At 64.4% G+C, this 115343-nt stretch carries 81 protein-coding genes, 2 tRNA genes and 1 pseudogene (1 of these 84 running past the window's edge); 31 read left to right on the forward strand and 53 right to left on the reverse strand.

What is annotated here, in order from left to right; all coding sequences use genetic code 11:
* The first annotated feature begins 62 nt into the window (after positions 1–62).
* Positions 63–1688, forward strand: a complete 1626-nt coding sequence (locus tag BSIN_RS02080) for an NAD(P)H-hydrate dehydratase (protein ID WP_089339416.1) — start codon at positions 63–65, stop codon at positions 1686–1688.
* Positions 1689–1821: 133 nt separating this feature from the next.
* The gene (pgi, locus tag BSIN_RS02085; RefSeq protein ID WP_069234251.1) at positions 1822–3444 is read left to right on the forward strand and encodes a glucose-6-phosphate isomerase; all 1623 of its coding nucleotides are present in this window, start codon (positions 1822–1824) and stop codon (positions 3442–3444) included.
* A gap of 195 nt (positions 3445–3639) precedes the next feature.
* Here the strand turns inward: pgi and BSIN_RS02090 are convergent, their stop codons facing one another.
* Positions 3640–4359: an ABC transporter ATP-binding protein gene (locus BSIN_RS02090; RefSeq protein ID WP_059513369.1), complete on the reverse strand. Its 720-nt coding sequence runs from the start codon at positions 4357–4359 to the stop codon at positions 3640–3642.
* Between BSIN_RS02090 and BSIN_RS02095 the strand changes: the two genes are divergently transcribed.
* Positions 4358–5032: an arylesterase gene (locus BSIN_RS02095; RefSeq protein ID WP_089339366.1), complete on the forward strand. Its 675-nt coding sequence runs from the start codon at positions 4358–4360 to the stop codon at positions 5030–5032. The genes BSIN_RS02090 and BSIN_RS02095 overlap by 2 nt on opposite strands.
* A 106-nt stretch (positions 5033–5138) precedes the next feature.
* Here BSIN_RS02095 and BSIN_RS02100 read toward each other — a convergent pair whose 3' ends face one another.
* Positions 5139–7076, reverse strand: coding sequence for a SurA N-terminal domain-containing protein (locus tag BSIN_RS02100; protein WP_089339367.1), 1938 nt, complete (start codon positions 7074–7076; stop codon positions 5139–5141).
* Between the two features lie 567 nt (positions 7077–7643).
* Here BSIN_RS02100 and BSIN_RS26155 point away from each other — a divergent pair.
* The gene (locus BSIN_RS26155) at positions 7644–8066 is read left to right on the forward strand and encodes a hypothetical protein (protein ID WP_143757281.1); all 423 of its coding nucleotides are present in this window, start codon (positions 7644–7646) and stop codon (positions 8064–8066) included.
* A 216-nt stretch (positions 8067–8282) separates the two neighbouring features.
* Here the strand turns inward: BSIN_RS26155 and BSIN_RS02105 are convergent, their stop codons facing one another.
* From BSIN_RS02105 to BSIN_RS02170, 14 genes are all read right to left on the reverse strand, one after another.
* Positions 8283–9236, reverse strand: a complete 954-nt coding sequence (locus tag BSIN_RS02105; RefSeq protein WP_089339417.1) for a sulfonate ABC transporter substrate-binding protein — start codon at positions 9234–9236, stop codon at positions 8283–8285.
* A gap of 285 nt (positions 9237–9521) precedes the next feature.
* On the reverse strand, positions 9522–10496 hold the full coding sequence (locus BSIN_RS02110) for a sulfonate ABC transporter substrate-binding protein (RefSeq protein WP_089339418.1): 975 nt from the start codon (positions 10494–10496) through the stop codon (positions 9522–9524).
* A gap of 205 nt (positions 10497–10701) precedes the next feature.
* Entirely contained in the window at positions 10702–12417 is a 1716-nt protein-coding gene (locus tag BSIN_RS02115) for a dihydroxyacetone kinase family protein (protein WP_089339419.1), read from the reverse strand.
* Between the two features lie 318 nt (positions 12418–12735).
* Positions 12736–14646 carry an acyl-CoA dehydrogenase family protein gene (locus tag BSIN_RS02120; RefSeq protein WP_159935873.1) on the reverse strand — a complete coding sequence of 637 codons (1911 nt, stop codon included), beginning with the start codon at positions 14644–14646 and terminating at the stop codon, positions 12736–12738.
* A 372-nt stretch (positions 14647–15018) separates the two neighbouring features.
* On the reverse strand, positions 15019–17142 hold the full coding sequence (locus BSIN_RS02125) for a class I SAM-dependent methyltransferase (protein ID WP_089339369.1): 2124 nt from the start codon (positions 17140–17142) through the stop codon (positions 15019–15021).
* A 739-nt stretch (positions 17143–17881) separates the two neighbouring features.
* On the reverse strand, positions 17882–21088 hold the full coding sequence (locus BSIN_RS02130) for a non-ribosomal peptide synthetase (protein WP_089339370.1): 3207 nt from the start codon (positions 21086–21088) through the stop codon (positions 17882–17884).
* A gap of 73 nt (positions 21089–21161) precedes the next feature.
* A complete protein-coding gene (locus BSIN_RS02135; protein WP_059573319.1) occupies positions 21162–21368 on the reverse strand; it encodes an MbtH family protein in 207 nt (68 codons plus the stop codon).
* A gap of 37 nt (positions 21369–21405) precedes the next feature.
* Entirely contained in the window at positions 21406–22689 is a 1284-nt protein-coding gene (locus BSIN_RS02140) for an MFS transporter (protein ID WP_089339421.1), read from the reverse strand.
* Positions 22690–22694: 5 nt separating this feature from the next.
* Positions 22695–35186 (reverse strand): hybrid non-ribosomal peptide synthetase/type I polyketide synthase, encoded by a 12492-nt coding sequence (locus BSIN_RS02145; RefSeq protein ID WP_089339420.1) that lies wholly within the window; start codon positions 35184–35186, stop codon positions 22695–22697.
* 49 nt (positions 35187–35235) lie between these two features.
* Positions 35236–36039 carry a 2OG-Fe dioxygenase family protein gene (locus BSIN_RS02150; protein WP_089339371.1) on the reverse strand — a complete coding sequence of 268 codons (804 nt, stop codon included), beginning with the start codon at positions 36037–36039 and terminating at the stop codon, positions 35236–35238.
* A 255-nt stretch (positions 36040–36294) separates the two neighbouring features.
* Positions 36295–36585, reverse strand: coding sequence for an acyl carrier protein (locus BSIN_RS02155; protein ID WP_089339372.1), 291 nt, complete (start codon positions 36583–36585; stop codon positions 36295–36297).
* Positions 36586–36592: 7 nt separating this feature from the next.
* Positions 36593–38386, reverse strand: a complete 1794-nt coding sequence (locus BSIN_RS02160) for an acyl-CoA dehydrogenase family protein (RefSeq protein ID WP_256583532.1) — start codon at positions 38384–38386, stop codon at positions 36593–36595.
* Entirely contained in the window at positions 38383–40140 is a 1758-nt protein-coding gene (locus BSIN_RS02165; RefSeq protein ID WP_089339373.1) for an acyl-CoA dehydrogenase family protein, read from the reverse strand. Before BSIN_RS02165 ends, BSIN_RS02160 begins: the two co-directional genes overlap by 4 nt.
* Positions 40137–41891, reverse strand: coding sequence for a fatty acyl-AMP ligase (locus BSIN_RS02170; RefSeq protein ID WP_173678609.1), 1755 nt, complete (start codon positions 41889–41891; stop codon positions 40137–40139). The genes BSIN_RS02165 and BSIN_RS02170 overlap by 4 nt, the downstream gene beginning before the upstream one ends.
* 685 nt (positions 41892–42576) lie before the next feature.
* On the opposite strand from BSIN_RS02170, the gene BSIN_RS02175 reads away from it, so the two are divergent.
* Positions 42577–43083: a sigma-70 family RNA polymerase sigma factor gene (locus BSIN_RS02175; protein ID WP_059573351.1), complete on the forward strand. Its 507-nt coding sequence runs from the start codon at positions 42577–42579 to the stop codon at positions 43081–43083.
* Between the two features lie 915 nt (positions 43084–43998).
* On the opposite strand, the gene BSIN_RS02185 is transcribed toward BSIN_RS02175, so the two are convergent.
* From BSIN_RS02185 to tig, 5 genes are all read right to left on the reverse strand, one after another.
* Positions 43999–44074: transfer RNA gene (locus BSIN_RS02185), tRNA-Val, on the reverse strand.
* A 165-nt stretch (positions 44075–44239) separates the two neighbouring features.
* A complete protein-coding gene (gene lon / locus BSIN_RS02190) occupies positions 44240–46663 on the reverse strand; it encodes an endopeptidase La (RefSeq protein WP_059513407.1) in 2424 nt (807 codons plus the stop codon).
* Between the two features lie 201 nt (positions 46664–46864).
* Complete coding sequence (clpX, locus tag BSIN_RS02195; protein WP_059513409.1) at positions 46865–48136, reverse strand: ATP-dependent Clp protease ATP-binding subunit ClpX; 1272 nt, start codon at positions 48134–48136, stop codon at positions 46865–46867.
* Between the two features lie 159 nt (positions 48137–48295).
* Positions 48296–48949 (reverse strand): ATP-dependent Clp endopeptidase proteolytic subunit ClpP, encoded by a 654-nt coding sequence (clpP, locus tag BSIN_RS02200; protein WP_059573326.1) that lies wholly within the window; start codon positions 48947–48949, stop codon positions 48296–48298.
* A 133-nt stretch (positions 48950–49082) separates the two neighbouring features.
* Positions 49083–50429 (reverse strand): trigger factor, encoded by a 1347-nt coding sequence (tig, locus tag BSIN_RS02205; RefSeq protein ID WP_059513421.1) that lies wholly within the window; start codon positions 50427–50429, stop codon positions 49083–49085.
* 398 nt (positions 50430–50827) lie between these two features.
* On the opposite strand from tig, the gene BSIN_RS02210 reads away from it, so the two are divergent.
* Positions 50828–51997 (forward strand): glycerate kinase, encoded by a 1170-nt coding sequence (locus BSIN_RS02210; RefSeq protein ID WP_089339376.1) that lies wholly within the window; start codon positions 50828–50830, stop codon positions 51995–51997.
* A gap of 106 nt (positions 51998–52103) precedes the next feature.
* A complete protein-coding gene (locus BSIN_RS02215) occupies positions 52104–52553 on the forward strand; it encodes a MarR family winged helix-turn-helix transcriptional regulator (RefSeq protein ID WP_069234238.1) in 450 nt (149 codons plus the stop codon).
* A 180-nt stretch (positions 52554–52733) separates the two neighbouring features.
* Here BSIN_RS02215 and BSIN_RS02220 read toward each other — a convergent pair whose 3' ends face one another.
* The gene (locus BSIN_RS02220; RefSeq protein ID WP_069235201.1) at positions 52734–53843 is read right to left on the reverse strand and encodes a helix-turn-helix transcriptional regulator; all 1110 of its coding nucleotides are present in this window, start codon (positions 53841–53843) and stop codon (positions 52734–52736) included.
* Positions 53844–54255: 412 nt separating this feature from the next.
* Between BSIN_RS02220 and BSIN_RS02225 the strand changes: the two genes are divergently transcribed.
* The 3 genes from BSIN_RS02225 (at position 54256) to BSIN_RS02235 (ending at position 57840) form a co-directional block, all read left to right on the forward strand.
* Complete coding sequence (locus BSIN_RS02225; RefSeq protein WP_089339423.1) at positions 54256–55443, forward strand: MFS transporter; 1188 nt, start codon at positions 54256–54258, stop codon at positions 55441–55443.
* Positions 55444–55486: 43 nt separating this feature from the next.
* Positions 55487–56596, forward strand: a complete 1110-nt coding sequence (locus BSIN_RS02230) for a class II histone deacetylase (protein ID WP_089339424.1) — start codon at positions 55487–55489, stop codon at positions 56594–56596.
* A 602-nt stretch (positions 56597–57198) separates the two neighbouring features.
* Complete coding sequence (locus tag BSIN_RS02235; RefSeq protein WP_059513428.1) at positions 57199–57840, forward strand: phospholipase D family nuclease; 642 nt, start codon at positions 57199–57201, stop codon at positions 57838–57840.
* Between the two features lie 316 nt (positions 57841–58156).
* Here BSIN_RS02235 and BSIN_RS02240 read toward each other — a convergent pair whose 3' ends face one another.
* Both BSIN_RS02240 and BSIN_RS02245 read right to left on the reverse strand, forming a co-directional pair.
* Positions 58157–59044 (reverse strand): hypothetical protein, encoded by an 888-nt coding sequence (locus tag BSIN_RS02240; protein ID WP_143757283.1) that lies wholly within the window; start codon positions 59042–59044, stop codon positions 58157–58159.
* Between the two features lie 742 nt (positions 59045–59786).
* Positions 59787–59873, reverse strand: a tRNA-Leu gene (locus BSIN_RS02245).
* Between the two features lie 256 nt (positions 59874–60129).
* Here BSIN_RS02245 and BSIN_RS02250 point away from each other — a divergent pair.
* The gene (locus BSIN_RS02250) at positions 60130–60960 is read left to right on the forward strand and encodes a squalene/phytoene synthase family protein (protein ID WP_089339378.1); all 831 of its coding nucleotides are present in this window, start codon (positions 60130–60132) and stop codon (positions 60958–60960) included.
* 100 nt (positions 60961–61060) lie between these two features.
* Here BSIN_RS02250 and BSIN_RS02255 read toward each other — a convergent pair whose 3' ends face one another.
* From BSIN_RS02255 to BSIN_RS26335, 4 genes and pseudogenes are all read right to left on the reverse strand, one after another.
* Complete coding sequence (locus BSIN_RS02255) at positions 61061–62302, reverse strand: DUF1501 domain-containing protein (RefSeq protein WP_089339379.1); 1242 nt, start codon at positions 62300–62302, stop codon at positions 61061–61063.
* 107 nt (positions 62303–62409) lie between these two features.
* The gene (locus tag BSIN_RS02260; RefSeq protein ID WP_256583536.1) at positions 62410–63834 is read right to left on the reverse strand and encodes a DUF1800 domain-containing protein; all 1425 of its coding nucleotides are present in this window, start codon (positions 63832–63834) and stop codon (positions 62410–62412) included.
* A 279-nt stretch (positions 63835–64113) separates the two neighbouring features.
* On the reverse strand, positions 64114–64404 hold the full coding sequence (locus tag BSIN_RS02265; protein WP_173678611.1) for a hypothetical protein: 291 nt from the start codon (positions 64402–64404) through the stop codon (positions 64114–64116).
* Positions 64404–64587: pseudogene (locus BSIN_RS26335) on the reverse strand (hypothetical protein). The gene BSIN_RS02265 and the pseudogene BSIN_RS26335 overlap by 1 nt, the downstream one beginning before the upstream one ends.
* A gap of 78 nt (positions 64588–64665) precedes the next feature.
* On the opposite strand from BSIN_RS26335, the gene ompR reads away from it, so the two are divergent.
* From ompR to BSIN_RS02295, 5 genes are all read left to right on the forward strand, one after another.
* Positions 64666–65400 (forward strand): osmolarity response regulator transcription factor OmpR, encoded by a 735-nt coding sequence (gene ompR, locus BSIN_RS02275; RefSeq protein ID WP_004192636.1) that lies wholly within the window; start codon positions 64666–64668, stop codon positions 65398–65400.
* 62 nt (positions 65401–65462) lie between these two features.
* Positions 65463–66821 carry an ATP-binding protein gene (locus tag BSIN_RS02280; RefSeq protein ID WP_089339382.1) on the forward strand — a complete coding sequence of 453 codons (1359 nt, stop codon included), beginning with the start codon at positions 65463–65465 and terminating at the stop codon, positions 66819–66821.
* Between the two features lie 196 nt (positions 66822–67017).
* The gene (locus BSIN_RS02285; protein ID WP_059513440.1) at positions 67018–67566 is read left to right on the forward strand and encodes a peroxiredoxin; all 549 of its coding nucleotides are present in this window, start codon (positions 67018–67020) and stop codon (positions 67564–67566) included.
* Between the two features lie 76 nt (positions 67567–67642).
* Complete coding sequence (locus BSIN_RS02290; protein WP_089339383.1) at positions 67643–68170, forward strand: carboxymuconolactone decarboxylase family protein; 528 nt, start codon at positions 67643–67645, stop codon at positions 68168–68170.
* A 625-nt stretch (positions 68171–68795) separates the two neighbouring features.
* A complete protein-coding gene (locus BSIN_RS02295) occupies positions 68796–70370 on the forward strand; it encodes a hypothetical protein (protein WP_143757285.1) in 1575 nt (524 codons plus the stop codon).
* A gap of 185 nt (positions 70371–70555) precedes the next feature.
* Here BSIN_RS02295 and ispF read toward each other — a convergent pair whose 3' ends face one another.
* Together ispF and ispD are read right to left on the reverse strand one after the other, a co-directional pair.
* Positions 70556–71062, reverse strand: a complete 507-nt coding sequence (gene ispF, locus BSIN_RS02300; protein WP_089339385.1) for a 2-C-methyl-D-erythritol 2,4-cyclodiphosphate synthase — start codon at positions 71060–71062, stop codon at positions 70556–70558.
* A gap of 40 nt (positions 71063–71102) precedes the next feature.
* Positions 71103–71813: a 2-C-methyl-D-erythritol 4-phosphate cytidylyltransferase gene (ispD, locus tag BSIN_RS02305; protein ID WP_089339386.1), complete on the reverse strand. Its 711-nt coding sequence runs from the start codon at positions 71811–71813 to the stop codon at positions 71103–71105.
* Positions 71814–71833: 20 nt separating this feature from the next.
* On the opposite strand from ispD, the gene mfd reads away from it, so the two are divergent.
* The 4 genes from mfd to BSIN_RS02330 all read left to right on the forward strand — a co-directional run bounded on the left by mfd (position 71834) and on the right by BSIN_RS02330 (position 78947).
* A complete protein-coding gene (gene mfd, locus BSIN_RS02310; RefSeq protein ID WP_089339387.1) occupies positions 71834–75400 on the forward strand; it encodes a transcription-repair coupling factor in 3567 nt (1188 codons plus the stop codon).
* Positions 75401–75660: 260 nt separating this feature from the next.
* Positions 75661–76878, forward strand: a complete 1218-nt coding sequence (argE, locus tag BSIN_RS02320; protein ID WP_059513452.1) for an acetylornithine deacetylase — start codon at positions 75661–75663, stop codon at positions 76876–76878.
* A gap of 114 nt (positions 76879–76992) precedes the next feature.
* Positions 76993–78015 (forward strand): threonine/serine dehydratase family protein, encoded by a 1023-nt coding sequence (locus BSIN_RS02325; RefSeq protein ID WP_089339389.1) that lies wholly within the window; start codon positions 76993–76995, stop codon positions 78013–78015.
* Positions 78016–78491: 476 nt separating this feature from the next.
* Entirely contained in the window at positions 78492–78947 is a 456-nt protein-coding gene (locus BSIN_RS02330; protein ID WP_089339390.1) for a DUF3574 domain-containing protein, read from the forward strand.
* Between the two features lie 93 nt (positions 78948–79040).
* Here BSIN_RS02330 and BSIN_RS02335 read toward each other — a convergent pair whose 3' ends face one another.
* Complete coding sequence (locus BSIN_RS02335; RefSeq protein WP_089339391.1) at positions 79041–81566, reverse strand: penicillin-binding protein 1A; 2526 nt, start codon at positions 81564–81566, stop codon at positions 79041–79043.
* Between the two features lie 600 nt (positions 81567–82166).
* Between BSIN_RS02335 and BSIN_RS02340 the strand changes: the two genes are divergently transcribed.
* The 4 genes from BSIN_RS02340 to BSIN_RS02355 all read left to right on the forward strand — a co-directional run bounded on the left by BSIN_RS02340 (position 82167) and on the right by BSIN_RS02355 (position 85554).
* Positions 82167–82850, forward strand: a complete 684-nt coding sequence (locus BSIN_RS02340) for a PspA/IM30 family protein (RefSeq protein WP_059513462.1) — start codon at positions 82167–82169, stop codon at positions 82848–82850.
* Positions 82851–82963: 113 nt separating this feature from the next.
* On the forward strand, positions 82964–84145 hold the full coding sequence (locus BSIN_RS02345; RefSeq protein ID WP_089339392.1) for a tetratricopeptide repeat protein: 1182 nt from the start codon (positions 82964–82966) through the stop codon (positions 84143–84145).
* 173 nt (positions 84146–84318) lie between these two features.
* On the forward strand, positions 84319–84750 hold the full coding sequence (mscL, locus tag BSIN_RS02350; protein ID WP_069234225.1) for a large conductance mechanosensitive channel protein MscL: 432 nt from the start codon (positions 84319–84321) through the stop codon (positions 84748–84750).
* Positions 84751–85110: 360 nt separating this feature from the next.
* The gene (locus BSIN_RS02355) at positions 85111–85554 is read left to right on the forward strand and encodes a hypothetical protein (RefSeq protein ID WP_173678608.1); all 444 of its coding nucleotides are present in this window, start codon (positions 85111–85113) and stop codon (positions 85552–85554) included.
* A gap of 102 nt (positions 85555–85656) precedes the next feature.
* On the opposite strand, the gene BSIN_RS02360 is transcribed toward BSIN_RS02355, so the two are convergent.
* A complete protein-coding gene (locus BSIN_RS02360) occupies positions 85657–86583 on the reverse strand; it encodes an NAD(P)-dependent oxidoreductase (protein WP_369828097.1) in 927 nt (308 codons plus the stop codon).
* 161 nt (positions 86584–86744) lie between these two features.
* On the opposite strand from BSIN_RS02360, the gene BSIN_RS02365 reads away from it, so the two are divergent.
* Together BSIN_RS02365 and BSIN_RS02370 are read left to right on the forward strand one after the other, a co-directional pair.
* Positions 86745–86954, forward strand: coding sequence for a dodecin (locus tag BSIN_RS02365; protein WP_059513575.1), 210 nt, complete (start codon positions 86745–86747; stop codon positions 86952–86954).
* A 108-nt stretch (positions 86955–87062) separates the two neighbouring features.
* Positions 87063–87992, forward strand: a complete 930-nt coding sequence (locus tag BSIN_RS02370; protein WP_059513472.1) for a LysR substrate-binding domain-containing protein — start codon at positions 87063–87065, stop codon at positions 87990–87992.
* 345 nt (positions 87993–88337) lie between these two features.
* Here the strand turns inward: BSIN_RS02370 and BSIN_RS02380 are convergent, their stop codons facing one another.
* A complete protein-coding gene (locus tag BSIN_RS02380) occupies positions 88338–89750 on the reverse strand; it encodes an 8-oxoguanine deaminase (RefSeq protein ID WP_089339395.1) in 1413 nt (470 codons plus the stop codon).
* A 657-nt stretch (positions 89751–90407) separates the two neighbouring features.
* Between BSIN_RS02380 and uraH the strand changes: the two genes are divergently transcribed.
* Both uraH and BSIN_RS02395 read left to right on the forward strand, forming a co-directional pair.
* Positions 90408–90764, forward strand: coding sequence for a hydroxyisourate hydrolase (gene uraH / locus BSIN_RS02390; protein WP_059513478.1), 357 nt, complete (start codon positions 90408–90410; stop codon positions 90762–90764).
* An 83-nt stretch (positions 90765–90847) separates the two neighbouring features.
* Positions 90848–92041: a urate hydroxylase PuuD gene (locus BSIN_RS02395; protein ID WP_089339397.1), complete on the forward strand. Its 1194-nt coding sequence runs from the start codon at positions 90848–90850 to the stop codon at positions 92039–92041.
* A 296-nt stretch (positions 92042–92337) separates the two neighbouring features.
* Here the strand turns inward: BSIN_RS02395 and BSIN_RS02400 are convergent, their stop codons facing one another.
* From BSIN_RS02400 to BSIN_RS02455, 12 genes are all read right to left on the reverse strand, one after another.
* The gene (locus BSIN_RS02400; RefSeq protein ID WP_089339398.1) at positions 92338–92850 is read right to left on the reverse strand and encodes an ureidoglycolate lyase; all 513 of its coding nucleotides are present in this window, start codon (positions 92848–92850) and stop codon (positions 92338–92340) included.
* Positions 92847–93860: an allantoicase gene (alc, locus tag BSIN_RS02405; protein WP_089339399.1), complete on the reverse strand. Its 1014-nt coding sequence runs from the start codon at positions 93858–93860 to the stop codon at positions 92847–92849. Before alc ends, BSIN_RS02400 begins: the two co-directional genes overlap by 4 nt.
* Positions 93861–94006: 146 nt before the next feature.
* Positions 94007–94528 carry a 2-oxo-4-hydroxy-4-carboxy-5-ureidoimidazoline decarboxylase gene (gene uraD / locus BSIN_RS02410; protein ID WP_069234219.1) on the reverse strand — a complete coding sequence of 174 codons (522 nt, stop codon included), beginning with the start codon at positions 94526–94528 and terminating at the stop codon, positions 94007–94009.
* Positions 94525–95478 carry an allantoinase PuuE gene (puuE, locus tag BSIN_RS02415; RefSeq protein WP_089339400.1) on the reverse strand — a complete coding sequence of 318 codons (954 nt, stop codon included), beginning with the start codon at positions 95476–95478 and terminating at the stop codon, positions 94525–94527. Before puuE ends, uraD begins: the two co-directional genes overlap by 4 nt.
* 396 nt (positions 95479–95874) lie before the next feature.
* The gene (locus BSIN_RS02420; RefSeq protein ID WP_256583534.1) at positions 95875–96687 is read right to left on the reverse strand and encodes an aspartate/glutamate racemase family protein; all 813 of its coding nucleotides are present in this window, start codon (positions 96685–96687) and stop codon (positions 95875–95877) included.
* Between the two features lie 10 nt (positions 96688–96697).
* Positions 96698–98200 (reverse strand): NCS1 family nucleobase:cation symporter-1, encoded by a 1503-nt coding sequence (locus tag BSIN_RS02425; RefSeq protein WP_089339401.1) that lies wholly within the window; start codon positions 98198–98200, stop codon positions 96698–96700.
* Positions 98201–98354: 154 nt separating this feature from the next.
* Positions 98355–99050 (reverse strand): GntR family transcriptional regulator, encoded by a 696-nt coding sequence (locus BSIN_RS02430; protein ID WP_089339425.1) that lies wholly within the window; start codon positions 99048–99050, stop codon positions 98355–98357.
* A gap of 319 nt (positions 99051–99369) precedes the next feature.
* On the reverse strand, positions 99370–100311 hold the full coding sequence (gene ldcA / locus BSIN_RS02435; protein WP_089339402.1) for a muramoyltetrapeptide carboxypeptidase: 942 nt from the start codon (positions 100309–100311) through the stop codon (positions 99370–99372).
* 55 nt (positions 100312–100366) lie between these two features.
* Positions 100367–100915, reverse strand: coding sequence for a tRNA adenosine(34) deaminase TadA (gene tadA / locus BSIN_RS02440; protein WP_089339403.1), 549 nt, complete (start codon positions 100913–100915; stop codon positions 100367–100369).
* Between the two features lie 68 nt (positions 100916–100983).
* On the reverse strand, positions 100984–101385 hold the full coding sequence (locus BSIN_RS02445) for a DnaJ family domain-containing protein (protein ID WP_089339404.1): 402 nt from the start codon (positions 101383–101385) through the stop codon (positions 100984–100986).
* A gap of 196 nt (positions 101386–101581) precedes the next feature.
* A complete protein-coding gene (locus tag BSIN_RS02450) occupies positions 101582–102754 on the reverse strand; it encodes an MFS transporter (protein ID WP_089339405.1) in 1173 nt (390 codons plus the stop codon).
* Positions 102751–103944, reverse strand: coding sequence for a serine hydrolase domain-containing protein (locus BSIN_RS02455; protein ID WP_059513501.1), 1194 nt, complete (start codon positions 103942–103944; stop codon positions 102751–102753). Before BSIN_RS02455 ends, BSIN_RS02450 begins: the two co-directional genes overlap by 4 nt.
* 116 nt (positions 103945–104060) lie before the next feature.
* Here BSIN_RS02455 and BSIN_RS02460 point away from each other — a divergent pair, with 116 nt between their 5' ends.
* Positions 104061–104987 carry a LysR family transcriptional regulator gene (locus tag BSIN_RS02460; protein ID WP_089339406.1) on the forward strand — a complete coding sequence of 309 codons (927 nt, stop codon included), beginning with the start codon at positions 104061–104063 and terminating at the stop codon, positions 104985–104987.
* 335 nt (positions 104988–105322) lie between these two features.
* On the opposite strand, the gene guaA is transcribed toward BSIN_RS02460, so the two are convergent.
* From guaA to guaB, 3 genes are all read right to left on the reverse strand, one after another.
* Entirely contained in the window at positions 105323–106942 is a 1620-nt protein-coding gene (gene guaA, locus BSIN_RS02465; protein WP_089339407.1) for a glutamine-hydrolyzing GMP synthase, read from the reverse strand.
* A 121-nt stretch (positions 106943–107063) separates the two neighbouring features.
* On the reverse strand, positions 107064–107708 hold the full coding sequence (locus tag BSIN_RS02470) for a hypothetical protein (RefSeq protein ID WP_089339408.1): 645 nt from the start codon (positions 107706–107708) through the stop codon (positions 107064–107066).
* 6 nt (positions 107709–107714) lie between these two features.
* Positions 107715–109175 (reverse strand): IMP dehydrogenase, encoded by a 1461-nt coding sequence (gene guaB, locus BSIN_RS02475; protein WP_059513509.1) that lies wholly within the window; start codon positions 109173–109175, stop codon positions 107715–107717.
* Positions 109176–109446: 271 nt separating this feature from the next.
* Here guaB and BSIN_RS02485 point away from each other — a divergent pair, with 271 nt between their 5' ends.
* The gene (locus BSIN_RS02485; RefSeq protein WP_089339410.1) at positions 109447–110433 is read left to right on the forward strand and encodes a DMT family transporter; all 987 of its coding nucleotides are present in this window, start codon (positions 109447–109449) and stop codon (positions 110431–110433) included.
* Positions 110434–110622: 189 nt separating this feature from the next.
* Here the strand turns inward: BSIN_RS02485 and BSIN_RS02490 are convergent, their stop codons facing one another.
* Both BSIN_RS02490 and BSIN_RS02495 read right to left on the reverse strand, forming a co-directional pair.
* Positions 110623–110946 (reverse strand): RnfH family protein, encoded by a 324-nt coding sequence (locus BSIN_RS02490; protein ID WP_089339411.1) that lies wholly within the window; start codon positions 110944–110946, stop codon positions 110623–110625.
* A 5-nt stretch (positions 110947–110951) separates the two neighbouring features.
* Positions 110952–111389: a type II toxin-antitoxin system RatA family toxin gene (locus tag BSIN_RS02495; RefSeq protein WP_059513513.1), complete on the reverse strand. Its 438-nt coding sequence runs from the start codon at positions 111387–111389 to the stop codon at positions 110952–110954.
* Between the two features lie 95 nt (positions 111390–111484).
* On the opposite strand from BSIN_RS02495, the gene smpB reads away from it, so the two are divergent.
* Positions 111485–111931: an SsrA-binding protein SmpB gene (gene smpB, locus BSIN_RS02500; protein ID WP_059513515.1), complete on the forward strand. Its 447-nt coding sequence runs from the start codon at positions 111485–111487 to the stop codon at positions 111929–111931.
* Positions 111932–112222: 291 nt separating this feature from the next.
* Here smpB and BSIN_RS02505 read toward each other — a convergent pair whose 3' ends face one another.
* From BSIN_RS02505 to ppsA, 3 genes are all read right to left on the reverse strand, one after another.
* Positions 112223–113194 (reverse strand): SPFH domain-containing protein, encoded by a 972-nt coding sequence (locus BSIN_RS02505; protein WP_089339412.1) that lies wholly within the window; start codon positions 113192–113194, stop codon positions 112223–112225.
* Positions 113195–113277: 83 nt separating this feature from the next.
* The gene (locus BSIN_RS02510) at positions 113278–113712 is read right to left on the reverse strand and encodes an NfeD family protein (protein WP_059513518.1); all 435 of its coding nucleotides are present in this window, start codon (positions 113710–113712) and stop codon (positions 113278–113280) included.
* Between the two features lie 150 nt (positions 113713–113862).
* Positions 113863–115343 carry the 3' portion of a phosphoenolpyruvate synthase gene (ppsA, locus tag BSIN_RS02515; protein WP_089339413.1) on the reverse strand. Its footprint extends 919 nt past the window's final position, so the window shows 1481 of its 2400 coding nt (coding positions 920–2400); its start codon lies beyond the right edge, outside the window; the stop codon is at positions 113863–113865.

Raw genomic sequence — 115343 nt, forward strand, 5'->3', positions numbered from 1 at the left:
CTGCATGCGCAGCGCTTTGCCACCTGAGGCCGCCGCCGGCGGCGCTTGACCGCGAGCCGTCCATGCCCTTGCCCGCCGATTCCGCCGCGCCCCATCCGCGTTCTGCCCAGCCTCATACCCCCGCGTCGCCCGATCCGTTCGCCGAATGGCCCGCGCATACGGACGAGCCGCTGCTGACCGTCGCCGAGCTGCGCGACATCGAACACCACGCCGCCGCCGCGCTGCCGCCACACACGCTGATGGGCCGTGCGGGCGCGGCCGCCGCGCAATGGCTCGCCGCGCGGCTCGTCAGCGATCCGCGTCCGGTCTGGTTCGCCGCCGGCCCCGGCAACAACGGCGGCGACGCGCTCGTCGCGGCAACCGAGCTGCATCGGCTCGGCTTCGCGGCCGACGTGTGGATGCCCGTCGGCGTGAAGCCCGACGACGCCCGCTGGGCGCTCGATCGCGCGCGCGCGGCCGGTGTGCCGATCGACACCGAGCCGCCCGCCTCGTTCGACGGCTACGGCTGGCTCGTCGACGGCCTGTTCGGCATCGGCCTCGCGCGGCCGCTCGACGGCGCGTTCGCGGCGCTCGCGGTGCGGCTGTCGGCGCGCGCGCGGCACACCGGCCGCGTGCTCGCGCTCGACGTGCCGAGCGGGCTGGACAGCGACACCGGCCTGCGCGTCGGCGCGGGCCCGGCGGTCGCGGCCACCCACACGCTGTCGTTCATCGCGGCCAAGCCCGGCCTCTACACCGGCGAAGGGCGCGACCTCGCGGGCGAGATTCACGTCGCCGCGCTCGGCCTCGACGAATGCGCCACGCCCGAGATCCGGCTCAACGCGCCCGATCTGTTCGGCGCGCACCTGCCCGAGCGCGCGTTCGCGTCGCACAAGGGCACCTACGGCAGCGTCGCGATCGTCGGCGGCGACACCGGCATGTGCGGCGCGCCGATTCTCGCCGCGCGCGCGGCGCTCTTCGCGGGCGCGGGCAAGGTGCATGTCGGCTTCGTCGGCGCGGGCGCGCCGCCCTACGATGCACCGCACCCGGAGCTGATGCTGCGCCCGGCCGGCACGCTGCCCACGGCCGGCCTCACCGCGCTCGTGATCGGCTGCGGGCTCGGCGCGAGCGAGGCCGCCGCGCACGCGCTCGCGGCGGCGCTGCCGCTCGATGTGCCGAAACTGATCGACGCCGACGCGCTAAACCTGATCGCCGCGACCCCCGCGCTCGCCGAGACGCTCGCCGCGCGCGGCCGCGCCGGCGACCCCGCGATCCTCACGCCGCATCCGCTGGAAGCCGCGCGCCTGCTCGGCACCGACGCGGCCGGCATCCAGCGCGGGCGCGTCGCGGCCGCGCGCGCACTGAGCGCGCGCTTTTGCGCCGTCGTCGCGCTGAAAGGCTCAGGCACCGTGATTGCGTCGCCCGACGGCCGCGTCGCGATCAATCCGACCGGCAATGCCGCGCTCGCCACGGGCGGCACGGGCGACGTGCTGGGCGGTCTGGTCGGCGCGCTGCTCGCGCAACGCATGCCGCGCTTCGAGGCCGCGCTCGCGGGCGTCTATCTGCACGGGCTCGCCGCCGAGCGCCTGTGCGCGGCAGGCGCGGGACCGGCCGGCCTCACCGCGGGCGAACTCGCACCGGCCGTGCGTATGCTGCTCAACCGACTCTTTTACGTGCGCGCCGGCACGCCAGGCCAAGCGCCGCTATACTGAGCGTCCCGCCGCGCGGCGCGCTCGCTTCGAGCCGTCATGCCACGCGCCGCCGGCGGGCTCCTCGTCCGCCCGCGTGCCTCGTGCCGGCAGCGGGCGCGGCCTTCCCGATTCACGCTGCCTCGCCTTAATCGCCATGACGCTGAATTCGCTCCCCGTTTGGCCCGCGCTGCAAGCGCACTATGAAGACATCCGCGACGCGCATCTGCGCGACTGGTTCGCGCCCGCCGCCGATCCCGCGCCGACGCGCGCCGAACGCTTCACGTTCGAAGGCGGCGGCCTCGCCGCCGATTTCTCGAAAAACCGCATCACCGATGCAACACTCGCGCTGCTCGTCCAGTTGGCTCGCGAAGCCGGCGTCGAAGCTCGCCGCGACGCGATGTTCGCGGGCGGGATCGTCAACCCCACCGAAGGCCGCGCGGCGCTGCATACCGCGCTGCGCGCGAGTTCGCCCGACGCGCCGTTCCATGCGCAAATCGCCGCCGAGCGCGCGAAGATGGCGCGCTTTGCCGATGCGGTGCGCAGCGGCGCATGGACCGGCTACACCGGCAAACGCATCCGCCACGTCGTAAACATCGGCATCGGCGGCTCGGATCTCGGGCCGAAGATGGTCGTCCATGCGCTCCATCACGTCGCGACGCCCGACATCGCGACGCACTTCGTGTCGAACGTCGACGGCGCCGATCTCGCGCGCGTGCTCGAGCAGATCGATCCGCAGGAAACGCTCGCGATCATCGTGTCGAAAACCTTTACGACGCTCGAGACGATGACGAACGCGCGCTCGCTGCGCGACTGGTTCGTCGCGAAGGGCTGCCCGGAAAGCGCGCTTGCGAAGCACTTCGTCGGCGTGTCGGCGAATCCGGCCGAAGTCGTCAAATTCGGCATCGCCGAAGCGAACGTGTTCGAGATGTGGGACTGGGTCGGCGGCCGCTATTCGCTGTGGTCGGCGGTCGGGCTGTCGATCATGATCGCGGTCGGCCCCGAGCGCTTCGACGAACTGCTCGCCGGCGCGCACGACATGGACGAGCATTTCCGCCACGCGCCGCTCGAGCGCAACCTGCCGGCGCTGCTTGGCCTGATCGGCATCTGGTATCGGAACTTCTTCGGCGCGCAGAGCTATCTGGTCGCGCCGTATTCGGAGGCGCTGCACTATCTGCCGTCGTATCTGCAACAGCTCGAGATGGAGAGCAACGGCAAGTCCGCTCGCATCGACGGCGCGTTCGTCGATTACCCGACGTCCGCCGTCACGTGGGGCGAGCCCGGCACGAACGGCCAGCATGCGTTCTTCCAGATGCTGCATCAGGGCCCGACGCTCGTGCCGATCGATTTCATCGCGGTGCTCACGCCCGAGCATGCGCTCGCGAGCCATCATCCGAAGCTGCTCGCGAACTGCTTCGCGCAAAGCGAGGCGCTGATGCTCGGCCGCACGCTCGAGGAAGCGCGCAAGATCGCCGGGCCGGACCATCCCGAACTCGCGCCGCACCTGAGCTTCCCCGGCAACCGCCCGACCACGACGATTCTCGTCGACGCGCTGACGCCGCGCTCGCTCGGCGCGCTGATCGCACTGTACGAGCACAAGGTGCTCGTACAAGCCGCGGTGTGGAACATCAATCCGTTCGATCAGTGGGGCGTCGAGCTGGGCAAGATCCTCGGCAAGGTCGTCGAGGCCGATCTGTCGGCCGCGCAAGCCGATCCGGCCAAGCACGACTCGTCGACGTCGGCGCTGATCGCCCGGGCGCGCCAGGCGCTATCGCGTTGAGTTAAGTTGAGTCGATCGGCCGCGCGCAGGGCCATCGGGTCGCCCGGCTGTGCGCGGGCGGCAGGCGGCGGCCCGGCGCGCCGCGACGAAAAGCGTCGGCCGGGCGCCCGCGCACCGAACGCGCGCGACCGCTGCTCGCACGGCCGGCCCCGCACACACCGCGAGCGCCGCCCGATCGACGCAGCCGCGCCCGAATCAGCCCGCCATGTGCCGCTCGCGGCTCGCATCGCCATGCAGGCGGCCCGCTTCGAGCACGACCGTCGTTTTGCAACGGCGCGCGAGTTCGGGATCGTGCGTGACGAGCACGAGCGTCGCGCCGTGCGCGCGGTTCAGTTCGAACATCAAATCGATCACCGCATGCCCGGTCGCCGCATCGAGACTGCCCGTCGGCTCGTCGGCAAAAAGCAGCGCCGGACGCGTGACGAACGCTCGGGCAAGCGCGACGCGCTGCTGCTCGCCGCCCGACAACAGCTTCGGATAGTGCCCGGTGCGCGCGCCGAGCCCCACCTGTTCGAGCAGCGCGCGCGAACGCTGCACCGCGTCGCGCGTGCCGACGCCGCCTTGCAGTTCAAGCGGCAGCATCACGTTTTCGAGCGCCGTCAGATGCGGCATGAGCTGGAACGATTGAAAAACGAAGCCGACCGCACCATTTCGGAGCGCCGCGCGCGCATCCTCGTCCAACTGACTCAGATCCTGGCCGAACAGGCGAACCGTGCCGTTCGTCGCACTGTCCAATCCGGCGAGCAAGCCGAGCAACGTCGATTTTCCCGACCCGGACGCGCCGACGATCGCGACGCTCTCGCCCGCGCGCACCACCAGGTCGATGCGCTCGAGAATCGTCAGCTCGCCCGTGGCATCCGCGACACGCTTGCATACATCCCGCACTTCGATAATCGGATCGGTAATCTTGAGCATGAAACGCACTTTCTCCTGGAGAACCGGCGCCGCGCTCGTGGCCGCCGCCACGCTCGCCGGCGCCGCCGATGCGGCCACGCCGGCCGCGGCGCCCGCCGGCATACAGCCCGACAAGCCGACAATCGTCGTGCTCGGCGACAGTCTGTCGGCCGAGTACGGTCTGCCGCGCGACACCGGCTGGGTGGCGCTGATGCGCGCGCGTCTTGCCGCGGAGCGCATCGATTATAGCGTCGCGAATGCCAGCATCAGCGGCGACACGACGAGCGGCGGCCGCGCGCGGTTGCCGGCGCTGCTGACGCGGCTCAAGCCGTCGGTCGTGGTCGTCGAGCTGGGCGCGAACGACGCGCTGCGCGGCGTGCCGCTCGACGCGACCGAGCGCAATCTGCGCGAGATCGTCGCGCAGGCGAAACAGGCGCACGCGCGGGTGTTGCTCGTCGGAATGTACGTGCCCGCCAATTACGGCCCCGACTATACGCAGCGGTTCCACGGCGTCTATACGGCGCTCGCGAAAGAACTGCGTGTGCCGCTCGTGCCGTTCCTGCTTGCGGGCCTGGAAAACAAGCCCGAGATGTTCCAGTCCGACCAAATCCATCCGACTCAGGCCGCGCAGCGTCAGTTGCTCGACAACGTGTGGCCGACGCTCAAGCCGCTGCTGCGCACGGCATCGCACTGACCCGCGCAAGCCGAAAAAAAACAGCCCCGCGCAATGGCGGGGCTGCTGCCTGCTGTCGATGTTGCCGCTGCCGCGTATCAGCCAATCAAAAGCACGGCCGTTCCGATCATTCGGACTTATCCTGAGAAGCCGCATCGGCGATCGAGCCATAGAGTTTCACGCTCGAACGCGCGCGCAGCGCGGCAAGGTACGCCTGCGTCTCGCCTTGCGCATAAACTTGCGCGAGCTGCTGCTGGGCGGCCGCAAGACGCTGATTGTCGGCCGGCGGCGCGTCGGCGACCGCATTCACGCGGAAGATGGCATAGCCGTCGTTGCCAAGATCGACGCCGACATACGCGGGCAGCGCCTTCGGATCGGCCTTGTAGATCGCGCTCACCGCCGCGGGCGGCAATCCGTTCGACTGAGTACGCGAGATCTTGACGGCGGCCGCGAAACCCGCCGTCGCTTTCGATTTGCGCAACTCCGCAAGCTTGGCCTCGCCATCCTGCTTCGCGAGCTTCGCGGCCTCCTCGGCCACCACTTTCGCTCGCACCTGGTCCTTGATCGCGGCGAGCGCCGGCACGGTCGACGGCTGGTGGCTCGTCACGCGCGCGGCAATCAGCGTGTTGCCGCCGACGTCGATCGCCTGCGTGTTATTGCCGTTTTTCACCGAATCGGCCGCGAACACGGCCGCGAGGAACTTCGGATTGTTGAGCGGGCTGTCGGGCGGCAGCGCCGGATTCGGCTGCGGCGACACCGTCGCGGTCTGAATCGACAGCTTGTACTTGTCGGCGGCCGGCTGCAGGCTCTTCGCCTTTTCATAGACCGTCGACGAGAAACCTTCCGCATTGTCGGCGAACGCCTTTGCCGCGAACTGCTGCTTCAGATCCGCGACGATCGAATCCTTCACGTCCGCGAGCGGCTTCACGACAGCCGGCTTCACGTCCGTCGCTTTCAGGATGTGAAAGCCGTAATCGCCTTGCACGACGCCGCTGATCTCGTCTTTCTTCAGCGCGAACGCGGCGTCGTCGAACGAGGTGCCACCCGCGGTGGAGCCGCGCGTGATGAAGCCGAGGTCGCCGCCCTTCGCCGCCGACGGCGCGTCCTGCGAGCTCTTCTCGGCAATCTGCGCGAACTGCTCGGGATGCGCCTTCACTTCGGCGAGCAGTTGCTCCGCCTTCGCTTTCGCCGCGGCCTTGTCGGCCGCGCTCGCATCCTTCGCCGCGGCGACGAAGATGTGGCTCACGCGCACCTGCGCATCGGTGCGATAGCGCGCGATGTTGTCGTCGTAATACTTCTTGATGTCGGCGTCGCTCGGCTGCGCCACCGCAGCGGCAGCCGACGGCGAATAGACGAGATATTGGATCGCCGCCGCCTCGCGCGTGGCGAAGGCTTGCTTATGTGCGTCGTAATAGGCGGTAATCTGCGCGTCGGTCGGTTGAACCTTCGATGCATAGTCCGCCGCCTTCAACATCAGCGGCTGCACTTCCCGCTGCTGTTCGGCAAGACTGGTCAGCCGCTGCGCGACGCTCTTCGGCGTAAACGCGCTCGAAATCAGGCTTTGCGGAATTTGCTGCATCGCGAGGTTGTACCGCACGCGCTCCTGGTATTGATCGGGCGTCATGCCCTGCATCGCGAGCAACTGCGTGTAGCGCTCGGCGTCGATCGAGCCGTCCGGCTTCTTCAGCGAGCCGATCACCGGGTCGCTCAACAACGCGTTGCGCACCGCACCATCCGACGCCGTCAGATGCAGGCGCTGCGTCTCGTCGGCCAGCGCGCGCTGCTGGATCAGCCCGTCGAGCAGTTGCTGGCGGCGCTCGGGCGTATCGAACATCTTCGCATCGAACCGCGCGCCGAGCACCTGACGCGCCTGATCGATCTGCTGGCGCAACATGCCGTCGAACTCGGCGCGCGCGATCTTGTGTCCGTTGACGGACGCGACGTTCGAACTATCGTCGAAGAACCCACGGAAACCCTGAATGCCGACGATTCCCAGCCCCGGCAACACGATCAGGAGCAGCAGGAACATCATCAAGCGCTGGTGATTGCGGAAAAAATCGAGCATGCGTGACGGCGTGATTTGGACAAAACGCCCGATATTACAACAATGGGCTGAAAAAAAGGCGATCCGGGGCTCGTCCGGCGAAACGCCCGCATGCCCGTGTCCGGCCCGTGGCGACGGCAAGCGCGCGGCCGGCATGCGTCACATCGGCGGCACGACTCGCGTTCCGGCCACGTGCTCGCCGCCGATCCTTTCGTCGAATGCGCGATATGCACGCCTATGTGTGCGCACCATGGCATTGTTTGCGTCATCGATGGAGGCGGGCATAATTCGCGCCACATCAAAACAAGGCCTGAGTTTCAGTTTCCAATCGGTCCGTTCTCTTGCTCCCGCTCGATCGGGGAACATGCGATTCGGCATTCGGTTACACGGGTTGAATTATGACCAATTCGGCCAAAACAAATAATGCGGAAAACACACAACCCCAACCTTTCAATTCAACCCCTCAACGAACCAATTATCAATCATAAAAATTATTCAAAAAAATATCCCATTTATATTCACACAAGAAATTTACCAACACCAAAAATTAAAAGACAATAAAATCCCCTTCAAACTTAATTTATCGCCATGCCAATTTTTTCAATTCTGACAACGTATAATCAAAAACTTTATTGCCTTGACCTCAGCAGTAAAACAGGAGGTGCTCTCGCAGCCCCAGTGGCCGACGTCAACAATCTTGCGGATATTTTCAAATGGGAAGTTTATCCCAGTCCGCAAGTAGGCATAAGGGCCACGCTTTTCAATACTGGATACCGGCTCTACTTGGCTTACGGCCCTAGCAATGAATTGAGTGTTGCCGGTACGTCATCAGCCGCAACATTATTCTTACTCGCTGGAACAAACACCCCCACCAATTACCAGATCGCCACTGCAAGCGAAAGCCCACCCAGAAAATTAATCATCAACACTTCCGTTTCAACTTCCGGATCTTTAAATATAATCTTGTCATCCGAAAACGATACGACCAATTGGAATTTCCACGGATATTGAACCCGGCATTGCATCGAAACTCACCGCCCAACCCGTTTCCCCCAATCAATCACGATCGCTTGCGAAGATGCGCTTACCGAACAGCGGAATCCTCATAGTCGCGGATTCCGCTATCCATTGGCGCGATGCCGCGTGCCCGGCGAGCAGAAGCGTGCGCGCTGATCGCTGGCGACGAATGCCCACCGCTATCCCTATCCCGCGCTCCCCGGCCTCAGATCACAGCACGGCCTCTTTCGTGACAATCTTGCGCGGAATCACCTTGAGCTCATAGAACGTATCGGCGATGCGCTGCTGCTCGTCGAGCACGGCGGCGTCGATCGGCCGGTATTGATGCGCGTAATGCGCGAGGCCCGCGCGGATGGTCGCGGCATCGAGCCCCTGCAGCGGCGCCAGCCGTTCGGCGGCAGCGGCGAGATTCTGCGTCACCCACTGCCCTTCGTTGCCGAGTTCGTCCAGCGTCAGCGCGATGACATCCTTGCGCTTCTGCGCGAATTCGCGTTGGCTGACGAAGAATTGGTGGTGGCTGGCCACGCCCTGCGCATCCGCAACGAGGCGCGCGCCGCTTTGCGTCTGGACTGCTGACAGAAACGGGTCCCAGATCGCCCATGCATCGATCGCGCCGCGTTCGAGTGCCGCGCGGGCGTCGGCGGGCGCGAGAAAAACCGGCTGGATATCGCCGTAATCGAGGCCGTTCTTGCGCAGCAGCGCGATGACGAACCAATGCACGTCCGAGCCGCGATTGAAACCGATCTTCGCCCCTTTGAGTTCGGCGACGCGCCGGATCGGCGATTGCCGTGCGACGACGATACCTTCGGCATGCGGCGTCGGCACTTCATACGCCGTATAGACGAAATCCGCCCCCGCGGCCTGCGCGAACACCGGCGGCGCCTCGCCGACATAGCCGAAATCGATCGCCCCGACGTTGAGTCCCTCGAGCAATTGCGGGCCGGCCGGAAATTCGGCCCACGTCACCTTGACGCCAAGCGGCGCCAGCCGCTTTTCGAGGGTGCCCTTCGCCTTCAACAGCACCAGTGTGCTCGCGGCTTTTTGATAACCGATGCGAAATTGGCCGCTGTCGAATTTCGCCCAAGCCGGCGTTGCAATACCGGCCAGCGCCGCAGTCGTTGTAACGAGGAAAGCTCTGCGGTCTCGCGAGGTCGAGCGATTCATGATCGGATGTCCGTGATGTGTGTCGATGATCCGCGGCGGCCCCGGCGACCACGGCCAAACGCACGCTCGCACGTAACCGGCCGCGATCGGCCAACGCCCGCGCCGTTTCGAAAAAACACGTCGAAAAAACCCGCGCAAACAGCGGCCCGATCGCAACGCGTGCACGCCCTCCGGCGCGCGCACACGCGGCAGCCCGCATCGGCCGTCCGTCATGCCGGCGCGCGCGCCGCCGGCAAACCACGCGCAGCGTAGCCACGCGCCTATCGCGCACAGTGGATGCCGGCGTCATGCGAGCCCGCGCGGCACTGCATCGGCGATCTCGACTCGCTTCGGCAGCAGTTTCAACTCGAGAAATGTATCGGCTATACGCTGCTGATCGGCAAGCGCGTCGCGGGAGATCGGCGCGATGCCGTAACGCAAGCGCCCGAGCGCCACGTCGACAACTTCGCGCGGCAAGTTCCAGAGCCGCGCATACTCGCGAGCCGCCTGCGCGCGATTCGATTCGGTCCATTTATCGAGCGCGCTGAGTTCCGCCAATACCGCGCGCAGCACGTCGCCGTTCCGTTCCGCGTAGGCACGCGACGTGAAATAGAACGCACGGTTGCTCACCACGCCCGTTCCGTCGGCGACGATGCGCGCGTTCACCGTCTTCTGGGCGACGGCGAGAAACGGATCCCAGATCGCCCACGCATCGACCGACCGACGCTCGAATGCCGCACGCGCATCCGAGGGCGGCAGCCAGACCGGCGTGACGTCGCGATAGTCGATGCCGGCGGCCGCGAGCAATTTGACGATCAGAAAATGCGCGCTGGACCCTTTCACGAGCGCGATGCGCTTGCCCTTCAAGCTCGCCACCGACCGAATCGGCGAATCGTTCGGCACGACGAGCGCCTCGCTCGCCGGGCGCTTCGCGGTTTGCCCGTAATAGACGAACGGCGCGCCCGCTGCTTGCGCGAAGATCGGCGGCGCCTCGCCGACGTCGCCAAAATCGATTGCTCCGACGTTGAGCGCCTCGAGCTGCGGCGGCCCGGACGGAAACTCCGTCCATTCGACACGGATGCCGGATGCGCCGAGCCGCTTTTCCAGCGTGCCGCGCGCCTTCAACAGACTCAACGGACCCTTCTGATAACCGATGCGCAGCGTGTGCGCGCGCGCAATACGCGCGCCTTGCGCACGAACGCCGGGCGCAGCCGCCGACCATGCCAGCGCCATGCTTGCGCCGATGAAGCCGCGGCGGCTCGTCCGTGGGGAACGCGTCATGAATTCTCTCTCGTCGATGAACGGGCGCGCGATGCGCATCTAAAACCCGACGCCGATACTAAGGGAGATCGCGCGGCGACCCAACCAATTCATTTCGAATTGCTTATCTATCGGTTGGCGCGCGTTGCACTCGATCGGGCTCAACCAACAGCAGAGCGATCCAATGCGCGCATCGAATCCGTGGATCGCGCGATGGGCACGGAATTCAGCCGGCCCGCTGCACAACATGCGGCAGCAATGCGCGCAGCCAGCACGCGACGGCAACCGCCCCGCCATCGGGCGAGCCGACGGCGCGCTCGCCCAGATAGCTGGCCCGTCCGGCTCGCGGCGTCATGCTTGCGGTTTCCTGCGCCCCCTGCTGCGCGGCGTCGACTGCCGCCGCCCAAGCGTCGGCGGCGCTCTTGCCTGCCGACAGTTCGCGATCGAACGCGTCGACGGCGGGCACGAGCGCATCGAGCATGGTGCGGTCCCCCGGCTTCGCGCCGCCCAAATCGCCGATTGCTTCGACACCCCGCCTGAACGCGCTTGCCCAATCGCGCGCGCTCGGCTCGGACACGCCGGCAAGCTGCCGGGCGGCCCGCAACAGCGCCGTCGCATAAAACGGCCCGGAACTGCCCGCGATCGCGCGGCGCAACGCCGCGCCCAGCGCGGCAAGCACGGTGGCCGGCGCGCCATAAGCCTCGAGCGGCAATTCGAGTATCGCGTTTGCCGCCCGCCGCATGCTGGCGCCCAGGTCGCCGTCGCCGGCCAGGGAATCGAGTTCGGTCAATCTTGGCTCGTTGTCGATCAGCGTTCCGGCAACCGCATGCAACGCAGGGCAAAGCCGGTCGGCCCATGCGCGACCATCGGCCGTCAACGGCGGCAGCGCGCCGCCAGCGCCCGTCGTGGCGGGGGCGATCCGGATATTCCGGTTCACCGCGCCGCCGCCCGGCCATGCGCGCGCTTGCGTCGAAGCATCCAGCCCTTCGAGCATGCCGTCATGCAGCTTGAGCACGGAGACCGAGCAGCCGGGCATGTCGAGCGCCGACAAGAAGGTGCCGGCCCACGCACGCTCGACGGTCACGCCGCGCCGGCTCAGGCTGTCGTAAGCGGCGCGCAGCACGATGCTCAACTCCATGTCCGGCGTCGCGCCGAGGCCGTTTACCAACAACGCCACCCGGTCGCCGCCGCCAATCGACTGATCTTCCGCGATGTTCGCAACGAGCGTGTCGGCCAATGCGTCCGCCGGCATCGGCGACACACGCTTCACCCCTTTCTCGCCGTGAATACCCAATCCAAGTTCAATTTCATGATCGGCCAGGCTGAAGCCGGATTGCTCGACGCCGGGCATCGTGCAGCCGTCGAGCGCCACGCCCATCGTGCCGAGATTGGATGCCGCTTCGTTTGCGATGGCAGCCACGTCGGCGAGCGCCAGCCCGCGCTCGGCCGCCGCGCCGGCCAGCTTGTGCACGAGCACGGTTCCGGCGATACCGCGGCGCCGTTCGCGCGGCGTGATGCCGCGCAGCGATACATCGTCCGAGACAATCACGACCTCGACCGGAATGCCTTCGGCACGCGCCAGTTCAGCCGCCAGGCCGAAATTGAGGCGATCTCCGGTGTAGTTCTTCACAACCAGCACCGCGCCGTTCGGCCCCGACGTCGCTCGAATCGCGGCCAGAACCGCGTCGGTGGACGGCGACGTGAAGACCTCGCCGCAAACGGCCGCGCTCAACATGCCCGCGCCCACATAACCGCCGTGCGCCGGCTCGTGACCGCTGCCGCCTCCGGAGATGATCGCGACCGGACGCTGTGCCGGCTGCGGCAAATCCCGTCGAATCAGGACATTCTCGTCGCCGAGAATGGCGACATGCGGCGTCTGCCGCGCGATTCCCTCCAGCATTTCGCGCACGACGTCGGCTGGACGATTGATGAGCTTTTTCATCGCAACGATTCCCGGACAATGAGTGAAGGCGGCGCTTCGCGTGGGCATGGCGCGCGCAACCCATCGGTGCTGCGCGCGCCGCATCCCCGCTTCGGCCGCAGGATCGATTCGTTGCCCGGATTGTGCCATCACGGGCAAGGCGCCGGTAGTGCGCCGCCCCGCCGCCCGCTTACCGGCGGCGACAGGCTGCCGCCGGCCGAGCGCGATGTCTGCGCCGCCCTCGGCGCGACATCGCATTTTCAGGCGCCATCGTCGCGCGGATTCGTGACATCCCCTTATTCGGCAAGCGCCCATCGCCCCGGCTTCGTTCGGAGCGGCTCAATTGACCGCACGCAGCAGCGACGTCACATAGTCCGCATCAGGATCCGAAACCGGCGATTGAATGACCGCATGCGGGTACCCGAACGCGGCGACGAGCGTATCGGCATAACGAACGAGCCGTTCGCACAAACGATCTATCGACACGCCGATCGACCGGTATTCCTGGTCGCTCAGCAACGCTTCGCTCATTAGCCAAGCCGCATGACGATCGGTTTGGTCGAGGATGAACAATGCACTCAGATCCCGAAGGATCGTGCGCCCTTCTACATCGTCGACGGTTTCGGCCATCGAGATCGCCGTTTGCATCGCCATGCACAAGCCATGAGCTTGTGCGGCATCCCGTGCAATAGGCAAAAGCGGATTCCAGATGTCCAGCAGATCGAAACCCTCGGCTGTTCGAGCCGCCACGTCTTCGGTTAACTGGCGAGTCAACCGGTATTCGCGCGTTCGCAGCCGGTTGAACGCACTCGCCGCATTTTCCGGCAGCGGCACATCGACGGGGACAGGCGGCGCGTCGGGAAGCGGGGTCGATACCAACGTGCGCGCCATATCGAGGAGAATCAGGAAATTGTTTCCGCCCGCATCGTTAAAGGCGTGCGCCAAGCCCTCATATTCAATATACCGGTTGACCGTGAGCTGGCCCGCCACGCCACAGTGCAACCGGCATTCGGCGATCACTTCCTCCGTGGCCCAGGTGGTCAACGCCTTGACCAGCGACAATCTCTTATTGGTCGCGCTCCATGGCGCCCACACGATGTGTTGCGTTTCCTCGTCTTTCGGCGCGGCGCGGCGATGCAGCGTGTCGCCCCATTGCCGAGCCGCATCCTTCGCAAAGCAGGTGGTGACATACGACGTCGCCAACGCGCGGAATACGGCCCGGCGCTGACTGTAGTAGCTCAGCAGCGGAACTTCCGCCGCGATACGCGCCGCGCTCGAACGGCGCATCGAATACGACAACGTCTGCGCGGCGCTCGCGCGGGCAACGGCGCACAACGCTGAGCCGCTCATCGCCCATATATTATCCGGCGCGATGAGCGAGCGGACCATTCGTGCATTGGCGCTATCCAGCGGATCGTGGAACCGGCCGGCGGCGTCGATCGTCGCGCCGTCGGACAACCACGCTTCGAACGGCACCCTGACGTTGTCGAAGCCCGCGAAACCATAATCCAGCGGCAGATAGGCGATTTCGGCCGGAGAAGATAAACGGACGCCCGGACGCGGCCCATGGCGGTCGCTGATATCCAGAACGAACGCAAAGACGCCGCAGTCCTTTTCATCGACGAAAAGACGCGCGCATACGATTCCGATCTTATCCAGATTGTTGATGCCGACGTTGGTGAACTTCAGCGCTCCGTCATCGGGAGTATGGAGCACGAACTCCCGAGCCTGCGCATCGTAGCGCGCTTCGACACGCACCGCGATCTGGCTGTTGCTATTGCCGATTTCGGTGATCATGTATGCGCCGGCTTTCGTCCCTTGCGCCAGCTCAAGCGCATACTTCCGAGCGTAAACATTATCCTTGCCCAACTCCACCAACGTTCCAATGCAAAGTGCATATTGAATTAGAAACAGAAAGCAAACGGAAGGATCATTCACCGCCGCCCACTCCGCGACGCCCAATAACAGGGACGGGTCCGAGAGATCGCCGGCGCCCCGTGGCAGCTTGCCAGCCAGGCCGAGCATCCGCTCGTATGTCGAATAATGCTGCGCGCGTGCGCTCCATCCAACCCGGTGTCGGCATCGTTGATCCATCATGAGGCCGGCCAGCATATCGTGCATCGCCGGCTGAATCGGGCTGGAGAGAATCCGGCGAATCCTGGCCGCCGGCGCCGCTGCGTCATGGTTGTCCAGCTTCATACCTTCATCTTCGAATTTCACGTTGCGATGCGCGTTTTCCGAAAAATGCATGATTTTCCTCGAATGAATAGAAATTCGCGTACTCGGAATAATCGATTTGATGCAGCGCCTCATTACCCTAATGCATTTCGAAATCGATGATGCTCTCCATGGGATGTCTCGAAGGTGGAGCGATTGCTTCGATGCAGGCCCGTGGCGATACGTCTTTCCGATCGCGCTTGCACAGCCCTCCGGCACGGCTCGCGCCATGGGAAAGAAAAACGTAAATTCATCGTAATTTCGAATTGTTTATCGATTCAATCATTTTTCTACTTTTTATTGGAATGCCGGCCGGCTTGAAACGCGGTTCCGACCGATTGAATGAAAGGCGCTGCAAGCGTCAATGCAAAAATTTTCCCGGCTGCGTCGCTCGACGCGTTTCGCTCAGGCAGCGGCGACGTATTCGGCAATGCTCAGGTAGCGATAGTCGTCCAGTTGATCAGGAGCCGGGAAATTTTGCGGATAGACCCGACCGTATACCGCATCGCGCGGCTGGAGCCCTGCCAGGCAGGCTGTCAGCATGAATTCGTGAAATGGCATCAAGTACTGGCGCGACACGAAGTGCATTCCCCACGTAAAAATGGAAGGCAACTGGGCGATGCGCGTCGAATGCGCTTGCGCGGCCCGCCAGTCGGCCGGCTCACTCGCCGCCCAAGGGCAATGCGCTTCGGCAATCAGAAAACCGTGCCCTACATACGGCTTCCAGCGCGCAAAGAAATCAAGCAGATCGGCAGCCGCGACATAACCTGGAACAAACCCATCGGCATCGCTGTATCCAACGCGAAATGCCGCCTTTAAATCGGCATGCGCAATGGGTTCCGGCGCCTGCATGGAAACCGTCAACCGGCCTGGAAAATATCGGTCGACGACGCAGCGCAGTTGTGCGCGGTCGACACTGCGCAGGTGACGCACGAGAATCTCGTCCGCCGTATCGCGGCATCGCGTGCACAACCGCCGGTTGTGCACCAGGAACATGAACGTATGGAGCAGATCGCCCAGTTGCGCCGGACGAAAACCACCATCGGCGTTTTTCACGGTCAGGCCGCTTGCCGCGATCGTATCGTTATAGCGCTCGGGCTGCGACACATCCGCTGCGACGACCAGCACCTGCACGCCGGGCACGCCAGCGAGCGCCGCCAGCGTGTCGGCGGCGCGACGGCGGGCCGATTCGTTATAGTCCGCGCCGACGACGAGCAGTGGATAATCGGCAAGCATTCGACCGCGTCGCGTCGAGTGCACGACATACTCGGCAAGCTGCCTGAGTGCGTTGCCATCGCCACATCCGATGTCGGCAATGCCTGACGGCTGCTGTTCCAGCGGGGTTTCGTCGAAGAGCCGGTGAACGATCTTCGTCGCGGCCTCCTGCAACGCAGCCCCTGAGCTGATCCCTTTCATTGCGTACACATTCATCACGCGATCGATATGGCCATCGCGCTCGATATCGAGCGGATCGGGATCGCCGAACAACAAATCGTTCAGCATCGCATATGAACGCAGATACGATGCGGCCAACCCCGCATACGAAGCAGCAATGGGACGGTGCATCCTGCCGAGCGCATTCAACCGCACGTATTCGCGGTCAGTATCGATATCGACCATTCCGGCGTAGTGCAACAATCGCCACGCGGCGTCCAGCACGGTGCGATTCGCGTGCGGCCAACCGTCACGCATCGAAACCCAGTCGGACGAAGCGTCGAATGCTTCGAAAATGCCGTCCATCACTTTGCTCGATTGTCCGTCATGTGTTTCGAACACCGGCATGTCGAGCGCGACCCAAGTCGGCCCCAGCAGAAAGCCGTCGAGCGCGCCACGAAGCCGCTCGTCGACACGCTGCCCGAGCGCATCCGCTATAGGCGGCAACGGCCAACCGGCGATGCACTGGTCAACCAACGCGACATAAGCAGCACTGTCGTCGCGATTGACACGCGTGCCGTGACAAAGCGCGTGCAGATGCTGCAGCATCGCCGTTGCGTCCGCGGCGCGCCGGAACAGGACGTCGGCCGCGGCCACGCATGCGGCCGCGGACGATCCTTCCGGCGTCAGCGCATAATGGGCATCCGTGTCCGCGCCGTCGATGACGACCCAGCCGGCCAGCGCGAGCAAATGGAACGCTCCCCACAATAAGCCGAGGTTGCGGCTCGGATCTGTTTTGCGCGTCTGCGCAAACGCACGTATCGAGCGCCGCGCCCCCACGTCGAGTCCGGCAAACGCCCCCGCTGCCGCCAGCCGCGCCAGCGTCGGTATGAGCGTAATGCCGTTCGCCCATCCAGCACTTCGTGCGTAGGCCATCACACGTTGCGCATCGTCGCCGCTGATGCGCAGCGTTGCATGCCGCTCACCCGTGTATGTGATTGCGACCGATTCGCCGGCTCCGCGCAATTCAACGCTCAATTGCGCATCTTTAGGTACGCCGATCAATCGGCGAGCCTCGTCGGTATATAAAAAATTTTTTTCGACCTGTTCTGCCAATTCATCCGCGGAATGAAAAATTGCAAAAATAGATCTCATATAACCCCCTTATTTAATTAATCATGACTCGGGATCGCGGAAGCAGGTCAATTGATGCTAGCTAAAAAATTGAAATCTACAAAATAAAATAGCCGACACAGTTTTCACACAAAAGGGATCAAAGTAGTGTTTTTTGATTTTATTTTTAAAATTAATTTCATTAAACAAACCAATACCTTCAAATAAAAACACTGGTCAATTCTATTTAAAAAAGAGTTTTTTGAAATAACGGCATTCATATGCAACGGTCCGCGGCCTCGGCTCGACATGGCCGTGCGGATTGCCCGGCCCGCGACAATCGATTCTCTACCGGCGCATCACCCGGCCGGCACGCCGATTGAAGTGGCCCCAAGAGGCGGCGCTAAGCGCCGCTGGACGCATACCGGCACCCGGGCAGCCCCGGTTCCAGCCGGATATCGCGGGCTTGGCCCGAGTGGCACGGTGCGTGCGGCCGGCTTGCGGGCCAACCATTCGAGCGAACCGAAAAAGAATATGGCGCGACAGTCCGGTTCACGTCGCACGCGCGATGTTGCCGCCGTCTACGGCATGCGCATGAACGGGACTGAAAGGCATGATTGAAATGACCGACGCGGCATCGCGGCCTATCGGTCATTTTGCCGTGTCGGCCATTTCGCTCGCGGCGCGGCGGCCCGGCGAAGCGAACGGACGAATCGGCACTGTCGGCGCCGGGCGCATCATCCGCGGCCGAATTGGCGCGCGCAAGCCGCACCCGTGCGCTTTATCGCGCGGCCAGCTTCGCCTCGTCCGCGGCGTGCGCGTCCGCCAATTGCGCATCGAGCCGCCGGCTCAAAGCCGCAACCGTCGGCGCGGCAAACAGGTCGCGAATCGTCAGCTCGACGCCAAAAAGCTGGCGCAGCTTGTTGATCGCACGCATCGCGAGCAATGAATCGCCACCGAGTTCGAAGAAGCTTTCGTCGACGCCGAGTGCTTGCGCGTCGAGCAACTCGGCGAACAGCGCGCACACCTGCTGCTCGAGCGGGCCGCCGGGCTGGCGTCGGCTCGCTCCCACGACGACGGGTGCAGGCAGCGCGGCACGGTCCAGCTTACCGTTCGGCGTCAAGGGCATCGCATCGAGCGCGACAATCGCGGCAGGCACCATGTGCTCCGGCATCTCGGCGGCCACGAAACCGCGCAGCGCCGCCGGATCGACCGTCTCGCCGCCGCGTGGCACCACATATGCGATCAGGCGGCCGTCGCCTGCCTCGTCATGCCGCACGAGCACTTCCGCCTGCGCGACCGACGCATGCCGCATCAGCCGCGCAACGATCTCGCCCGGCTCGATCCGAAATCCGCGCACCTTCACTTGATTGTCGGCGCGGCCGATGAAATCCAGCGCGCCGTCGGGCCGCCACCTCGCCACGTCGCCGGTACGATACATGCGCGAGCCTGGCTCCCCGAACGGATCGGCGACGAAACGCTGCGCGCTCAGCGACGCACGCGACAAATAACTGCGCGCCAAGCCCGCCCCGGCAACGTACAGCTCGCCCGGCACGCCCGCCGGCACGGGGCGCAACGCCGCGTCGAGCACATACACGCGCAAGTCCGGTATCGGCCGCCCGATCAGGCTGCTGGCCGGCATGGCCGCCACCGCGCGGTTCAACGCCAGATAGCTGACGTGCACGGTCGTCTCGGTAATGCCGTACATATTGACCAGGCGCGGCGCGGTTTCCGAATGGCGCGCATACCAGCCCGCGAGGCAGCGCGCATCGAGCGCCTCGCCGCCGAGCACGACATACCGCAACGCGAGCCGCGCGCTCAGATCCGGACGTGCTTCGTCAGCCTGCATCAACTGCTGGAACGCGGACGGCGTTTGATTGAGCACGGTCACACGCTCGTCGGCCAGCAGCGCCAGAAACTCCACGGGCGAGCGGCTGACCTCATAAGGCACGACGACGAGCCGGCAGCCGTTGAGCAGCGCGCCCCAGCACTCCCAGACGGAAAAATCGAAAGCGAACGAATGAAACAACGTCCACGCATCCGCCGCGCCGACGTCGAACCACGCGCGCGTGTTGTCCAACAAGCGTATGACATTGCGATGCGTAATCACCACGCCCTTGGGCTGACCGGTCGAGCCAGACGTGTAGATCACGTAAGCGGCATTTTCCTGATGCAGCGGCGGACTCGGCACGGGATCGCAAGCGGGCGCGGCCTGCAATGCCGATTGCAGTGCAGGATCGTCGAGCAGCATCGCCGGCGTTCGCGCCGGCAATTGCGCCGCGTGGGCGTGCGTGGTCAGCGTCAGCGTCGGGCGGGCATCGGCGAGCATGAATGCCAGCCGCGAGGCCGGATAAGCGGGATCGAGCGGGACGTATGCGCCACCCGCCTTCAGTATCGCGAGCATGCAGACGATCAGTTCGGCCGAGCGCGCCATGTGCAACCCGACCAACGCTTCCGGCCCGACGCCCGAGCCGATCAGCAGATGCGCCAGCCGATTCGCGCGCGCGTTCAACTCGGCATAGCTGATCCGCCGGCCGCCGTCCACCAGCGCGATCGCGGCCGGGCTCGCGGCGGCTTGCGCCGCGAAGCGCTCGACGATGGTATCGGCGGATGAAATCGGGCCCGGCGCATCCCGCGCGCCGGTCAGCATGTGGCGCTCCGCCGGCGTCAGCAGCGGCGCCTCGGCGACGGGGCGCTGCGCAGCCGTCACGAGCGCGCTGCCCAGCCGCAGGAAGCGCCCGCGATGCGCGGCCAGATCGCCGCTTGTGTACAACGATTCGTTCGCATCGAATGCGATGCGAATGGGCCGGCCCGCGCCGCCGTCATACACGGTGATCGAAAAATCGTCGACAGGCCCGTTCGACAAATTGTGCGTCTGCGCAAGCTGCTCGCCGAACCGAAGCGCGGGCTCGAACGCCATCAGGTTCACGTTCTGCGCATGCAGGCGCTCGCCCGGCGCAAACTGCTGCGCATCGCGCAGCATCGCCTCGCCGCGATAGCGCTGGTGCCGCAGCGATGCGCGCATCTCGGCGGCGCATTGCGCGTAAAGCGCGGCGAAGCTCGTCGCCGCGTCGCACGTGAAGCGCAACGGCAACACGTTCGCCACCATGCCCGGCGTGTTGCGCAACAGGCGGCTCTGGCGCGCGGTGACGGGCAAGCCGAGCACGACGTCGCGCTGGCCCGTCATTCGATGCAGATAAGCGGCCATCAGCGCGACCAGCAACGGCGGCATGCCCTGCGCGCTGTCGCGCGCCATCGCGCGCATCCGGTCGCTCGTCGCGGCGTCGAACTCGTCCCATTGCCGGTGGAACCCGCCTGCCGGCGCGAACTGCCCCGGCAATGCCACCGGCGACAGGCTCTGCGGCTGCGGCCGCTCGATCAATCGCGCGCGCCAATAAGCCTGATCAGCGGCGAACGCGTCCGAGTCCCGATAAGCGCGGTCATCGTCGATCAAGTCGTCCAGCGTGCCGAACCACGCCACGGCGGCGGCCCCGCGCTGCACGCACGCGCTGTAGATCTGCGCCGTGCGCCGCACGAGCAATGTCATGCCATAGGCGTCCGTGACGATATGGTGCGCACACAGATACCAGAAGAAGCGCTGCGCGCCGATCCGCAACAGCGCGCTATTGCACAAGGGGCCCGTTGCATGGTCCGGCGGCGTGCGCATGTCGCGCATCATCCACGCGAGCGCCGCGTCGGGTGGAGACGCGTCGCCGCTCACGTCGACGAACGGCATGTCGAATTGCCGTGGGCGGCCCGGCATTTGCCACGTATCGTCGCCATCGGCCGAAAACGTCACGCGCAGGCTGTCCGCTTCATTCATGGCCTGACTGAACGCTTGCTGCAACAGGCCGTGATCGACCGGGCCGCCGATGTCGGCATAGCCCGCCGTGTTGTAGACGCATGTGTCCGGGCGAAGCTGCTCGGCCAGCCAGATTTCCCGCTGCGCGGGCAGCAACGCGCGAAACGATGGGTGTCGCATGTTCATGGCGAAATCGATGTCCTGTGTCGAGGGAAAGCGGGCGCGCCGCGCATGCCCGCAAGCCGGTGAAGCGCCGCGCTCATGCGCCATTCACGGCGATACCGCGCGGCCGCAGATCGGTCCATCGCGCCTCGATGTAATCGAGGCAGGCTTGGCGCGTATCGTCGCCGAACGCCTTGTGCCAACCCTGGGGTATCGGCAGTTCAGCCGGCCAAAGCGAATGCTGCCCAGCGCCGTTGATCAGCACCTGAAACACACCGTCGGGATCGTCGAGTAAAGAGGTCATGCGCAAATCCTCCAAGCATCAGTCAACAAGAAGTGAATCATTCGCGCACTGCCCGCGCATGGCCGCGCATCGCGCGCCAGACCACCCGCATGGCGAGCGCGTAAAGCAACGCGGCAAAAATGAACGGCACGCCAGGAAAGAACAGCACCGCGCCGGGGCGAGTGAAGTAATCGAACAGCTTGCCGCCCAGCAGCGGTGCAATCGACGACGCCAGCCCAGTCAGGCATACCAGCGCGCCCTGGTACTCCCCCTGACGCTGCGCGCCGGCATGCACCGAAATCAGGCTGCGCACGCTCGGATCGCTGATCAGCGACAGCGAATGCAAAACCAGCGCCACGACGATCAGCGCGACGGAATCGGCCTGGCTGTAGACGCCGTAAGCCAGCACGAACAAGCCGAAGCCGAGCAATGCGGTGCGGTGCTCGCCCAATCGAACCACCAGGCGCGGCAGCAGCAGCGTCTGCGTCAACGTGATGCCGAGCCCGAGGCCCGCCAGCGCGAAGCCGTTCTCACGCGGCCCCCAGCCCAGGCGCGTTGCGTTGGCGAGCACGAAGCACGACAGATAGATTCCATACGCGATCATCCCGAAGCACACCGCGGCGAGCAGGCCGCGGAACACGCGATCGCGCCGCACGAGACGCAGGCTGCCGACCAGGCTCGCACGCGCCCACGAGAACGGCACGCGCCGTTGTGCCGGCAGGCTTTCGCGTAGAAAGAACGCCGCGCTGACGAAATTCAGCAACGCGACCGCCCCGGCTGCGATGAACGGCACGCGCGGCCCCAGCGCGCCCAGCAGCCCGCCGAAGGCCGGCCCGGCGATCAGGCCGAGCCCGAGCACGCTGCTCGCGAGCGCGAAACGGCGTGAGCGCAGCGCGGGCGGCGTCACGTCGGCCAGGTACGCGGTGGCCACGGCGGCGCTCGACGCCGTGACGCCGGCAAGCACGTGGCCCGCGAGCAGCCAGCCGTAGCCGCGCGCGGTCGCGCCGATCGCATAGCTCGCCGCGCAGCCGCCGAGCGCGACCAGCAGAACCGGACGGCGGCCCCACGAATCGCTGACCGAGCCGACCAGCGGCCCGAATACGAATTGCATGAAGTAGAAGCACGCGATCAGGCTTCCGAGCATCACCGGCACCTGCGCCGGCCGCGCGCCGACGGCCGCGAGCAGATCCGGCAACACCGGAATCGCGACGCCGAGCCCGACGGCGTCGACGGCCAGCGTGGCGAGAATGATCCACACGTCCCGCGAAATGCCGGGGCGGGCGGGCGCCGTTGCGGCCGCGTCCACGCAGGCGGCGCCGATCGTCTGTTCGCGGCTATCCATGACCGTCATGCCTCCACGGTGCGCCGCGCCGCAGACAACGCGTGCCGCAGCGCATCGGCGATCTGCCCGACATGCTCGCTCATCAGGCAGCTATAGTGATTGCCGCGAACCTCGCACGTCCGCACGGGCAGCCGCGTGAAATTCTCCCAGCCCCACGCCGGCGTCTCGCGGATTTCGGGCAGATTGATGCCGTCGGGCAAAGGCTGAGTCGCCTTGAACAACATCACCGGAATCGGCAACGGTTCGTGCGGCGGATCGTAAAGCGCGGAGAAATCCGCCGCGGCCCGATACACGTTGAACAGCCCGCGAATCGCGCTCGTGTCGCTTTGCGACTGCACCACGCCGAACCGCGCGAGCCGTTCGCTCATGAACGCCAGCAGCCGTTCGCGCGACGCGGCGCGCAGCGCGGCCTCGTCGATGCCCGTCATCATCTCCATCTTGCCCGAGTAATACGCAAAGACGCCGAGAATCATGCTGGCGATCTCAAAGTCGTCCTGATGCGGCACGAACGAATACGGCGGCGCGGCCGAATCAAACATCGCGACGAGTCCGATCGCATCGCCCGCCGCATGCAACTGACGCGCGATCTCGTATGCGATCTTGCCGCCGAGCGAATGCCCGCCGAGGTAGTAAGGCCCTTCGGGCTGCACGCTGCGCATGCAGCTCACATAGTGCGACGCGATCTGCTCGACCGACGTATGCGGCTCGTGCACGCCGTCGAGGCCGAGATATTGCAGGCCGATCACCGGCCGGTCCGCATCGAGCGCGTTCGCGAGCGGCAGCAACTGCGTGATGTTGCCGCCCATGCCCGGAATGCAGAAGAACGGCGCCTGCGCGCCGGCCTTGTGCATCGGCACCAGGCAATAGCGCACCGTTTCGTCGGCGCGCGCCGTTTGGCCGGCATCGTCGCCGAGCGAGCGCAGGATGCGCGCGATCGTCGGTTCCTCGAGAAACTCGCCGAGCGTCGGGCAACGCGCGTATTGGTCGCGCACGCGGGAAATCAGTTGCGTCGCGAGTAGCGAGTGACCGCCCAGATCGAAGAAATCATCGTCGACTTCGACGTGATCGACGCCCAGCAACTCCTGCCACAACGCAACGAGCGCCTGCCGGAGCGAGCCGGGCTCGGGTGCGGCTGCCTGCCCGGCGCTTCGCGGCTTGCGCGCCGCCGGCCCTTCCGCGAAGCCGGCCTTGCTGACGATGAGTTGCGGCATGTCGTGCGCAAGCGCCAGCTCGAAAATCGCACAGCCCTCATGATTGCTCAGCCCCCGCAGCGCCGGCCCGTGCCCGCTTGGACGGCGGCTGCGCTCGGCGTGCGCGACGGCCATCCCGGTCTGTGCCCAGGTGTCCCAATTGACCGCGATGGCCGGCATGCCGCGCTGCCGCCAATATCGCGCGAGCGCGTCCATATAGCCGTTCGCCGCGGCGTAGTCCGCCTGACCCAGGCCGCCGACCACCGCGGCAAGCGACGAGCACAACAGCACGAAGTCGGGCTGCTCGTGCGCGAACTGGTCGAACAGGTGCCGCGCGCCATCCACTTTCGCGGCCAGCACGCGCCGCCACGCATCGGGCGTGCCGGTCTCGATCAGCCCGCTCGCTTCGACGCCGGCCGCATGGATCACCCCGTCGATGCGCCCGAATCGCGCACGCGCCGCCCGCACCGCGCCGGCAAGCTGCCCAGCGTCGGCCACGTCGGCGGCAAGCCGCAGCACGCGCGCGCCCGCCGCTTCCAACGCCGCGAACCGCGCGGCATTTTCGTCGTGCGGGGAACGGCTGAGCAGCGCCAGCCCGACATCGCGCCGCCGGCTCGCGATATGCATCGCCAATTCGAGGCCAACACCGGTCGCGCCGCCGGTGATCAGATAAACGCCGCCATCGCGCAGCACATCTTCTCGCGAAGCCGTGGCCAGCGGCACGTGGCTGGCCGCTTCCCGCCGTCCGTCGACCAGCGTGACGCTGCTCGGCAAATCGGGCGATGCGCCGGGCAGCACCGCAGGCTCGGACGACAGCTCCCTTTTCAACGCCGCGAGGGTGGCATCGTTCATGTCGTCGAGATCGATATGGCGGCAGACGATATGCGGGTATTCCCAGTGCACTGCGTTGAGCAATCCGGCCAAGGCCGCGCCCGCGCAAGCGTCGAGCGTGCGCGCCGCGCGCACGCCTTGCGTGACGAGCGACACGCGCCAATCCCGCTGTCGAGCGCCCAGCGCCTGGAGCAACGTGATCAGACCGATGAACGCGCCATCGACATCGGCCGCCGACGCGGCGCAGCAGCCGTACACCACGTGCAGCGGGGTGTCTGGATGCGTGGCAAGTTCCGCCACCAGGCGCTCGCAATCAGCCTTGTTACCCGCGCGCAAGCCGTAGCGGTTTTCGCCGAGTGGGCGAAACGCGTCGTCGTGGCGGATCAGCACGCTGTTCGCGGGTGCGAACGCGGCCCATTCGTCGCCGAACACGAGCCAACGCGCCGCAGGCAGCGCACGGCCCGCGGGCGCATCGACCCATTTGACCGTGCGGCACCATTGCATGACGTCGCGGGCACGGCGCGCCGGCTCGCGGCGGCCGAAGCCGCGAATCGTGACGAGTACGTCCGCGCGCGACGCCGCCTCGTCCCATGCGAACAGCGTGACGTCGAACACGTTCGGCGCAGTCTCCACCGCCAGGCTGTAGCACTCGGCGCACAACGGCCGATGCATCTCGATCGACTCATAACGGAACGGGACCGACTCGTCATGCGGCCGCAAGCAGGCAGGCAGGAACGCACTCGCCACATCGAGCAGCGCCGGATGCAGCGCGAAGGCCGGCAGATCGCCGTGGCCCCCGGCCGGCAGCCTCAGCCGCGCCAGCCCTGCGTTGCCGCCCAGCCAAACCGCGTCGATACTGCGCCAGCGCGGCCCGTACTCCGCGAACGCCTGCGCGAACCGCGCGCGGGCATCGTCCACTTCGGCCAAGTGCCACTGCTCGCAAAGCGCGGCCGGCGATTCCAGCGCGGCTGGTGCGGGGGCAGCGCGGCCGATGCGGCCGTTCGCGTGCGCGATCCCGTCGCCTTGTTCATCGAGCGATTCGAGCACGAAATCCGCTCCGTCGTCGCACGGCTCGAATCTCACGCGCATGCGGCGACGCTCGCCGTCCGCCAAGATCAGCGCGGACGGAAAATAGACGTCGCACATCGCAATGGCGATATCCGGCCGCCTCAAAGCAAACGCGCGCCGCACGAGTTCGATACACGCCGTGCCGGGCAACACGCTCGCGCCGTCGAAGATCCGGTGCTCGTCGACGAACCAGAGCCGCTCATGCAGCGTGAACGATACCGTGATGCGCCCGCCACCGCCGTCTTCTTCGCATTGCATCGGCACCTCACCGATATCGTGCGACGCGCTGCCTGCCTGCGCCGCCGACGATGCGCTCGCCGCCGCGCTTGCCGGCCGATCGATCCAGAAACGCTTGCGCTCGAACGCATAGGTGGGCAGCGCGATTCGCCGCGCCGTCCCCGGCGCATGCATTCGCGGCCAATCAACTTCCACGCCTTGCGCCCACAGCGTGCCGACGCCTTGCAGCAGCGCGGCCAGGTCGGGACGCTTGTCGCGCGCGTGCGGCAGTGTCGCGACGATACGCTGCGCGCCAAGCTTGCTCCAGCCACCGATCAGGTTGCCCAATGCGCGGCCCGGCCCCACTTCGACGAATATCGGCTGATCGAGCGCGTCGAGCAGCGTGCCGACGCCCGTATGAAACTGCACGGGTTGGCGCAGATGCGCGCCCCAGTAGCCGGGGTCTGCCAGATCTTGCTGATTCAGCCAGCGGCCGCTGCGATTCGAGATCACCGGAATGCGCCCGGTGCTGCAAGCGATGCGCGCGCTCGCGCGATTGACCTCGGACTCGGCGCCGGCCATCAGCGACGAATGAAACGCATGCGACGTCGCCAGACGCTGGCACGCGACTCCCGCCGCGATGCACGCATCCTCGAGCGCAATGATCTGATCGACGGCCCCCGCCAGCACGTATTGCCGCGGTCCGTTGATCGCCGCGATTTCACAGCCGGAACGATTCAGCTCCGCCAATTCGTCGGGGCCCGCGAGCACCGCCAGCATCGCGCCCGCCGGCTGGCGCTGCATCGCCGCGGCGCGCGTCGCGACCAGCATCAACGCATCCGGCAACGCGATCATGCCGCTCACCGCCGCCGCGACAAGCTCGCCGACGCTGTGGCCGATCATCGCCTGCGGCACGATTGCCCATTCATGCAATTGCAGCGCGAGTGCATATTCGATTGTGAAAAGCGCCGGTTGCGTGTAGCGCGTTTCCTTCAGCAACGACGCATCGCCGTCGAACATCAGCGACCGGATGTCCTGCCCGATAGATTCGCGCAGCATCGACGCACAGCGGTCCACTTCGGTCCGGAACACGCCGCCTTCTCGATACAGCGCCGCCCCCATGCCCGGATACTGACTGCCCTGGCCGGGAAACATGAAGACGACGGGCGGCGCATGCCGGCGCTCGAACGCTGCCAGCGCGTCGATACGATTCAACTGCTCGCTCACGTCGCCTGCTTCGTCGAGCACCGCGAAGCCGCGATGTTCGAAGGCGGTGCGGCCGAGCTGAAGCGTATAGGCCGCATCCCGGATGCGCGTACCGGGCAGCGCGCGGTGCAGCCGCCGCCATTGCTCGCGCAGTGCGTTTTGCGAGCGCGCCGAAACCGGCAGCAATTGCCAGCGCGGCGGCTCATGCGCCGGCACGCGACGCGCGCGCGGCGCTTCTTCGAGCACCACATGAACATTAGTGCCGCCGACGCCGAACGAGCTGACGCCGGCGCGCCGCGGCGCGCCGGCTCTCGGCCATGCGCGCGCATGCTGAACGACGCTGAACGGCGTCTTGTCGAAACCGATCTGCGCGTTCGGCGTGTGGCAGTTGATGCTGGGCGGAATGACTTCGTGGTGCAGCGCGAGGACCGTCTTGATCAATCCGGCAATGCCCGCCGCGGCGTCCAGATGCCCGATGTTGCCTTTGACCGAGCCGATTCCGCATTGCCCGTGCGGCAACGCGCCGGAGGCGGTTTCGTCGGCGAACGCCTGAGCGAGCGCGCGCACCTCGATCGGATCGCCAAGCGGCGTGCCCGTGCCGTGCGCCTCCACATAGCCGATGCTTTCGGCCGGGGCCTTGGCCGCCCGCAGCGCCTCGCGAATGACCGCCGCCTGACCGGCGACGCTCGGCGCGGTATAGCTCACTTTCGCCCCGCCGTCGTTGTTTGCCGCCGATCCCTTGATCACCGCATACACCGTGTCGCCGTCCCGCCATGCGGCGCTCAGCTTCTTCAACAGCACCACGCCGCCACCGCTGCCGGCCGCCGTGCCTGCCGCGGCGGCGTCGAACGGACGGCAGCGGCCGTCTGGCGACATGATGCCGCCTTCGGAATAGAGATAGCCGACTTGGTCCGGGTCCAGCGCGAGCGCGCCGGCCAACGCCATCTCGGCTTCGCCGTTGCGTAAGCTTGCGCAGGCGAGATGAACCGCCATCAGCCCCGACGAGCACGCGGTGCCGACGCTGAGCGCGGGCCCTTGCAGATTGAGCTTGTATGCGGTGCGGGTGGCGATGAAGTCCTTGTCGTTGCCGATCAGCCATTGGCCCGGTTCGAGCCGCAGCCGCTCGGCATTCGGCATCACGTTTTGCACCAGGTAGTAACTGAATGCCGCGCCCGCGAACACGCCCACCGAACGCACCCGGCCGGAATCGCCGTAGCCGGCCTCCTCCAATACCTGCCACGCGAGTTCGAGAAAGATCCGCTGCTGCGGGTCCATCACCTGCGCCTCGCGCGGCGAATAGCCGAAGAAACCGGCGTCGAAATCGGCCTTGCCTTCGAGTTCCTTGAAGCGGCGCACGAAATGCGCATGGCGATACAGTTCGGGCGGCACACCATGCGCGTCGAGTTCGGCATCGCTCAATGTGCGGCCTGCCTCATAGCCGGCGAGCAGGCGCTGCCAGAAGCTCGCGAGGTCCGGCGCTTCGGGAAAGCGGCCGGCGATGCCGATGATCGCGATCGCCTCGGCATCGTCGGCGGGCTCGATGCCCGCATGCGCGTGGTCCGGCTCGGCATCGCTGCGCTGTCTGCTCAATGCATCGAGACGCGACGCGAGCGCGGCGATCGTCGGATACTCGAAAACGTCGGTCAACGCCAAGCCGTCGCCGAACGCTTCCGTGACGCGTTGATGCAAAGCGACCGCGCGCAGCGAATGTCCGCCCGCATCGAAGAAATTTTCGTCATCGCCAATATCGTCGCGTTCGAGCAAGGTCCGCCAGATCTCGCGCACGCGTTGCAGCGTCCGCACGGGCGCAACGTCGGGCGGTGCGCTGGGCACCGTCGCAACCGCAAGCGGCGCGCCATTGGCCGCCAGCGCTTTCAAATCGGTCTTGCCGGTGCTGCCGGTCGGCAACGCATCCAAGAACACCAGGTTCGACGGCACCATCGCGTCAGGCACCTTGCGCCGGAGCGCATCGAGCAGCGCCGTCTTCGTGCAGCGCGCGACCACGTATCCGACCAGCAACAGCTGCCCTTGCCCGTCCGGCTGCGCGAGCGCCTCGGCCGCCTGCACACCGGGCACTTCCATCAGCGCCGCGCGCACCGCGTCAAGCTCGATGCGAAAGCCGCGGATCTTCACCTGACGGTCCACCCGGCCGATGAACTGGATCGCGCCGCCGTCGAGCCGGCGCACCACGTCGCCCGTGCGATACATGCGTCCGCCCGGTCCGGCATCGAACGGATTCGCGACAAACGAACCCGCGGTGCGCGCCGTCTGCCCCAGGTAGCCCTGCGCGACGCATTCTCCGCCGATGAAAAGCTCGCCCGCCACGCCGACGTCGACCGGCTGAAACTCATCGTCGAGCACATGGAGTTGCGCGACACCCATCGGGCGCAAGATCAGCCGTTCCTGCTCGGCATGATAGTCGGTCAACGACACGACGATCGCGGCCTCCGTCGGCCCGTAGCCATTGAGCAGGCGGCGGCCCCTCGCCCAGCGTTGCGCGACTTCCGGCGGGCACGCTTCCCCCGCCACGATGATCATGCCGAGCGCCGGCAGCTCGGCCTCGGGCACCATCGCCAATGCAGACGGCACGATCCACCAATGCGAAATGCGCTGCTGCGCCAGCCAATCGATCAACGCCGGTCCGGGCAGAAGCCTGCGGCGCTCGCCGAATACGATCGCGGCTCCGGCGGCGAGCGCCGGAAAGATCTCGCCCAGCACCACATCGAAGACAGGCGACACATACTGCGCGATTCGCGAGCGCGGCGTGACGCCCATGATTTCCGTCATCGCCAGCACGTTGCGGCACACACTTCGGTGCGAAACCGCCACGCCTTTCGGTAAGCCGGTCGAGCCGGACGTGTAGATGACGTATGCGCAATCGTCCGGATCCGCATCACGAGACGGCGGCGCCCATTGCGCGCTCTGGCCGGGATCGGACAACGCATCGAGATCGACCACCGGCAGACCGAATTCGCGCGCCGCGTCGGCCGTACCGGCATGGCTCACGAGTGCCGCGAGCGCGGCATCGTTCGCGATGTGGCGATTCCACTGCGGCTTGTGCTCGGGGTCCATCGGCACGAATGCCGCGCCCACGCACGCGATCGCCAGCATCGCCGTCACGTTGTGCGGATGATGACCGGCGAAAATGCCGACGCGATCGCCGCGGCGCACGCCCTGCGCCGTCAGCGCCTCGGCGGCGGCCGCCACCCGCGCCGCCAATTGCCGATAGCTCACGCTCAGCGCCGGAGCATCGAGCGCGACGTGGTCCGCGAATGGCCCGACGCTGCGTGCGAAGAGCGTGTAGAGATCGTGCGCCGGCCCCGATGGAATCGCCGCGTTGCCGGCTGGCAGCGGCGGCGCATCGAGCGGCGAAGAAAAGGCGTTCGGCCGCAACGCCGCGCGCGCCGCATTCAAAAAATGGCGCTGCATCGAATTCAATGCATCCGCGTCGAACGATCCGGGGCGCGCCATCAAATGACACAGCACGCGGCCGCCATTTGCATGAACCGCCATTTCCAGATCCAGCTTCGCCGAATAAATGTCGATCGGCAGCGGGCTCGCATCGATATTCGCCAGTTGCAGACCGGCATCGTCGAATTCGCAGGAGAAGAGGGTCTGAAACACCGCGTTGCGCCCCGGCGCGCGCGGCGGGTTCAGCTCCTGCACCAGCCACTCGAACGGAATGCCGCTATTTTCGTAGAGATCCAGACAGTGTTCGCGCACATACCGCAGCACCTGATCGAACGTGGTAAGCCCGTCGAAACGCATGCGCAGCGGCATGGTATTCGCGAAAAAACCAAGCACGTCGTCGAAGCCGTGTTGCGGACGCAACGACACCGGCGTGCCGATCGCAAAATCGGCATCGCCCGTCTGCTCACGCAATGCCGCCGCGAAAAGTGCGAAGTACACGATGAACGGCGAGCAGCTCGTGCGCTGGGCAAGCGCCGCGATGCCGGCCGCGAGAGCCACGGGCACTTCGAATGTGAGCGACTGCGGGCTGCCAGCGTGCGCCGCCTGCACATCGACGGAATGCGCAAGCGTAATGGCGGCGGGCAAATCGCGCAGCCGCTCACGCCAATAACGCAATTGCCGCTGCGCCGCTTCGCCGTGCAGCTGTCGCCGCTGCAAATTCACAAACTCCGCATAGCGCCGCACGGGCCGCCCCCACGCGGGCGCGTGACCGGCGGCTCTCGCGTTGTAAGCGGTTTGCAGATCACGCCAGAATAAACCGAACGACGGGCCGTCGATAACGATATGGTGAATCGTTACACTGAACACATGCTGGTTAGGTCCGGTCTCGAACAGCGCCGCGCGCACCAGCGGTCCTGCATGCAGATCGAATGCGCGAGCATGCTCGTCTTGCAGCAAGCCCGGCAAATTCGCCGCCTCGGGTGCCGCGACGGCGATTCGCCGCAATCGAATCGGCAATGTCTCGCATAGCGTTTGAGTCGGCTCCTGCAGCGATTTTCCGTCGGAGCCGACCAGGCTTTCAACATGCGTCGAGAACACCGTGCGCAACGCATCGTGCCGAGCGGCGACATCATTGACGGCCTGTTCCAATGCGGGTGAATCCAATGGCCCGTCGAAGCGCCACACCATTGGAATGTTGTAGCTGAAATCGTCGGGCTGTCTTTTCGCCGCCAGCCACAGGCTCTGCTGCGAATACGACAGCAGGCGGACATCTTCCGTGACTTCCTCCGACGGCATCGCCAACGGCACATGCCGCGCGTCGCCCGGCGTAATCGAAGACGCTCGCTGCTCGACTAGCCGCGCCTGCTCGGCTACCGTGGGATGATTGAAAATGCTTGAAATGCTCAGATCGAGACCAAACGCTTGGTTGATCCTCGACGCCAAACGCGCCGCCGCCAGCGAATGTCCGCCGCAAAGAAAGAAGTTCTCGTGTACGCCACGCACGCGTACTGCCAGCAGTTCCTGCCACAGCGCCAGCAAGCGGCGCTCGACGTCGGTCGCCGCTTGCTGCTCGGGCGCGTCCGGCGCGCTCAGCGCCCACGTCTTGAGCCGGTTGCGGTCGATCTTGCCGCTCGGCGTGAGCGGCATGACATCGAGCGGCTCGATCACGGCGGGCAACATGTGCGCAGGCAGATGGCCCCGCAAATATCCGCGCAACTCGTCGACGCTAAGGCTGCTCACCACGAATGCCGCCAGCCTCGGATCGCCCGACGCTTCGTCGCGCACGACGACCGCACACTGGCGCACCTGCGGATGCGCGGCAAGCACGCCTTCGATCTCGCCCAGCTCCACGCGAAAACCGCGTATTTTGATCTGGTTGTCTCGACGGCCGAGAAAATCGATCGTGCCGTCGTCGAGAAACCGGCATATATCGCCGGTGCGATAGAACCGCGTATCGCCTTCGCCGACGATCACGCGCCCGTCCTCACCGATACGGCCGCGCAAGAATTTTTGCGCCGTCAGCGCTTCGTTGCCGAGATAGCCCGTCGCTACCGCCGGGCCCGCCACCAGCAGCTCACCCGGCACGCCGATCGGCGTCAATTGCAGCAGCGGATCGACGATCAGCAGATCGCAGCTAGGCAGCGGCCGCCCCAGCGGCACGACGCTGCCTGGCGCCAACTCGTGTAAATCAGGATCGAAGTACGAACTGTCGATGGCCGCCTCGGTCACGCCATACGAGCCGAGCACTCGCGCATGCGGGCCGCACAATGCGCGGGCCGCGTGCAGTTCGTGGCCGAACCAGACGTCGGCGCCGCAGACGAGCGTATCGAGCATGTCGAGACGCACACCGTTTTCCTGGCAATGACGAATCAGCTCGCGCAATATCACCGGAGGAAAATCGCCGAACGACACGCGTTCGGCAAGCATCAGCGCGTGCAGCCGCGCAGCGTCGAGCAGCCATTCGCGCGGCGGCATGACGAGCTTGCCGCCGCATGCAAGTGTCCGGCTCACATCGCCGATGAACAAATCGAACGTCATGCCGGCGAGCTGCAGCGTGACAGGATGCCCTGGCTTGCCGAAGCGATACGCGCGATGCCAGCCGTGATACGACGCATTCAGGCTGCCGTGCGAAACCTCCACGCCCTTGGGTTTGCCGGTCGATCCCGACGTATAGATCACATAGGCGGGATCGTTCTCGGTAAGCGCGGGAATATCCATGCGCTGAGCATCGGCGGACGTCGCGCCTTCGAGCACGTCGTCGAGCAGCACGGTAATGGCGGCGGCCTGCGCGCCGAGGCTCGCATGATCCCGTTTCGTCGAGACGAGCGCGACGGGTGCGGCATCCTCGATTTTTTCCAAGCGCCGCGGATCGGCGGGATCGAGCGGCAGATATACCGCACCGGCCTTCAAGATGCCTAAGTACGAAACGATGAGCTTGTCGGAATAGGTCAGCAGCGACGCGACACGGCTGCCTTTCGTCACACCACGCAAGCGCAGCGCATTCGCAAGTGCATCGGAGCGGCGGTCAAGCATATCGTAGGTCAGACGGACTTCGTCATGCACCACGGCTTGTGCGTGTGGCGTGCGCTCGACCGCGTCGCGAAATCGTTGAGGAATGGGCAAGAACGGAATGCGCTCGAACGGCTCGTCCGGCCGGGTAAACCGGCGCACTCGCGCCAATTCCGCCGCCGGAAGCAACGCACCCTCGGCAATCGCGGCGCTCGGTGAAGCAAGCAGGCTCTCGAGCAGCTTTTCGAAATGCGTCATCATGCGCGTGATGGTGGACGCATCGAAAAGATCGGTGTCATATTCGACGATCGCCGCCAGTTCGCCGGGCATTTCCTCCATCGATACCGTGAGATCGTATTTCGACGTTCCGGTATGAACGAGCGTGCCTTGCACCTCGACATCATCAAGCGCGAGCGTCCCGCCACTGCCCTTCAGGTAGTCGAACATGATCTGAAACACGGGAGCGTGACTTGCCGAGCGCACCGGCCGCACCACTTCGACGATCTGATCGAACGGCAACGCCGCGTTCTCGAATGCATCCAGCAACGACTCCCGCACCTGAGCCAGCAAGTCGATAAAGTTGACGCGATCGTCGAATCGCACGCGCAGCGGAAGCAGGTTGATGAAGAAGCCGATCAGATTTTGCTGCGCTTCGGTCGAGCGATTGGCGAACGGGCTGCCGATCACGATTTGATCTTCGCCGCAATAGCGATGCAGCAACGCGGAAAAAGCCGCCACGCCGAGCATGTATGGCGTCACGCCGGCGCTGCGGCAAAGCTTGCGCATGCCGTCGGCAAGCACGGGGCTGAACACGTGCTTGGATACCGCCCCGCGCATGCGCTGCTCGGACGGACGCGGCCGATCGGTCAGCAGCTTGTGGAGCGTCGGCGCATCCGACATCGCCGCTTTCCAGTATTGCCGCGCGCGCGCGCACCGGGCATCGTCGGACACTGTTGCCGCCACGGCCGCCGCATAATCGACAGTCGGCAATTCAGGATCGTCGCCCGACAACAGCGCGTTGTACACGGCGCCGAGTTCGCGGAAGAAAATCCTGATCGACCAATCGTCGAACACGATGTGATGCACGTTGACGAACAAAACGTGCTCGTTTTCGCCGAGCTTGATCAGAAGGCTGCGAAGCGGGGCCTCATGCGCCAAATCGAAGACGTGGCTTACCTCGTTCGCGCACAACCGATCGGCCGCCGCTTGCCGAGCATCGGGATCGAGTGCGCTGATATCCTGCCGAGCGAACGCGGCAAGCGTCGACGCAAGCGTGATCCGCAATTCGCCGTCGTGCGTATGGAATCGCGAACGCAAGGCCGGATGCCGTTGCTGCATGAATTCCAGTGCCTGTTCGAGCACTGCGTCGTCGAGGCGGCCGGTCAGCTTGAATGCCGCGGGCACGTTATAGGTCGCGGCACGCACATCGCCGTTTTCGACGAACCAGAGCCTGCGTTGAGCGGCGGTCGCGGGCAACACTGGCGACGTAAAGGAGCCGTCGGCGTTCGCGTCGAACAGCGGCGTCGGCGCATCGCCGGCCTGAAAATGGGGTAAGCGGTGATTCATGATGTGATTTCCCGATTCGATCAGCAATGAGAATGACGCTTGGAACTGCTCACGACGCAAGAGGAATCGGCGAAAAATCGATCAGCATGACCGTGCGCGCACCTGACCTTGCACCGGGCGCGCAGGCGACCGCGCTGACGTGATGGCACACGGCGGCGTCATCGATGATGTAGCTGTCTAGCAGCTCGGTCAGCATGAAAGTGGTGAGCGCATCGGCGGGCACCTCGGTAATGCGCTCGCCGGCATACCGAGGCGCGGCGATATAGTTGAGCCCGCCCGACACGCCGCTGCGATTGACCAGATGAACGGCGGTATACGGCTGGCCATCGCGGTGCAGGCAGTCTGGCGTGCTGCGCGACGGCTTGCCAGGAAGCGCATTGAGCCGAACCAGATGAAAGCCACATTGCAGCGGCTCATCGCGGCCCGTCCAGCCCGTTAGATCGAAGTCGAACCAGATCAGCCTGTGAATCAACGACAACTGCAACACGTGATCATTCGCGCGCAGGAATCGGCGGCGCACGCCGCCATATTCCGGTTGAAATTCGGTCGCCTGCTGATATTCGATTTCGACCTTGCCGCCCTCGCCAACGATGCCGGGCTTCCAGCACAAGGTTCGAGTCGACGGCGTCAATACAGCTTCGGCATAACAGCGATGCCGGCCGTCGCCACCGAAGCCGTCGAGCGGCAAGGTCTGCGCATAACGCGCCAACTGATCCAGTTCCCGCTGCTCAACCTCGCCGAGCATCAGATCTGCCCGGTCAAACGTCGCCCAACCCATCGTGCGCAAAGCATTGCCAATCTCCGAATCCATACGCGGGTCGGCTGGAAAATTTCCCTCTTCGATCCTTTGCATGCTTTCATCCCGAACTTGGAATTGGAGAAAAACGACTCACGCACTGAATCGCCCACTCCAATTACTATGCATTTCTAACTAAATAGGCGAGATTCCGCAGTCAAAATTGAACCAACTGATTTTGGATTTCCGACTAGGCCCACCCGGATTCCATTCGCATCCGGCATCCGATAATCGTCTAGACCGATAGCGTTCGGCCGCAAAGCTCGCCAAGACAGGCAGGACCTTTACCCATCCTGCGTTTCGCCGGACTCGTCATTTCTCGCTCGCCATGACGTCTGCGCCGTCCGCCATCAGCCGGTTGCAGAGTTCCTGCGCGATTTCGGCAACTGTCGGAAAATCCCACGCGATCGTGGGCTCCACGACACAATGCAGCGTTTCCTCGATCTCACCGCATAGCGCGAGCGCATAGACCGAGTCCAGTCCGATTGTGTCCAGCGGAGTGCTAGCTCCGATGTCCTCCGGAGAAATTTGCAGATAACGCGCAATCCGCTCCGTCAGCCATTGCTGGATCGACGAGCTGTCGATATTCGCGGGATCGGGCATTTGAGGTTCAATCGTTTTCAGGGACATCGGCACCTCCGTTAAGTACGGCATGATGTAGGCATAACGAACGATTTGCATCGACGCGCGCGACGATTTCCGACATGACCGCGTCGTAAATATCCGGTGACAAAAGCGACTTCGGCCGGCCAAGCCGCGTCTGCAGACGAGACAACGCCGCGACAATCCAAGCAGATCCACCGACAAACGATTGCTCTGCCCTCGCCCTCTGCGCCTGCCACACACCAACGCAAGCAGCCGCGGCCGCGAGCCACGCATAGCGCTGCGCGAGCGCGAAGCTATCGGGGTGAGCACCCGGGCCTGTTTCACTGGGTGCCAATGACGCCGACGCAATACGAAGCTCGTCGCGAGCCGTCGCGAGATCGCGAACAAGGCGTTCGATAGACGTATTCCATTCACCGGTTGACGAAAATGTATCGCATGCATTGGCGAGCGTATCGAGCAACCGGTCCTCACCATGAGCCGCGATAGTCAGCGCATCGAAATCGAACAGCGGCAACGGCACATGCTCGTCGAACAATTCAAGCGCTGCTCCCGCGCGACGCGCGGCACGACGCCCAAGCGCCGGCAATTGTGAAAGCAGCGTGAGCAAGCACGCCGTGCCGCCAGCATGCGCGACGCTCACGATCGGCAAATCGCGCATCATCTTGCCGAAAATGGCATACGGCCCGTCACGCAAATACGCGCGCGCGCCGAGTATGATTGACAGCGTGTTCATGCTTTCGCGCAACAACAACGGCACGAGATATTTGACGGTGGCGGCATAAACAGATGCATGCGCGGGGGCGAGATGCAAACTGCGAGCGGCAGCTCGCACCAAACAATCGGCGCTCAGGAGATCCACCATGACGTCGCTCAGCGCGCTGCGCACATAGGGCAGCTCGATGACCCGCGCACCATACAGCCTGCGCTCGCGTGCAAAGCCGACCACTGCCCGCAGCGCCGTATCCAGCATGCCGATCGCCATGCCCGGCAACACAATTCGCGTGACCTGGAACGAACGCAACGAGATCTCGGCTCCCGAACCGCGTGATGCGACGATTCTCCCGACCGGCACCCGGCACCGCGAAAACCTCAGGCCCGCGAGATGACATGCGCGCACGCCAGCCGTGCGATAACGCGTCAGTATTTCCAGCTCACCTGCATCGATGGCGGATTGAAGTTGCTGTCGATCGAGCAACAGAATCGAATGGCTGCGCCCCCCCGGCCTTTCGTCGGTACGCGCGAACACGACCCACGCGTCCGCGCGATGTGCGTTGTTGATCACCTCTTTGACACCTTCGAGCAAAAGGTTTCCGTCGTGATCCGGGTAAGCCTGGAACGCATTGCGCAAGAAGTCGTTCCCGTGGCCAAGCTCGTGATACGCCACCGACACCTTGCCTCCGCGCAATAGCAGATCGCTTAGTTCACGCTGCTGCTGTGCAGATCCTCCGGCCCAGACGTTGACGGCTGCCACGAACGACGAGACGCCATAGCCAATGCCGAGCGAGGCATCGCGACGAAACACCGGACGCAAGCGCCTCACCATCTCGTCCGCCGTGTCCCACCGTCCGCCCAGACGCCTCGGCACGAACTCGGCGTTCATACCCCAGCGCTCGAGTACGGCCTCCGCCTGCTCGCATAGCGTTCCGCGTTCGTCGGCTTCGAGAACCCGTGCGTAACCGAGCGGATTGGTGGCATCGAATGGATCGCCAAGCATGCGCTCGATATCGGAACCGCCATCGTGCGCGCCATCATTACCCAAGCCTCGCGCCCATGGCGCCGTGATCGGATTGGCGTTCACACTGCTCCTCCGTTGCCTTTCGCGAGCCCGCACGGCAATAGCGAGAACAGTCGATCGTTATCGTACTGATACGACAATGCAAGCCAAAGCGCTTCACCGGCGGCTTCGTCAAAATCGACAGTATGGCCAAGCTCGCGTAGCACACGCTGCAATACAACCCGCAGCCACCGCCCTTCGCGCCATATCGATGCGACCTCGCTGGCATCAACATGATCTGCCATATGCAGCCACAATCCGAGCACGGCGGCTCCCGCGTAGCAAAGCACATAGCGCTTCGCAAGCTCGAACTGCTCGACCGGCACACGCACGCGCACCGGCGCGCTGTCGAGCATCTGCTGATGCACGTCATCTGCGGCTGCCACGAGCCATCGAGTCAAGGCAGTCAGAGAATTCAGTTCCGGCTCGCGCTTGGCGCGCTCATCCATGCTTTCGAGCAATGCGGGCAAAGCGTTGACGACGCCGCATCCATCACGCGCAATCAGACTCAGCGCATTGCGATCAAAGTCGGGCAGCGCCGCAGTCAAATCGAACACGATGGCCGTGCGTGCCGCCTCTGCGCCCCGCCGATACCGTTTCGCGATTGTCTGGAATTCGTTGACGATCGCATTGAGATTGACGAGCGTGTTTCCGTCGAACAACGAAACGATTCGATTATCGCGATAAACCTTTTGAAACATCCCGTCGGCATAGACGCCCACGAGAAATGCACGCGCGCCCATCAAGTCAGCGAGCGTATCGAGCATCGCTTCGGTGCGCGTCGGCACTAGGTATTTGACAACGGCCGAAGTCACGCTCATATCGGCAGGTAACGCCTGAATGCTGCGCGTGCCGACGAGCGCGACTGCTTCGGCGAGCAATTGATCGGCATAAGCGTCGATCAGCGTGCGTCGCGCAAGCGGCAATTCGGCGAGTGTGCGGCCGTACAGGCTGCGCTCACGCGCAAAGCGCACTGCGAGCCGCAGTGCATGGTCGGCGGCGCCGAGCGAGAGCGACGCGCACAACGTTCGCGTGAGCTGCAAACCCTTTAGCACGATTTCGAGGCCGGCGCCGCGCGATCCGATTCGCGCGTCGTTCGAAACCCGCGCATGATCGAATGCGATGCCGCTAATGTCCGCGCCGCGGATTCCGTGCGTGTGTTCTTTAGGTAAATAGCGCAAGCTGCCATCTTCCAGTTCAGCCTTGTCGATCAGCAGCATGTCGAAACCGCGTGGGCCGCCCTCCGGCAACGTGCGTGCGAGCACACTGATCAACTCGCCTCGCGTGGCGTTGTTGATGAGCCATTTCTCACCCGAGATCCGATAGCCACTGCCGGCTTCGGCATGGGCTTCGGCACATGTGTCGTTATGCAGCAGATCGCTGCCATGGTCGCGCTCGGTCAACCCCCATGACACGATTGCGCCGCCGCACACGCGTTCGGCGACTTGCAATGCCTGCTCAGCCGTCGCCCCCACCCAGACGCATACCGCACCGAGAAACGTTTTGCCGTGGCCGATTGCGACGGTCAGATCGCGGCGTGCCAACATCCGGATCAACTGCAGCGGCTGCTCGAAATCGCGCAGCATGCCGCCAAACGCCTCAGGCACGTAATAGCGGGGCAGCCCCCATTGGTCCAGGCTTGCGCAGATGGCGTCGGGAAAGCGTTCCTGTGCGTCCAATGTTGCGCACCGCGCGTAGGAAAAAGCGTTCTGCGGATTGAACGGATCGCCGAGATATTGATCGAATGCGCTTGCCAGCGCGAACGGAGCATAATTCATGCGAGCGCCGTGGATTGAGGCGATGCATGTGCGACCTCGCCGCCTTCGCTCGAAAGCCGTTGCCGAACCTGCACCTGAATATCCTCCTGCAACGCAGGCAGCCGTCTCGTCAGAAAACGCTCACGCATCAAGCCCCGCTGCACCTTGCCGCTCGTCGTCCGCGTCACAGCACCACGCGGCACGAGCACGACGCTCGGAGCCGCAATGTCGAACTCGCGGGCAACAGCCGCCTTGATATGAACAGACAGATCCGCCGTCGATAAGCCCTCCGCTACAAGTGTCTCTTTGATCTCGTGCACAATGACAACGCGCTCGCCGTCCGCCTCGACAGCAAACACGGCGCCCATCCCCGCCCCCAACGCGGGATGCAGCTCGCGGATGAAATGTTCGATATCCTGCGGATACAGATTTCGGCCGTTGACGATCAACAGATCCTTGAGGCGGCCGGTTACGAAAAGTTCGCCATCGAGCACGAAGCCAAGATCGCCGGTGCGCAGGTACGGCCCTTCTCCAGTAGCAGTCTCGGCCCGGAACGTCGCGTCGTTGATATCAGTGTGTCCCCAGTAGCCGTGCGCAACGCTGTCGCCGCGCAACCAAATTTCACCGATTCGGCCGCCCATCAGCACATCACGCGTTTGCGGATCGACGATACGCAGATCGAGATCGACGACGCGGCCGCTGCTGACCACGCGCCGCGCCGGATCGTCGGCCCTTGCGGGTGTCGCCTCGTTACGTTCGAGCGAGCCGGCGTCGATATCGAGCAGCACTGGCGGTGTCGCGACATGATTGACGGTGGCAAGCAACGTGATTTCGGCCATCCCGTAGCAAGGCGCAAACGCGCTCGATGCAAAGCCGACCGCTGCGAAGCGCGCGGAGAATGCTTCGATCGTTCGCGCACGAACAGGCTCGGCACCATTCAGCGCCACTTTCAGCGTCGACAGATCGAGTCCGGCGAGTTGCTCGTCCCGGATGGCTCGCGTGCATAGGTCGTATGCAAAGTTGGGCGCAACCGTGATCGTGGCGGCGTGATGCGTCACGGCCTCCAGCCATCGAACAGGCCGCCTGAGAAACGTGGACGGCGCCATGAACGCGCAATCGCAACCCACATACAAGGGATGCAGCAGCATGCCGATCAGCCCCATGTCATGAAAATGGGGCAGCCATCCGGTCACGACGCTGTCGGTACTACTCGCGACGGCGCGCTGAATCTGTGCTTCGTTATGCAGCAAGTTGCGATGCGTGACGGCGACGCCCTTCGGTTCTCCAGTCGAGCCGGACGTGTACTGCAAAAACGCGATCGACGACAGGCCGATATCCGGCATTTGCCACGCACTTGCACCGGCGTCCTCGACGGTGTCGGTCGCTGCGCAGTGAAACGAAACCTCGATATTCGGATCGTCGAGGCAGCGCGCCAGCCTATTCGCCTGCTCAGCCGATGCGCTCAGCACAAGCCGAATGCCGGCATCACGCATGATGCGTTTCGTTCGTTCGACGCTGCGCGCATCGCCCGGAAACGGAACCGGCACGGCGATCACGCCGGCGTAAAGACACGCGACGAACGCTTGCAGGAACGCCAGCCCTTCCGGATAAGCCAACAATACGGGGCGCGAATTTGCACCGCACGCCGACAGCCATGCCGCGATCGACCGAGCGCGGCGATCCAACTCGTGATAACCGAGCCTTTCCTCTCCAACGGGATCGCCGGGCTTGCCATGCATGAAGACATAGTGCTTTCCGCTTCCACACCTAATCACTTGATTACTAATGTGTTCGGCAAAATTAGACGGCACGCTTTACTCCATCGGTCATTTATACAAACACGGACAAGCAATATCAATATTTGCTGTGACCCTGAATACAAATCAAGCAATTAACCAGCGAACCGGATTGATATATAAGGCAGTGGTAAATGAAGCATTCTGTTTGCAAAAAACACAGAGGTCTCGCGATAAAATTCCAATGCTTGGTTAACGCTCGGCTCACTAGGTTTATTCGCCGAAATCAAAAAAATTTTTTCTGATTTTGTTGCAGCAAAGTTCACGAATAGAGCATATGATCGACTTCGTGTCACTGGTAACACACGCATTGGTTTACATGTAAACAAAACTTGACGAATGCATAAACAAGGTCAATTCGCTCGAATCCAACGCTGTAAATAATCGCTGCGTCAGCTTTCCGAATTCTGCATTCGGGCAGCCGGTGTATCACCTCATTAATGTGAATCGATCAGTTTTATTGGTCGCCATTAAGCCGCAATTTTCATTCGCCTTTCGATATTTGGGTGACCGATAACACGTCGAAAATAGATGCGTCCGTTGTCATACCACCACTCAGATTGCGTGAAAACGGAAAGCTCGATCGACTTGCAAAAGTGAAATGAATCGCATGCTGGGAGATATGTGCGCAGCACCTTCGCCGATGGAGAAAGCCGTATTTATGACCCGTGCAGATCTCGCCTCTACGCTTCCGCGGTTGCTGCCGCGCTTGTTGGCATTTGCGCGCCGCCTTTGCGGCGACACGCACGATGCCGACGATCTGGTGCAGCGCGCCTGTTTGAGAGCCCTCGAACGCTCTCATCAATTACAGCGAGACACCTCGCCGCTGAACTGGATGATGTCGATCGTACATTCGAGTTGGATGAGCGAACTACGCGCGCGGCGCGTGCGCACCCGATCGCAGATCGATTGGAACGACGATTTCATGGACACATTGGAAAGTCCCGCCGCCGTCGATCCTCAAGTACAGGCGATGAATGCTCAAGTCCTCAGGGCAGTCGAATTGCTGCCCGAAACCCTGCGCGGAACCATGATGCTGATTGCAATCGAGGGGTTGAGCTATCAGGAAGCGGCCGGTGAGCTCGACGTTCCGATAGGCACGGTGATGAGCCGGTTATGGCGCGCACGTCGCTCAATCGGCGCGCAATTCGAGATGAGCGACTGCTGATCCAACCGACTCGGCATTCGGTTCGATTTAGCTCGGTTTAGCATGGAAATTCCGACGCCGTACCTTTCGGTCGATTTACGTTGACCATTTTCATTTCTTGCATACGTCGCTGCGGGACAAGAGCGAGTGAATTTCCCTGCCCCATGCTTCGGGACTTCGCCGACCTGAAACATCTACGGTGTCGCGTAAATTTTAGCTTTGGTATTCCACAAATTGATCGATGCTTATGAGCTAGATGAAGCAGGATCATTGCCGGTCTGCATAAGCCCTTGATTTCGCCTAGCATGGTTCGGTCATATGTCCCTTCCGTTCTTCATCTCCACTCGTCGACGAAACAGCTGCGATCTGCCTGAACGCAAACGGCGCGATCAATTCGCGTCGAGTGCGGCCATTCGTCACGATACTTCGGATTACTGATTCGTGCGGCCGTATCAGCATGCACGCGGATCGAATCGATTCGTTGCCGGTATGTCAGCATGCCGTCGATTTGCGCATCGCCGAAGTAATAGCGATCGGTCGAACCAATTTCAACGAACGTGTTGTTGCGGCGCCACCGCAAAATTTCGGTGTCCTCGATGAAGTGCCAGCCGAAGCGGCGTGTACGCCTGACGCATCATCGAACGGCAATCACGCTGGAAGCGATACATGTCGTGGAGCCGCGCGCAAAAGCGTTCGTTTATGCGCATAACCGGCCTTCGTGAATATCACCAAGGCAGCTATTTCACGGCGAACATGTTCGTTGAGCGTGTCTATGGTGGCAGCATCGAATACAAGGAGGCCGACCAAAGGTCCATCGCGCGGTCAGCCGTGCTCGAGCCCCATCGGCAAAAACAAAAAACCCGCAAAGCCAGTGACTATGCGGGTTTCAGCATGCTGCAGCAAACATCTCCTTCGGAACGGATCACCAGAAACTGGTGGTGGGTGCTGAGAGGCTCGAACTCCCGACCTACGCCTTGTAAGGGCGCCGCTCTACCAACTGAGCTAAGCACCCGCTCCGAATCGCCACTTTTTCAACTAGCGCATAGCGCTCTCAAGCAGCAAGCGTGAGATTCTAACTGATCTTTTTATAGATTGCCAGCACGAAACAAGAAAAAACCCACGGTCTTGCAACCGTGGGCTGATTACGACTCACAACGGACATGTGCCCATCAACCGCTCAATGCTTGACGAACTCCGCCGATGCAGCATCCTGCGCCGCGGGTTCAGCAGCGACGGGCGCCGCCTTCGGTTCTTCGTCCTGCAACGGATCAGGCAAACGCTCGAGCGCCAGTTCGAGTACCTTGTCGATCCAGCGGACCGGCACGATCTCGATCGCGTTTTTCACGTTGTCCGGAATCTCCGCGAGATCCTTGACGTTCTCTTCCGGAATCAGCACGAGCTTGATGCCGCCACGATGCGCGGCAAGCAGTTTCTCCTTCAGCCCGCCGATCGGCAACACCTCGCCGCGCAACGTGATCTCGCCCGTCATCGCGACGTCGGCGCGCACCGGGATGCCCGTCAGCACGGACACGAGCGCGGTCGTCATCGCACCACCGGCGGACGGACCGTCCTTCGGCGTCGCACCTTCCGGCACGTGGATATGGATATCCTGCTTTTCGAACGCCTCATCCTTGATGCCGAGCCGGCGCGAGCGCGAGCGCACGACCGAACGAGCCGCTTCGACCGACTCCTTCATCACGTCGCCCAGCGAACCGGTACGAATCACGTTGCCCTTGCCAGGCATCACAGCCGCTTCGATCGTCAGCAGATCGCCACCGACCTCGGTCCACGCAAGCCCCGTCACCTGGCCTACCTGGTTCTCCTTCGCGGCCAAGCCGAAGTCGTACTTGCGCACGCCGAGGAACGTGTCGAGGTTCTCGCCATCGACCTTGATCGCGCCCTGCGCCTTCTTCAGCAGCAGCATCTTCACGACCTTGCGGCAGATCTTCGATACTTCGCGCTCGAGCGAACGCACCCCCGCCTCCCGCGTGTAATAGCGGATGATGTCGCGGATCGCCTGCTCGGTGACCTCGATCTCGCCGTCCTTCAGGCCGTTGTTCTTCTTCTGCTTCGGCAGCAGATAACGTTGCGCGATGCTGACCTTCTCGTCCTCCGTGTAGCCGGACAGCCGAATCACTTCCATCCGGTCGAGAAGCGGAGGCGGAATGTTCAGCGAGTTCGACGTCGCGACGAACATCACGTCCGACAGATCGAAGTCGACTTCGACGTAGTGATCGGCAAACGTGTGGTTCTGCTCCGGGTCGAGCACTTCGAGCAACGCCGACGACGGATCGCCGCGGAAATCCATCCCCATCTTGTCGACTTCGTCGAGCAGGAAAAGCGGATTGCGCACGCCGACCTTCGACAGGCTTTGCAGGATCTTGCCCGGCATCGAGCCGATATAAGTCCGGCGGTGGCCACGGATCTCGGCCTCGTCACGCACGCCGCCAAGCGCCATCCGGACGAACTTGCGGTTCGTCGCGCGCGCGATCGACTGGCCGAGCGACGTCTTGCCGACGCCCGGAGGTCCGACGAGGCACAGGATCGGCGCCTTCACCTTATCGACGCGCTGCTGCACCGCGAGATACTCGAGGATCCGTTCCTTCACCTTCTCAAGGCCGTAATGATCTTCGTCGAGCACCTTCTCGGCATTCGCGAGATCGTTGTTGACCTTGCTCTTCTTGCGCCACGGCAGCCCGATCAGCGTGTCGATGTAGTTACGCACGACGGTCGCCTCGGCCGACATCGGCGACATCAGCTTGAGCTTCTTGAGTTCGGCGTCGGCCTTCTTCTTCGCTTCCTTCGGCATCCGCGCGGCGTTGATGCGCTTCTCGAGTTCCTCGAGATCCGCGCCTTCCTCGCCTTCGCCGAGTTCCTTCTGAATCGCCTTGACCTGCTCGTTCAGGTAGTACTCGCGCTGGCTCTTTTCCATCTGCCGCTTCACGCGCCCGCGAATGCGCTTTTCGACCTGCAGGATGTCGATCTCGGCCTCGAGCTGCGCGAGCAGATGTTCGAGCCGCTCGACGACCGGGAACATCTCGAGGATGTGCTGCTTCTGGTCGAGCTTGAGCGGCAGATGCGCGGCGATCGTGTCCGCGAGCCGGCCCGCTTCGTCGATGCCCGACAGCGAGGTCAGGATTTCCGGCGGAATCTTCTTGTTCAGTTTGACGTACTGATCGAACTGCGACACGATCGCGCGGCGCAGTGCTTCCGTCTCGGCGCTATCGGCGTGATCGGGCTCGAGCGGCAGGACTTCGCACGAGAATTGCGTTTCCTGCTCCTCGATCGACAGCGCCTGCGCCCGCTGCAGCCCCTCGACCAGCACCTTCACGGTGCCGTCGGGCAGCTTCAGCATCTGCAAGATATTCGCGATACAGCCGACGTCGTACATGTCCTTTTCGGTCGGCTCATCTTTCGCGGCGGTCTTCTGGGCGACGAGCATGATATGCTTGCCGCCCTCCATGGCCACCTCGAGCGCCTTGATCGACTTCGGCCGGCCGACGAAAAGCGGGATCACCATATGCGGAAAAACGACGACGTCCCGCAGCGGCAGCAGCGGGAGCGTGGTGCGTTCCGACGGGAGAAGTTGGGTGCCTGACATTTCATTCCCCATGAATGGAATCGATTGTTCGGTAAGTAAGGCCGGCACTACGGAATGCAAGCCTTCAGCGCGTGGGAAATTTCAGTTAAAAAAAGTCACCGTCCGGTGCTGCGTCAGAGTTACCCACAAGATAAACGAAAAAAAGCCGTTCACTACACGATGAACGGCTTTTTTGCTCATATTTAAAAGAATTACAGCCGATCAGTTCGAACCCGCCACTTTCGGCGTGTCCTCATAGATCAATAACGGTTTGCCATCGCCGTCGATGACATTGTCGTCGATGATCACCTTGCTGACCCCTTTAAGAGTCGGCAACTCGTACATCACGTCGAGCAACGCCTGTTCGATGATCGAGCGCAACCCGCGCGCGCCCGTCTTGCGGCGAATCGCCTTGCGCGCGACTGCTTGCAACGCGTCCGGGCGAATTTCGAGCTCGACCCGCTCCATCGCGAACAGCTTTTGATACTGCTTGACGAGCGCATTCTTCGGCTCGACCAGAATCTTCATCAGCGCGGCTTCATCGAGCTTGCCGAGCGTCGCGACGACGGGCAGACGGCCGATCAACTCGGGGATCAACCCGAATTTGATCAAGTCTTCCGGCTCGACCTCGCGCAGCACCTCGCCCGCGTCCCGCTCCTGCTTACTCTTCACGGTCGCGCCGAAACCGATGCCGGTCTTCTCGGTGCGATCGGTGATCACCTTCTCGAGGCCATCGAACGCGCCGCCGCAAATGAACAGGATGTTCGTCGTGTCAACCTGGATGAAATCCTGATTCGGATGCTTGCGGCCGCCTTGCGGAGGCACCGACGCCATCGTACCCTCGACGAGCTTGAGCAGCGCCTGCTGGACGCCCTCGCCCGACACGTCGCGCGTAATCGACGGGTTATCGGATTTGCGGCTGATCTTGTCGATTTCATCGATGTAGACGATGCCGCGCTGCGCCTTGTCGACCTCGTAATTGCAGTTCTGCAGCAGCTTCTGGATGATGTTCTCGACATCCTCGCCGACATAGCCGGCTTCCGTCAGCGTCGTCGCATCTGCGATCACGAACGGCACATTGAGCAACCGCGCGAGCGTTTGCGCGAGCAGCGTCTTGCCGGAGCCAGTCGGGCCGATCAGCAGGATGTTGCTCTTCGACAGCTCGACGTCGTCCTTCTTGTCGAGGTGCTTGAGCCGCTTGTAGTGGTTATAAACGGCGACGGCCAGGATCTTCTTCGCGCGCTCCTGCCCGATCACGTATTGATCGAGGATATCGCGAATCTCCTGCGGGCTCGGCAAGTCGGACTTGGACAGGCTGGCTTCGACCCCCGCCGCGGCCGCTTCGTCGCGGATGATTTCGTTGCACAAGTCGATGCATTCATCACAGATGAATACCGACGGCCCCGCGATGAGTTTCTTTACCTCATGCTGGCTTTTTCCGCAAAACGAGCAATACAACAGCTTTTCGCTGTTCGAACCTTTTTTGTCCGCCATGAATGTAGAGCCTCCGGACACGTGAATTACATGATACGCCGTTTGCCCCGACAGCCGCGCGTGGCTGCCCCCGGGAAACGGCCGCGATATTCTTTTGCCGCGGACGCTCGGGGCACATAACGGGCACCGCCTATTAGGGCGGCACCCTACTAACACTGCTTACGGACGCTTCGTCGACACGTGATCGATCAGGCCGTAAGCCTTCGCATCTTCGCTCGACATGAAGTTATCACGATCCGTATCGCGCGCGATGCGCTCGACATCCTGGCCGGTATGCTGCGCCAGCAAATGATTCAGGCGCTCCTTCAGATACAGGATCTCGCGTGCCTGAATTTCGATGTCCGACGCCTGGCCGCGCGCGCCGCCGAGCGGCTGGTGAATCATCACGCGCGCATTCGGCAGCGCATAACGCTTGCCCTTCGCGCCCGATGCCAGCAAAAACGCGCCCATGCTGGCCGCGAGGCCCATGCAGAGCGTCGATACATCCGGCTTGATGAACTGCATCGTGTCGTAGATCGCCATTCCCGCCGACACCGAACCGCCCGGGCTATTGATATAGAGGCTGATGTCTTTGTCGGGGTTCTCGCTTTCGAGGAACAGCAGCTGCGCGACGACCAGATTCGCCGTCTGATCGTTGACCTCGCCGACCATGAACACGATGCGCTCCTTCAGGAGCCGCGAATAGATGTCATACGAGCGCTCGCCGCGGCCGCTCGTCTCGACGACGATCGGCACGAGCCCGAGCGCCTGCGCGTCGAGATCCCGCGAGGCCTGCGAAGCCAACGTGTCCACCAATTGAGCGCGATTAATCATTCGATGAGCCTTGTCCGAGAATGAATGTTTATGCAGCGGAAACAAGCCGGGAAACGCCGCGCGCTAACCGCGCCAATATAAAAACGGCGTGCGGGCCGTCGCTCCGACAGCCCGCACGCCGCTAGCGCGACACTTACGCCTGCGCCGTTGCGCTTGCCAGTGCTTCGAAGCTTACTTCCTTGTCCGTCACCTTCGCCTTGCTGAGCACGAAATCGACGACGTTGCTTTCAACGACGAACGCTTCCATCTCGGCGAGACGCTGCTGATTCGAATAATACCAGCGGACCACTTCCTTCGGGTCTTCGTAGCTCTTCGCGAATTCGTCCACTTCCGCACGAATCTGCTCGGGCTTCGCTTCGAGGTTGTTGGCCTTCACGAGCTCGGCGAGCACGAGGCCCAGCTTCACGCGGCGCTCGGCTTGCTCGGCGAACATCTCGGCCGGAATCGGCGCGTCCTTCGCATTCGGCACGCCGCGCTGCACGAGATCCTGGCGCGCCATCTCGACGAGGCGTTGCTGATCCTGCTCGACGAGCGCCTTCGGCACGTCCAGCTCGGAAATCTTCAACAGCGCGTCCATCACCTGGTTCTTCACGATCGACTGCGTGCGGCGTTTCGCCTCGCGCTCGAGGTTTTCCTTGATCTCGGTGCGCATCTTCGTCAGATCGCCGTCCTCGATGCCGAGCGACTTCGCGAAATCGGCGTCGATCTCGGGCAGGTGCGGCCATTCGACCTTCTTCATCGTGACCGTGAACTGCGCGGTCTTACCGGCCACATCCTTGCCGTGATAATCATCCGGGAACTTCAGATCGAATGCGCGCGACTCGCCGACCTTCAGGCCGAGCGCCGCGGTTTCGAATTCGGGCAGCATCCGGCCTTCGCCGAGCACGAACACGAAATCCTCTGCCGTGCCGCCCTGGAACGCGACGTCATCGATCTTGCCGACGAAATCGACCGTCACGCGGTCGCCGTTCTGCGCGGCCGTGTCCGCACCGCCGTCGCCGTGCTCGCCGCTTTCGCCGCGCGCATGGAAATGCACGCGTTGCTTGCGCAGGATGTCGAGCGTGCGGTCGATCTCGGCGTCGCCGATCGTCGTCGTCGAGCGCTCGACTTCAGCCGTCGCCAGATCGCCGATCTTCACCTCCGGGTAAACCTCGAACGTCGCGTCGAACGCGTAAGCGTCGGCGGCTTCGCCCTCTTTCGGTGCAAAACTCGGCTGGCCGGCCACCCGCAGGTTCTCCGAGCGGCTGATCGTGAAGAATTCCTGACCGATCTTGTCGCTCAGCACTTCCGCCTCGACTTGGCCTGCATATTGCTGCGCGACCATCTTGAGCGGCACCTTGCCCGGGCGGAAGCCCGGCATGCGCACGTTCTTCGCGAGTTTCTGGATGCGGGCGTCGATCTCCTTCTGCACGACTTCCTTCGGCAGGGAAATCGTCACGCGGCGTTCGAGCTTGCCGAGGTTTTCAACAACGTTAGCCATGGCTTCAATCGTCCTAAAATTATTCGAGCGAATCTGTTTTCCTTGCCGTGCCAGCCTGGCGGCGCAAGCGCTCACACCCCGCTTGCACAACTCGTTGACCCACTCGTTGCGCCACGATCGGCGGCTTGATGCACGGCTTTGGCCGGAAGAATCGATCATTCTAGCAAACTATTTCCTCCGCACCGCGAGTTCCGGCCGTGGCGCGCCGCAACATCGCGCGCCACGCGCCCCGACGCGCGACGACGATCTGCGACATACGCCGGGCGGTATCCGGTAAGCTCCCGTTTCGGTTCCGTCGCGGGCCGCACCCGGCGCTGCCTGACGGCCGCCACCCCGCCGCCGACTATCCGGCGGGCGCTCCCGACGACATTCCCTCATCAAAACGATCCGGAGACACCATGCCGCAGCACTCGTTCGCGCCCGTCGTCGTCATTGCGCCCGACTCGTTCAAGGGGTCGTTATCCGCCAAGCAGGTCGCGAACGCGATCGCCGCCGGCATCGCGCGCGCCAGGCCCGATGCCGTCTTACACACGCGGCCGATGGCCGACGGTGGCGAAGGCACGCTCGACGCGCTCGTCGCGCACGGCGGCAAGCGCCGGATGTTGCGCGTGCCGGGCGCAGCGCTCACGCCGCGCGACGCGGCGATCGGGCTGATCGATGCGCGCACGGCGATCATCGAGACCGCGGAAATCGTCGGCATCACCGACCCCGACGGGATGCGCGTACCGGTGGCCGCGCGCAGCACACGCGGCCTGGGCGATGCGATCCGTGCGCTCGTTGACGAAGGCGTGCGCACTCTCTACGTCGCGCTCGGCGGCAGCAGCACCAACGATGCCGGCGCAGGTCTGCTCGCCGGCCTGGGGTTGCGCGCGTTCGATGCGCAAGGCCGCGAACTCGAGCCGACGCCCGAGCGGCTCGCGCAGATCGCGCGCGTCGACGTATCGGGGATCGATGCGCGGCTCGACGACATCACGCTCGTCGCGATGTCCGACGTCGATAATCCGTTGACGGGCGAACACGGCGCGACGGCCGTGTTCGGTCCGCAAAAGGGCGTGACGCCCGATCAAGTCGCCCCGCTCGACGCGGCGCTCGGCCATTTCGCGTCGCTCGTCGAGGCGGCGTTCGGCGAGCGGCGCGCCGCGGCGGCCGGCAGCCGCGTGCGCGATCTGCCCGGCACCGGCGCTGCGGGCGGGCTCGGCTTCGCGCTCGCGATGCTCGGCGCGCGCTTCGAGCCGGGCGCGGAGATCGTCGCGCGACAAATCGGACTCGATGCGGCGCTCGAGGGCGCGAACTGGCTGATCACCGGCGAAGGCCGCTCCGATGCGCAGACGTTACGCGGCAAAGCGCCGTTCGTCGCGTGCGGGCACGCGCGCGCCGCAGGCGTGCCGGCCACGCTGCTGTCAGGCGCGGTCGATCCGGACGCGCTTGTTGCGCTGTCCGAGCATTTCGACGGCTGCTTTTCGCCCGCACCGGGCCCGATAACGCTCGACGTTGCACTGCGCGATGCCGCGCGCCTGCTCGAGCAGGCGGCCGAGCAGCTCACGCGGCTGCGCTACGGGCGCCCGTGAGGCCACGCGCAAACTTCGCCAGACCGCGCGATGCGAAAGTCTCACCGTTGACCGCGCATCGCGATGCAGCAACAATCGACCCTGCCCATTCATTCAGGACTCCAATATGGCAGGCGGCAAAACCGGGCTTGACCAGTTCGTGACCGACCGGATGCACGTGCTGAATAAGCTGTCCGATCGCGGCATCGGCGCGATCTATCAAACGAGGCTCGGCATATCGCTGCCTGAGGCGCGCGCCATTGCATCGGTCGGCGCGTTCGGGCCATGCTCGGTCATGGAACTCGCGCGGCGCGCGAACCTCGACAAAAGTCAGGCGAGCCGCACGGCCGAAACGTTGATCGGGCGCGGGCTCGTCAAGCGCGGCGCAAGCGACGCCGACGCCCGCGTAGTGCTGATCGCGCTGACGCCGGCCGGCGCCGCGCTGAACCGCAAGATCACGGCGCTCGCGCGCAAATGGAACGACGGGTTGCTCGATTGCCTGAACGACAGCGAAAAACTTGCGTTCAGCCGCGCGCTCGACAAGCTCATCGCCAGCGCGCGAGATCGAGCGCAGTGAGCCGTCGGCGCACGCAGCCGATGATTCGCGCAAGCGGAAGGCGCCAGGCGACGGCATGAGCGACGGCTTGCCGCTCGCCGCCCGGAGCGGGTTGCGTTCGCCGCCAGCCATGCGCAGCGATCACGTCGAATCCGCGTATCGAATGTTACCCGATCGACCATGCCACACGCGCAATGCGCATCACCCGCTCGGGTCGCGCTTCGCACCGTCCTCGTCCCGGTCGAGCACGCTCAGCGCGCCGGAGATCTGGCTCTTGTCGTGCATCCCGAGCTTGCGATACGCGCAGCGCAAATAGTGGCGCACGGTGGCCGGCGCGATCTCCATCTGCCGCGCCACTTCCTTATGCGAGCGCCCTTGGCCGTAATAGCGGATCGCTGCAAGCTCGCGCGGACTGAGCCGGTCGAGCAGCGAACGCGGCCGCGCTTCCAATTGAAACAGGCCGGCGACGGGCACGCACCGCACCGTCAATGCATCCGCCGAATACGGCTGCGACGGGCGGCGGCGCAAGTGATCGACGAGCGCGGGCGGCAGACGCGAGCCGCTCCAGTCCCGCCACTCGGCCTTCAGCAGCGCATCAAAACCCGCATCCGCATGATGCAGCACGCCGAAGTTGTCGCAGATCGCACGCACCGTCGACGCGGCCGCCTCGTTGCGCAAGCGGCTTAATTGCGCGGCGCGGTTGATCGTCAATGCGGCGGCCAGATGCGGAATCACGTTTTCGTAGCGTCGCATGTCGCCGGCCGTAAATGGACGATTCAATGCGTGACGGTAGATCGACAGAAATGTCGTGAGTCCGAAACGACGGTCGAGCGTGCACACGCACATGAGCTGCGCGAGCCCGTATTTGACACACCAGCCGCGAAACCGGCCATCGAGCCCCGGATCGACGACCGACAGCGCGACTGCCCGGCCGTATGCCCCATGCAGCGTGCGTCGCGCGAGCGGATCGCAATCGCGCACGCGCTTCCAATCGATGAAGAATTCGCGGGGCAGCCGGTATAGATAGCTGTTGTGCATCACCGGGCCGCTCGGCGTGTGATTCGCCACGCCCGTCCAACCGGCGTCGAACGGCAGATAGCGCGACAGCAGCCGAAAGAAACCGCATTCGAACTCGCCAATCGCTGCGCCGCCCGCCATCGCATACAGATCGAGTAAAAACAGGCTCAGTTCGCGCGACGGCGCGCCGTCGTCATCGAAATCGCGCCGGCGCGGCGCGCGCGGCGGCCATGCGGTTTCGTCGAGCACGATCGCGGCGGGCACGTCATGCAGCACGTCGAGGCTTCGCTTGATCCCGGCTCCGCTGTCAGCGTCGTCGGCCTTGCCAGTTCTACTCCCACTATTCCCAGCCCTGATCGCCACCACTGACCGCTCCCTCGCCCGCTCGTACAGCCGGCGTCGCGAACTCCGTCGATAAGCGCCCCATTATAGCGGCCGTCTTTTTTTGACGGCCGCGCGCGCACGAACGCGCGCCGGCCCAGTGCATTTGAACGGGGCCCAGATTCCGCGCTGCCGCACGCGAGACAACAGCCATGTGTTCATGCACGTGCATGGCGGCAAGCGAAACGCGCCGGCGCGCAACCCAGGGTTTTCCACAACGTTCATCTGGACGGCTTTGCAACGGCATGCGCACTGCCGACACTGCGGATGAACGCGCTGCATGCGCCGCCGGTTTCGCGTCGAATCGTGTCATCGAATGCCGATCATGAAAACATTTCCGCAAGATCCTTCGTTATCCTCTTCACCGCTGCCCACCGGTACGCAAGCGTTCACGCATGGCACGCTCGCCGCGCTCGTCGCGTTCGCGGCGATCACGCCGCTGCAACTGCTTGTCGCGCCTGCCGTCGCCGGCCAGCTCGGCACGCAACTCGGGCTCACGGCGTCGCAGATCGGTGCGTATTTCTTCATCGAGCTTGGTGCGTTCAGCGCCGCGACGCTACCGTCGTACCTGTGGCTCGGCAGGATCGATGCGCGCCGTGTCGCATGGTGGGCGTGCGCCATTTTCTGCGTCGGCAATCTCGCCACCGCCGTGCTGATGCCCGGCTTCGTGCCGTTGCTCGCGCTGCGCGCGGCAACTGCACTTGGCGGCGGCACGCTGATGGTGCTGTGCATGACGAGCGCCGCGATGAGCGAGCACAGCGAACGCGTCTACGGATTATGGGTCGTCGGTCAATTGATTGCGGGGGCGGCCGGGCTCTTTGTGCTACCGCATCTGTTCAACGCAGTCGGGCTGCGCGCGCTGTATGGGGTGCTCGCCGCGCTGACGCTATGCGCCGCGCCGCTGGCCGGCCACTTTCCCGCCACGCCCCGCGCGCGCCGGCCGCGCGCCCGGACGGCAGGCCCGCATGCGGCACGCGCACTGGCCGCGCTCGCTGTCGCCGGCATCCTGACGTTCTATCTCGCGATCGGCGGCGTTTGGACCTTCGCGAGCCGGGCCGCGGCCGCAGCCGGCTTCGATGCGTCGGCAACCGGCAATGTGCTTGCGATTGCGAGCCTGACCGGCATTGCAGGCGCAGCGCTCGCGTCCGGTCTCGGCGGCCGCGCGTCACGGCGTGCAATGCTGTACGCAGGCTACGGAATACTCGCTGTGTCGCTCGCGCTGCTCGCCGCGGCGCCCGGCCCGGCCGGCTACGTCGCGGCGATCTTCGGTTTCAAATTCTCGTGGACGTTCGTCCTACCGTTCATGCTCGCGAGCGTCGCCGCTGTCGACGCGTCGGGCCGCCTGATCGCCACGCTCAATCTCGTGATTGGCTGCGGACTCGCCGCCGGACCGCTGATCGCGGGCCTAATGCTCGATGGCGGCGGCACGCTGCGCGCGCTGTTCGCGCTCGCCGCCGGCGTGTCGATCGTATCGCTCGCGACGCTGCTGCGCGTCGAGCGCGATGCGCGCTGACGCCGCACGCCCCGTCCATTCATCGTCGCTCGAACTGACCGCTATGAAAAAAACCGCCTTCTTCACCGATGAACGTACCTTCTGGCACACGGGCGGCGCACACGCGCTGTTCTTTCCGGTGGGTGGCTGGGTGCAGCCGCCGTCGAGCGCCGGTTATGCAGAATCGCCCGACTCGAAGCGCCGTTTGCTGTCGCTCGTGCATGCATGCGGCCTTGCCGCGCAAATCGACATGCTGAGCGCGCCAGCCGCGACCGAAGCCGATCTGCGGCGTATCCACCCGGTGCACTATCTGGACGCGTTCAAGCGCGCGAGCAACGCGAACGGCGGCGATCTCGGCGAGCTGGCGCCGTTCGGCAAAGGCAGCTACGAGATTGCCGCCCTCTCGGCGGGCCTCGCCCTCGCCGCCGTCGACGCCGTGCTGACCGGGCGCGCGGCGAACGCGTTCTCGCTGTCGCGTCCGCCCGGCCATCATTGCCTGCCCGACAAGCCGATGGGCTTTTGCCTGCTCGCGAACATCCCGATTGCGCTCGAGGCCGCGCGCGCGAAACACCAGATCGAGCGCGTGGCCGTGATCGATTGGGACGTGCACCACGGCAACGGCACTCAGACGATCTACTACGGCGATCCGCACACGCTGACGATCTCATTGCATCAGGACCGCTGTTTTCCGCCCGGCTACAGCGGCGCCGACGAACGCGGCACCGGCGCGGGCATCGGCGCGAACCTGAACGTCCCGCTTCTCGCCGGCGCGGGCGACGACGCTTACCGCTACGCGTTCGAGCGAATCGTCGTGCCGGCGCTCGATGCGTTTCGGCCTGAACTCATCGTCGTCGCAAGCGGGCTCGACGCGAACGCGGTCGACCCGCTCGCGCGGATGCAATTGCACAGCGACAGCTATCGGTTCATGACGCGCTCGCTGCTGGATGCGGCCGGCCGGCATTGCGACGGGCGGCTCGCGATCGTTCATGAAGGCGGTTATTCGGAGGCCTACGTTCCGTTTTGCGGACTGGCGATAATCGAAACGTTGTCGGGCATTCGCACTGAAGTCGTCGACCCGATGCTCGACCTCGCGACCGCCCAGCAGCCGGGCGAACGCTTCAATGCGTTCCAGCGGCAGCTCATCGACGAACTGGCGCAGAGCTTCGGTTATTGAATCGACACGCGCCCACGGCGCGGCGGCACGGCCCCACCTGCCGGCGCGCGGGCGACCCCGTACCGAGCGCGCGGAAAGAAGCGCGGCCGCGCCTTCGCCGGTTCCTGCGCCGCGCAAAACGAAGGGCAACGTTGCAATCGGAACAAAACCACCGACCATGACCGGCTTCGAGTGGGATCGTCCTGCGCGCCGGTCAGGCAATCAGGGCGACCCCGCCGCTCCGGTTCAGCGCGATTCTTCGTCCGCGCGTCGTTCCCGGAGCGCTGCCCCGCAGCCCGTGCGCAAACGTCACCGCCCCGGCACGATACGCTCGCGCCGCGGGCACGGGACTTCATCCCGTGCGGCTTTACAAATGGAAATCGCACGCCGGACATGCAGGCGCCAGCGCTGAGATTCAGGGACCGTTGCGGCGCGATCTAGGGCAGCGTGATCGGCCGCCTGCACGCTGACGGGTCATGCGCCTGGTTTCCCGCCGCGCGCATCACCGCGCGCAGGCCAAGCCGCGCGCGGGCATCGTCCGAAAAAATGAAACGATGCGCGCGCATCGTTCGCCACTCGCGTTACACTCACGGCCTCGTTTGTTTCGACCCACCCGGAATCACATGCAGTTGCCCAAGCGGCTCAAACCGAAGCGGCTCATCGCCGCAGGCCTTTGCGCCACGCTCGTCGCCGCCGCGCCGCCCGCCTTCAGCAAGACCGGCCCGGCCGAATCGCTGATCTCCCGCATCGTCGACTATATTGCGAGCGTACTGCCGTCCGCCGCACATGAAGCGCCTGCCGGACAAGTCGTCGAAGCGGCGTTCTCGCCCGACGGCGGCGCCGAAGCGCTGATCCTCAAGGTGATAGGCACAGCGCGCGTATCGCTCAGGCTCGCCGGCTACTCGTTCACGTCGCCGAAGATCGTCCGCGCGCTGCTCGATGCGCATCGGCGCGGCGTCGATATCGCGGTCGTCGTCGATAACGACGGCAACCGGTCGAAAGCGTCGAAGCAAGCGCTCAACCTGCTCGTCAACGCGAAGGTGCGCACGCGCACGATCGACCGCTACGCGATCCATCACGACAAATACATCGTCGTCGACGCCCGGCACGTCGAGACGGGATCGTTCAACTACAGCGCCGCGGCCGCGGCGCGCAATTCGGAGAACGTGCTGGTGGTCTGGAACAATCCGGCGCTGGCGTCGCAATACTTGGCGCATTGGCAGAACCGGTTCGATCAGGGCATCGATTACCGATCGAACTATTGAGCGATCAAGTTGGCCGATTCGAATTGACCCACGTGAGGCGTGCGGCCTCGCGCCCGCCTCAGACGTCGGCCCCTCGACGAAAGGCCGCGCCGTCGGCATCGGCCGGATTCGAGAGCGTCCCGCTCTCGATCCAGAAACGCCGCCCAAATCATGCGCCCGCGCGAGGTTGGCAGGCCTTTTCGCCCAAATGACGACGGCCCTCGAACAGCGGCCTTCAAAGGCTGGCGCCAGCCCGGCACGCCCGTTCGTCGAATCCGATCGCAGTTGACGCGCTAAGTGTGCGGCGCGGGCGGCGGGCCGCGCCCAAAACGCGTCGCTATTTGAGCGGAGAGAGATCATGCCCTGGGAGGATACGCGGGCGCTTTGCGTCCGGCGGCTGAACCCTCTGCAAACGCTCGTCCAGACGCGCCTGGACGTTATCCAGTTCGTTTCTGGCCAGCGGGATATTCCATTGGTTGTGTTGCTCTCTATCCAGGCGAGCCATTCTATCCCGGATGACATCCATCAGCCTTCGCATTTGATCTGTTATTCCATTTTCCTCGGGCTGCGCCTGCAAAACATCGTTCGCGGCCACCAATGCCTGGCGTAGGTTGTGCAGCACCTGCGCTGCTCTATCCGGTAGATTGCCGTCGAACGCATTCACCGCATCCCTGACCCAATGCACCCTTTCTTGAGCCCGCCGCATCGCCCCCTCGTCATCCCGCTGCATTGCCTGGTCACCATCGCGCATGGCCCGGGCAACCATTAATCCAATGTTGGTGCGCTCAGCTCTCAATTGATCGTCGGCCGTCGTTGCCTGCTGAGCAAGCGCCGCGGCTTGCCGAAGCATGACTTCCCGCTCTTGCTCGGCAACCTGGAGACGACCGGAAATCTGGGCGGTGGCATCGCGCTTATTCCTCGGACTCGAGGGCTGCTGAGCGGATTCAGGCTCGCCCGGCTCCGTCGTTTGCACGGGTGGGACTGACGCGAGACTCACCAGAGACGGGTTTCGCCGGGACGCGGCGGCATCCGCCTGAGCCTTACCTGAAGGTATCTCCGACGAAACCGCTTGCCTCAATTGCGGCGCCATTTCCTGGGCCATGCCGCGTGCCGCCTGATTCAACTCACCGTCGATCTCGGCCGGCCGAAGTTGAAATTGGCCCGCTAGATTCACCCGTCCTATCGCGGAGCCGGGCTGATTGTTCAAACTTGCTACTGTCGACACTTTCTTTTCCTTTGCATTTTTACATTTCACACCATGATTGGTGAAATCCGGATTTCACACTGTTCATCATCATGAGTTTTTTCTTTTCAGCAGGAAGCGGCGGCCGCGCAATATTCGTCGACAATCCGAAAACAGCCTTTACGTTTGACATTGTCAACCAATAGGCTCGTCCGATTTTTCGAAAATCAATCAATGTCGATTTAATTTATTTATCGAAGATTAAATTTATAATTTATTATTCATTTTCATCGAAAATAGCCGCATCCAAAAAATCAATACCAATTCGAATTGGCTGAAAAATCAACGAAGTATGTCATGCTCGCACGACCCTTGAGGATGGGCGGCCAAGCGCAGTTGCTGAGCCGTTTTCTCGGATTCAGCAAACGGAGATGCGGCACCGTTACTCTTCGTTTCGTGGCAAGACGAATCGAGATGGCGGTTGGCCGCCATTCAATCTCATGTTCGAGCGTTCAAGGGATTACTTCGGCTTTCGTATCGCGAATGGTCAGGCTGCGAACGCCGTTGATCGAGCTTTCGCGCGTCAGCCGCCAATTGGGCTTTCCGAATGGGCCGCTCTGAACAACGCCACGCGCCGCCTCTTGCGTTATTTCTGGGTAGCGACGTGTAGCTTCGTGTGCTTTCGCACGGAAAATCGGAAAGCAGCGGCCACCGCAAAAGCGTCACAAGCCATTGAAAATAGCTGATGGCGTCCCTTGACGCCGCGCGAAGAAAAGATACCGGATGGTGCGTGAGGCCGGACTCGAACCGGCACACCCTTGCGGGCGTCAGGACCTAAACCTGGTGCGTCTACCAATTTCGCCACTCACGCATGCGAGACATGCTGCGCGGAACGGAACCGCATCCTGGCGGCTGTCCCAAAAAGCGCAAGCGCGAGATTCTAACTGATCTGCCGACGCTTGTCTCTAGCATCGCGGCCTCGTTTCGGCGGCGATGCTAGAATGCCGCATTGTCCGGGTGTACCGCGTCTGCGTCGATAGCGGGCGGCGCGAGAAAAGCCCTCGGCAACGCACCAGGCGCGTGCGCCGCCTTGCCATTCGCCCACGCCCCCACTCGTTCCTGTCCCCGTGAATTTCGACGAATACTGCGAAGAAAAAGCCGCGCCGCCCGGCTCCAGCCTCTATTACGCGCTGCGCCAGGCGCCGCTTGCACGCCAACCGCTCGTTGCCGCGCTGTTCGCGCTGCGCCGTGAACTCGAGCAAACGGTGAAGGAAATCAGCGATCCGGCCATCGGCCGCGCGAAACTCGCGTGGTGGCAAAAGGAGATTGCAGCGCTGATCGCCGGCCAGCCGTCGCATCCGGTGTCGCAGGCGCTCGCCGCGCACCACCCCGATCTGCCAAGCAGCGCCGCCGCGCTGCAAACGCTCGTCGCGGGCTACGGAATGGATCTCGATCAGGCACGCTATCTGGACTTCGCAAACCTGAGCCGCTACGCCGATCAGACTGGCGGCGCGTTCGCGCAGCTCGTCGCGCACGCGAGCGCTTGTCGACCGGACGATTTCGGCTGGGCGCCGCCGCTCGGGCATGCGCTGACGCTCGCGCAACTCGTGCAGGATCTCGGCGACGACGCGCGCCACGGCCGTATATACGTTCCGATCGACGAGTTGCAACGCTACGGCGTGACGGCGGCCGACCTGCTCAACCGCCGCTATAGCCCTGCGTTCACCGAACTGATGCGCTTCCAGACGGCGCGCGCACGCGACGCGCTTCATGCGTCGCTCGCCGCCATCCCCGCCGATGAGCGCCGCGCGCAACGCACATTGCGCGCGCTCGGCGCGCTTGCGCTCGCAGTGCTCGACGAGATCGAGCGCGACGGCTTCCAGGTACTGCATCAGCGGATCGCGCTCACGCCGATCCGCAAACTGTGGATCGCATGGCGCGCCGCGCGCCGCCGCTGATCCGGTGCTCGACGAGATCGAGCTTGACAGTCTCCAGGCGCCACCAACGGATCGCGTCCGCGCGGGTTCTCAAGCAATAGGCCACATGCCGCGCTGCCGGTCAGGCGCGCAACAGCGGCAACGGCTCGAAACGCTGCTGGAGCACGCGCGTTGCGTCGAGCCCCCACCACGGCCCGAGCACGGTCGCGTAGAGTTGCCGGAAATCGACCGCGACAGGCAGGTTGCCATTGCCGTCCAGCCTGCCTAGCGCGGGCGGCGCGCCATACAACCCGCCGCGCACGCGCCCGCCCATCACGAAATGCGGCGCGGCCGTGCCGTGATCGGTGCCGCCGCTCTGATTCTCGCGAACGCGCCGGCCGAATTCCGCATACGTCATGATGAGCGTGTCGTCCCAGCGGCCAAGCTCGGTGAGCGCCGAGCGCATCGCGACCAATCCGTCGGCCAATTGCTTGAGCAACCCCGCCTGCTGGCCGAGCTGGTTCTGGTGCGTGTCGAAGCCGTTGAGCGTGACGCGCAGCACCGCGACGCCCTGCCCCGGCGCGGGCGTGCGCTGCGGCGTGTCGCACGCGGCGAGCACCTGCATCGCGGTCTTCACTGCGGTGCCGAACGGCCCGGCCGGAAACGCGGTCGCGAGCACGGGCGCGCCGGCGGGCGGGCGCAGCCGGTCGGCAGCCTTGACGATGTCGTTCTCCACATCGATCACATGCGCGAGCGCGGGATTCTGCTCGCGCAGCGACACAGGCTGCACGAGCCGCGCCGCGCGAATGAATTGCGCGGGATTGACGAGCGCAATCGCACGCGCGCCGTTCGCAAGCGGCCCCATCTCGGCGCTGCCGAGCACGACGCCGTCCGCGGCGAAACCGGGTGGCACGCTCGCCTGCGCGAACGCGCGCGTGAGCCAGCCTTCGTGCAGATACTGGTCCGAGCGCGACGCGGTATCCCAGATCTCGATCGAGCGGAAATGCGACAGATTCGGCTGCGGATAGCCGACGCCGTCGACGATCGCAAGCCGCCCGTCACGCCAAAGCGGCATCAGCGGCGCGAGCGACGGGTGCAGCGCCGTTCGCTCGTCCAATTGCACGAGCTGCTCGCGTTTGATGCCGAGGGTCGGGCGCAGCGTCCGATACAACGGGTCCGCATACGGAATCACTGTGTTGAGTCCGTCGTTGCCGCCTTTCAACTCGACCAGAATCAGCAGGTTCGAATAATTCGCGCCATGCGGCGCGCCCGCGCCCGCACCCGCAAGCGCGCCAGCCGCCGCCGCGAACGCGCGGGGCATCGAAAGCGAGACGCTCGTCGCTCCCGCTACGCCTGCAAGGGTCAGAAAATTGCGTCGTTTCATCCTGCTGTCCTCTTTATGCATTCGCCGCAGCCGGCCTGTCCGGTCGTCGCGCGGATCGCTTTCGATGCGGCGTCGCGATCGCGCCGGCCGCGCTCATTTCCACTCGCTCACTTCAACTGATAGGCCGGGTCCATCAACAGCGCCTGTAAATAGGCCATGCTGGTCGCGCCGGTCTCGGTTGCCGCGACGGGCGACAGCGGCAGCACCGCATGTTGCAATTGCAATTGCGTCGACAGATCTGGCTGCGCCTGCGGCTTTGTCCGATATGCGGCGAGCCACGTATCGATATCGAAGCGCATCCCGCGCCGCATCGCCGGCTTGCCGTCCATCATCGCGCCGGGCGCGGATGCCGGCGCCGGCGCGGCATGTCTGCCTGCCGCCTCGGTGGCACGCATCATCTGTTCGACGAATTGCTTGCGCGCGAGCAGCGTCGCGCTGTTGATCCACGTCGCGCCGCCCGGCCAGCCTTTCACGTTTGGCGGATAGAACAAATTCTCGCCGAGCGTGCGCAGCGTGTTCACAAACGGCCCGGTATCGCCGTAATCGACGTCGAACAGCCGCACGGTGCCGACCACGAACTCCACCGGCGATTTCACCAGCACGCCGCGATTGCGCTCGGCCCAGAACGCCTCCGACGACAGCAGCCCCGCGAGCACCGTCCGGATGTCGTAGCCGCTTTGCCGGAAACGCTCGGCCACGTGCTCGACGGTGGGCGCATCGGGCGTATCGGAAATAAACTCGCGCCACAATTTCGCAACGATGAAGCGCGCGGTCTCGGGCCGTGCGAGCAGAATGTCGAGCACCGCGTCGCCGTCGAAGCGGCCGGTCTCGCCGAGCACGGTTTTTTCGCCGTCGTCGTGAAGGTTCGGCATGAACACGTAGCCGAGCGTATCGGGATCGACGCCCCAGCCGGTATAGGCGCGCGCGGCTTCGGACACGTCGCGCTGCGTGTAATGCCCTTCGCCGAGCGTGAAGAGTTCCATCACCTCGCGCGCGAAATTTTCGTTCGGGCGCCCTTTGCGACTCGACGCGCCGTCGAGATATTGCAGCATCGCCGGGTCTTTCGCGACGCTGTGCAGCAGCGCGCCGAAATTGCCGAGCGCGGCGGCGCGCAACAGCATGTTCTGCGCCGCAATCGTTTGGGGATACGGTACTTTGTCCTGACCGGACGTGAAATGATTGTGCCAAAAAAGCGTCATCCGTTCGGTCAGCGGCGACGGCGTGACGAGCATCTCGCGCACCCACCACGCGCGCAGTTCGTCGTAGCGGCGATTGCGCAACTGCCGCTCGGCCCGCCGCTCGTCGGGCGTATAAGCCGCACGCACCGCGCGCGGCGGCGGCAGCTCGCGCACCCAGTCGGGCAGCGGCGTCACGCATTGCGTGCGCGCGCCGTCGAGCAGCCCGGCAAGCGCCCGCGCGCGCGTCATCCCGACCAGCCGCGCGACTTCACGCGGCGGCGGCGAAAAACCGGTGCGCGTCAGCAAAAAACGCGCGTCGTCGGCATCGAGCAGTTGCTGCATGTCCGCCGACAACCGGTCCGTTCGATCTACGTGGCCAGCCCGGTCGGTATTCGCCGGGGCCCGTCCTGCCGTGCTCGCATCGCTCATCGCCGATCGCTCTCCTGGTTCGGGCAATCCACGACGATTGCCCATGCGGCGCACGCGCCGCGGTACTGGCGATTCAACGGTCCGTCGCAGTGGACAGTTGACGATCGATTTGATACGGAATTTTTCAACGGCGGCGCGCGCCTGGTGGATAGGCGCAGGCGTGGATGCATCCGACGGCGCGCCCGACAGGTATGCGTGCGCTACTCAGCGCTTGTAGAGTTCCCGCACGGCGTCCTCGATATGCTGACGCAACAAATGCCGCTCCTCCGGCGTCATATGGCCGTCGCGGCGACGCTGTTCGAGATCGGGCGGAACGGCCGAGCGGTTCGCCTGCTCGGCATGCTCGGGCGCAACGACGGGCGGCGGCGCGCCCTTGCCGCGCGGCGATTTATGAGACGCCGGTGCGCGATCGTGCGGCTGCGCACCGGCAAAAGCGGGTGCGAAGAGGCCAGCGCATGCGAGCCCCAGCACGAACGCAATCCTCGTCGGCCGCATCACGGGCCTCGCCTGTTTCGTCGTTTTGTTCCCTTCGTCACGCGGCAAGCAGCTATCTGTGGCACACGAACCAACCCTGCGAAAATCGGCGTGCAAACCATGAAAATGTTTTAAGTGCAGGGAGTATCCACCGAATATCGCCTTCGAGTAAAGGAGTCTGTCGTCACTGTCTTTACTCAGCACAACAGCACGGGTAAATTTTGTAACTGACTGTTACCCGTCAAAAGTCGCTGCCGCGCGACTTTTCCCAATCGCGATAAGATGCCGCTCATGGAAACGAAAAATCCCTCGAAAATCCTCGTCGTCGACGACGATCCGCGCCTACGCGACTTGCTGCGCCGCTATCTCGGCGAACAGGGCTTCAACGTGTACGTTGCCGAGAACGCAACGGCCATGAACAAACTCTGGGTGCGCGAGCGTTTCGACCTGCTCGTGCTGGATCTGATGCTGCCCGGCGAGGACGGGCTGTCGATCTGCCGCCGCCTGCGCGGCAGCAACGATCGCACGCCGATCATCATGCTCACCGCGAAGGGCGAGGACGTCGACCGGATCGTCGGCCTCGAGATGGGCGCCGACGATTACTTGCCCAAGCCTTTCAATCCGCGCGAGCTGGTCGCACGCATCCACGCGGTGCTGCGCCGCCAGGCGCCCGCCGAGTTGCCCGGCGCACCGTCCGAAACCACCGAGGTGTTCGAATTCGGCGAGTTCTCGCTGAATCTTGCCACCCGCACGCTGACGAAGTCCGGCCAGGAAATCCCGCTGACGACGGGCGAGTTCTCGGTGCTCAAGGTATTCGCGCGCCATCCGCGCCAGCCGCTGTCGCGCGAGAAGCTGATGGAACTCGCGCGCGGCCGCGAATACGAAGTGTTCGATCGCAGCCTCGACGTGCAGATTTCGCGGCTGCGCAAGCTGATCGAGCCCGATCCGGGCAGCCCGCGCTTCATCCAGACTGTATGGGGCCTTGGCTACGTGTTCATCCCCGACGGCGCAGCCTGATGGCCGAGCCGTCGCGGCACGCGCGATTGCCCGTTTTTGACGCCAGATAAACAGCCTGTCCTATGCGTATCGACCGGCGCCTTTTGACGCTCGTGTTCGGCGGGCTGTTCTGGCGCACGTTCCTGCTGATCGCGCTGCTGATCGCGGTGAGTCTTGCCGCGTGGTTCCAGAGCTTCAGAGTGATCGAGCGCGAGCCGCGCGCGCAGCGCGTCGCGTTGCAACTGGTCGCGATCGTGAAGCTCACGCGCACGGCCCTGCTCTATTCCGATCCCGATCTGCGTCGCGCGCTGCTGCAGGATCTCGAAAGCAACGAGGGCGTGCGCGTCTATCCACGCGAAAAAACCGATAAGTTCAAGCTGCAGCCCGACGAATCGCTGAACCGGCTGATCGAGCACGACATCCGCAGCCGCCTCGGCGACGACACGGTGATCGCGCAATCGGTCAACGACATCCCCGGCGTGTGGATCAGCTTCAAGATCGACGACGACGACTACTGGGTGGCGCTCGACCGCGATCAGCTCGACACCGTCACCGGCCTGCAATGGGCCGGCTGGGGGCTGTTCGCGCTGGCGCTGTCGCTGATCGGCTCGGCATTCATCACGAGCCTCGTCAACCAGCCGTTCTCGCGGCTCGCGCTCGCCGCGCGCAAGGTGGGCTCGGGGCAAACGCCCGAGCCGCTGCCTGAGCGCGGAATGGGCGTCGCGGCCGAAACCAACCGCAGCTTCAACCAGATGGTGCGCGATCTCGAGCAACTCGAGGCCGACCGCGCGCTGATGCTCGCCGGAATCTCGCACGATCTGCGCACGCCGCTCGCGCGGCTGCGCCTCGAAACCGAGATGAGTCCGTCCGATCAGGCAACGAAGGACGCGATGGTCGACGACATCGAACAGATGGACCGCATCATCGCCGCGTTCATCGATTACGCGCGCCCCGCGCAACGCACGCCCGAGCCCGTCGATCTGTCGGTCGTCGCGCACGACGTGGTCGCCCGGCTGGCCGGCGAGGACGGCGTGCAAATCGTCACCCGACTCGCGCCCGCCGCGATCATCGCGGCCGATGAAACCGACATGCGGCGAGTTGTCGGCAATCTCGTCGAGAACGCACGTAAATATGGGCAGAGCAAGCGCGACGGCATCGCCCGAATCACACTCGAGACCCGCGTCGCGCATGCGCGCGTCGAACTCGTCGTGCTCGACGAAGGGCCGGGCATCCCGGACGACCAGCTTGCGCTCGTGATGCGCCCGTTCTACCGCGTCGACACCGCACGCACCAAGGCCGAAGGCACGGGCCTGGGGATGGCGATCGTGCTGCGCCTCGTCAGCCGCTATCGCGGCACGCTGCGCCTGGCCAACCGCCGGCCCGACGGCGGCCTCGAAGTCACGCTGGAGTTCCCTGGCGCGAAGGCGCGCGCCTCCGCGTGAGCCGCCATGCGCCGTGCCGATACCCGCATGCTATCGCCGTCTTTGAAAATTTCTATGGAGTTCGTTAGTTAAAATCTATTGAGAAAAATAATCAATAGAGTTATAGTCTTGCAGATGCTGTCACGGAAACGTTGCAGCGCATAGGTAGCTTGACCGCTTGTTAGCAGTCTTTCCCAACTCACACAGGAGCATCCGCATGAAAACCGTGGGCGATAAACTCGAAGCTTTCACCGTCGTGGCCGCGAAGCCTGGCTTCAACCATCACGAGGAAAACGGTCAGTCGGCATTCGAAACCGTCACCGAAGCGTCGTTCCCAGGCAAGTGGAAAGTGATCTACTTCTATCCGAAGGATTTCACGTTCGTCTGCCCGACGGAAATCGTCGAATTCGGCAAGCTCCAAAAGCAATTCGAAGAGCGTGATGCCGTCCTGCTCGGCGGCAGCTCGGACAACGAATTCGTCAAACTCGCATGGCGCCGTGAGCATAAGGATCTCGACAAGCTGAACCACTACTCGTTCGGCGACGTCAAGGGCGAGCTGATCGACCAGCTCGGCGTGCGCGATCACGAAGCGGGTGTCGCGCTGCGCGCCACCTTCATCGTCGATCCGGACAACACGATCCAGCACGTGTCGGTGAACAATCTGAACGTCGGTCGCAATCCGGAAGAAATCCTGCGCATTCTCGACGGCCTGCAAACGGACGAACTCTGCCCGTGCAACCGCGCGGTCGGCGGCGCAACGCTGTAAGCGTCGATGCATGAAGCCCGCGGCGCGACGCTTTCGCCTGCGGGCTTTTTTAACGGCCCAATCATAGGAGATATCAATGGAATTTATCAATTCGATTAAGGCGCAAATTCCCGACTACGCAAAAGATATCCGTCTGAACCTCGACGGCACGATCGCGCGCTCGTCGCTCGAAGGCAACGATGCGGTGGGCGTCGCGCTCGCCGCGGCGTTCGCGACCAAGAGCACGACGCTCATCACGCTGATCCGCGAAGCGGGCGTGCTGTCTGCCGAGGAAACCCAGGCGGCGCTAACGGCTGCCGCGCTAATGGGCATGAACAACACTTGGTATCCGTATGTCGAGATGGCCGACGACGCCGATCTGAAGACCGCGCGCGCCGAGCTGCGGATGGGGGCGTATGCGTCGCACGGCGGCGTCGACAAGCGCAAGTTCGAAATGTACGCGCTCGCCGCGTCGATCGTCGGCAAGTGCCACTTCTGCGTGAAGTCGCACTATGCGCTGCTGAAGAACGAGCAAGGCATGAGCATCACGCAGTTGCGCGACGTCGGGCGGATCGCGTCGGTGATCAATGCCGCTGCGCAAGTCCTCTCTGCCGAAGGTAAATGAGCGTGACGGCGGGCTGTCGCCGCGTCGCATCGCGGACATGACGGCCCGTCGGCAAGCAGCATGCCCGCGTGAAAAATCGGCCCGCTCCCGCACGAGCGCCGGCATCCTGCCGACACACGCGAGGCCCCCACTCCGCCTCGCCCCGTGCGTTGCCCGCTCCGGAGACAGGCCGCCAACGCCCCCTTTCGATACCCGGCCCCAAACAAATAAAGTCCGACAATTTTCCGCTCTCATCAGAAAACGGAAATTGCACCGCTCATAATCATCACAAAACCCCCACATCACCTCGTTAAAATAAGAATAATAATCGATATTCCATCATTCCCGCGCAACGACAATCATTTCGCAAAACAGAAAAGATTTTCGCATCCACTCATCCAAAAAATAAAAATCAAGTATACTTTAACCATCAATTTCCCGATTCGCCGCCATATCAACCTCATATAAAATGGCTCAACTTAATTTTCGACACGAAAATCCGATATGTCGAAAATAAAAATCCCACACTGCTTGGCGGCAAGGATTTAACCGATCGACTCCGATTCAATCCACCGCACCCGATCATTATCGATCACAATTGAATCGCAATATCTTCAATCAATAAATCATCCAACGGAGACAAAAAGTGCTGATACCACAATCTTCTTCGATATGTTCCAGCATATTGATCAATCAAGTCGCGATCAATATCGAACCGGAAGCCAACACAGGCGCTGCGGACGAATGCGCATCCGCCACAACCGCCGCCCAACCCGGCTCGCCTCGAGCAATCGGCGCCGTTGCCAAAGCAAGCGCCTCGCAGGCGCACCCGCTGCCCAGCGAGCCGGGCATTCTGCAACGGCTGAAGGACATCGGCCCATGCAATATCGCCAAAGCCGCGGTCGCATCCGGGCTGCGCGACGGCACCAGTTCGTTTGTCGGCAGATATGTCGGGGATCAGGCCAGCAATTTGACCGGACTCCTGCTTTCCAGCACGAACAGCGCCCCGGTGGCCAATGTGATGGCGGCGGTCGCCGGTGCGGCTTCCGTCGGCACCGGCGCACTCTACGGTTATTCGATGGGTAAATTGCTGGGCAATTCTTTATCTTCGGCCGTCGATTGGGCAAAACAACTCAATCCGAGCGATTACGGCCGAATTGCGCCGCTTGCCTCGGGAGCCAAGGCCGTGGCGCCTTACATGCAGAAACTCGCGTATTACACCAAAGAAATTGCCCCGTCCCTCTGCGCATTCGCCGGCGCGGGTATCGGCGGCGCCGGCTACGCATTGGCCGGCCCGACCGTCGCAGTGGGCAATCTGGTTTCGGCATGTACCCGGTCTTTCATGCAGCAACGCGTGACTGCACCCTATGGAAGCAATATCCAATGGGAAAACGGCATACCCAAATCGCTCTACGTACTGCCTCCGGCAATCGGCTACGCGGGCATTGCGATCGGCAGTGCATTCGCCAGCCGCGTGGCGACTACGGCCGCCTCCAATTCGCAACTCGAACCGGGCATCTGTCAAATCGAGCTCGGTGAAAAATTTCATTCGTTCATCAACGCGAATCCGATACCCGCGCCTTGCTCTTATCTCCTTTCCGGGGAATTGAAATCGACGGACAATCCATTCGACGCCAGCACCTGCGCCCAAATTATCGGAAACCGGTTTAAATCCTACGTTTCACCACTATCACCTCAAACATCGACACCGACCGGCTGCGAAGATTATTTTTTGAAGAACGCAGTGTCTTACGTGAATGCGAAGTTCGGAATGGTTTCCAATTTCGTTCGCTGGGCATTCAAACCATTAATCGACGGCAGCATCACCGGGATAGGGGAAGCAGTGGACGGCGCAGTCGGCACGGTCTTTCGCGCCGCAGCGCACGGCAGTAGATTTGAACCGTCGCATCCGATCAGCCATAAATACAGCAACGTCTCTTTCCGTAAAGAAGCCACGTCGCGCATTTGCTCCGCCACCGCCGGGCAATTCATCAACGGGATTTCCAACCAGACGCTGTCATCGCCGGCAGTCGTCGTCGGGCAAGCGGTAACGGGTTTTGTTCAGGAATATCGCAGCGTCGTGACCCGGCCCGTGGTCACGCATACCAACGAGTATTTTCACGGCTGGTTCAGCAAACGCGCACCGATCGACGTCAACACGATGGCGAACACCGACGACCAAACCGAGACCGCCGACGAGCAAACCGATGACGAAGCGTGAATTTGATCGGCGAAGAATGAATGAACCGCACCGCATGCGGCACGCCCCGGCGCATCGTGGCGCGGCGGGATCGCCGGCGCATGGGCTCAGGATCTTCATTCGCATCGCGCGAGGTGTGGCGGGCGATCGGCCGTTTATCCCGCAACGGGACGTGCCGGCATTCGGCACGACCGCCCCGCCCCGAACTATCCGGCCCGCGGCGAATCCGGCGACGCGTCGCGCACGACGAGCGCCGCGGCCTGCGCTTCGATTCCCTCGCCGCGGCCAAGATAGCCGAGCTTCTCGTTGGTCTTCGCCTTCACGTTCACGCGATCGAGCGGCAGGCCGAGATCCGCGGCGATGTTCGCGCGCATCGCGTCGATGTGCGGCGCGAGCTTCGGCGCCTGCGCGATCACCGTGCTGTCGACATTGCGGATCGCAAACCCGGCCTGCGCGACGCGTGCCGCGCATTCGCGCAGCAGCGCACGGCTGTCGGCGCCCTTGAAGCGCGGATCGGTATCGGAAAAGTGGCGGCCGATGTCACCGAGCGCCGCCGCGCCGAATAGCGCGTCGGTGATCGCGTGCAGCAGCACGTCCGCGTCCGAGTGGCCGAGCAGCCCGCGCTCGTAGGGGATCGTCACGCCGCCGATGATGAGCGGCCGCCCGGAAACGAGCTGGTGTACGTCGTAGCCTTGTCCGATTCTGAAATCCATGTTGCGTTCGAGTCGAGTGTGGGTTGCGGTTCAATCAGGTTCAGCAGGCGCGCGCCGGGTGCGCGAGAATCGCTTCCGCGAGGTCGAAATCCTCCGGATACGTCACCTTGAAGTTGCGCAGGCTGCCTTGCACGACGCGCGGCGTATGGCCCACCCATTCGATTGCGCTTGCCTCGTCGGTCAGATCGTGGCCGTCGCGCTGCGCGCGCTGGATCGCGTCGCGCAGCATCCCGATGCGGAACATTTGCGGCGTCTGCGCCTGCCAAAGCCCGTCGCGCGGCTCGGTGCGCGCGATCGCGTCGCCGCCCGCCGGCACGCGCTTGAGCGTATCGGCCACCGGCAGCGCGACAATGCCGCCGACCGGATCGTCCTTCAACGCGCCGATCAGCGCACGAATCAGCACGGGCGTGATACCGGGGCGCGCCGCGTCGTGCACGAGCACCCAGTCGGTATCCGTTGCACCGAATTCGGCGAGCTGAATCAGCCCGTTGAGCACCGACGCCTGCCGCGATGCGCCGCCGCAGCGCCGTACCGCGAAGCGCAGGCCGCTGAAGCGGCGCGCGTCGAAGTGTGCATCGTCGGGCGAAATCACGACGAGCGTTTGCGCGAACTCGCTGCATGCGTCGAACGCGGCGAGCGTGTAATGCAGCAGCGCGCGGCCGGCGAGCGTGCGGTATTGCTTGGGCAATGCCGAGCCCGAACGGCTGCCGGTGCCCGCGCACGGTATCAGGGCAAAAAGACGAGAAGTCACGGAAGGGATCGCCGGAAAAGATGAAAACGAAAGACGGATTTTATAATACGTCTTTCGTCGCGACGGGCCGCGCCCGTTCCAGCCGCCGCGATGCCCGCAACCAGCCGCTCGTTATGTCCGACAACGCCTCTTCATCGCCCTCTCCGGTCGCGCTCGTCAAGGCAGGCCAACGTTATACGTTCGACGGCGCGCACGGCTCGGCCGACGCGCTCGCGATCGCCCGTTATTTCACCGCGCATCGCATGCAGGTGCCGCTCGTCGCGGTGATCTGCGCGAACGCGGTGGATGCGCAACGCCTCTCGCAAGAACTCGGCTATTTCGCACCCGATGCGCGCGTGCGCGTGCTGCCCGACTGGGAGACGCTGCCTTACGACACGTTCTCGCCGCACCAGGATCTCGTCTCCGAGCGGCTCGCGACCCTGCACGACCTGGGCGAAGGCCGCTGCGACATCCTGCTCGTGCCCGCGACGACCGCGCTGTACCGGATGCCGCCCGCATCGTTCCTGGCCGCCTACACATTCGCGTTCGCGCAGGGCGAGCGGCTCGACGAGGCCAAGCTCAAGGCACAGCTCACGCTGGCCGGCTACGAGCACGTGAGCCAGGTCGTGCGCCCCGGCGAATACTGCGTGCGCGGCTCGCTGATCGACCTGTTTCCGATGGGCTCGCCGCTGCCGTACCGCATCGACCTGTTCGACGACCAGGTCGACTCGATCCGCTCGTTCGATCCGGACACCCAACGCAGCCTCTACCCGGTGCGCGACGTGCGCCTGCTGCCCGGGCGCGAATTTCCGTTCGACGAACACGCGCGCACCGCATTCAGGAACCGGTGGCGCGAGACGTTCGAGGGCGACCCGAGCCGCGCGCCGATCTACAAGGACATCGGCAACGGCGTGCCGTCGGCGGGCATCGAATATTACTTACCGCTTTTCTTCGACGAAACCGCAACGCTCTTTCACTATCTGCCCGAGCGCGCGCATCTCGTGTTCGCGGGCGATCTCGACGCATCGATCAAGCGTTTCACCGCCGATACCAAGCAGCGCTACGCGTTCCTGTCGCACGACCGGGAGCGGCCGATTCTCGAGCCGAAAAAGCTGTTCCTGTCCGACGACGATTTCTACGCGCTCGCCAAGCCGTTCGCGCGCGTCGCGCTGCCCGCGCAGCCCGAGGGCGGCTGGGCCACGCCGCTGCCGCCGCTCGCGCTCGATCGCCACGCGGACGATCCGCTCGCCGCGCTGCGCCGCTACCTCGACACGACCGCCAACCGCGTGCTCTTCACCGTCGAATCGGCGGGCCGCCGCGAGACGATCGCGCAGCTTCTCGCCGACAACCGTCTGCGCCCGGCCGCCAACGACAGCTTCGCGTCGTGGCTTGCGAGCGACGAGCGCTTCGCGCTTGGCGTCGCGCCGCTCGCAAGCGGCTTCGCGGTGCCGGGCGAAGGCTGGGCGATCATCACCGAAACCGAGCTGTACGGCGCGCTCGGCCGCCGCACCGGCCGCCGCCGGCAGGAGCACGCAAGCAACGTCGACGCGATGGTGCGCGATCTGTCCGAGCTGAAGCTCGGCGATCCGGTCGTCCACGCGCAGCACGGCATCGGCCGCTATATGGGGCTCGTGTCGATGGATCTCGGCGAAGGCGAAACCGAGTTCCTGCATCTCGAATATGCGAGCGACAGCAAGCTGTATGTGCCCGTCGCGCAACTCCACGTGATCTCGCGCTACAGCGGCGCGGACCCGGACAGCGCGCCGCTGCACTCGCTCGGCTCGGGCCAGTGGGAGCGCGCGAAGCGGCGCGCCGCGCTGCAGATCCGCGACACCGCCGCCGAGCTGCTGAACCTGTACGCGCGCCGCGCCGCCCGGCAAGGCCACGCGTTCGCGCTCGAACCGCGCGATTACGTGAAGTTCGCCGACAGCTTCGGCTTCGACGAAACGCCCGACCAGGCAGCCGCGATCGCGGCCGTGATCGGCGACATGACGAGCGGCAAGCCGATGGACCGGCTCGTGTGCGGCGACGTCGGCTTCGGCAAAACCGAAGTCGCGCTGCGCGCGGCGTTCATCGCGGTGATGGGCGGCAAGCAGGTCGCGCTGCTGTCGCCGACCACACTGCTCGCCGAACAGCACACGCAAACCTTCATCGACCGCTTCGCCGACTGGCCGGTGAAGATCGTCGAGCTGTCGCGCTTCAAGTCCGCGAAGGAAGTGAGCGCGGCGATCCGGCAGATCAACGAAGGCAGCGTCGACATCGTGATCGGCACGCACAAGCTGCTGTCGTCGGACGTGCAGTTCAAGCGCCTCGGCCTCGTGATCATCGACGAGGAGCACCGCTTCGGCGTGCGCCAGAAGGAAGCGCTCAAGGCGCTGCGCGCGGAGGTGGACGTGCTCACGCTGACCGCCACGCCGATCCCCCGCACGCTCGGCATGGCGCTCGAGGGGCTGCGCGACTTTTCGGTGATCGCGACCGCGCCGCAAAAACGCCTGGCGATCAAGACCTTCGTGCGCCGCGAGGAGGAAAGCGTGATCCGCGAGGCGATGCTGCGCGAGTTGAAGCGCGGCGGCCAGGTCTACTTCCTGCACAACGAGGTCGAGACGATCGAGGAACGCAAGACGATGCTCGAGGCGCTGGTGCCCGAGGCGCGGATCGTGATCGCGCACGGGCAAATGCACGAGCGCGAACTCGAGCGGGTGATGCGCGATTTCGTCGCGCAGCGCGCGAACGTGCTGCTTTGCACGACGATCATCGAAACCGGCATCGACGTGCCGAGCGCGAACACGATCATCATGCACCGCGCGGACAAGTTCGGCCTCGCGCAGCTTCATCAGCTGCGCGGCCGGGTCGGCCGCTCGCACCACCAGGCATACGCGTACCTGCTCGTCCACGATCCGCAGGCGCTCACCAAGCAGGCGCAGCGCCGGCTCGAGGCGATCCAGCAGATGGAGGAACTCGGCTCGGGCTTCTATCTCGCGATGCACGACCTGGAGATCCGCGGCACGGGCGAGGTGCTCGGCGACAAGCAGTCGGGCGAAATCCACGAGATCGGCTTCCAGCTCTATACCGAAATGCTGAACGACGCGGTCAAGGCGTTGAAGAACGGCAAGGAGCCCGACCTCACCGCGCCGCTCGCCGCCACGACCGAGATCAATCTGCACACGCCCGCGATCCTGCCCGCCGATTACTGCGTCGACGTGCAGGAGCGGCTGTCGCTGTACAAGCGCCTCGCGAACTGCGAGCACGGCGACGCGATCGACGGTATTCAGGAAGAGCTGATCGACCGCTTCGGCAAGCTGCCGCCGCAGGCGCACGCGCTCGTCGAGACGCATCGGCTGCGCCTTGCCGCGAAGCCGCTAGGAATCGTGAAGATCGACGCAAGCGAAGCGGCGATCGGGCTGCAATTCGTGCCGAATCCGCCAATCGATCCGATGCGCATCATCGACATGGTGCAAAAGCACCGGCACGTGAAGCTCGCGGGGCAGGACCGGCTGCGCATCGAGACGCGCACGCCGGATCTCGCGGTGCGCGTGTCGACGGTCAAGGAGACGCTGCGCGCGCTCGGCCAGCCGCAGAAGCCGCGCGAGCAGGCGGCGGCGCGCTGACGCGGGATGCCGCTGCGGCAGCGCAGCAGCGGCAGCGCCCCCCGCCCGGCTGCGGCGGCCGTGTGCCCCCGGCAGGACACCGAAAAACGCGGCATGCGATGCCGCGCGTTCGGCGCGGCGCGGCGCGGCTGCGGCACCGCGCCGAGTCATGCGAGCTCGAACGCGAACGACGGCACGCTGTTGCATCGCAATGCGCCGCGCCACAGCGTGCGGGGGCGTTTTTGGATATGATCTTTGCATTCCCCCGCCGGAGTTCCGCCATGTCTTTCGTCGACGCAACGGCACCGTCCGCTGCCGCTTCCCCGTCGCGCGCCGAGCCGATCAGCCTGGATTGGACCCGAAGGCTCGTGTCGATCGACACGACAAGCCGCGTGCCGAATCTCGGCCTCATCGAAATGGTCCGCGACGCGCTCGCCAATGCCGGCGTCACGTCGACGCTCACCCACGACGCCCGCGACGGCTGGGCGAATCTGTTCGCGACGCTGCCCGCGCACGACGGCTCGACCCATGGCGGGATCGTGCTGTCCGGCCACACCGATGTCGTGCCGGTCGACGGCCAGCAGTGGGACAGCGATCCGTTCCGGCCCGAAGTGCGCGACGGCAAGCTGTACGGGCGCGGCACCTGCGATATGAAGGGCTTCATCGGCGCGGCGCTCGCGCTGCTGCCCGAGATGCGCGCCGCGAAGCTCGCGCAGCCGATCCATTTCGCGCTGTCATACGACGAGGAGATCGGCTGCGCCGGCGCGCCGCTGATGCTCGCCGATCTGAAATCGCGCGGCATCGCGCCTGCCGGCTGCATCGTCGGCGAGCCGACCGGCATGCGCCCCGTGATCGCGCACAAGGGCGTCAACGTCTATCGCTGCTGCGTGCGCGGGCACGCCGCGCATTCGTCGCTGACGCCCAAGGGGCTGAACGCGATCGAATACGCGGCGCGCCTCATCTGCCGCATCCGCGACATTGCCGACGAGTTCCGCGCGCAAGGCCCGTTCGACGCGCTGTACGACGTGCCGTTTTCGACCGCTCAGACGAGCCTCATCAAAGGCGGCAACGCGGTCAACACGGTGCCTGCCGAATGCGAGTTTTCGTTCGAATTCCGCAATCTGCCGACGCTCGATCCCGATGCGATCTTCGCGCGCATCGACGCTTACGCGCGCGATACGCTGCTGCCGCTGATGCGCCGCGAGCATCCGAACGCGGCGATCGAGTTCTCGAAGGTGGCCGCTGCGCCCGGCCTCGACGCCGCCGAACAGGAAGCGATCACGCAGCTCGTGCGCTCGCTCACCGCCGACCAGGAAAAGCGCAAGGTTGCCTACGGTACCGAGGCCGGCCTGTTCCAGCGTGCGGGCATTCCGAGCGTCGTCTGCGGGCCAGGCTATATCGAGCAGGCGCACAAGCCGAACGAATACGTCGAACTCGATCAACTCGCATCGTGCGAACGCTTCCTGCGCAAGCTCGTGCACGGACTCACGCTCGCATGATGCGGCGTGCGGCCGCCGCGCGCGAGCCGCGGCCGCACGGACGATCGCCGCCGCTCTTTCGCCTCCGTTGCCGCCCGCTTCGCTTCTTTCGCCCTTCTCGATCCTCGCAAGCCCATGTCGACCTCCACGCACCGCCCCGAGCACCTGACGATCAACGGCGAGCCCGTCCCGACGCTCGACGAAATCGCCGCGCAGCATTTCGCGCTCACACCGTGGGTCACGCGCACGCCGGTTTTCGAGCGCGCCGACCTGCCGACGCTCGAAGGCACCCACGTGAACTTCAAGCTCGAATTGCTACAAGCGAGCGGCAGCTTCAAGGCGCGCGGTGCGTTCACGAATCTGCTCGCACTCGGCGCGGAGAGAAAAAGCGTCGGCGTGACGTGCGTGTCGGCCGGCAATCACGCGGCGGCCGTCGCTTACGCGGCGATGCGGCTCGGCACCAGCGCGAAGGTCGTGATGTTCAATAGCGCGAACCCGGCACGCGTCGCGCTGTGCCGCCAATACCGCGCGGAAATCGTGATGGCGTCGAGCCCCGCCGATGCGTTCGAGACCGTCCGCCGTATCGAGGCCGACGAAGGCCGTTTCTTCGTCCATCCGTTCAACGGCTATCACACGGTGCTCGGCACCGCGACGCTCGGCTACGAATGGGCGACGCAGACGCCCGATCTCGACGCGGTGATCGTGCCGATCGGCGGCGGCGGGCTGGCCGCGGGCGTGTCGACCGCGCTGCGGCTCGCGAATCCGCATGTCCATGTGTACGGCGTCGAACCCGAAGGCGCGGATGCGATGAGCCGAAGCTTCGCGGCAAATCATCCGGTCGAAATGGGCGCGATGCGCACGATCGCCGATTCGCTGATGGCACCGCACACCGAGGAGTACAGCTACGAGCTGTGCCGCCGTCATGTCGACCGAATCGTCACCGTATCGGACGACGCGCTGCGCAACGCAATGCGCTATCTGTTCGCGCACCTGAAATCGGCCGTCGAGCCGGCCGGCGCCGCGGCGACGGCCGCGCTGCTCGGGCCGCTGCGCGAGGCGCTGCAAGGCAAGCGGGTCGGCGTGTTGCTGTCCGGCACCAACATCGACGCCGCCACGCTCGGCACTCATCTGGAGCAGCAGCCGACGCCGCGCACGTGACGCCGGCCGTCAAGCTATCCCCAGTTCATGTCGAAAAGCTTGTTGATAAGCACCGGACAAACGCGCTAACGCGTTGATCGCGCGATACTTTGCGCCCGTGCTGCCTAATGCGGCCCGCGCCGGCGCGGGCTGAGCGCATACCGGCCAGTTATCCCCAGTTTCTGTTGAAAGATCTGTTGACAAGTTTTGGGCAGCATCGCTAAATGCTTGATGCGATTCGGATCGCCCGCCAAGGTGCAATGCGCCGCAGCGCGGCGTATCGCCGGCCGCGCGTGCCGCCAGCAATACGCTTTTCCACAATTTTTGTTGACAGGCTTGTTGATAACCGCCCGGACAAGCCGCCAAGCCCTTGAGCGCAAGGCGTTTTCCGTTCGCGCCCGCCGGGCTGGCAAGCGCGTCCCGGCAGAGTGGGCAGATAGCACGGCCGCCGGTACGCCCAAGCCTGCGCCGCTTCCCATTTCATCCACGAGGACGCCATGCGTTCGACATCGATTGCCGTCACGTTCAGCCTCACCCTCGCGTTGCTGTCCGGATGCGCCACCGCGCAATCCAACGCGGAACACGCGCCGGCGAACAACGGCGACGCGCTCTGCGCGCAGGCCGGCGGCATCCGGCAATTGCAGGCGGACCTGCTGTTCGGCCGCGACATCGCCGGGCACGGCTCCGTCACCGATGCGCAACGTGAGCGCTTCATCGCCGACGTCGTCACGCCGCGCTTCCCCGACGGCCTGACCACATGGGACACGCGCGGCCAATGGCGCGACCGCGCGACGAACCAGGTCGAACGCGAATCAAGCTTCGTGATCCGGATCGTCGCCCCGGACACGCGCGCGACGCTCGACAGCCTCGCGGAAATCCGGCGCGCGTACAGCGAGCAGTTTCACCAACAATCGGTCGGCCTGCTGCTCACGCGCTTGTGCGCGTCGTTCTGACTCATCAACTCACCGGCATCGGCCACGACGGCCCGGCTCAGCCGAACGGCGCTCATGCCGTCCCCGTCGTCGCGCGCGGCATCCGTGCGCCCGTCACGGCTTGTTGCTCTCGAACATGTCGATGATCTGCCGCTTCTCCTCGGGCGTGACCGGCGGCGGCGTCAGGCCGGCAGCGCCGGCCGAGCCCAGCGCGTCGTTCGCGTTCACTGTCGGGCTCGCGGCCGGATTGAAGTCGACGCTCGCGATGAAACCCGCGCCCGGCGTGCGATCGGCGTAATACAGCTCGCCGTCGATCGTCGTCAGCCCGTCCGGCATCGGCATCTGCTGCTCGGGCACGCCGGCGAGCGCCCGGCGCATGTAGTTCACCCAGATCGGCAACGCGAGTTGCGCGCCGAATTCGCGGCTGCCCAGGCTTCTCGGCTGATCGAAGCCCATCCATGCGACCGCGACGAGCGACGCCTGATAGCCTGCGAACCAGCCGTCCTTCGCGTCGTTCGTCGTCCCGGTCTTGCCTTGCAGATCCGCGCGGCCGAGCACATTGGTGCCCGCGCCCGTGCCCGCCGTCGCAACCGTGTGCAGCAGGCTGTTCATCACATACGCGTTGCGTGCGTCGATCGTGCGCGGCGCCGTGCCGCCCGCGGTCACCGGTTGCGCTTTTTGCAGCGCCTGCCCGCGCGCATCGTCCACTTCGGCGATCAGATAAGGATCGACCTTGTAGCCGCCGTTCGCGAACACCGCATAGCCGCTCGCGAGCTGCAACGGCGTGACGAGGCCCGCGCCGAGCGCCATCGGCAGGTACGGCGGCGTCTTCGCGGGATCGAAGCCGAAGCGCTGCGTGATGTATTGCTGCGCATACGACGTGCCGATCGACGCGAGAATGCGGATCGACACGAGGTTCTTCGAGCGCTGCAGCGCCGTGCGCATCGACATCGGGCCGTCGGGCTGGTCATCGTCCTTCGGCTCCCACGGCTGGCCGCCCGGCACGCTTGGCGGGAAGTACAGCGGCGCGTCGTTGATGATCGTCGCGGGTCCAAGCCCCTTGTCGAGCGACGCCGAATAGACGAACGGCTTGAAGCTCGAGCCCGGCTGCCGCCACGCCTGCGTCACGTGGTTGAACTTGCTCTTGTTGAAATCGAAGCCGCCGACGAGCGAGCGAATCGCGCCGTCCTGCGGCGCGAGCGCGACGAGCGCGCCCTCCACTTGCGGCAACTGCGCGATCTGCCACGCGCCCTTCGCATCCCGCATCACGCGCACGACCGAGCCCGGCTTGATGCGTATCGCGTCCGATGCGCGCGCGCCGAGCGCGCCGGCGACGAAACGCAGCCCGGCGCCGCCGATCGTGGTGGTCGCGCCGCCGACGAACTGCACCTCGACAGCGGCGGAAGACGCACCCAGCACGACCGCCGATTGCAGATCACCGTTGTCCGGATGGTCGGCGAGCGCGTCGTCGATCGCCTCGTCGCGCGCGTCGCCCGCGCTCGGCAGCGCGATGAAGCCTTCCGGGCCGCGATAGCCGTGGCGGCGCTCGTAATCCATGATCCCGCGGCGCACCGCCTGATACGCCGCCTCCTGATCGGCAGCGTTGATCGTCGTCGTCACCGTGAGGCCGCGCGTGTAGGTCTCGTCCTTGTACTGCGCATACATCATCTGCCGCACCATCTCGGCGACATACTCGGCATGCACCGCGTATTGGTTGCCCGGCGTGCGCGTATGGATCTCTTCCTTCACCGCTTCGTCGTACTGCGGCTGGGTGATGTAGCCGAGTTCGCGCATCCGCTTGAGGATATATTCCTGCCGCACCTTCGCGCGCTTCGGATTGACGACCGGATTGTACGCGGAAGGCGCTTTCGGCAGCCCCGCGAGCATCGCCGCCTCGGCGAGCGTGATGTCCTTCAGATCCTTGCCGAAATAAACGCGCGCGGCGGCAGCAAAGCCATACGCACGCTGCCCCAGATAGATCTGGTTCATGTACAGCTCGAGAATCTGATCCTTGGTCAGCGCCTTTTCGATTTTGTACGCGAGCAGCATTTCATAGATCTTGCGCGTGTACGTCTTTTCGCTCGACAGGAAGAAATTGCGCGCGACCTGCATCGTGATCGTACTCGCGCCCTGCCGCGCGCCGCCGTGCATCAGATCGGCAACGCCCGCGCGCAGGATGCCGAGAAAATCGACGCCGCCGTGCTCGTAGAAGCGATAGTCCTCGATCGCGAGCACCGCCTTTTTCATCACGTCGGGAATGTCCGCAAAGCGCACGAGACTGCGGCGCTCCTCGCCGAACTCGCCGAGCAGGACGTGATCGGCACTGTAGACGCGCAGCGGCACCTTCGGCTGATAGTTGGTCAACGCATCGAGCGAAGGCAGTTGCGGCCCCATCACGACGAGCGCGTAGCCGGCGAGCAGCGCGCCCACGACGGCGAGCGTCGCGATCAGCCCGACGAACCACAGCGCGACGCGTGAGCCGAACGTGCGCGCGCCGCCGTCGCGGCTCGTGCGGCGGGAAGCGCGGCGGTTATCATCGTCGTCATCGTCGGGGTAGTAGGCGCCGGCGGGCGAACGTCGTAGCGAATAATGATGCTCGTTCGTGGCACGGGAGGAAGGCGGTCGTTTGATAATCGGCATGTCGGGAATGGCTGCTCGCGGCGGCGCTCGGCAGCGCGCGGCGAACGCACGCAAAGCGCGTGCGGAGAATCGGCAAGACGTAGCGTCGCGAAAGAGTATCACGCCGGGCCGCCTCGACGAACGTCGAGCAGACGGCCGGCCGCGCGGCGCGACGGCGTCGTCGCCGCCGGCCGATCCCGCCGGCGCAGCCGCCGGTCGACGCCGCCGGTCGACGCATATGACAGCGCATTTTAATGAAATCGACGCGCGGACTTCGCGATTTTTTGTAAAAAATCTAAGGTTCCGTTGCACACCCCACCGACCGCTCGCCGCGAACGCGCTTATGATAAAAGACGCTGGCGCCCCCGGCCGGCACGCTTTCATTCTGAAAGACGCATCCGCCAAAATGAGACGGCGGGGTCTGGAAACCGCCGCCGTTCGCCCGCATGTCGGGTGGTCGCCGGGCCGCGGCGAAACGGTGCGCGCCGCGCGCGAGCCGCTGTATTTAAGGCGGGTTTAAGCGATCCGGTGGTGTAATATCCGCCGCACCGGCCGCTCGGCGCGGCAATGCACCGCACGCGGTGCGCGCACGCGCATCGTCATTTATCTACGGAGGAATTCATGTCGCTTTTCGACTCTATTTCGCGCACGATCAAAGGTCTGCTCAACGATGCGGCGGACTCGGTACAGGATCCGTCGCGCGACGCGCGGCAAATCGTGCGGGAGCTCGACGACAGCATCGGCCGCGCGGAAAACTCGCTGATCGAGATCGAAGCGCAAGTCGCCATGCAACGCAGCAAGCGCGACGCCGCAAGCGAGCGCGCGAAAAAGTATGAGGACGGCGCAAAGCGCGCGCTGCAGTCGGGCGACGAAAGCCTCGCTCGCGAAGCGCTGGCCGCGCAGGCCAACGCCGAAGCCGAGCGCGACGCGCTCGCGCGCGAACTCGAAGTGCTCGAGCCGTCCGTCGACAAGCTGAAGGCGCAGATCGCCGACATGCGCACGCGCCGCAACGATCTGAACGCGCGCTCGAACATCCTGCAGGCCAAGCAGGAAATCGCGCAGGCAAAGGACGTCGCGGCGACGGCACTCGGCGGGATCGGCGGCAAGAATCTGTCCGAGGATTTCCGCAAGCTCGAGGACAAGGTCGCCTTGTCGAACGCGCGCTCCGACGCACGCCTGAATTCGGCCGACTCGAACAGCGGCCGCGCGCTCGACGACAAGCTCGCCGCGTTGAACAAGGGCCCGTCCGTCGAGGACCGCCTCGAAGCGCTGAAAAAGCAACTGAACACGCCGGCCCAGCAGTAACGCAACGGCGGCTTGCCGCCAGCCGGCTCCGCGACGCGGCGGCCCCGCGTGCCAACGCACCGCCGCCGCGTGCGGTACCCGTAAGGAGACGGGCTCAAGCGCCCGAACCGACCATGAAAAAGCTTCTCGCAGCAGTCGGTGTGTCGTTGATCCTCGCATCGGCCGCCGCTTACGCAGCGGTACCGTCGCTATCGCAAATCCAGCAATCGATTGCGCAAGGCAATTGGCAGCAAGCCGACGCGCAGCTCTCGCAAGTCATCGACGCCTATCCGGATAACGCGCGCGCGCGTTATCTGTACGCCCAGGTGCTGGACCGCGAAGGACGCGCGGCCGAAGCGCTCGCGCAGATCGAGCGTGCGAAATCGCTCGATCCACAGTTGCGCTTCACCGATGCGTCGCGCTTCGCGCAAACCGAAGCGCGCGTGCGCGCCGACGCCCATCGCGCCGCCACGCTCGGCGAACGGGCGGCGACATCGGGCAGCGTGTTCGGCGGCACGACGCAGGCCGCGCAACCGGGCGCGCCGCAGTTGGCTCCCGCCGCGCCCGCGCATCGCGAGCCGTCGACCGGAATGTGGGTCGGCATCGCGCTCGTGATCGGCGCGATCGCGTTCGTCCTGCGCTGGACACTGCGCCGCGCGCGCTCGAGCGACGACAAGCGCTCGGACGACGAGCGCCGCGCACAATTGAAACGCGCGACCGAGCTTCTCAACGACGTGCGACCGCTCAAACTCGACGCGCGACTATCGACGGCCCCCAACGCGGCGGCGCTCAACGGCGAGATCGACGCGCTCGAAAGCCAACTGCGCGAACTCGTCGAAACATTGTCGAACGACAAGAATCCGGTGCCGCCCTACCGGCTCGACGAACTCGAACGGCAATTCGCGAGCCTGAAAGCACGCGTCGAGGGCCGGCCCGACCCGAGCGCGGCTGCCGCGCCCGCGGGCGGCTCAGGATCGGTTTTCGCACAGGAGGCCGACCGGATAAGAGGCACGCAGGGCCAGCCGCCCTACTCGCCGTATCCGCCGCAACAGCAGCCGCCCGTCGTGATCCAGCAAGGCGGCGGCTTCGGCGGCATGGGCGGGCTGCTGACCGGCGTGCTGCTTGGCGAGGCGATGTCGGGCGGGCGCGAGCGCGTGATCGAGCGCGACGTGATCGTCGACGACGAAGCCCGCCGCCGCGCTGCCCCGCCCGACCCCGGCTTCGATCTGGGCCAAGGCGCAAGCTGGGACGGCGGGGGCAGCGACGGCGGCGGCGTCGATTTCGGCGGCGGCGGCGATTGGAACAATAACGGCTGATATACCGTTTGACCGATACAATGGGCCGGAAACGGCCCGTTTTTTTGGGACCGCAAGTTTGTCAATCTTTTTAAGATGAACTATCGATAAGGGATCGGGTTCGTTATGATGACGCCCACTTTCGCGGTAACGAACTGCCGCTTTTATTTCATTTCGACAGGAGCAAGCCGCCAATGAGCATCATTCAGGAATTCAAGGAATTTGCCGTCAAGGGCAACGTGATGGATCTCGCCGTCGGCGTGATCATCGGCGGAGCGTTTTCGAAAATCGTCGACTCGGTGGTAAAAGATCTCATCATGCCGATCATCGGCGCAGTGACGGGCGGCCTGGATTTCTCGAACAAATTCGTCCTGCTCGGCCAGATTCCGGCGTCGTTCAAGGGCAATCCCGAATCGTTCAAGGATCTGCAGGCGGCAGGCGTGGCCACGTTCGGCTACGGCTCGTTCATTACCGCGGTGATCAATTTCATCATTCTCGCGTTCATCATTTTCCTGATGGTCAAGTTCATCAACAAGCTGCGCAAGCCGGAACAAGCCGCGCCGGCCGAGACGCCCGAGGACGTGGTGCTGCTGCGCGAAATCCGCGACGCGCTCAAGCAGCGCTGAAGCCGCACGGGCGCTCGCCTGCTGCCGCAAGCCCGCCTCGCGCGGGCTTTTTTTTGCGCGCGGTGTTTTTATGAGATATGCGCCGCCCATTTCCATCCGCACCATTTTTTACGAAGTCCGGACACACGCGCGGCGCCATAGGGCTATCATGGAGATTCGATGACAGTGCAGGTGCAAAGCGTCGGTTTGGACGATCATAGGCTGCCACCCGGTTCGATCGATACGCGAGAACGGCGTCGGCGAACTTCGTGAAGCCGGCATTTTCGTATGCTATAAAAGATCGACATGCGGCGCGCATAGCCGGGAGTGGGTCGCATGAGGATGCTGCATTTCTTGCAAATGTTCTTGAAGCGAGTGTTTATGTCCTTCCCGAAGAAACGCCGACGCGCGCAACCGGACGGCCAGGAATCGTTCCTCGCGGTGCTGCGCCATGCCAAGCCGTTCGCCCAGCTCGACACCAAGATCGCCCGGGCTCGCGCTCAAGACGAACCGGTGCTCTACGCACACGTGCTGCCCGGCCTCGATGTCCTGCTTTGCAGCGTGCGTGGCGCGCAGCCGCCATATCCGGCGATCGCCGAATTGCGTAAGCGCTGCATCGAATCGATCGCCAATGCGCTCGAACAGCCGATCGAAGGGCTCGAGAACGGCGGCTATTGGTACGAAGCGAACGGCTTCGGCTTCCTCGTGTTCGCGAGCCGCGCCCGCGCGCGCATCCTCCCCGAATTCGGTGCGGGCGTCAAAGCGGGGCTGCGCAACGGCATCGGGCAACCGAATGCCGGCGACACCACGCCACGCTCGCTATAAGCGCCGCCATGGGCGGCAGCCCGTTTCAAACAGCGCGCCGCTTTATCGAGCCGGCCGCATGAACCCGCTGCCCCGGTTTTTTCCTGCCATGTGCGCCCGCACTCATGCAAGCCGTTGCGCCTGCGGACGCACGATATCGATGAACGCCGCGAAATCGGCGTTCGCCAGCCCCATCGCCGCACCAAGCCGCAGTATTTGCTGCACGGTCGACGCAACCGGCATCACTGCGCCGGTATCACGCGCCGCGTCAGCGATCGCATCGACATCCTTCTGAAACGTTTTCAGCGCCCCGAGCGGCGCGTGGCTGCGATCCGGCTGCGCCATGCGCGGCACGAAGGTTTGCAACAGCACCGAATCCGCCCAGCCGCCCGCGAGCGCGTCGGCAAGCCGCGCCGCATCGATGCCGCTCGCTTGCGCGAGCCCCACTGCCTCGGCAATCGCCGTCACCGTGGCCGTCACGATCGCCTGATTGCACAGTTTCGCTGTCTGCCCGGCGCCCGTGTCGCCCATGTGCGTGACGCGCGACGCATACGCATCAATCAGCTCGCGCGCCGCATCGACATCCGCCGGCGGGCCGCCCGCCATCACCGCAAGCGTGCCCGACTGCGCGCCCGGTACGCCGCCCGACACCGGCGCATCGACCCACGCCACACCGAGCGCCGCCGCACGCGCCGCATATGCGCGCGTCATCGCGGGCGCAATGCTCGAATGATCGACGATGCGCGTCACCCGGCGCCCGGCCGCCGCCGATGCCGATGCCGATGCCGATGCCGATGCCGATGCCGCCGGCGATGATCCCCCCGCCTGCCCGCCCGACAGCACTCCCGACGCGCCGAACACGACATCGCCCACCGCCTGCGCATCGAGCACGCACAGCATGACCGTTTCGGCGCGCGCGGCAAGCTCGCCCGGCGTATCGACGACATGCGCACCGTGCGCCGCGAGCGCATCGGCCTTCTCGCGCGTGCGGTTCCACACGTGCACGCGATGCCCCGCCGCCAGCAAATGCCGAATCATCGGCGCGCCCATCAATCCCGGCCCACAAAATCCGACGTCCACGTCTTCCCCCTTGCCATTCGCCCGAATCCCGATTGAAGTTGCCGCCCATCATACCTATCACTCAAGAAGGCGCGGGCAAACCGCCACGCCGGCCGAACGACGAAACGACGTCGCTTTTCCTGGAGCCCATCATGAACGACCACGTCTACAAGCTGATCGAACTCACCGGCTCGTCGCGCGAATCAAGCGACGACGCAATTCGTAACGCGATCTCGAAAGCCGCGAAAACCGTGCGCAACCTGCATTGGTTCGAGGTGACCGATATGCGCGGGCATATCGAAGGCGACCAGGTCGCCCATTGGCAAGTCACGCTTAAAGTCGGGCTGCGTATCGACGATTGATCGATGCGCGCCGCGTCGCCGCGCTCTTGACGCTCGATTATGTCCATATTAAAAATCATATGATCCCCACTGCACTCGATCAGCCCGGACATATAAAACGGAGAAAGCATGAGCCAGCAACGCGAGGCGATCGACACGTATCTATTGCGCGTCCTGCATACCTTGTTGATGGAGCGCAGCGTGACGCGCGCGGCCGTCAAGCTGAATCAGTCGCAGCCGGCGATCAGCGCCGCGCTGCGCCGCCTGCGCGACATCACCGGCGATCCGCTGCTCGTGCGGGGCAAATCCGGCATGGTGCCGACCGAATACGGGCTGCGCCTGCTCGAGCCCGTGCAAAACGCGCTGCGCGAGATCGAGCGGATCAAGTTCCAACAGCACAACTTCGACCCTGCCACGTCGATCCGCTGCTACCGGATCGGCTGCCCCGATTACCTGAACGTGCTGTTCGTGCCGACCGTGATCGAACGCTTCCGGCTGGCCGCGCCGAACGCCACGCTCGAATTCCATTCGCTCGGGCCGGCGTTCGACTACGAGCTGGCGCTCGAGGACGGCAAGCTCGACGTCGTCATCGGCAACTGGCCGGAGCCGCCCGAACAATTGCATCTGTCGAACCTGTTCGTCGACGAAATCGTCTGTCTGATGAGCAATACTCACCCGTTCGCGAAACGCGGCGGCCTGACGCTCGATCAATATCTGAACGCGCCGCATCTCGCGCCGACGCCCTATTCGGTCGGTCAGCGCGGCGCAATCGACGTGCATCTCGCGCGCGAGCGGCTCAAGCGCCATGTCGTCGTCACGCTGCCGTACTTCAATCTCGCGCCTTACGTGCTCGTCAAGTCGGATCTGATCTTCACGACGACACGGCTTTTTGCGGACCACTACGCAAAATTCCTGCCGCTGTCAGTCGTGCCCGCGCCGCTTGATTTTCCGCCGATGCAGTATTACCAGCTCTGGCACGAACGCGGGCACTATTCCGACGAAGTGCGCTGGCTGCGCGCTCTTGTAGCCGAGGCGACCCGCGCGTTGATCGATACGTGATAAGCGCATGCGCGACACCTGAGCGCGACGGACGAATACGGCGGCCGCGCCCGCGGCACCCTCGGCGTTTTCGCACGCCTGCGCGTGCTCGCCCGTATTTTTCGTTATCCCGACTTGAAGCGGTACGTGAAAGTCAACGCACACATTCGACACTTCACGAGCCGGCCGGCCGCACGCTTTTCGAAGGCCTTGCGTCGAACAAGCGTGCCGGAATCCACGCCGGCTTCGGAAGACGCTCCTCTGCCCGCCGCGCATCGGTCCGAGCCGCTGCTTCGTGCTTCCCGGCAACAATCGGCCGCTCGCCGATACGCAAGCGGGTTTGCGTTTTCCGCATTGTCGTCGAGTTCACGGCGCAAGCTCGTAAAGCGCCTGCGCAAGCGCATTGTGGTGCGCGACGATCGGCGCAAGCTCGACCGTGGTCAACCGCCCTTCGCGCACGATCACCCGCCCGTTGACGACGTTGTAAGCCACTTGCGGCGGCGCGCAGAACACCAGCGCGGCCACCGGATCGGAAAGCGAGCCCGCGAACTGCGGCGTGCGCAGATCGAAAGCGATGAAATCCGCGGCCATCCCCGGCGCGAGTGCGCCGATGTCATCGCGGTTCAGTACCCGCGCGCCGCCGAGCGTCGCGATTTCGATCGCATCGCGCGCCGTCAACGCGTCGGGACCGAAACCGACGCGCTGCAACAGCAGCGCCTGCCTCGCCTCGGCGATCATCTGTGCGCCGTCGTTCGACGCGCTGCCGTCGACACCGAGTCCGACCGGCACGCCCGCGTCGCGCATCCGGCGCACGGGCGCGATGCCCGACGCGAGCCGCATGTTCGAGCATGGACAGTGCGCGACGCCGGTGCCGGTACGCGCGAAAAGCGCGACGCCGTGTGCATCGAGCTTGACGCAGTGCGCATGCCAGACGTCGCGGCCGATCCAGCCGACATCCTCCGCATACTCGGCGGGCGTCATCCCGAATTTCTGCAGGCTGTATGCGACGTCGTTGTCGTTCTCCGCGAGGTGGGTATGCAGCGAGACGCCGTAGTGGCGCGCGAGGGCCGCAGCATCGCGCATCAACTCGCGGCTCACGGAGAACGGCGAGCATGGCGCAACGCCGATGCGCAACATCGCGTACCGGCGGCTGTCGTGATAGGTTTCGATGAGCCGCTGCGCATCGCGCAGGATATCGGCCTCGCGCTCGACGAGCGAATCGGGCGGCAGCCCGCCGTCTTTCTGACCGACGCTCATTGCACCGCGGGTCGCGTGAAAGCGCATGCCGATGCGCTGCGCGGCTTCGATACTGTCGTCGAGTCGGCAGCCGTTTGGATAGATGTACAAATGATCGCTCGACGTCGTACAGCCGGACAGCAGCAGCTCGGCCATCGCGGTCAACGTCGATACCTCGATCATTTCCGGGGTCAGGTTCTCCCAGATCCGATACAGACTCGTGAGCCAGCCGAACAGCTCGGCATTCTGCGCAGCCGGAATCGCCCGCGTCAGACTCTGATACATATGGTGGTGGGTATTGATGAACCCAGGCAATACAAGATGGCCGCGCAAGTCGAGCACCTCGTCGGCGTGTTGAGGCAGCGTATCGCTCAGCCCGACCGCGACGATACGGTTGTCCTCGGCGTAAAGCCCCGCATCGCGCAATTCGCGGCGCGCGCCGTCCATCGTCACAAGCATATCGGCGTGCTTGACGAGCAGCGTTTTCGCACGATGCTGCGCCCGGCCAGATGCACTGGTGGATATGCTTTCCCGTGGTTCCATCATCGTTCGGCCTCCGTATGGTCGCGTTGCTGCATGGTTTCGACTGGCAGGACGGGGCGCCGCGCACCGCATGCGCACATCGGTCGGGGCCCCCGGCACGTCGGCCGCCTTCGAGGCGACGCGCCGGCGGCCCGGTTATGCCCACATTCACGCACGTCGCCCCGAGGCCACTCGGCGGACTGTCCTTCATGTCCGCACGATTGCACGGAATGTATCCGAACACGTACCGTTGCCTCATCCCCGGATGCTCGCCAGCTTGACGATGCGCCGACGGGACGTAGCCGCCAGCCGCGCACTGCGTCAGGTCTCGCGCCCCCGAGCATTGCGCAGTGCGCCGCATCACGCAAGCCGGCCCCACGCATACCGTGCTTCACAGCGTCAATATGTTCGGCTACCTTCGCCTTTGACATCCGCGCCGAGCGCCGGATCGACGCGACATCAAGCGCAACCGCGAACGCCCTGCCGTGCGCGACATGCGGCGCACCTTATCTTTGCTATCGGTCGCGTGAACCGGTCGGAACCTTTTTAAAATGGCGGCACGGCGCTCGCACCGATCCGCCGACGGGTATGTAGCCACCGACGTGGAGCCTCGATCCGCCGCAAACCTCATCGGATCGAGCCGCCGCCGATCCTCGCAAACAAACCAGGACCTTGCGAATGGGAAAGCTCACGACCCACGTACTCGACACCGCGCACGGCCGCCCCGGCGCCGCGATCAAGATCGAACTCCACGCACTGGACGCCAACGGCGCCCGCCGCCTCGTCGCGACGGCGCTCACCAATAGCGACGGCCGTTGCGATGCGCCGCTCGTCGAAGGCGACGCGCTCACGGCCGGCACCTACGAACTCGTCTTCCATGCGGGCGACTACTTCGCCGCGCTCGGCGTCGCGCTCGCCGAGCCGCGTTTCGTCGACGTTGTCGTGCTGCGCTTCGGCGTTGCCGATCCGGGTGCGCACTATCACGTGCCGCTGCTGGTATCGCCGTGGTCGTACAGCACCTATCGCGGCAGTTGAGCGGCAATCAAGCGTGCCGGCATCCGCTCTAGGGCAACGCAAATACAACGGCCGGATACAACGATCGAGTCTGGAGGAGTTTCATGGAAGGTTTCGTCACCGATTGGCTGAATCTCGCGATCCGCTGGTTGCACGTCGTCGTCGCGATCGCGTGGATCGGCGAATCGTTCTATTTCGTCGCGCTCGACAACAGCCTGAAGCCGCCGAAAGACGCGCGTCTGCAGGCGCGCGGCGTGTTCGGCGAGCTATGGCACGTGCACGGCGGCGGGTTCTACAACATGCAGAAGTATCTCGTCGCGCCGCCCGAAATGCCGGAAGACCTGCACTGGTCGAAGTGGCCGTCGTATACGACCTGGATGTCCGGTTTTGCGCTCTTTCTTGTGCTGTATCTGCTCGCGCCGAATACATATCTGATCGACAAGAACGTGCTCGACATGGGGCCGGTCGTCGCCGTATCGTCGGCCCTCGGCTTTCTGCTCGCGGGCTGGATCGTCTACGATGGCGCGTGCCGCCTGCTCGGCGGCCGCGATGTGCTGCTCGGCGTGTTCGTCGGCCTGTATGTGATCGCCGCCGCCTATCTCGCGTGCCACGTGTTCTCGGGCCGCGCCGCGTATTTGATCGTCGGCGCGATGCTCGCGACGATCATGACGGCGAACGTGTTCTTCGTGATCATTCCCGGCCAGCGCAAGATGGTCGACAAGCTGCTGAAGGGCGAGACGCCGGACCCGATTTACGGCAAGCGCGGCAAGCAGCGCTCGGTACACAACACATATTTCACGCTGCCCGTCGTGTTCGCGATGCTGTCGAATCACTATGCGATGACTTATACGAACCGGTACAACTGGATCGTGCTTGTCGTCATCATGCTCGCGGGCGCGCTGATCCGGCAATTCTTCGTGATGCGCCATCGCGGCCAGCAGCTCTGGTATTTGCCGCTCGGCGGCGTCGCGCTGATGCTGGTCGCGCTTGTCACAACGCTGCCCAGGCCGATCGCGCCCGCCGCGCAGGCCGCCGATGCGCCGAAGCTCGCGGTGAAGGATATCGCACCGATCCTGCAACAGCGCTGCGTCGCGTGCCACTCGGCCAAGCCGACGCTGATGGGCAGCGCACCCGCCGGCGTGATGTTCGACACGCCCGACGAAATCGCACGCAACGCGCCGCGTATTTATCAGCAAGCGGTGCAGTTGAAGGCGATGCCTATCGGCAACGTCACGCACATGACGGACGGCGAGCGCACGCAGATCGCCGCGTGGTTCGAGAGCGGCGCGGCGAAGTAGGCACCGGCGCGCGGCGAACGGCTGCCGCGCGGCAAACCGGCGATAGGCAGGCTTGCGCGAGCCTGCCTATCGCCGGTTTGCCGTGAGCCCCGCCATGCACCGCAGGCCCGTGCGAGCCGCGCGCATTGCCGGAACGGCGGAGACGATCCGCGCATGAAACGCGGCGGCGCAATGCCGCCGCCTTTTGCCGCCGCGCCACGTCGGCGCGCACGCAAAACACCCGCGCGGCACTCGCGCCACATATGAATGGCGCGGGTGTGCGCAGGCCGATGTTTTCGCTGTTATCGCGTGTGGACTCAGGCCGTTAGCGCGGGCGGCGCGTCGTCGGTGAGCCACAGCGGTTCGGGCAAGTCGCGTTCGTCCAGGTTCACCCCGTCGCCGCCGCGATCGACGACGATGAAATCGCTGAGCCCGCCAAGCGCGATCAGCGGATGATGCCAAACGCCTTTCGCATAATTGACGCCTTGCCAGCCGCGCGTGACGAATGCGCGGATCTTCGCCGGATCGAGATCGTCCGCGGGCGCGACGACCACGAGATAGGGTTTGCCGCTCAGCGGCAGGAAAGCCTGGCTGCCAAGCGGATGCCGCTCGAGCATCGTCACCGCGAACGGCAATGCGCGCGGTTGCCCGCGAAACAGATTCACGAGCGGCCGCCCGCCGCCATCGCCGACATCGACGCGCGCGAGATCGTGAAAGCGGGTCGTCGTGCCGCCGTTGATAGGAAAATGCTTCGCACCGTCCGTTTCGATCACGTCGCCGAACGGCGCGAACGCGGCGCGGGTCAACGGCTCAATCGTCAACGTCTTCATTGATCGAGCACGCCCCAGATGCGCAGGCGCGATACGCCGCCGTCGGGAATGATGTTCAAGCGCACGTGCGTGATCGGCCCGAGCGTGGCAAGCTGCGTGTCGAAGATGTGCTGATGGTCCATCTGCAGCTTCTGCTCGCCGAGCAACACAGGCCAGAACATCGATTGCGTGACGAGCGAACTGTCGGTGCCGCCCGTCACGTAGGCCGCCTGGATCGAGCATCGGTCCGGATAATTGCCCTTGAAATGCGCGGTATCGACTTCGATCTTGCGAATCACGCCCGGCCGCGCGAGCGCGACGATCGCCCAATCGTTGCCCGGCTCGCGGCGGCGACGCGTTTCCCAGCCGTCGCCCATGTTCACGCCGCGCCCCGGCAGCAGTATGTTCGACGCCGCGCCGAAATGCTGATTATTCGAGGCGACGACACAGCCGCCGTTCTCCATTGCCGCGAGATCGAACAGATCGGTCTTGCCCGCGCCTGTCCAGTCGAGCTGCGGCCGGCCATATACGCGCAGCCGTGCAATACCGCCGTCCGGATAGATATTCACGCGCAGATGCGTATAGGCGCGCGCATCGCAGACTTCGACGTAGTGATGGCTGTTGCCCTGCAGCGTCGTGGACGGCACGATCTCGACCCATTGAGTCGATTCGTTCGGCGCGCCGTCGGCGACGTAGGCCGCGTCGATCGACGCGGCCGGCGGAAAATTACCGGTGAAATGGCTCGTATCGATGTCGAAACCGTGGATGACGCCGCCGCGCGCGAGCTTCACGATGCACCAGTCGTAGCCTGTCGTGCGCTTGCGGCGCGTCTCCCAGCCGTCCATCCATTTGCCGTGATCGTCATACTTGCCCGGAATGAAGACAGCCGGCTGCGGCTCCAGCATGCGTTCTTTCGGCGCGAAGAATTCGTCGCTCGCCTCGAGCGTCTGCGCACCGAGCCGGGGATCGGCGAGATTCACGTAGCGCCGCGTAAACTCGGGTGCATTCGGGTCGGAAAGCGCAACAGCCATCGTATGTCCTTATCGTGATGAGATGAAAATGAAAAAGGCCGTCGCATGCGGCCTATAACGGCCGCGCGATGCGCGGGCAGGCGCGCGCGACACCATCGTGCGCGGGACTCGTTCAGCCCGAGCCCGCATCGCTCGAGCCGCCGCATTCAGCCATCGATCAGATCGTCGAGCCTGAAGCGTGCGATCCGGTAAATCTGCGCGAGGCTCTCGCGCAACTCCCGATCGCGCGAATGCGCGACGCGCGACGAGAAATTCTCGATGATGCCGCGCCGATCGTAGCCGCGCACCGCGAGAATGAACGGAAAGCCGAACTTCTCGCGATATTCGCGGTTCAGACGTTGCAACGTGTCGAACTCCTGTTGCGTGCAACGATCGAGCCCCGCGCCGCTCTGCTCGCGCGTCGACTCGGCCGTCAGCTCGCCGCTCACCGCGGCCTTGCCGGCCAGTTCCGGGTGCGCACGAATCAGCGCCAGTTGCCGGGCCTCGCCTGCCGCGTCGACTGCCTGCGTCATCGCCCGATGCAGCGCATCGACGCTGTCGAACGGCCGCGCGTGCGCTACGGCAACCGCGACCCACGGCGAATGCTCGAAGATGCCGGACAGCGCGGCGACGAACGCGTCGTGCGGCATCGCATTCAATTGCCCGAGCGTGTAGTGCGTGGCGGTCATCGGGCAACGCTCCCAGGCTGTGCCGGTTGATACGGATGATGCTCGCGCCAGTGCCGCGCGATATCGATGCGGCGCGTCACCCACACGCAATCGTGCTGCTCGATGTGATCAAGGAACCGCTGCAGCGCGCGAAAGCGCCCGGGGCGGCCGAGCAGCCGGCAATGCATGCCGATCGACATCATCTTCGGCGCTTCGTCGCCTTCGTCGTACAACACGTCGAACGCATCGCGCAGATAGTGAAAAAAATGATCGGCAGTGTTGAATCCTTGCGGCGTCGCGAACCGCATGTCGTTCGCGTCGAGCGTATACGGCACGATGAGTTGCGGCACGGTCTCGCCGCTCGACACCTCGACGTCCAGCCAGAACGGCAGATCGTCGCCGTAGTAATCGGAGTCGTACAGAAAGCCGCCGTGCTCGGCCACGAGACGGCGCGTATTCGGACTATCGCGCCCCGTATACCAGCCGAGCGGCCGCACGCCCGTGACGCGCTCGATTGCCTCCATCCCGAGCCGCATATGCTCGGCCTCGCGCTCCGGCGTCATGTCCTGGTAATGAATCCAGCGCCATCCGTGGCACGCGATCTCGTGGCCGAGTTCGACGAACGCGCGCGCGACATCCGGGTGCCGCTCGAGCGCCATGCCGACGCCGAACACGGTGAGCGGCAAGCCGCGCTTGTCGAATTCGCGCAGGATGCGCCACACGCCCGCGCGCGAGCCATATTCGTAGATCGACTCCATGCTCATGTGCCGTGCCGGATACGCAGCCGCGCCGACAATTTCCGACAGAAATTGCTCGGAAGCCGGGTCGCCATGCAGCACGCAGTTTTCGCCGCCTTCCTCGTAATTGAGGACGAACTGCACCGCGACGCGCGCGCGGCCCGGCCAGTTTGCCTGCACCGGATATCGGCCGTAGCCGATCAGATCGCGTGGATAGTTGGGATCGAATGCCATGATTGGACGATGCGAAAAAGTGCGCCGCCGATGACTCGGCGCCGGCCGCGCGAAAGCTCGAAACCGCCGCGGCGCGGCCGGCGCGACGGATGGCCCAGTGTAGCGAAAACCCCCGCCAGCGCCCATACGGGCACGCAGATAGTGCGTGTTACGCCCCGTGTATGTGCGCACGCACGGCATGCCCGGCGCAACGCTTGGGCAAGCGCAACCGCGTTGCGCCGGGACGATATCGGCCGGCGTGATCGGCCTGCGTCGGCGGATCGATCGGCCAACCACGCCGGCAAGCATGCCGCATCGGACGCTGCCGCCAGGCTCAACGCCGGCGCACCGGCCAGCCTCGCACCCCGGGCCGGCCGCGCAACGAAACCGGCACGCCGGGCGCGCCGTCGCCGGATATCACGCCGTATCGAGCGCCGCCGCGCCGGAGATCGTCCCGGCATTCGCCGCGCACGCATCGCGCTCGCCGGCGGGCGCGGCAACAGGGCTGAAGCGCGCGAATTCGCCATCGTAGCGTTTCGCGAGCGGGCGCGCATAGTCGCCGCGCTTGGCGGTCGCGAGCTTGAGCGAAACCAGCGCTTCTGCCCATTTGACCGCCGCCGTCACGCCTTCGACGACCGGCGCGCCAATCGCGTGCTCGATTTCGCGCGCAAACTCCGCCATCCCCGCGCAGCCGAGCACGATCGCCTCCGCGCCATCCTCGTCGAGCGCGCGCCTGCATTCGTCGATGATCACCCGCCGCGCGGCCGAACCGGGCTTGTCGAGATCGAGCACCGCCACGTCGGTCGCGCGCACATTGCGGCAAAAGCGCCTCATACCGTAGCGCTCGGCCAGGTGCCACGCGATCGCGCAGGTGCGCGCAAGCGTCGTGACGACCGAGAAGCCCGGCGCGAGCACGCTCGCCGCATGCATTGCCGCCTCCGCGATGCCGATCACCGGCCCGCGTGCGAGTTCGCGCGCCGCATAAAGGCCCGGATCGCCGAAACACGCGATCACGTAGCCATCGAAACCGTCACGCTCGCCCGCTTCCACCTCGGCGAGCAGCCCCGGCACCGCGAGCGCCTCGTCGTAATGGCATTCGATCGAGGGCGGCCCCATCGGCGGGCTCACCGCCACGACCGTCGTGCCCGCCGAGGCGACTTCGCGCGCGCAACGGCCCATCGCATCGGTCATCCGCTGTGTCGTGTTCGGATTGATGAGCTTGATTTTCATGAGGACTCCATTACGTCTTTTTGGCAAGCGTCAGATAAAACGCACCGGCCAGTGTCGCGCCGACGAACCATGAAAAATTCGCGAGCCCCGCGAAGACCGGTTCGACCACGCACGCGACGGCAATCACGGCAGCGGGAATCAGTGCCGCGATCGCGCGCCGGTTCACCCCGTTGCGATACCAGTACGCACCGTGCGCCGACATCGTGTATAGATCGTCGCGTCGCAACGCACCGCGCTTGACCAGATAGAAATCCGCGATCAGCACGCCATACAGCGGGCCGATAAAGCCGCCGAGCACGTCGAGCGTGTAATGGATCACGGCCGGATTGTTAAAGAGATTCCACGGCGTGATGAACACCGACGCAACGGCCGCGAGCATCCCCCCCGTGCGCCAGCTGATCAGGCGCGGCGCAACGTTCGAGAAATCGAACGCGGGCGACACGAAGTTCGCGACGATATTGATGCCGATCGTCGCGATCGTAAAGGTCAGCGCGCCAAGTATCACCGCCGTCGGATGATCGATACGGCCCACCGTCTCGACCGGATCGGTAATCAGTTGTCCGAACACCGGCAGCGTCGCGGCCGTCGTGATCACGGTCACGAGCGAGAACGCGATGAAATTGACAGGCAGCCCCCAGAAGTTGCCGCGCTTCACACTGGCATAACTCGCGCAGTAGCGGGAGAAATCGCCGAAATTGAGCATGGGCCCGGAAAAATACGACACGACGAGCGAGATCGCGGTCACCATCACCGGCAGCGCATCGACGCCGCGATACTTGACGCCGCCGAGGTTAAGACCGATGTGGCGCCAGCCCGCGCGCCACACCATGTAACCGGCGAGGACGAACATCACGACGTACACTGCGGGGCCGGCGAAATCGATGAATTTCTTGATCGTCTCCATTCCGTTCCAGAACACCACCGCCTGCAGCCCCCACAGCAGCATGAAGCCAGCCCAGCCGAGCGCCGACAGGCCGAGCCAACCGTAACGGTGTACATCCGCATAGGGCATCCATTGCGGAAAGAACTTGAGCACGACGATCACGAGTGCGCTCGACGCGAGATAAGTTTGGATGCCATACCATGCGACCGCGATCAGCCCGCGAATCACCGCGGGCACGTTCGCTCCGAGCACGCCGAACGTCGCGCGGCAGGCCACCGGATACGGCACGCCGAGTTGCTGGCTCGGCTTCGCGATCAAATTGCACAGCAGATTGACGATGCCGATCCCGACAATCAGCGCGACGAGCACCTGCCAACTCGTCAGGCCGAGTGCGAAAAGGCTGCCGGCAAACACATAACCGCCGACGCTGTGCACGTCGGACATCCAGAACGCGAAGATGTTGTAAGCACCCCAACGCTGGTTCGCGAGCGGCGCGAGATCTTCGTTATACAGACGATTGCTGTAGCCGGCGGGCAATGCGCCATCACCCGCTTTGCCGGCGCTGCTCTCGTCAAATCCATCATGCGAACCGGGCGACACGCGCTGCTGCGCAACACTGAACTGAACCATGACATCTCCTTGCCTGCCGCGGCCGGGCCGCGCGGCTGTCGTTGAAATCGCGGCCCGGGCGCAACCGCCCGGCACCGGGCTGACGAGCAGCCGTGCTTGGACGCCCGCCCGGCATTCGGTCAGTTCAGTGAGCGCTTCGGTGTGCGAACGGGCATCAGCCCGCGTCGCCGAACACCTCGCGCAGATCGACCGCGCCTGACGCGGGTCGATCGAGCATCTTCAATTCGACATGCTGCAGATGGCGCGCCATCAGTTCGGTCGCGCGCTTCGCATCGCCCGCCTCGAGCGCGGCGAGAATCTGCGTGTGATCGTCGAACGAACACGGGCTGCGCCCGTGTGATTCGTAGAGCGCCGACATCAGCGTCGAACGCGCCACGAGTCCGTTCAGGCAATCGGCAAGCACGGTGTTGCCCGTCAGCGCGGCAAGCGCGGTATGGAACTCGCCGGAGAGCCTGACCCATGCCGGGAAATCGCGCCGCTCGAACGCATCGCGCTCCTGGTCGATCATCGCCGCGACGCCTTTCAGACGCTTCGCGCCGGGTCCGCTCGCAAGCCGCTCCATCACCGCAAGCTCGATGATCCGCCGCATTTCGAACACCTCGTGCACGTCCTGCAACGTCGGGCTCGCGACGAACGCACCGCGATTCGGCTCGAGATCGACGAGCCGGTCAGTGGCCAGCAACGCGAGCGCCTGCCGAATCGTGCCGCGCTTCACGCCAAATACTTCGCACAACTGCGCTTCGGTCAGCTTCGCGCCAGGCGCGAGCCGATGCTCGAGGATCGCCGTGCGCACCCGCTCGGCGATCGACTCAGGGCTCGCGTTCGCTTGAGCCGCGTCCTTCTTCGTCATGGTTCGCATCTCGTTCTGGTTAGCATCGTAGGTTGGACATAAATATTGTCAACAATTCAATTGGAAAATTTTGCACAACTTGGGAGATTTCATTTGCCCCTTCAGCGTGCACGTGCACCTTTATCCTCTATTTTTCATGACCGTCCGCGCGCTTTACCTTGATTTTTCAACTACATCCAGCTCGATTTTTTGTTGACAATTCCGCATCGAAACTGTGCATAGCCGATTGGCCGATTATCGGAAATTAGACCGTTAGTTGCATTTTAGGCATAGAAAAAAAACGGTTGCCCGCTTTTTCCGTGTTGCCGTCTCCCATCCGTCACGCGGCCAGACTTGGGTAGTCCGACATCGTCAGCCTGAAACCATGCTCATTCGCGACGAGTTGCGCATGCGCGCCGAACGGCAATGTCAGCAAATCCGGCACGTGCCCGAACTGTAACCCCGTGACGACCGGAATACCCACCACTTCCCTCACCTGCTCGATCATCGCCTGCATGTCGTAACCATTGTCGTACTCGAACGAGCGCGCACCGGTGAACTGGCCGAGCACGAGCGCCTGCTGACGCGCGAGAATGCCGGACAGATGCAGCTGATAGATCATTCGTTCGATCCGGAACGGCTGTTCGTTGACGTCTTCGATGAACAGAATTCCGCCCTCGATCGACGGCATGTAAGGCGTGCCGATCAGCGACACCAGGATGGCAAGATTGCCGCCCCAGAGCGTGCCGGTCGCGCTCACACGCTGTACCTGTGGCGCGTCCGACACGATCGTGGTCGACGGCTGCGAAAGCGTTCGCCAGAAATTCGTCATCGTGAATTCGCTCGGCGTTTCCGCGCCGAAATCGGCGGACAGCATCGGGCCGCCAAACGTCTTGATATGCGCTTTCGCATACAGCGCGAGCTGGATCGCGGTGAAGTCGCTATGGCCGACGAGCGCGACCGGCCGATCGCGCAACCGGCGCTCGAGGCCGCGATAGTCGAGCCCATGCAGGATGCGCACGGCACCGTAGCCACCGCGCACCGCGAGACCGATGTCGGGCAGCGGCGCCGACGGATCGGCGAGGCGGTTCAGATCGCCCGCGCGCTCGCCGTCGGTGCCGCCGAAACGCTGATAACGGCGCTGCGTCGCGTCGAGATTCTCGATGCTGTGCCGCTCGGCGCTCAGGCGTTCGAGCGCGCGGCCGATCGCCGCCGGATCATGCGGATAACCGGATGGAGCAAGCAGGCGGATCGTGCGCGGCGTGCGGAACGTGGAAGTCATGAAATCGCGGAAAGAATGGATCAGACAGATTTAGAGACACGCCGCGCAGCGGGGTTCAGTCGTCGCGCGGCGGCGCAGCGGGCATACCGCACGCATCGGACACGGCCCGCGCACGGCGCGCCTCGCGCATCGCGTGCCGACGTTCGGCGAAGAAGGATTTGAGCGCCGCGCCGCACTCGTCGGCAAGCACGCCCCCTACGACCGTCGTGTGATGGTTCAGCCGGGTATCGGCAAACGCATCGACGACGCTGCCGCACGCCCCCGTCTTCGGATCGGGCGCACCATAAACGACGCGCGCGATTCGCGCATGCATGATCGCGCCCGCACACATCAAACACGGCTCGAGCGTCACGTACAGTTCGCAGCCCGGCATCCGGTAATTGCGCAGCGCCTGCGCGCCCGCGCGCAACGCAGCCATCTCGGCATGCGCGGACGGATCGTGACCGCCGATCGGATGATTGAAGCCGCGCGCGATCACGTCGTCGCCGCGCACGAGCACCGCGCCGACCGGCACTTCGCCGGCGGCGCGCGCCTGCGCGGCGGCGTCGAGCGCAAGCCGCATGTAGCGGCGATCGCGCTCGTCGCCAGCCGGCGACGGCGGCATCGGCGCTGGCCGCGCCGTGCAATCGGATAAAGCGGACAAGATATCGGGTGCGGGCACACCGTCAGACTTCACATCGGCCCCGCTTCGCTAGGCGCTTCGTCCAGCACGCGCTCGGACAGACGCTCGGCGATGCGGCGGCAATATTCGCGCGGCACGACCATCGGGCCGCCGCGCAGCGATTCCAGTGCCATATCGAGGGCAAGCATTTTCGCCTGCAGCCGGCACCGCGTAGCACGGTCGCTGACCGCGCGCAGTTCGTCCTGCAGGTTGCGCAGCGCGCGCAATTGCTCGACCGCGGGCGGCACAAAGCCCGCGTTCTTCAGGATCCGGTTCGCGACACGCACCTCTTCCGGCACGAGCAGATCGTCATCCAGTTCCATGGGCAGGCCGGATCCCGGCAAGCCGTCGAACGCCCCCCGCGCGACGGCGGCGGCGATACGTTGTTCGACTAGAGCGTCAAGCAGTTTCATCAGGGATTCAAAACAATGCGGCATGCGGATTTTAACAGGCGCCGCGCCAAGGTCCAGCCCGACCGAGCAAATGTTCGACATTTGGACCGCAATGCAAAAAAAGGCGCTGTTCTTGCTACCGCTTGGCGCAGCCGCCGCCAATACCCGCTCTCTCCACTGTCCGAACCGGCGCGGCATATCTGCCGGATTACGCGTCTCACTGCCTCGCTGCCGGAAAGCCGTGATGCTTGGCAGCCCACACGACGACCAGCGTTGCGGCCAGCAGTACAAGCAGTGTCGGAGAAAACGCGGCAACGCCGAGACGATCCAGCAGCACGCCGCCGATGCTGCCGCCTGCCGCGATCGCCAGATTCCAGGTTGTGACCAGCATCGACTGCGCCACATCGGCCCCCTCCCCGGCCGTGATCGCGATGGCCGTCTGAAACAGCGTCGCCGTGCCGCCAAAGGCCAACCCCCAAGCGGCCACCGCCGCGTACACCACGACAGGCGCATTGCCCGCCACGCCGAGCGCCAACGCAGCCAAGCCGAACAACACCGTGCTGGCGAGCGTCAGCGCACGCAGATGGCGGTCGATCAGCACGCCGATGATCCAGATACCCAGCAGCGACGTGACACCAAACACCAGCAGCACTAAGTCCGTCCGTTCTGCCATGCCTGCCTTCGCGAGAAACGGCGCAATGTAGGTATAGAGAATGTTGTGCGCCAGCACGAAGGCCAACACCACAAACAGCACCGGGCGCACGCCGGCCACGGTGAATACGTGGCTCAGCGACAGCCGCTTGCCCGGCGCCTGCCCCGCGAAGTCCGGCACCTTGGCGCGCACGCCTGCCATGAGCAGCAGCGCCAGCCCGCTCATAATGCCGAAACACACCCGCCAGCCCACCAGCTTGCCGAGAAAGGTCCCTGCCGGCACGCCCAGCGACAGGGCCAATGGCGTGCCCACCATCGCCACGGCGATGGCCCGGCCCTTCTGATGCTCGGGCACCATGCGCGCGGCATAGCCAGCCAGCAGCGCCCAAAGCAGCCCAGCCGACACACCCGCCACAAAGCGCGCCACCATCGTCACGGCATAACTGCCGGAAAACGCCGTGACGGTATTGGCGACGACGAAGCCCGCAATAGCCGCCAGCAGCAGCGGGCGCCGCCGCGCGCGCTGCGTCGCGACGGTCAGCGGAATCGCCGCCAGCAGCGAGCCGATGGCATAGAGCGTCACGACCTGCCCGGCCAGCGCATCGGAAATGCCCAGGCCGGTGCTGATCTGGGGCAGCAGGCCCGCAGGCAACGCTTCAGTCAGGATCGTGACGAAACCGGCCAACGCCAGGACCAGCAGTGATGCGAGCGGAAAACGGGCTTGCTGTGACCCGGTCATCGCACTGTCCCCAACGCGCCATAAACCGCATCGCGCAGTTCAATGACGAAGCGCCCCGACATGCCTTCGTACAGCGTGTTGGTGAGTGCGACGACACTGAGCCCCTGCGCCCGATCCACGAACCACGAATGGCCGTAGGCGCCGCCCCAGCGCCAAGTGCCCTCCGATTCAGGCGAATCGGCCAACGTCTGGTCGCGCAGCACCGAGAACCCCAGTCCGAAACCGAAACCCGGCGCATCAGGCAGTTCCCGGCCGCCGGTCTGATCTCGCGCCATCTCCGCGATCAGCTCGTCGGGCAGGAGCACACCGGAGCCTTGGCGCAACGCTTCCAGCAGCCGCAAGAAATCGTCAGCGGTTCCAGCCATGCCCGCGCCCCCCGAAGGAAATGCGCGCGGGTCGAAAATGCGCGCAGGGCTATAGCGGATGCCGACTGCGCCGTCGAACGGAGAAACGGTCTCCCCCTCCGCCAGACGATGCGGCTGCGGCGCGCCATTTACATAGGCGGCCGCCACGCGCCGCGCATCGGGCACGGCAAAGCCGGTGTCCTTCATACCCAGCGGGCCTGTCACGAGTTGGCGCACCGCCGCATCAAGCGGCTCGCCATGCACCCGCTCAATCAACGCACCCAATACGTCCGTTGCCAGCGAATAGCCCCACGCAGTACCCGGCTCGTACAGCAGCGGGACACTGGCGATCCGGCGCAGGTTTTCCTCCAAGCTGATGCCGGACGCATCCAGGCCGTCCGACACACCGGCCCGCGCATATGGGCCATCCGCACGGGCTTCTAAAAAGCGGTAGCCCAGCCCGGCTGTATGGCTCAGCAGTTGCCGGGCCGTGATTCGCGCCGCTCGGCCATCGGCCAGCCGCGGCCGGAACTCGGGCAGCCAGCGCTCGATGCTGTCATCGAGATCGAGCCGGCCTTGCGCCACGAGTACCAGCGCCGCAGCCGAAACGATCGGCTTGCTCACCGACGCCAAGCGAAAGACCGCATCCACGGGCATCGCCCATGCGTTCTCACGATCCGCCCAGCCAGCGGCGTGGCGATGAATCAATTCGCCGTGGCGGGCTACGAGCACCACGGCGCCGACCAAGCGACGCTCATCCAGTGCTTGTTGGACCGCGTCCTGAATTCGGACCGACAAATTCGCCGGCGGGACGCCTGGGCGCAGAGCAAGTGCAGGAATTGCCATGGAAAATTTCTTTAATCGATGAACATTCCCGCCACGATAAAAGGCCCGCGATTAAAGAAAAAGTAGGGTAAAGTTCCTGTTTGAATGGACATTTATGTCCGTAATCGAGGTGCCAAATGGACAGCCTCAACGGCTTCGTGGTGTTCGTACAGGTGGCTGAAACACGCAGTTTCGTCGCTGCCGGCCGGCTGCTTGGGGTGTCGGCGTCTGCCGTCGGCAAGAGCGTCGCGCGGCTGGAGGAGAAACTGGGCACACGCCTGTTTCACCGCAGTACACGCAGCGTCACGCTGACGGCCGAAGGCGCGCTGTTCCTGGAGCGTAGCCGCCGCATCCTCGCCGAAATCGAAGCGGCGGAATTGGAACTGTCGCAAGCCACCGCAGCGCCACGCGGCCGCCTGCGAGTCAGCCTGCCGTTGGTCAGCTCGCTCGTGCTGCCCGTGCTCGGCGAATTCATGCGCGAGTACCCTGAAATCGAATTGGATTTGGATTTCACCGACCGGCTGGTGGATGTGATCGACGAAGGCTTCGATGCCGTGGTCAGAACCGGCGATCCGACCGACTCGCGCCTGTCCGCCCGTAGGCTCGGCGCCTTCCGCTCGATGCTGGTGGCGTCGCCCGATTATCTGGCGCGGCGCGGTACGCCCCAAGTACCCGCGGATTTGCTCGGACACACTTGCCTGCACTATCGCGTTCCCAACAGCGGCAGGCTGGAGACATGGGCGCTGCGCCGCGCGGCCGGCGAGCCTGAACTGGTGCTGCCAACCTCGATGATCTGCAACAACATCGAGACGCGCGTGTGCTTTGCGCTGCTGGGCTTGGGCATCGCCTATCTACCGGAGTTCTCGATCAAGGAACCTTTGGCGGATGGACGGCTGCGTACTGTGCTGGCCGATTACGTGGAACGCACTGGCGTATTCCATGTGCTCTGGCCCGCCAGCAAGCATGCGTCGCCGAAGGTTCGGGCCTTTGTCGATTTCCTGTGCGCCCGGGTATTTCCGGCTTCGTTGGACAAGCCGAAGACAAAACCCCGGCGCGCAAGTTAGCCGATAGAGCGGCTGCGTGCTCGCCCGACTTTCCACGACACACCGCTGCGGCATCTGTTCGCGGCGGGCCGCGGCTGCACTCCGCGTGAGGATTGCATCGCTTCATCCGCTCTTTCGGAATCGTCTAAAGCGCCTCCCGTAAAGTTTGTCCTTCGGCTGGAGGTTGCGCGGCTTGGTGTCGGTCGGCATGCCATCGCTCATGCCGTAAGAAAAACGTGCTTGCGGGTGCGGGAAGGCATCCGCCATTACCTGGCAGAAATGCAAAAAAGCCCGCGAAATCACGGGCCTAGGTGTGTTTTACCGCCAGCGGATGCCGGCCGGTGCCGGACGCCGGATCATTCCCACTCGATCGTCGCCGGCGGCTTCCCCGACACATCATAGACAACGCGATTGATCCCCCGCACCTCGTTGATGACCCGGTTCGACACTCGCCCAAGCAACGCATACGGCAGATGCGCCCAATGCGCGGTCATGAAGTCGGTGGTTTGCACCGCGCGCAGCGCGGCCACGTAATCGTAAGTGCGGCCATCGCCCATTACGCCGACCGATTTCACCGGCAAGAACACCGCAAACGCCTGACTCGTCAGGTCATACCAACTCTTGCCGACCTGCTCCGGCGTGCACAGACCCGCGGCGGCATCCTGCCCGGCCGCCTTCGTCGCGCGCAGTTCTTCGATGAAAATCGCGTCCGCGCGGCGCAGCAAGTCCGCATACTCGCGCTTGACCTCCCCGAGAATCCGCACGCCCAGGCCCGGCCCCGGGAACGGATGCCGATATACCATCTCGTGCGGCAAGCCGAGCGCAACGCCGAGTTCGCGCACCTCGTCCTTGAACAGGTCGCGCAGCGGCTCGAGCAGCTTGAGGCCGAGCGTCTCGGGCAGGCCGCCGACGTTGTGATGACTCTTGATCGTGGTCGCCTTCTTTGTCTTCGCGCCGCCCGATTCGATCACGTCCGGATAGATCGTTCCTTGCGCGAGCCACTTCGCGTTGGACAGCTTCTTCGCCTCGGCCTGGAACACTTCGACGAACTCGCGGCCGATGATCTTGCGCTTTTGCTCCGGATCGGCGACGCCCGCGAGATGACCGAGAAACTGCTCGGATGCATCGACGTGCACGACCTTCGCATGCAAGCGCCCTTCGAACATATCGAGCACCATCTTGCCCTCATTCAGGCGCAGCAAGCCGTGATCGACGAACACGCAAGTAAGCTGATCGCCGATCGCGCGATGAATCAGCGCCGCGGCAACGCTCGAATCGACGCCGCCCGACAAGCCGAGAATCACTTCCTCATCGCCGACTTGCTCGCGAATCCGTGCGACCGCTTCGTCGATGTGGTCGCGCATGATCCAGTCGGGCTTCGCGCCTGCGATGTCGAGCACGAAGCGCTCGAGTATCTTGCGGCCCTGCACCGTGTGCGTGACTTCCGGGTGGAATTGCACCGCGTAGTAACCGCGCGCCTCGTCGGCCATGCCAGCGACCGGGCAGCTCGGCGTCGATGCCATCAGCTTGAAGCCCTCGGGCATCCCGGTGACCTTGTCGCCGTGGCTCATCCACACCTTCAGCATCCCGTGGCCCTGCTCCGTGCGGAAATCCTCGATGCCGTCGAGCAGGCGCGTGTGGCCATGCGCGCGCATTTCCGCATAACCGAATTCGCGATGATCGCTCCACTCGACCTTGCCGCCCAATTGCACCGCCATCGTCTGCATGCCGTAGCAAATGCCGAGCACGGGTACGCCCAGTTCCCACACCGCCTGCGGCGCGCGCAGTTGCTGATCCTCATATGTGCTCGCATGGCTGCCCGACAGGATCACACCCTTCGGCGCGAACTCGCGCACGAATTCGTCGGACACGTCATTCGGATGAATTTCACAGTAGACATGCGCTTCGCGCACGCGCCGCGCGATCAGTTGAGTGACTTGCGAACCGAAGTCGAGAATCAGGATTTTGTCGTGCATGGCAGCGGACTGGAAAAAGAACTAGAAAATATGAAAAGCAGCGCCCGAGGCGCTGCATCAAAACGAATGTCGAAGTCGGACTGCGGCGCGCGGCCAGGCTGGACTAGCCGAAGCCGCCCGCTCACGGTCGAGACGGCGGCTGCGCCGCATCGCCGTCGCCGTTCGCATCGGCGGCGCCCTGCGCCGCGCCCGGCGATGCCGGATCGGCTGCGCCCGCGCGTGTCGCCGCCTGCGCTCCGGAAAGCGTCTGGGTTGCAGCGCTCTCGCGCGACAACACACTCGGCTCGCTACGCCCCACGCGCGACGAAACCGGAGCCGGTTCAGCCGGCTGCTTGAGCGCCGCACGCGCATCGGCCGCCTGCGTCTTCTCGCGCCGCCGCACCGCGGCTGCGAGCCGCACGCCGCCGAGCCCGAGCGCGAGCAGCACGACGCCCGCCACCACCGATACGAACTGTCCGAATGCCGACAACTGCGGCGAACGCAGCGCCAGCAGCCAGACGAGCATGACAACGCCCGTCAGCCAACCGACATGGCCGACCGCGCGCGCCACGCCGGCGGTCAAATCGCCATTGAAGGCCGCATGCGCGGACAGCCACGCCAACCCGAGCAGCGCGATGCCAAACGCCTGCCCGAGCATCGCGGGATCGACGGTGACCAGTTGCAGCGCGTCGTACAACGCTTTCCACGGCGTCAGCACGAACAGCAGGCCGAACGCGGCGAACAGCAACGCATCGATGACGAGAACAGCGCGCAGCAACGGTTTCATCGGCGATCAGTCCACGTGATAGTTAGGCGCTTCCTTGGTGATCTGCACGTCGTGCACATGCGATTCGCGCATGCCCGCCGCGGTGATCTGAACGAACTCGGCCTTGTCGTGCAACTCGGCAATCGTCTTGCAGCCGCAGTAGCCCATGCTCGCGCGCACGCCGCCGATCAACTGGAAGATGATCGCGTTAACCGAGCCCTTGTACGCGACGCGGCCCTCGATGCCTTCCGGCACGAGCTTGTCGATATTCGCGGAATTGTCCTGGAAGTAGCGGTCGGCCGCGCCGTCCTTCATCGCGCCGACGGAACCCATGCCGCGATACGACTTGTACTGGCGGCCCTGGTACAGGAACACGTCGCCCGGCGCCTCCTCGGTGCCGGCGAACATGCTGCCCATCATCACCGCGTTCGCGCCCGCGGCGAGCGCCTTCGACACGTCGCCCGAGAAGCGGATGCCGCCGTCGGCGATGCACGGCACGCCCGAGCCCTTCAGCGCATCGGACACGTTCGCGATCGCGCTGATTTGCGGCACGCCTACGCCCGCGACGATGCGCGTCGTGCAGATCGAGCCGGGGCCGATGCCGACCTTCACCGCGTCCGCGCCATATTCGACGAGCGCCTTCGCGGCCGCCGCGGTGGCGATATTGCCGCCGATCACCTCGACTCCAGGGAAGTTCTGCTTGACCCAGCGCACCCGCTCGAGCACGCCTTTGCTGTGACCATGCGCGGTATCGACGACGATCACGTCGACGCCCGCCTGCACGAGCAGCTCGACGCGCTCTTCATTGTCGGGGCCGACGCCGACCGCCGCGCCGACGCGCAGCTTGCCGTGTTCGTCCTTGCACGCGTCCGGGTGCTCAGTCTGCTTCGTGATGTCCTTGACCGTCATCAGGCCGCGCAGTTCGAACGCGTCGTTGACGACCAGCACGCGCTCGAGGCGGTGGCTGTGCATCAGCGCCTTCGCGTCGGCGAGCGGCGTGCCCTCCTTGACCGTCACGAGCCGCTCGCGCGGCGTCATGATCGACTTGACCGGCTCATCGAGGCGGGTTTCGAAACGCAGGTCGCGGTTCGTCACGATGCCGACGAGCTTCGTGCCCTCGACGACCGGAAACCCCGAAATGCCGTGCTGGCGCGACAGCGCGATCACGTCGCGCACCTTCATGCCGGGCGGCACCGTGATCGGATCGCGCACGACGCCCGATTCAAAGCGCTTGACCTTCGCGACTTCGCGAGCCTGCTCGAGCGGCGTCAGATTCTTGTGAACGATGCCGACGCCGCCTTGCTGCGCCATCGCGATCGCCAGACGACCTTCGGTGACCGTGTCCATCGCGGCGGACACGAGCGGCATGTTCAGGGAAATGTTGCGGGTCAGCTGAGTCTTGAGGCTGGTGTCGCGCGGCAGAACGTCGGAGAACGCCGGGACGAGGAGCACGTCATCGAACGTGAGTGCTTTTTGGATCAGACGCATGGCAAATCCTATAGGCGCAAAACCGAATTATACGCGATGCCCGGCCGATTTTCACAACACGAACAACGGCTTAGCGTTTTCGCGATGCGTGCCGGCGAGCCGCGTTCGATTCCGGCTTCGAGTCGTTTTCGATCCGGTTTCGTTTTCGCAGTCCGCGCGCGAGTCAAACGTCGCGCCGGCGCGCGTCGGTCCGCGAATGCAGAATCGAACAAGACGCACGCATCGCGCATGGATAAGATGCGCGCTCGTCACCTTTTTCGGAGAGCTTGGAATGCGGCGCGGCGTGGCTTATGGCGTATTGGCGGGAGCCTTGTGGGGCACGGTGTTCCTCGTGCCGAGGCTGTTGCCCGATTTCTCGCCGCTCCTGTTGAGCGCCGGACGCTACGCGATGTACGGCCTGGTGTCGCTCGCGGCCGCGCTGCCCGCCGCACGCTCGCTGCTTGCGCGGCTCACGCGCGGCGATATCGTCGCGCTCGCGAAGCTCGCGCTGGTCGGCAACGTCGCATACTACATGCTGCTGTCGGCCTCAGTGCATCTGATCGGCATCGCGCCGAGTTCGCTGATCGTCGGGGTGCTGCCCGTCACCGTGACGCTCGCGGGCCTGTCCGACGGCGGCGCGATGCCGCTCAAGCGCCTCGCCGCGCCGCTCGCGCTGGTGATCGCGGGTATCGCGTGCATCAATGTCGATCTCTTCACGTCGCAGGCCGCGCACGCGACGACGCTCGCGCACAAGCTCGCCGGCATCGCTTGCGCGACCGGCGCGCTTGCAAGCTGGACCTGGTACGCGGTTGCGAACACGCGCTACCTGCAGCGTCACCATCGCTTCAACGGCAACGAATGGTCGGTGCTGTGGGGCGTCGTGACGGGGCTGATCGGCATACTGATCTGGCTTGCTGTGGCGGCACTGCCAAACGGCGTCGATGCCGTGCAGGCAGCCCTGCCCGCCGGGCGCTGGCAGCTGTTCTGGCTGCTCAATCTCGGGCTTGCGATCGGCGCGTCGTGGCTGGGCAACGGGCTCTGGAACGCCGCGTCGAAGCGGCTGCCGCTTACGCTGTCCGGCCAGTTGATCGTGTTCGAGACCGTCTTCGCGCTCGCCTACGGTTTCGTCTACGATCACCGGCTGCCGCGCGCGCTCGAAATCGCGGCGCTCGCGCTCCTGCTTGCTGGCGTCTATGGTGCGGTGCGCCGGCACGGCGACGGCCACGGCGGCGCTCGCGCGAACGAGCCGGGCCTGAACGCGAATCTGCCCGCGCATTGAGCGAGCCGCGCCGCCGTGCGGGAAAACCGCGCGCGGCGGCTCCGCTATCGCGCGCCACACACGTTTTACCGGCGGCCGCGACGGCCATGTGCGCAGCGTGTTCGCCGCACGCGCCCGCAGAGGCGTCACCGGATCCGGATCACGCTGCCCGAACCAACCTGATTTCCGGGAGGAAACGGCATCCCTTCTTCAGCGCGAATCCTTCGGCAGCCACTTGCGGCCCTCGATCGAGCCTTCCCGCCGCGTCTTGTCGACACGACGCTGACGCGCGAGCTTCGGATCGACGATGAGCGGCCGGTAAATCTCGACGCGATCGCCTTGCGCAACCGGCGCATCGAGCGGCGCGAGCTTGCCGAAGATGCCCGTTTTCAGCTTCGCGAGATCGATTTCCGGGTGCCGCGCGAGCACGCCGCTTGCTTCGATCGTGTCGCGCACACTCGCTCCGGCGGGCACATCGACGGTGACGAGCGTTTGCCGCTCGGGCAACGCATAGCAGACCTGAACCTTCGGCATGCGGATCACCCCTTGCCGTAGCGCTGATCGGCGCGCTTCACGAACGAATCGACGAACGTGTTCGCGATGTGCGTAAACACCGGGCCGATGAGCTTCTCGAGGATGATGCTCGAAAATTCATAGTGCAACACGAACTCGATCTTGCACGCGTCCGCACGCAGCGGTGTGAAGCGCCAGTAACCGGTGAACTTGCGAAACGGGCCGTCGGCGAACTCCATGTCGATGCGGGTAGGCCGCTGCTGCGTATTGCGGGTCGCAAAATGCTGACGGATGCCCTTGAAGTTGATATCGATGCGCGCCTCCATCCCCGTTTCATCCTTCCGGCGAATCTCGACGCCGCCGCACCACGGCAGGAAGTTCGGGTAATCGGCGACATCGGTAACGAGGTCGAACATCTGCTCCACCGAATGGCGGATCAATACGGTTTTCTGAACATCTGCCATAAATCGCGGCGTCGCTAAGGTAAACGCGCAAGCCGGGCCAATGCCGGCTTGCTTTGCTAGAATCGTAATTTTAGACGAGTTGGCCATTTCCCTTCATGAGCATCATCGACAATAGAAAAGCGTTCTTCGATTACCACATCGAAGAACGCTATGAAGCGGGGCTCGTGCTCGAAGGGTGGGAGGTCAAGGCACTGCGCGCGGGGCGCGGACAGATCAAGGAAGGCTACGTGGTCGTGAAGAACGCGGAAATCTTCCTGATCGGCACGCACATCAGCCCGCTGCCCGAAGCCTCGACGCACATCAAGCCCGATCCGGTGCGCACCCGCAAGCTGCTGCTGCACCGCGACGAGATCAAGAAACTGATCGGCAAGGTCGAGCAGCGCGGCTATACGCTCGTGCCGCTGAACTTCCACTACAAGGGCGGCCGCGTGAAGTGCGAGATCGGCCTCGCAAAAGGCAAGAAATTGCACGATAAGCGCGAGGCCGAGAAGAAGCGCGACTGGGAGCGCGAGAAGGCGCGCATCCTGCGCTCCGCAGCTTAAACCGCGGCATTTTGCCGCAGCCGTGGGGTTAAACCGGAAGAAGACGGCGGCGCCCGTTCAGGCCAGGCCGGCTTGCCTGGCTGCGTCGGCCGCCAGCAACGCCGCCCGGCACTGCCGCATACCGGCGGCACAATCATGACGGCGAGCTTTCACTACCTTCGCCCGCAGCCCGTCCCGACCGGCAACGCCGCGCCGACCATGCCGAATCGACCGGCATAAGCTGTCCGCAGCTCGCCGCTCACACGCCAATCCCGCAGGCATACTCGCGCCGGCGGCGCAGCGTCGTCCGCCTCAAGCCGTGCCATCCGGGCCGCCCCTGCCGGGCTTCACCGTCCCCGGCGCCTCGCCGGGCGCGCCGCGGCTCACGATCGTCAGCGCCGACGCAATCGCCGAACTCAGATCCGCCAGATTCGACGGCACGATCAGCGCATTGCCCGCCTTCGCGAGATTGCCGAACGCGCCGACATACTGCTCAGCGACTTTCAGATTCACCGCGTCCATCCCGCCCGGCGCCTGGAGCGCCTGCGCGATCTTCTGAATCGCCTGCGCGTTCGCGTCGGCCACGGCCAGAATCGCCGCCGCCTGGCCCTGCGCCTGGTTGATCGCCGCCTGCCGCTCGCCCTCGGATTTTTGGATCGCCGCCTCGCGCGCGCCCGACGCAAGATTGATTTGCTCTTGCCGACGCCCCTCCGATGCCGCGACGAGCGCACGCTTCTCGCGCTCCGCCGTGATCTGCGCTTGCATCGCGTGCAGGATTTCCTTCGGCGGCGTCAAATCTTTGATCTCATAGCGCAGCACCTTGACGCCCCAGTTTGACGCCGCCTCGTCGAGCGCGGACACGATGCTGTGATTGATGAAATCGCGCTCCTCGAACGTTTTGTCAAGTTCGAGCTTGCCGATCACCGAACGCAGCGTGGTCTGCGCGAGCTGCGTGATCGCCAGCACGAAGTTGCTCGAGCCATACGATGCCTTCATCGGATCGGTGACCTGAAAATACAGCACGCCGTCGACCTGCAACTGCGTGTTGTCGCGCGTGATGCAAACCTGGCTCGGCACATCGAGCGGAATTTCCTTGAGCACGTGCCGGTACGCAATCCGGTCGACGAACGGCAGCACGATGTTCAACCCCGGCGACAGCGTCGCGTGATAGCGGCCGAAGCGCTCGAGCACCCATGCATGCTGCTGCGGCACGATCTTCACGGTCTGCGACACGATCACGAATGCGATGACGAGCAGCACCACCCAGACAATCAGCGAATCCATGAAATTGGTCCTCCTGGCTGGAATAGGATTGGGATGGAATGTGAACCGGTGCGGGCGAGCCTGACGGAAATCGCCCGCCGCCGTCAGGCCGGCGCTTTTGCCGCGACGACCAGGCAGTTGCCGCGTACCGCGCGCACCTCGTAGCGGTGCGCGTCGTCGCGCTCGCCGTCGGCGAGCACCACGTCCCATTGCGCGCCGCGATACTGGACGCGCGCGCGCCGATCACGCCATTGCTCGACGACAAGCGTCGCGCCGATGTCGATATTGACGTCGGGATTCGCCGATGCGTCGCGCCGCTGCCGGCGGCCAAGCCCCGAGCGCCTGAGCGCGAACACGGCGGCGAGCGCGACGAACGCGGCGGCCGCGATCTGCCATTGCACGGGCGCGCCCGCGAGATGCGCGATGGCGCCCGCGAGAAAGCCGAGCGCGATCATCAGCAGGTAGAACGTGCCTGTCAGCAATTCAGCAACGGCGAACACGCCCACACCGATCCACCACCATCCGTGCGCGAACACCATCGCTCCTCCTGCCAGTGCGGCTCATATGAAAACACCCCGGTACATTACCGGGGTGTTTATAGCATGAAACTTACAAACAGCCTTCAAATCGACGGAAATCCGATCGCGCCCACCGAAACGGCGCGATGATTTCGCTCGGCTGTTTGCGCGTTACTGTTTCGCCGCCAGCGCCTGCCACGTATCGATAACCGTGTCCGGGTTCAGCGAAATCGACGCAATACCTTCTTCGGCGAGCCATTTCGCGAAATCCGGGTGATCGGACGGCCCTTGTCCGCAAATGCCGACATACTTGCCGAGCTTGCGGCACGTGCTGATTGCCCGCTTCAGCATGAATTTCACGGCCGGATCGCGCTCGTCGAAATCGACGGCGAGCAGCTCCATGCCGGAGTCACGGTCCAGGCCGAGCGTGAGCTGCGTGAGGTCGTTCGAGCCGATCGAAAAACCGTCGAAATGCTGCAGAAACTCTTCGGCCAGAATCGCGTTCGACGGCACCTCGCACATCATGATCAGGCGCAGGCCGTTTTCGCCCCGCTTCAGGCCGAACTTCGCAAGCAGTTCGACGACGCGCTCGGCCTGCTTCACCGTGCGCACGAACGGCACCATGATTTCGACGTTCGCAAGCCCCATGTCGTCACGCACCCGCTTGAGCGCCAAGCATTCCATCTCGAACGCCTGCGCGAAATCGTCGGCGACGTAGCGCGACGCGCCACGGAAGCCGAGCATCGGATTTTCCTCGTCCGGCTCATAGCGCGAGCCACCGATCAGCTTCTTGTACTCGTTCGACTTGAAGTCGGACAGGCGCACGATCACGGGCTTCGGATAGAACGCCGCGGCGATCGTCGCGATGCCTTCCGTCAGCTTGTCGACATAGAACGCGCGCGGCGACGCGTGGCCGCGCGCGACGCTCTCGACCGCCTTTTTCAGATCGGCATCGACGTTCGGATACTCGAGAATCGCCTTCGGATGCACGCCGATGTTGTTGTTGATGATGAACTCGAGGCGCGCAAGGCCCACGCCCGCGTTCGGCAACTGCGAGAAATCGAAGGCGAGCTGCGGATTGCCGACGTTCATCATGATCTTGACGGGCAGCGCCGGCAACTCGCCGCGCTGCACCTCGGACACCTCGGTCTCGAGCAGGCCATCGTAAATCTTGCCTTCGTCGCCTTCCGCGCACGATACCGTGACGAGCGCGCCATCCTTCAGCACGTCGGTCGCATCTCCACAACCGACGACGGCCGGCACGCCGAGTTCGCGCGCGATGATCGCCGCATGGCAGGTACGCCCGCCGCGGTTCGTGACGATCGCCGACGCGCGCTTCATCACCGGCTCCCAGTTCGGATCGGTCATATCGGCGACGAGCACGTCGCCCGGCTGCACGCGCTCCATCTCGGACGGATCGTGAATCACGCGCACCGGCCCCGCGCCGATCTTCTGGCCGATCGCGCGGCCCGTCGCCAGCACCTGCGACTGGCCCTTCAGCTTGAAGCGCTGCTCGGCCTTGCCGTTCGCCTGGCTCTTCACCGTTTCCGGACGCGCCTGCAGAATGAAGATCTTGCCGTCGCGGCCGTCCTTGCCCCACTCGATGTCCATCGGACGCTGATAGTGCTTCTCGATGATCACCGCGTACTTCG

Origin of the sequence: Burkholderia singularis, from assembly GCF_900176645.1 — a bacterium.
Classification (GTDB): domain Bacteria; phylum Pseudomonadota; class Gammaproteobacteria; order Burkholderiales; family Burkholderiaceae; genus Burkholderia; species Burkholderia singularis.

Excerpts from the sequence above, each read along its gene's own strand:
- BSIN_RS02080 (WP_089339416.1), top strand. The coding sequence starts at position 63 with ATGCCCTTGCCCGCCGATTCCGCCGCGCCCCATCCGCGTTCTGCCCAG.
- pgi (WP_069234251.1), top strand. The coding sequence starts at position 1,822 with ATGACGCTGAATTCGCTCCCCGTTTGGCCCGCGCTGCAAGCGCACTAT.
- BSIN_RS02095 (WP_089339366.1), top strand. The coding sequence starts at position 4,358 with ATGAAACGCACTTTCTCCTGGAGAACCGGCGCCGCGCTCGTGGCCGCC.
- BSIN_RS02090 (WP_059513369.1), bottom strand. The coding sequence starts at position 4,359 with ATGCTCAAGATTACCGATCCGATTATCGAAGTGCGGGATGTATGCAAG.
- BSIN_RS02100 (WP_089339367.1), bottom strand. The coding sequence starts at position 7,076 with ATGCTCGATTTTTTCCGCAATCACCAGCGCTTGATGATGTTCCTGCTG.
- BSIN_RS26155 (WP_143757281.1), top strand. The coding sequence starts at position 7,644 with ATGCCAATTTTTTCAATTCTGACAACGTATAATCAAAAACTTTATTGC.
- BSIN_RS02105 (WP_089339417.1), bottom strand. The coding sequence starts at position 9,236 with ATGAATCGCTCGACCTCGCGAGACCGCAGAGCTTTCCTCGTTACAACG.
- BSIN_RS02110 (WP_089339418.1), bottom strand. The coding sequence starts at position 10,496 with ATGACGCGTTCCCCACGGACGAGCCGCCGCGGCTTCATCGGCGCAAGC.
- BSIN_RS02115 (WP_089339419.1), bottom strand. The coding sequence starts at position 12,417 with ATGAAAAAGCTCATCAATCGTCCAGCCGACGTCGTGCGCGAAATGCTG.
- BSIN_RS02120 (WP_159935873.1), bottom strand. The coding sequence starts at position 14,646 with ATGCATTTTTCGGAAAACGCGCATCGCAACGTGAAATTCGAAGATGAA.
- BSIN_RS02125 (WP_089339369.1), bottom strand. The coding sequence starts at position 17,142 with ATGAGATCTATTTTTGCAATTTTTCATTCCGCGGATGAATTGGCAGAA.
- BSIN_RS02130 (WP_089339370.1), bottom strand. The coding sequence starts at position 21,088 with ATGAACATGCGACACCCATCGTTTCGCGCGTTGCTGCCCGCGCAGCGG.
- BSIN_RS02135 (WP_059573319.1), bottom strand. The coding sequence starts at position 21,368 with ATGACCTCTTTACTCGACGATCCCGACGGTGTGTTTCAGGTGCTGATC.
- BSIN_RS02140 (WP_089339421.1), bottom strand. The coding sequence starts at position 22,689 with ATGGATAGCCGCGAACAGACGATCGGCGCCGCCTGCGTGGACGCGGCC.
- BSIN_RS02145 (WP_089339420.1), bottom strand. The coding sequence starts at position 35,186 with ATGAATCACCGCTTACCCCATTTTCAGGCCGGCGATGCGCCGACGCCG.
- BSIN_RS02150 (WP_089339371.1), bottom strand. The coding sequence starts at position 36,039 with ATGCAAAGGATCGAAGAGGGAAATTTTCCAGCCGACCCGCGTATGGAT.
- BSIN_RS02155 (WP_089339372.1), bottom strand. The coding sequence starts at position 36,585 with ATGCCCGATCCCGCGAATATCGACAGCTCGTCGATCCAGCAATGGCTG.
- BSIN_RS02165 (WP_089339373.1), bottom strand. The coding sequence starts at position 40,140 with ATGAATTATGCTCCGTTCGCGCTGGCAAGCGCATTCGATCAATATCTC.
- BSIN_RS02175 (WP_059573351.1), top strand. The coding sequence starts at position 42,577 with ATGACCCGTGCAGATCTCGCCTCTACGCTTCCGCGGTTGCTGCCGCGC.
- lon (WP_059513407.1), bottom strand. The coding sequence starts at position 46,663 with ATGTCAGGCACCCAACTTCTCCCGTCGGAACGCACCACGCTCCCGCTG.
- clpX (WP_059513409.1), bottom strand. The coding sequence starts at position 48,136 with ATGGCGGACAAAAAAGGTTCGAACAGCGAAAAGCTGTTGTATTGCTCG.
- clpP (WP_059573326.1), bottom strand. The coding sequence starts at position 48,949 with ATGATTAATCGCGCTCAATTGGTGGACACGTTGGCTTCGCAGGCCTCG.
- tig (WP_059513421.1), bottom strand. The coding sequence starts at position 50,429 with ATGGCTAACGTTGTTGAAAACCTCGGCAAGCTCGAACGCCGCGTGACG.
- BSIN_RS02210 (WP_089339376.1), top strand. The coding sequence starts at position 50,828 with ATGCCGCAGCACTCGTTCGCGCCCGTCGTCGTCATTGCGCCCGACTCG.
- BSIN_RS02215 (WP_069234238.1), top strand. The coding sequence starts at position 52,104 with ATGGCAGGCGGCAAAACCGGGCTTGACCAGTTCGTGACCGACCGGATG.
- BSIN_RS02225 (WP_089339423.1), top strand. The coding sequence starts at position 54,256 with ATGAAAACATTTCCGCAAGATCCTTCGTTATCCTCTTCACCGCTGCCC.
- BSIN_RS02230 (WP_089339424.1), top strand. The coding sequence starts at position 55,487 with ATGAAAAAAACCGCCTTCTTCACCGATGAACGTACCTTCTGGCACACG.
- BSIN_RS02235 (WP_059513428.1), top strand. The coding sequence starts at position 57,199 with ATGCAGTTGCCCAAGCGGCTCAAACCGAAGCGGCTCATCGCCGCAGGC.
- BSIN_RS02255 (WP_089339379.1), bottom strand. The coding sequence starts at position 62,302 with ATGAAACGACGCAATTTTCTGACCCTTGCAGGCGTAGCGGGAGCGACG.
- BSIN_RS02265 (WP_173678611.1), bottom strand. The coding sequence starts at position 64,404 with ATGCGGCCGACGAGGATTGCGTTCGTGCTGGGGCTCGCATGCGCTGGC.
- ompR (WP_004192636.1), top strand. The coding sequence starts at position 64,666 with ATGCCGCTCATGGAAACGAAAAATCCCTCGAAAATCCTCGTCGTCGAC.
- BSIN_RS02280 (WP_089339382.1), top strand. The coding sequence starts at position 65,463 with ATGCGTATCGACCGGCGCCTTTTGACGCTCGTGTTCGGCGGGCTGTTC.
- BSIN_RS02285 (WP_059513440.1), top strand. The coding sequence starts at position 67,018 with ATGAAAACCGTGGGCGATAAACTCGAAGCTTTCACCGTCGTGGCCGCG.
- BSIN_RS02290 (WP_089339383.1), top strand. The coding sequence starts at position 67,643 with ATGGAATTTATCAATTCGATTAAGGCGCAAATTCCCGACTACGCAAAA.
- ispF (WP_089339385.1), bottom strand. The coding sequence starts at position 71,062 with ATGGATTTCAGAATCGGACAAGGCTACGACGTACACCAGCTCGTTTCC.
- mfd (WP_089339387.1), top strand. The coding sequence starts at position 71,834 with ATGAAAACGAAAGACGGATTTTATAATACGTCTTTCGTCGCGACGGGC.
- argE (WP_059513452.1), top strand. The coding sequence starts at position 75,661 with ATGTCTTTCGTCGACGCAACGGCACCGTCCGCTGCCGCTTCCCCGTCG.
- BSIN_RS02325 (WP_089339389.1), top strand. The coding sequence starts at position 76,993 with ATGTCGACCTCCACGCACCGCCCCGAGCACCTGACGATCAACGGCGAG.
- BSIN_RS02330 (WP_089339390.1), top strand. The coding sequence starts at position 78,492 with ATGCGTTCGACATCGATTGCCGTCACGTTCAGCCTCACCCTCGCGTTG.
- BSIN_RS02335 (WP_089339391.1), bottom strand. The coding sequence starts at position 81,566 with ATGCCGATTATCAAACGACCGCCTTCCTCCCGTGCCACGAACGAGCAT.
- BSIN_RS02340 (WP_059513462.1), top strand. The coding sequence starts at position 82,167 with ATGTCGCTTTTCGACTCTATTTCGCGCACGATCAAAGGTCTGCTCAAC.
- BSIN_RS02345 (WP_089339392.1), top strand. The coding sequence starts at position 82,964 with ATGAAAAAGCTTCTCGCAGCAGTCGGTGTGTCGTTGATCCTCGCATCG.
- mscL (WP_069234225.1), top strand. The coding sequence starts at position 84,319 with ATGAGCATCATTCAGGAATTCAAGGAATTTGCCGTCAAGGGCAACGTG.
- BSIN_RS02355 (WP_173678608.1), top strand. The coding sequence starts at position 85,111 with ATGTCCTTCCCGAAGAAACGCCGACGCGCGCAACCGGACGGCCAGGAA.
- BSIN_RS02360 (WP_369828097.1), bottom strand. The coding sequence starts at position 86,583 with ATGGGCGCGCCGATGATTCGGCATTTGCTGGCGGCGGGGCATCGCGTG.
- BSIN_RS02365 (WP_059513575.1), top strand. The coding sequence starts at position 86,745 with ATGAACGACCACGTCTACAAGCTGATCGAACTCACCGGCTCGTCGCGC.
- BSIN_RS02370 (WP_059513472.1), top strand. The coding sequence starts at position 87,063 with ATGAGCCAGCAACGCGAGGCGATCGACACGTATCTATTGCGCGTCCTG.
- BSIN_RS02380 (WP_089339395.1), bottom strand. The coding sequence starts at position 89,750 with ATGGAACCACGGGAAAGCATATCCACCAGTGCATCTGGCCGGGCGCAG.
- uraH (WP_059513478.1), top strand. The coding sequence starts at position 90,408 with ATGGGAAAGCTCACGACCCACGTACTCGACACCGCGCACGGCCGCCCC.
- BSIN_RS02395 (WP_089339397.1), top strand. The coding sequence starts at position 90,848 with ATGGAAGGTTTCGTCACCGATTGGCTGAATCTCGCGATCCGCTGGTTG.
- BSIN_RS02400 (WP_089339398.1), bottom strand. The coding sequence starts at position 92,850 with ATGAAGACGTTGACGATTGAGCCGTTGACCCGCGCCGCGTTCGCGCCG.
- alc (WP_089339399.1), bottom strand. The coding sequence starts at position 93,860 with ATGGCTGTTGCGCTTTCCGACCCGAATGCACCCGAGTTTACGCGGCGC.
- uraD (WP_069234219.1), bottom strand. The coding sequence starts at position 94,528 with ATGACCGCCACGCACTACACGCTCGGGCAATTGAATGCGATGCCGCAC.
- puuE (WP_089339400.1), bottom strand. The coding sequence starts at position 95,478 with ATGGCATTCGATCCCAACTATCCACGCGATCTGATCGGCTACGGCCGA.
- BSIN_RS02420 (WP_256583534.1), bottom strand. The coding sequence starts at position 96,687 with ATGAAAATCAAGCTCATCAATCCGAACACGACACAGCGGATGACCGAT.
- BSIN_RS02425 (WP_089339401.1), bottom strand. The coding sequence starts at position 98,200 with ATGGTTCAGTTCAGTGTTGCGCAGCAGCGCGTGTCGCCCGGTTCGCAT.
- BSIN_RS02430 (WP_089339425.1), bottom strand. The coding sequence starts at position 99,050 with ATGACGAAGAAGGACGCGGCTCAAGCGAACGCGAGCCCTGAGTCGATC.
- ldcA (WP_089339402.1), bottom strand. The coding sequence starts at position 100,311 with ATGACTTCCACGTTCCGCACGCCGCGCACGATCCGCCTGCTTGCTCCA.
- tadA (WP_089339403.1), bottom strand. The coding sequence starts at position 100,915 with ATGCCGCCGTCGCCGGCTGGCGACGAGCGCGATCGCCGCTACATGCGG.
- BSIN_RS02445 (WP_089339404.1), bottom strand. The coding sequence starts at position 101,385 with ATGAAACTGCTTGACGCTCTAGTCGAACAACGTATCGCCGCCGCCGTC.
- BSIN_RS02450 (WP_089339405.1), bottom strand. The coding sequence starts at position 102,754 with ATGACCGGGTCACAGCAAGCCCGTTTTCCGCTCGCATCACTGCTGGTC.
- BSIN_RS02455 (WP_059513501.1), bottom strand. The coding sequence starts at position 103,944 with ATGGCAATTCCTGCACTTGCTCTGCGCCCAGGCGTCCCGCCGGCGAAT.
- BSIN_RS02460 (WP_089339406.1), top strand. The coding sequence starts at position 104,061 with ATGGACAGCCTCAACGGCTTCGTGGTGTTCGTACAGGTGGCTGAAACA.
- guaA (WP_089339407.1), bottom strand. The coding sequence starts at position 106,942 with ATGCACGACAAAATCCTGATTCTCGACTTCGGTTCGCAAGTCACTCAA.
- BSIN_RS02470 (WP_089339408.1), bottom strand. The coding sequence starts at position 107,708 with ATGAAACCGTTGCTGCGCGCTGTTCTCGTCATCGATGCGTTGCTGTTC.
- guaB (WP_059513509.1), bottom strand. The coding sequence starts at position 109,175 with ATGCGTCTGATCCAAAAAGCACTCACGTTCGATGACGTGCTCCTCGTC.
- BSIN_RS02485 (WP_089339410.1), top strand. The coding sequence starts at position 109,447 with ATGCGGCGCGGCGTGGCTTATGGCGTATTGGCGGGAGCCTTGTGGGGC.
- BSIN_RS02490 (WP_089339411.1), bottom strand. The coding sequence starts at position 110,946 with ATGCCGAAGGTTCAGGTCTGCTATGCGTTGCCCGAGCGGCAAACGCTC.
- BSIN_RS02495 (WP_059513513.1), bottom strand. The coding sequence starts at position 111,389 with ATGGCAGATGTTCAGAAAACCGTATTGATCCGCCATTCGGTGGAGCAG.
- smpB (WP_059513515.1), top strand. The coding sequence starts at position 111,485 with ATGAGCATCATCGACAATAGAAAAGCGTTCTTCGATTACCACATCGAA.
- BSIN_RS02505 (WP_089339412.1), bottom strand. The coding sequence starts at position 113,194 with ATGGATTCGCTGATTGTCTGGGTGGTGCTGCTCGTCATCGCATTCGTG.
- BSIN_RS02510 (WP_059513518.1), bottom strand. The coding sequence starts at position 113,712 with ATGGTGTTCGCGCACGGATGGTGGTGGATCGGTGTGGGCGTGTTCGCC.